The sequence below is a fragment of the Frigoribacterium sp. PhB116 genome (assembly GCF_004364285.1).
Taxonomy (GTDB): Bacteria; Actinomycetota; Actinomycetes; order Actinomycetales; family Microbacteriaceae; genus Frigoribacterium.
In genome coordinates this window covers 282,452-394,712 of sequence record NZ_SOBE01000002.1, presented here as the reverse complement: position 1 = coordinate 394,712, position 112,261 = coordinate 282,452, and the positions used below count along the sequence as shown (strand labels likewise).

Genomic DNA, 112,261 nt, shown 5'->3' with positions numbered 1-112,261 from the left:
CGAGGTCGCGGTCGCGTCGTAGGGGGCTGAACGGGCCCGAGGAGGTGGAGGGCCCGGTCGATGGTACGAGCGCGGACTGGGAAAAGTCCAAACAACCCGTGGCCGGATCGTGACTCCGTGGCCCCCGGAGAGGTGGGGATGAGTCACCTCCTGTGGCATGCTGGGCGGAGTGGTCACCGCTGACCCAGGGTGATCACCAATCCGTTCACGAAGGATCGTCCGGCACGTACCTGCCGGTGAAGGAGAAATGAATCATGGCGTCCGTGACGTTCAGCAAGGCAACCCGTCTCTACCCCGGCTCGACCCGACCCGCGGTCGACGCGATCGACCTCGAGGTCGCCGACGGCGAGTTCCTCGTCCTCGTGGGCCCCTCGGGCTGCGGCAAGTCCACCACCCTGCGCATGCTCGCCGGCCTCGAAGAGGTCAACAGCGGCGACATCTTCATCGGCGACCGCAACGTCACCGACGTGCCCCCGAAAGACCGGGACATCGCGATGGTGTTCCAGAACTACGCGCTGTACCCGCACATGACCGTCGCCGAGAACATGGGCTTCGCGCTCAAGATCGCCGGCGTCGGCAAGGAGGAGCGCGCCACCCGCGTCCTCGAGGCGGCCAAGCTGCTCGACCTCGAGCCCTACCTCTCGCGCAAGCCCAAGGCCCTCTCCGGTGGTCAGCGTCAGCGCGTCGCCATGGGACGCGCCATCGTGCGCCAGCCGCAGGTGTTCCTCATGGACGAGCCGCTGTCGAACCTCGACGCCAAGCTGCGCGTGCAGACCCGCACCCAGATCGCCTCGCTCCAGCGTCGTCTCGGCGTCACCACGGTCTACGTCACGCACGACCAGACCGAGGCCCTGACCATGGGCGACCGCATCGCGGTCCTCAAGGACGGCGTCCTCCAGCAGGTCGGCACCCCCCGCGACCTGTACGAGAAGCCGCAGAACGTCTTCGTCGCTGGCTTCATCGGCTCCCCCGCGATGAACCTGCTGCCCGCCGACGTCGTCGCCGGCGGCATCCAGTTCGGCACCGCGGTCACCGCCGTCGACCGCGACACCGTCGGCCAGGCCAACGGCACGAGCGTCACCATCGGCGTCCGCCCCGAGGACGTCGTCGTCAACACCGCCGGCGAGGGCCTCGCGGTCACCGTCGACGTCGTCGAGGAACTGGGTGCGGACGGCTACCTCTACGGCCACACCGAGGTGAGCGGCCAGCGCGTCGACATCGTCGTGCGCGTCGACGGTCGCAACCACCCCAAGCTGGGCGAGACCATCCACATCACGCCCCAGGCGCACCACGTGCACGTCTTCGACACCGAGTCCGGCGAGCGCCTCGGCGACAAGGCCGTCGTCAGCGCCTAGCGACACCCTGATCGGCCCGTCGAGACCGTCCGGAGCAGCGCTCCGCACGCCTCGGCGGGCCGTTCGGCTGTCCGCGGCCGCAGCTCCTGCGTGACTCGGCCCGCGCCTCCTGCGACACTGGCCCCACCCGTGCCCGCCGCCCGTCCGGACGGCGGGCCTCCTCGCCCGCACTCCCCCGGTCCCGCCACCCCCTGAAAGCGACCATGAGCGACTCCCTCAACATCACGTCCGCCACGGCCGACCCTGCCCTCCTCGACCTGCCCTGGGCCCTGCCCCTCGACGAGTGGCCCGACGACGCGATCGCGACCCTGCCGAAGGGCATCTCGCGGCACCTGGTCCGCTTCGCGCACCTCAGCGGCTACGTCATCGCGATCAAGGAGACCTCGGGCGAGATGGCCCGTGGGGAGTACGAGATGCTCCGCACCCTGCAGCGGATGGACATCCCCTGCGTCGACCCGCTCGCCGTCATCACGAACCGGCACGACGTCGACGGCAGTCTGCTGAATCCCGTGCTCGTCACCCGGCACCTCAAGTTCTCGCTGCCCTACCGGGCGCTCTACTCGCAGACGCTGCGGCCCGAGACGGCGACGCGTCTCGTCGACGCGCTCGCCCTGCTGCTCGTGCGCCTGCACGTGATCGGCTTCTACTGGGGCGACGTGTCGCTCTCGAACACGCTCTTCCGTCGTGACGCCGGGGCCTTCGCCGCGTACCTCGTCGACGCCGAGACCGGCAAGCTCTACCCGGGCGGCCTGTCGAACGGACAGCGCGAGAACGACCTCGAGGTCGCCCGTGTCAACATCGCCGGCGAGCTGCTCGACCTCGAGGCCGGCGGCCGCCTCGACGACAACCTGGACGCCGTCGACGTGAGCAACGGGATCGTCGCCAAGTACCGCAGCCTGTGGACGGAGCTCACCGGCAGCGAGACCTTCGACAGCTCGGAGCGCTGGCGCATCAACGACCGCGTCGAGCGGCTGAACGACCTCGGCTTCGACATCGAGGAGCTGGCGATCAAGACCACCGAAGGCGGCACACAAGTGCGGATCCAGCCCAAGGTCGTCGACGCCGGGCACCACTCGCGCCGTCTGCTGCGCCTCACGGGACTCGACGTCGAGGAGAACCAGGCCCGCCGCCTGCTGAACGACCTCGACGCCTACCGCCTGCGCACCGGCCAGATCGACGCCGACGAGGAGATGGTGGCGCACGAGTGGGCCGCCCGCGTCTTCGAGCCCGTCGTGCGGTCGATCCCGCGCGAGATGCGCGGACGGCTCGAGCCCGCCGAGGTGTTCCACCAGCTGCTCGAGCACCGCTGGTACCAGTCGCAGCAGGAGGGCCGCGACGTGCCGATCGCCGAGGCGCTGACCTCGTACATCAACGACGTGCTGCGCCACCGCCGCGACGAGCGGACCGTGATCGCGCCGGCGACCGAGTCGATCCGGTTGCCCGACGACGAGCTCGACGGGGACGACGACGAGGCCGAGGACGACGAGCTCGAGGACTGGCGCGCGAAGGTCTGACGCCGTCGGCCACCGGACAGCCGAACACCCCGCAGTGGACGGAACACACCGCATCGACGGGGTGCTTCGTCCACTGCGGGGTGTTCGCAGCAGGACGACGCCGAGGAGGCACTACTTGCGCTCGGCGCGCAGCTTCGAGATCTCGTAGAGCGTCACGCTCGCGGCCATGCCGGCGTTGAGCGACTCGACGGCCGTCGTGATCGGGATGGAGACCACCGCGTCGCAGGTCTCGGCGACGATGCGCGAGAGGCCCTTGCCCTCGCTGCCGACGACGACGACGAGCGGGCGGTCGGCGAGCTCGAGGCCGGGCAGCATCACGTCGCCGCCGCCGTCGAGGCCGAGCACGAAGACCCCTTGTTCTTTGAACGACTTGAGCGTCTGGGTGAGGTTCGCCGCCATCGCGACGGGGACGCGGGCTGCGGCACCGGCCGAGGTCTTCCAGGCGGAGGCGGTGAGGCCGACCGAGCGACGCTGCGGGATGATGACGCCCTGGCCGCCGAAGGCGCCCACGGAGCGGATGATCGCGCCGAGGTTGCGGGGGTCGGTGATGCCGTCGAGCGCCACGAAGAGCGGGGTCTGCTGGCGCTTGACCGAGGCCTCGAGCAGGTCGATCGGGTGCGCGTACTGGTACGGCGGCACCTTGAGGGCCACGCCCTGGTGCACGGAGTCGGGACCGGTCAGGCGGTCGAGCTCGGGGCGCATGACCTCGAGCACGGGCAGCCCGCGACGGGTCGCCAGCGTGAGGATCTCCTTGGTGCGGTCGTCCATCTCGATGCGCGCGGCGATGTAGAGAGTCGAGGCGGGGATGCGCGTGCGCAGCGCCTCGAGCACCGAGTTGCGACCGGTGACCATCTCGCTGTCGTCCGCCGTCTTCGGGCGACGACGGGGCGCCTCCTGCCCGCCCCGGCCGGCCACGGCCGACCCGGCGCGCGGGCCGTTGCCGGCGCGGCCGCGGGCGGCGTCGAGGCGCTCGCGCGCCGCCTTCGCCTTGCCTGCGGGGTGGTACGGGCGGTCCTCCGCGGCGGGCGTGGGCTTCTTGCCCTCGAGCGCCTGGCGCCCCTGGCCGCCGCTGCCGACCTGCTTGCCCTTGCTGCCCTTGCGGACGGCGCTGCTGCTCGGCCGCCCCTTGTTCGCTCCGCTGGTGTTCTTCACTGTTCGAGGCTCCAATGCGACCCGCTGGGGGTGTCTTCGATGGTGATGCCGGCGGACGCCAGCATCTCGCGTACGCGGTCGGCCTGCGCGAAGTCGCGCGCGGCCCTGGCTTGCTGACGCTGTGCGAGGAGGGTCTCGACGATGGTACCGAGCGCGCGGTGCGCGTCGCCCTCGTCGGCTCCGCGCCACTCGGGCGCGAGCGGGTCGACGCCGAGCACCGCGACCATGGCCTGCACGTGCTGCCACTCGCGGGCTGCTGCGTCGAGGTCTCCGTCGTCGAGCGCGGAGTTGCCGGTGCGCACGGCGTCGTGCAGCACCGCCAGCGCCTGCGGCACGTTGAGGTCGTCGTCCATCGCCTCGGCGAAGTCGTCGGGGACGACGCGCGCACCGACGCCGGCGAAGCGGGTGCCGGCGAGGCGGCGACCGGCACGGGAGAGGAAAGTCTCGATCCGGTCGAGGGCCGCCTCGGCCTCGAGCAGCGCGCCGTCGTGGTAGTCGATCGTCGACCGGTAGTGCGCCGAGCTGAGGAACCAGCGGACGACGACCGGACGGGCCGCGGCGAGGAACTCGCTCGCGAAGATCGAGTTGCCGAGCGACTTCGACATCTTCTGGCCCTCGACGGCGACCAGGCCGTTGTGCAGCCAGTACGACGCGAAGTCGTCGCCGGCGGCCGTCGACTGGGCGAGCTCGTTCTCGTGGTGCGGGAACCGCAGGTCGAGGCCGCCGCCGTGGATGTCGAAGGCGCTGCCGAGGTACCGGCGCGACATCGCCGAGCACTCGATGTGCCAGCCGGGACGCCCGTCGCCCCACGGCGACGACCACGCGGCGGACGCGGGCTCGTCGGCCTTCGCGCCCTTCCACAGGGCGAAGTCGCGCGGGTCTCGCTTGCCGCGGGGATCGGCGTCGGCGGCCGGCGCCATGTCGTCGAGGCCCTGGTTCGTCAGGGCGCCGTAGGTCGGCCAGCTGGCCGTGTCGAAGTACACGTCTCCCGAGTCGTCGGGCGCGACGTACGCGTGGCCCTTCTCGATCAGCGTCGTGACGAGCTGCTGCATCTCGGTGACGCTCGCGGTCGCGCGCGGCTCGTAGGTCGGGGCGAGCACGCCCAGCGCCTGGTACCCGGCCGTGAACTCGAGCTCGTAGCGGTAGGCGCGCGCCCACCATTCTTCGTCGGTGCCGCTCGACAGCGCGAGGATCTTGTCGTCCACGTCGGTGACGTTGCGCACCAGCGTCACGTCGAGCCCGCGGTAGGTGAACCACCGGCGCCACAGGTCGTAGACGAGGGCGCTCCGGAGGTGGCCGATGTGCGGCGACGACTGGACCGTCGGCCCGCAGACGTACAGCCCGACCTTGCCGGGGACGAGGGGGACGAAGTCGACGAGCGCCTGCTCGCGCGAGTCGTAGAGGCGGATGGTCACGCGGATCGGTCCGTTTCGGTGGTGTCGGTCTGGTCAGGCTGGTCGCTCTGGTCGAGCTGGTCTCGCTGGTCGCCGGTGCCCGCCGTCGAGGTGCCCCGAGGAGGCGCGGTCCGCTCCCGAGGCTCGACCACCGACACCAGCGCGGTCGCGATCGCGGTCACGCCCTCACCGCGACCGGTGAAGCCGAGCCCGTCGGTGGTGGTCGCGGAGACGCTGACGGGCGCGCCGACGACCTCGATGAGGCGCGCCTCCATCTCGAGGCGGCGGGCGCCGATCCGCGGACGGTTGCCGATGACCTGGACCGCGACGTTCACGACGTCGAAGCCCGCGTGCGTGAGGCGCTCGAGCGCCGCAGTGAGGAACACCTCGCCGCTCGCCCCGGCGAAGCGGGGGTCGGAGGTGCCGAAGACGGAGCCGATGTCGCCGAGGCCCGCGGCGGAGAGCAGGGCGTCGACCACGGCGTGCGCGACGGCGTCGCCGTCGCTGTGGCCGGCGAGGCCCGCCTCGCCGGGGAAGTGCAGGAGGCCGAGGTGCAGCGGCTCGTCCGCGTCGAAGGCGTGCACGTCGACGCCGAGGCCGGTGCGGAGCCTGTCCGCGGCCGCGCGGACGCCGTCGGCGACAGAGGATCCGCCGGCGACAGAGGATCCGCCGGCGCGCTCCGCGACCAGCGTCTCGGCGCGGCGCAGATCCCAGCTCGTGGTGATCTTGAACGCGGCGGGGTCGCCCGGGACGACGACGACCTCGTGGCCGGCCGCGGCGAAGAGCGCCGCGTCGTCGGTGAACTCGACGACGGGAGCCACGTCGTCGGCAGCCTCGGCCTCGAGGGCCGTCGCGGCGGCGGACGCGTACGCGGCATCGAGCTCGGCGCGGGGGAACCCCTGCGGGGTCTGGACGGCGACCAGCTCGGAACGGTCGACCGTGCCGACGACCCGGCCCGCGCCTCCTGCGGAGACCTTCTTGATCGTGTCGGTGACCGGCAGCCCAGGGACGACGCCGTGCCCCGTGGCCTCCACGGTCTCGGCGACGAGGTCGAACTGGGTCGTGGGCGTGAAGGGGCGTGCGCAGTCGTGCACGAGCACCGTGCGCACGCCGGTCGCGACGGCGGCGAGGCCGGCTGCGACCGATGTCTGACGACTGTCGCCACCGACGACGACCGACACGTGGTCGGCCGCGACACCGGCGACGCCGCGCACGAGGACGGTGGCCTCGTCGACGAGCGCGGCGGGCACGACGACGACGACGTGCGTCGGGACGGACGAGGCGAAGACGGCCTCGAGCGAGCGCTCGAGGATGCTGCGGCCTGCGACCTCGACGAAGGCCTTGGGACGACCCTGGGCGAGGCGGGTGCCGCTGCCCGCCGCTACGACGACGACCGCGCGGACGGTGCCGCCGAGGGGTGAGACCCCGGGGGCGCCGACCGCGCGGTCGTCGGTGGTGCTAGGAGGCAAGAACCTCGTCGAGGACGCTCGACGCCTTCTCTTCGTCCGTCTTCTCGGCGAGCGCGAGCTCGCTGATCAGGATCTGGCGCGCCTTGGCGAGCATGCGCTTCTCGCCGGCGGACAGCCCACGATCCTGGTCGCGGCGCCAGAGGTCGCGGACGACCTCGGACACCTTGATGACATCGCCGGACGCGAGCTTCTCGAGGTTCGCCTTGTAGCGGCGGGACCAGTTGGTGGGCTCTTCGGTGAAGGGGGCGCGGAGCACGTCGAAGACGCGGTCGAGCCCTTCTTTGCCGATCACGTCGCGGACGCCGACCAGGTCGACGTTGTCCGCGGGTACTTCGATGGTCAGATCACCCTGGGTGACGCGAAGCTTGAGGTACAGCTTCTCTTCGCCCTTGATGATCCGCTTCTTGACTTCAGATATGGTCGCGGCCCCGTGATGGGGGTAGACGACGGTCTCTCCGACCTCGAACTGCATGAATCAGGCTCCGTTCTGCGGCACCCAGGATACCATGCGCACCCCTCGGCCAGGCATGCCTGAGAAGCCGGGGTGCACGGCATCGCCTAGGCTAGACGAGAACCCTTGCCGTGAACTGGAACCTGGAGGTCACCCGTGCGAGTCGGACCTGTGCTCGAGACGAACTCGACGGTCGCCCGAGCGCGACGCTTCTCCCGCGGGGCCGCCGTCACCGCGACCGCCCTGGCCGTCGTGACCCTGGTCGCGGGCTGCAACTTCATCAGCCCCCAGCGCACCACCAAGATCTACGACGCGAGCGACGGCACGAGCATCACGGTCGGCGACGTCAAGGTCCGCAACGCGATCGCCCTGACCGACGACGGCGCCGAGGCCAGCCTCGTGATGACCGTCATCAACGAGAGCGACGACGCGGTCGAGGTGTCGTTCCAGTACGAGACCGAGTCCGGCGACGAGACGCAGACCGTCGACGTCGACGCCCGCTCGCAGGTCGACCGCGGCACGAGCACCGACGTCGACCAGTTCGTCATGACCGACCTCGACGTCACCCCCGGCCAGCTGCTGCCGGTGTTCGTCCAGTACGGCACCGAGACGGGGAAGATGCTCCAGGTGCCCGTCCTGACCGGCGCCCTGCCCGAGTACGCGACGCTGCTCCCCACCCCGACGCCGAGCGGCGAGGCGGTCGAGCCCGGCGAGTCCTCGACCCCGCTGCCCGAGAGCGACGTCCAGGAGGCGGAGCCCAGCCCGTCGGCCACCGCCGACCGCTAGCCCCGGCTGCACCACGAGAGAGGCCCGGCCCCGCAGACGCGGGAGCCGGGCCTCTCTCGTGTCGCCCCACGACGTGTCGTCGCGGCGACGGGGCACTAGGCCTCGATGCGGTACCCGAGCCCGCGCACCGTCACGAGCGCCTTCGGCTCGGACGGCACCGGCTCGATCTTCGAGCGGATGCGCTTGATGTGCACGTCGAGGGTCTTCGTGTCGCCGAAGTAGTCGGAGCCCCACACGCGGTCGATCAGCTGGCCGCGGGTCAGCACCCGGCCGGCGTTCCGCATCAGCAGCTCGAGCAGCTCGAACTCCTTGAGGGGCATGGCGACGTCCTCGCCGCGGACGGTGACGACGTGCCGCTCGACGTCCATCCTGATGTCGCCCGCCTCGAGCACGCCGTCGGCGAGGTCGTCGTCGTCGTCGACCCGGCGGCGCAGCACGGCGCGGATGCGGGCGAGCAGCTCACGCGTCGAGTACGGCTTCGTGACGTAGTCGTCGGCGCCCAGCTCGAGCCCGACGACGATGTCCACCTCGCTGTCCTTCGCGGTGAGCATGACGATGGGCACCTGCGACTTCGAGCGCAGCACCCGGCAGACCTCGGTCCCCGGGATGCCGGGGAGCATGAGGTCGAGCAGCACGAGGTCGGCACCGGTCTTGTCGAAGGCGGCCAGGGCCGAGGGGCCGTCGTCGGCCACGGTGACGCGGTAGCCCTCGCGCTCGAGGATGAACGCCAGGGGCTCGCTGAGCGACTCTTCGTCCTCGACGATCAGGATGTGGGTGGTCATCGGGTATCGGTGTCTCCTCGTGTGGTGACCGGGATGGGGACGCTGCGGGTCTCAGGACGGGTCTCGACCTGGGGCAGACGGACGGTGAAGGTCGACCCGCTGCCGACCTGGGACCAGACGCGCACGTCGCCGCCGTGGTTCTGCACCACGTGCTTGACGATGGCGAGGCCGAGGCCGGTGCCGCCCGTGCGGCGGGACCGTGCGGGGTCGACGCGGTAGAAGCGCTCGAAGACGCGCTCCAGTTCCTCTTCGGGGATGCCGAAGCCCTGGTCGGTGACGGCGACCTCGACCGAGCCGTCGCCGCCCGAGGCGAGGCCGATGCCCACCCGCGAGCCGTCCGGCGAGTACGCGATGGCGTTCGCGACCAGGTTGTCGACGGCCGTGACGAGCATGGCCTCGTCGCCGAGCACCTTCGCGCTCTTGCCCCCGCGCACGATGAGCTCGACGGACCGCGCCTCGGCGACGACGCGGTTGCGGTCGACGGCGGTGTCGACGACCGACCGCAGGTCGATGGTCTGCGACGACCCGAGGGCGTCGACGGCCTGCAGGCGCGACAGCTCGATGATGTCCTGCGTCAGGCGCCCGAGCCGGTCGGCCTCCTGCGTGAGGCGGCCCGCGAAGTGGCGCACCCGGTCGGGATCGGCCGAGGCGGCGTCGAGCGCCTCGGCGAGCAGGCCGACGGCACCGATGGGGGTCTTCAGCTCGTGGCTGATGTTGGCCACGAAGTCGCGGCGCATGTCGTCGAGGCGTCGGCCCTCGGTGTGGTCCTCGGCGAGCACGAGCACGTAGCGGCCGCCCAGGGCCGCCGCCCGGACGCCGAGCTGGATGGTGGCCTCGGAACCGGGGAGGCGCGCGAGGGTGAGCTGCGCCTCCTGCGGCTCGCCCTCGTGGCGCACCCGGCCGACCATCGCCTCCATCTCGGGGTGCACGAGGTGGTGCTGCGCCGAGACGAGCCCGAGCTGCGTCGCCGCCGCCGAGGCCTTGAGGACGTTGCCCGACGGGTCGACCACCATGCCGGCGGACTCGAGGGCGTCGAGCACCGCGTCGATGCCGTCGGGCAGGGTGCTGTCGACCAGGGCCGCGACGCGCGCGGCACGGTGCTGCGCCGCCACGACGACGAGCACGATCGCCGCACCCACGACGGCGCCGAAGAGCAGCGACGCCGGCACCAGCCAGGCGGAGTCCATGCGGTCGACTTTAGTGAACAGCCAGGGGCCGGATCGACCGCCCCCTGCCCATCCGCTGTACTTTGGTGACTGTTCAGTCGCTGGGCACCAGTCGTTAACCTCCACCCGAGAGAGTCGTCTGGAATGTGCGGGCGACGTCGTCTGCGGCACGGGCGCACACCCGCCCCGACACCACGAGAGGTCCCATCACCACATGCGCGAGGTATTCCAGCAGGAGCTGCAAGAGGTGCAGGAGCGCCTCGTCGAGATCGCAGGCCTCGTCGCGATCTCGATCGACAACGCCACCACCGCCTTCAACGAGTCGAACGTCACCCTGGCCGAGAAGGTCATCGCCGACGACGACCAGATCGACCAGCGCGCCATCGCGCTCGACGAGCTCGCGATCGACATCCTCGCCCGCCAGAACCCCGTCGCCCGCGACCTGCGCATCGTCGTGAGCGCGCTGCGCATCAGCTCGTCGCTCGAGCGCATGGGCGACATGTCCGAGCACATCGCCCAGCTGGCGCGCTACCGGTTCCCCGAGAAGGTCGTGCCGAAGTCGCTGCGCCCCACCTTCAAGGAGCTCGGCGAGCTCGACGTCGCGATCGCGCACAAGCTGACCGAGCTGCTCACGACCGAGGACGTCCGCCTCGCGGAGGAGATCCGCAACGACGACGACCGCATCGACGAGTTGCACCTCAGCGTCTTCGACAAGGTGCTCGGCGAGACGTGGAAGGGCGCCGCCGTCGACACCGTCGACTCGACCCTCGCGTCGCGCTACCACGAGCGCTTCGCCGACCACGCGGTGTCGATCGCCAAGAAGGTCCAGTACCTGGCCACCGGCGACTGGGTCGCCCCCGAGGCCTGATCGGCCCTCAGGCCTGATCGGCCCCGCGGCCGCCGTGCCGTGACGCGCAGGAGGCGCGGTGTCCGCTCGTCGGGCGCCGCGCCTCCTGCTGTCTCTCTCCTCATTCAGGAAGATGACTCCTGAGTCGCGCGGCTCAGGTGCCGAGAGTCCTGAGTCGTGCACGGTTCAGGAGGTGCCGGCCGGCACCTCCTGGATTGCACGAGAGGATGGTGGGCATGGCTTCCGTCGCGATCCTCGTCAACGGTCTCCCCGGCTCGGGCAAGACCACCCTCTCGGCCACGCTCGCCGGCGTGCTCGGCTGCCCTCTGCTCGCGACCGATCCGATCAAGGAGGCGCTGGCCGACCTGGCCGGGCCGATGATCGACCCGCTGGCGCTCGGCTCCATCGCGATGGACACGGTCTGGTCGATGGCGGCCGAGGTCGAGGCCGGCGTGGTCGTCGACTCGTTCTGGCACCGGCCGCGCGACCTCGAGCTCGCCCGGGCCGGGGTCTCGCGGGCAGGCTCGCCGCGCACGCTCGAGGTGTGGTGCGACGTCGACCCCGACGTGGCCCTGCAGCGCGTCGTCGACCGGCTCACCGCCGGCGGTCGCCACCCCGCGCACGGCACGGTCGAGTCGACCCGCTCGTCGTGGGCCGAGTGGGCCGAGGCGGCCGCGCCGCTGGGCGAGTGGCCCGTGCTGCGCGTCGACACGAGCACGCCCGTCGACGTCGACGACCTCGTGATGAGGATCAGCGAGCAGTTCGTCTAGACACGACGAGGCCCGCACCTGTAGGGGGGCAGGGCGGGCCTCGCAGGGGCTGCGGCTACTTCTTGCCCTGCGCGGCGACGGCCGCGGCTCCGGCGGCGGCGGCCTCGGGGTCGAGGTAGCGCGCAGGACCGGTGGGGCGGAAGTCGTCGTCGAGCTCGTAGACGAGCGGGATGCCCGTCGGGATGTTCAGCTCGGAGATCTCGTCGTCGCTGATGCCGTCGAGGTGCTTCACGAGCGCGCGCAGCGAGTTGCCGTGCGCGACCACGAGCGTGACGTCGCCGGCCGCGAGGCTCTGGGTGATGTCGCTCTCCCAGTAGGGGATCATCCGCTCGATGACGAGGGCGAGCGACTCGGTGCGCGGCGCGTCGATGCCGAGCTCGGCGTACCGCTTGTCGTGGGCCTGCGAGAACTCGCTGTCGTCGTCGAGCGGGGGCGGCGGCACGTCGAACGAGCGGCGCCAGGTCTGGAACTGCTCGGGGCCGTACTGCTCGAGGGTCTGGGCCTTGTCCTTGCCCTGGAGGGCGCCGTAGTGGCGCTCGTTGAGACGCCAGGAGCGCTTCACGTCGATCCAGAGGCGGTCGGCCTCCTCCAGCGCGATGTCGGCGGTCTGGATGGCGCGGGTCAGGCGCGACGTGTAGAGGACGTCGGGCAGCAGGTCGTGCTCGCGCAGCAGCTCGCCCGCGCGCTTCGCCTCGGCGCGCCCCTGCTCGGTGAGCCGCACGTCGACCCATCCCGTGAAGAGGTTCTTGGCGTTCCATTCGCTGTTGCCGTGTCGCAGGAGGATGAGCGTCGAAGTCATGCCTCCAGCGTATCGCTGCGCCCCGGTGCGAGACTTGGTGCATGCCCGTCGGATCCGTCACCCGCGGCACCACCGGCACCAACCGCCTCCGTCGGGTCGACCGGTGGATCGCCGCCCACCCGGCGCTGCGCCGCGCCGACGACCCGCTCGTCGTCGACCTGGGGTACGGGGCGAGCGCGACCACTCCCCTGGAGCTGCACCAGCGCCTCCTGCGGGCCCGTCCCGACGTCGAGGTCGTGGGCATCGAGATCGAGCCGGAGCGAGTGCGGCGGGCGCAGCCGTCGGCGCGGCCGGGCGTCAGCTTCCGGCTAGGCGGCTTCGAGGTGCCGCTCGACGGCGGCCGACGGCCCGCGGTCATCCGGGCGTTCAACGTGCTGCGCCAGTACGACGAGTCGCAGGTGGCCGCGTCGTGGGCGCTGATGACGTCGCGCCTGCAGCCGGGTGGCGTGCTCGTCGAGGGGACCTGCGACGAGATCGGCCGCGTCTCGAGCTGGGTCGACGTCGACGAGGAGGGGCCCCGCACGTTCACGATCTCGCTGCGGCTGGCCTCGCTCGAGCTGCCCTCGATCGTGGCCGAGCGGCTGCCGAAGGCGCTGATCCACCGCAACGTCCCTGGCGAGCGGGTGCACGACCTGCTCGTCGACCTCGACCGCGCGTGGGCCGTCGCGGCTCCGCTGTCGGTCTACGGGCCCGTGCAGCGCTGGGTCGCGACCGTCGAGGGGCTCCGGGCCGGCGGCTGGCCGGTGCTGCACGGCCGCACACGCTGGCGGCTCGGCGAGCTGACGCTGCCCTGGGACGCGGTGGCGCCGCGCACCTGAGGTCAGACGGACGCGAGCCGGCGCCGGGCCTCGGCGTGGTCGAGCCCGGTCGCCATCAGCAGGTCGATCACGAGCGGCCGCATCATCAGCACGACCATCGACTCGGTGACGGGTGACCCGGGGGCGACGACCGCGGGGTCGAGCCGGGCCGCCACCGCGCTGAGCGCGTCGCGGGCGACCGGCACCCGCTCGACGTCGTCCACGGACTCGCCCAGCACGGCCACGGCCCGGCCCGTGCTCTCGAGCACGTCGGCGAGGCCGAGGCGGTCCCGCCCGTCACCGACCGCGGTGTCGATGCGCCGGGCGATGACGCGGAGGTTGCGGACGGCCAGGTCGACGTCCTGGCGGAGCTCCTGCTGCTGCCGCAGGTACGGGAGGCGCGAGCGGAGGAACGGCGACAGCCGGGAGATCGAGACGGCCGACTCGAGCGTCGAGGCCCAGTCGTCGAGCAGGGGCTGGGTCGAGCGGAGGCGGCGCAGCGCCTCGTCGGCCCGGCGGACGTCGTCGGAGCGGAGGGCCTCGACCAGCGCGGCGAAGGCCGCGGCGAGCTCGGCGAAGAGCATCCGGGCGTCGAGGCGGACGAGGCGTATCGGGTCCCGCGGCACGATCGCGGTGACGGCCAGCGCCACAGCTCCCCCGACGGCGCCGTCGATGCTGCGGACGAACGGGCCGCCGTCGGGGTCGGGTAACAGCATGACGAGCATCGCCTGGGTCGCGGCCGCGGCGGCGAAGCCTGCGCTCGGTGACGCGAACCGCGCGACGGCGAGCACCACGAGCAGCACGACGGCCACCTGCCAGAGGCCCTTGCCGAGCGCGAGCAGCATCACCTCGCTCAGGGCGATGCCGATCAGGATCCCGACGGCGTTCTCGAGCACGACCTTCGGCCGGGCGTCCCGCGCGAGGCCCAGCGACGAGATGGTGATGGTGACGGCCAGGAGGGGCACGGCGTGGCCGAGGCCGTAGTGCGCGATCGAGTACGACGCGGTGACGGCCACGACGATCTGCACGATCGCGGGCAGCGCCGTGACCGTGCGCCGCGCCGAGGCCCGGACGTCGAGCCGCGCCACGACGGCTAGCGGCGGACGGCCCCCAGGCGCGGCAGCCGGGGCACCCCGGCTGAGGCGCCCGCGGAGGCCGGCACGATCGTCTGCGGGGAGGCGGCGACGACGATGTCGGAGGAGAGGACCGCGAGCGGCGCGGCCTCGTCGGTGGTGCGCTTGACCAGCGCGAGGGCGATCGGGCCGAGCTCGTGGTGCACGGCGGAGGAGGTGACGTGGCCGACCTCACGGGTCGTGTCGGCGGCGAGCACGACCGGGTCGCCGTGCGCGGGCAGCACGGAGTCGCTGCCGTCGAGGTGCAGCATCACGAGGCGCCGCGGCGGGTGCCCGATGTTGTGCACCTTGGCGACCGTCTCCTGGCCGCGGTAGCAGCCCTTGGCGAGGTGCACGGCGCTGCGCATCCAGTCGAGCTCGTGCGGGATGCTCCGCTCGTCGACCTCGGTCGTGAGGCGCGGGCGCCAGGCCTCGATGCGCAGGGCCTCGAGCGCGAGCGTGCCCGCGGCGGGCAGCGAGGAGGCGGCGAGCGCGTCGAGGTCGGAGCGCGCGACGAGCGTCTCGCGGGCCGTCCACTCGCGACCGGGGTGGGCCTCGGCGTCGGCGTACGAGTGGCCGCCGACGGCGACCTCGGACCACGGGTCGACCCAGACGACCGGGACGCCGGCGGGGGCGAGCACGGGGACCGGCAGCGCGACCTCGCCGAGCGAGCCGATCGTCGCGACGTCCGCGGTGCGGTCGGCCACCTCGACGCGGAGCATGAAGCGCATCCGGTCGAGCCAGGCGCGCAGGGGCTCCGCCTCGGGGAGGTCGACGAGCAGCCAGGTCGTCTCGCCGTCGTCGACGACCCGCGCCGCGTGCTCGAGGCGACCGTTGGCGTCGAGCAGGAGGGTCTCGGTCGAGTCGCCGGGGGCGAGGCCGGTGAGGCTCTGGCTCGTGAGCGAGTGCAGCCACGTGAGCCGGTCGGGGCCGGTGACCGTCAGGACTCCGCGGCTCGAGAGGTCGACGATCGCGGTGCCGGCGGCCAGGGCGCGCTGCTCGGCGACCGGGGTGCCGTAGTGCGCCGCGACGCCGGTGCCGTCGTCGACGAAGCCGTCGCGGCCGGAGAACGGCGAGACGACGGCGGGGACCTGGTCGGCGTCAGCCAACGCGGGCCAGCCGACCCGACGCGTGCGTGCGCAGTTCCTGGCCGAGGGCCGCGACGTCCCAGGCCCAGAGCAGGTCGTTCTCGACGAGGCCGTACATGCGGGTTGCCGCCGAGTACTCTTTCGCGTTGCTCGACCGGAGCACCGCGTCGGTCGACAGGTCGATGCGCGGGCCCTTCACGCGGCCGAGGTAGAGCTCGTTGACGCCGGTCGGGTGCACGAGCTGGACCTCGAGGCCGAACCCGTCGTCGGGTCGGCGGAGGATCTCGACGGTCTGCGCGGTCGAGTACGGCGCGACGCCCTGGCCGGGCAGCATGCCGGGGCCACGGTCGCCGACCTCGGCCGGCCGCTCGAGGCGCCAGAAGCCGGTCTCGCTCGCCAGCGGAGTGCGCTCGTCGTCGAGCTCCCACGAGAACGAGCTGTAGTTGAGCCACGGAGCGCCGTCGTGGCTGAAGCTGACGCGCTGTCCGAACTCGTGCGTGCGGCGCACGGCGGGCGGCTTGCCGTCGACGGGAGCGTCGGGGTCGCCGTCGCCGATCTTGTAGTCGACGACGCCGGTGCCCTCCCAGACGCCGATCAGCCACGACAGCGGGACGAGCTCGGCCGGCAGGTCGGTGGGGATGTCGATCACGGGTCTAGCGCTGTCCCTTGAACAGCTTGACCAGCACGACGACGGAGACGAACGCGATGGCGAGCGACGCGAGGCCGAGGAGCCCGATGTAGAAGATCTCGAGGGCGAGCAAGGAATCCATGCCCCGAGCCTACCCGGGGGGCGACGAGATGGACAGGCAGAGGAGGCGCGGTGCCCGCAGCGTCGAACGACCTGCGGTCAGCGCAGCAGCGCGACGATCCCCGTGGTGAGCGCCAGGAGCACGAGGCTGCCGCACAGCGCCAGCATCGTGCGCGAGACCAGCCCGTCCTTCTCGCTCGTCGCGAGCTGCAGGACGAACGTGAGGAGGATCGAGCCGCCCAGGGCGAGCGACAGCCACGTGTAGTGCTCGTCGCCGGTGGTGGTGGCCGCGATGACGACGCCGGCCACGAGGGCGAAGAGCCAGACGGGGACGATGGTCACCGGCTTGAGGCGCGCGAGGCGGCTCGCGGTGCTGTCGGGTGCTGTGCTCACTGGGGTCGTCCCTCGTTCGTGACCTGCCGCCCTGCTCTAGCATCGGGGTGGTCGGGGTGGTCCGGGCGGTCGTCGCCCTTGACCTAGGCTGTTCGACAGTACATTCACTGGAGGTCCGTGTGGCACAGCTGTTGGTCCTGACCTCTGCCGGCTCCTCCGACGTGCTCCCCGCGCTCGCCCTGCTGAGCCACCGTACGCGGCAGATCCCGGCCGAGCCCGCGCAGCTCGTCAACGCCCCGTCGAGCGACCTGATCTTCGTCGACGCCCGCGTCGACCTGGCCAGCGCCAAGTCGCTCTGCAAGATCCTCCGCACGACCGGCGTCACCGTGCCGCTCGTGCTGGTGCTGACCGAGGGCGGCCTCACGGCCGTGAACCACGAGTGGGGCGCCGACGACGTCGTCCTCGAGACCGCGGGCCCGGCCGAGGTCGACGCCCGGATCCGCCTCGTGGTCGGGCGCCTCGCGCAGTCGCAGACGGGCTCGAAGATCCACGCGTCCGGCGTGGTCATCGACGAGGCCAGCTACTCGGCCAAGGTCCACGGCCGGCCGCTCGACCTCACCTTCAAGGAGTTCGAGCTGCTCCGCTTCTTCGCCACGCACCCCTCCCGCGTCTTCACGCGCGAGCAGCTGCTGAGCGAGGTGTGGGGCTACGACTACTTCGGCGGCACGCGCACGGTCGACGTCCACGTACGTCGCCTCCGCGCGAAGCTCGGCGACCTCGAGTCGCTGATCGGCACGGTGCGCAACGTGGGCTACCGCTTCAACGTGTACGACGACGAGCCGGGCGCGGTCGTCCGATGACCTCCGAGCTCGATCCGGCCGAGCTCGACGCCGTGGGCCTCGAGGCGCTGGCGCGGGCGGCCCAGGTCGCCGACGGCAGCCCGCCGGTGAACGACCAGGCGCTCGTCGAGGTCCGCACGGGTGAGGCGGGGCTGCTCGGCGACGAGCACGCGGCCGCGGTGCTCCGACCCGGCGAGGTCGAGCTCGTGGTGCACCCCGACCACCGGCGACGCGGGCTCGGCTCGGCGCTCGCCCGCCGCGTCGTCGGCGAGACGACCGGCCCGCTCGCCTTCTGGGCTCACGGCGACCACCCCGGCGCCCGCGCCCTCGCCGCGCAGCTCGGGCTCGTCGAGACGCGGCGCCTGCTCCAGCAGCGCGCGCCGGTCGAGGGACGCACGCCGCGCCTCCGTGACGGCGACCGCATCGCCGCCTTCCGGCCCGGCGTCGACGATGAGGCCTGGCTCGACCTCAACGCCCGCGCGTTCGCCGACCACCCCGAGCAGGGCTCGCTGACCCAGGCCGACCTCGACGCCCGCAAGGCCGACGACTGGTTCGACGCCGGCGACCTGCTGCTGCTGTGGCGGGGCGACGAGCTGCTCGCCTCGTGTTGGCTCAAGCTCGAGGCCGACCAGCCGGGCGAGTTCTACGCCGTCGCCGTCAGCCCCGAGCACCAGGGCGAGCACCTGGGAGGCGCGGTGGTCGACGCCGGCCTCGCCCGCCTCCTCGACAGGGGCGTCGACACCGCTGCCCTCTACGTCGAGGGCGACAACGCCGCCGCGCTGCGGCTCTACGCGGCACGCGGGTTCGTCGACCATGCCGTCGACGTGCAGTACACGCTCTCGCGCTGACCCGTCGGATCGCGCACTCGGACGTACCCCGATGCGGGTGAACGGCGGGGTGAACTGCGCCACCTGCACAATTCTGTGCAACTTCGTGCGCACCGCGCAATAAACGCCGGTCACGCGCGCGATGCCCGTGGGTACGGGCCTCGACGACGCACCAGGTCGTTCGGTCGTCGAGATTAACACTGCGTGACCGACCCCCGATCGGGGGTCGTCGGCCCCTAGCTTCGATCTCGGCTCGCCGCGGCGGCGGGCCACCGATCACGCCCGGCCGACGCGGCCCGGGCGACCACACGGAAGACGACCCCGAGGAGCACCATGCCCAACTTGAACGTCACCTACGGCGACATGCGCGACGCGGCCACCCGCCTGACCAACGGCGAGGCCGACATCGAGTCGAAGCTCCGCGAGCTCAAGGCGCAGGTCGACAGCCTGATCAGCGGCGGCTACGTCACCGACCAGTCGTCGGTCGCCTTCGGCACCTCGTACCAGGAGTTCAACGACGGCGCCACGAAGACCATCCAGGGCCTCGAGGGCATGAGCTCGTACCTCAACAGCGCCGCCGAGGCGCTCGAGCAGACGGACTCCGAGCTGGCCAAGGCGCTCAAGTAGCGCGTCGCCGCGGTCCCGCCCCCGTCGCGGGGCGGGACCGCGGCGTTCCCCCTCGCCCCCACCTCCACCGCCCCACCTCCTTCGGCCTGCCCCACGAACGGACGCCCCATGCCTGACCTCATCGTCGACGGAGAAGCCCTCCGCACCTCGATCGACTCCCTCTCCCGCGTGCGCGACGAACTGGGGAACCAGATGTCGGGCCGGGACGAGAACCACGACATCTTCGGCCAGAAGGACCTGAACAAGGCGATGGGCGCCTTCAGCGGCGACTGGAAGATCCACCGCACCAAGATCAAGGACGACGTCTCGAAGCTGCACGACAAGCTCGTCGAGATGAGCGAGACCTGGGACGAGGCCGACGGCGAGATGGCGAAGAGCATCAGCACGGAGACCGTCTGATGGGCGCGCGTCCCGGCGAGTGGTCGCTGCTGCACGAGAACGGCGACCCGATGTCCGCCGACGTCGACCAGGTGAAGGTGCTCGCGGCCTTCTACGACGACATGGCCCGCACCATCCACGAGCAGGCCGACGTCCTCAAGCGCATCGGCGAGGGCGACGAGACGCACTTCAAGGGCCAGGGCGCCGACAAGGTGCGCGAGAAGAGCAAGGCCGTCGGCGCCTCGCTCGAGCAGATGTCCGGACGCTACGACGCCGTCCGTGACGCGCTGCGGTCGTACCTGCCCCAGCTCGAGCACGGCCTGGCCGAGTCGGCCTCGGCCCTGCAGGAGGCGGTGGCCGCCCGCGACTCGATGTCGCAGGCCACCGGGATGGCCGACCCCCGCGAGGACCGACCGAAGGACGCCCCGCCGCTCACCAGCGAGGAGGAGGGGGCCGGCCGCGCCAAGGACGCCGCGCTCGACTCGGCCCAGGGCGCCTCCGCCGCCGCGATCGCGCACCTCCGCCGTGCCCAGGCCGACCTCGACGCGGCCGGGCACGCCGCCTCCTCGACCATCAGGGGCGCCTGGAAGGACGGGCTGCACGACACGCTCGGCGACAAGATCCGCGCCTTCTTCAAGAAGTTCCTCGCGATCCTCATCAAGATCCTCACGTGGATCGGGATCGCCCTGGCCATCATCGCGATCATCATCCCGGGGCTCGGCTTCGTCAGCCTGATGGCGGCTGTGACCGCCGGCGTGGCGTTCGCCGCGACCATCGCGCAGGCGGCCATGGGCGACGCGTCGTGGGTCACGGTGCTGATGGCCGGCATCGGCATCCTGTCGCTCGGAGCAGGTGCGCTGATCACCAAGGCGACGAACGTCACCAAGGGCACGATGATCGCCGGGGGCGCCGCCCACACGGCGAAGATCACCAAGAACGCCCACGCGGCCATGGCGTTCACCGCCAACCAGGCGGTCAAGCGCAAGCAGATCTTCGACGACCTCCTGGCCGGCCGCGCCACGGTCGAGGCGACGGTGACGCGCCTCAAGGACCTCCCGGTGCGGATGAAGGAGATCCAGGCCTCGGCGGTCAAGCAGTTCAAGGCCGCCGACCTCGGGGAGGTCAAGCCGAACTGGTGGAACGTCGGCCGGACCGGGGACATCCTGAAGTTCGACAAGAAGGCGATCATGGACCAGTTCGGCGAGAAGGGCTGGTCGCTCGACAAGCTGATCGGGGTCGACGGGCTCAAGGGCCTGGCTGACATCGCGACCAAGGCCAAGGCCAGCGGCATCAGCCTCACCTCGATGCGCGTCCAGGAGCTCGTCTACTTCACGGGCGGCTCGAAGGTGTTCGGCTGGGGCAGCACCGCTTTCAGCCTCGGCGCGAACCCCACCGGCCTCGGTGAGGACCTCGCCCGCTGGACGGGCTGGGAGGACGCGAAGGCGAACTTCCCCGGCGGCACGCCCTCCGTCGCCGAGGCCGAGGCGGAGAAGCTGTGACCGGTGAGGCCCCGGCCCGCCCGACGGTCGTCGTCGACGTCGACCCGCCTGCCTGGCTGATCGTGCCGCCCGCCGACATGGCGTCCGGCCCTTGGCGGGAGGCGGCCGCGGCCCTCTTCGCGTTCTCGGACGAGGTGGACCGCACCGGCGGCGTCACGCCCCCCGTGCTCGACGTCGACGGTGCGCTCGACGGCCTGCTCGCGATGGCGGCCACGCTGGGCGAGACCTCCCGCCTCGCCGCCGGCTTCTCGGTGCCGGGCGCCTGGCCCCTGCCCGTGATCGTCGACGCGGGCCTGACCGGCGACGACGCCCCCGACCTGCTCGAGCTCGGCCGCGCCCGGGGCGGCTCCCCGCTCGAGGCGCCCCTGATCGACGAGCTGCCCGACGACGTCGGCCCCGGCGTCGTCGTGACCCGCTTCGACCTCGACCTCGAGGGCCGCGTCTGGGTCACCGTCACCGCCGCCGCGCGACGAGACGGCCTCGACGTGACCACCACGTGGCGCAGCACCGACCTCGGGCTCGTGCCGCTCCAGACGCCGGCCGTCGTCGAGCTGGCCGGACGAGTACGCCTCGTCGACCGGGCCGACGACCTGCAGGAGACGAGCCGATGACCACCGCGACCTCCCCCACGGCGGCGCCCGCCGCCTCCTTCGCCCTGGCCCTGCCCGTCGGCTGGGCCCGGCTGCCGGCACGTGCCGAGCAGACCGCCCAGCTCGCGCGCGAGGTCGACCGGATCGTGCGCGAGGCGCTGCCCGACGACCTGCCCCGCGACAGCGCGGAGCCGCTGCGACGCCAGCTGCGTCGCCGTCTGACGGACGCGGTCGAGGAGGCGGGGCGGGCCGGCGCGAACGCCGTCTACCTGCCCGCGTCGATCGACGGGTTCGCCCTGCCCGTCAGCCTCAGCGAGGCCGAGGTCGACGACGAGTCCGAGACCGAGCCGGTGCGCATCGTCGCCGACCTGCTGAGCGACGCCGGACAGCTCGACGGCCTCCGCGACGTCGACGGCGCCGCGGCCGCCCGGACGGTCGTCACGATCGCCTCCGACCAGGCCGAGGGCTCGTGGGAGCGCACCTGGTCGAGACGCGTCGTCTACATGATCTCGGTGCCGCACCGGCCGGGGAGGTGGGTCGTGCTGACCTGGTCGGCCGTCTACGGCGACGAGCCGAGCGAGCGCCTCGCCGACGCCCTCGTCGAGCTGTTCGACTCGATCATGACCACGTTCCGCTGGACCGACGTGCCGGGCGAGGACCCGACCGCGGTCGAGCTCGCCGTCGCGGCCGCCGAGGAGGCGCGGTGACGGTCGTCGGCGCGGTGACGCCCACGGCCCTCGCGGTCGACCTGCCCCCGATGCTCGAGCCGTTCGGCGACCTGGCCCTCACGGTCGCGGTGCTGCTCACGGTCGCGGTGCTCGCGTTCACGATCCCGGTCTGGGTCGCGTCGCGCCGGGTCGTCAAGGTCGAGGCCGTCGCCTGGGCCGACGACGTGCGCGGCGACCCCTCGGCGACCTGGGCCGCCGACCGCGCGCTGCGCGTGCTGCTCGCGTCGTGCGAGCGCGAGCACGTGGTGTTCCCCGGGCTCGCCCGCGTCGTGGTCGGCTCCGAGCGGATCGACGTCGACCTCGTCACGCCCACCGTCGCGCCGCCCGCCCCGTGGAGCACGAGCCGCGACGGCCGCCGCTGGTCGGCCCCCGTCGAGCTCGTGCAGCTCGAGGCGCTGCCGGCGCGGCGCCCCGAGGGCCTCGCGACGGTCGTCGCGCTCGGGTCGTCCGCCGAGGGCCGTGTGCTCGTCGGGCTGCACGCGCTGCACGGCGTCCTCGGGATCGACGGCGACCGGTCCGCCCGCCTGGCCGTCGCGCGCCGGATCGCCGACCAGCTCGCCACCTCGCCCTGGAGCCGGTCGACGGCGGTGCTGCGCGTCGGCGTCCGCGACGACGAGGTGGCGGCCGGTGCCCTGCTGTCGCTCGACGACGCCCTCGACGTCGTCGTGACGGGCGCCTCCTCGGGGGTGCTGTTCCTCTCGGAGGTGCCCTCGGCCTCGGCCTGGACCGCCCTCCGCTCCGCCCTCGAGCGACCCGAGAACGGCTGGGGGGTCGTGCTCCTCGCCCACCACGACCAGGTGCGCTGGCAGCTGACCGCGCGCCGCGACGGCACGCTGGTCGGCGACGCCGTCGGCGAGCTGCGCTGGGTCGACGTCGCGCTGAACGGCCACGACGCCGTGGCCGTGCCGGCCGGGCTGCCGCGGCCCGCCGCCGAGGGCGCTCCGTCGTCGCCGTCCGTGCCCTCCCTGCCGGTCGCCCCGGGGACGGCCCCGGCCGGCCGTCGGCGCGACGCGAGCAGAGGAGGCGCCGCCCGCCCGGGCGACGCCGTGGCGACCCGATGAGGGTCGTCCTCACCGTCTCCGACGACGTCGCCGGGACGCGCTCCGACCTCGTCGTCGACGCGCCCGGCGAGACGCCGCTCGCGCTCGTGCTCGACGCGATCGGCCGCGAGGTCGGCACCGTCTCGCGGATGCCCGAGGGGGTCGACGAGCAGGCGACCTTCGCGACGAGCGGCCTGCTCGACGGGGCGCTCCTGCACGTCGGCTCCGCGCCTCCCGGCCGTGCCGCCCCCGGCGTCGTCGACCTGCGCCTCGTCGGCGGCGTCGGGGCCGGCCGCTCCGCGCCGCTCGTCGTCGGCCGGACCCTCCTCGCCGTCGACCCGGACGGGCACCTGGTCACCGGCGTCGCCGACCTGCCCGCCGTCGCCGAGGTCGACGTCTCGTTCGACGCAGCCGTCCGCGTGCGTGCCGTGCTGCCCGAGGGCGTCGGCGGCGCGGCCGCCCCGGCCCTGCTCGAGGAGGAGCCGCTCGGGGACGAGTGGACGCCGTGGCCGCCCGAGGCCCGGCTGCGCCTCGGCGAGTCCGTGCTCGCCGCGCTGCCCGCGACCGTCCCGGACGTCGTGTTGCTGCGCGCGCCCGACTCGGGCTGGGTCGACTTCAACCGCCCGCCGCGCCTGCTGCCGCCGACGCCGCCGGTGAAGTACGTGATCCCCCGGGTGCCCGCCCCGCCTCAACGCTCGCCCCTGCCCTGGATCATGGCGGCCGTGCCGGCGGTCTTCGGGATCGTGATGGCCGTGGCGTTCCAGCACGCGTTCTACCTGATGTTCGCCTTCATGTCGCCGATCATGATGATCGGCACGACGGTCACGAACCGCCGCAACGGCAAGAAGAGCCACGGCAAGGCACTCGCCGAGCACCGCGAGCTCGTGGCGCGCATCGAGGGCTGGGTCGACGACTCGATCGACGCCGAGCGCGACCGTCGACGCACGCGAGCCGCCGACGCGGCCGAGCTGCGCACCGCGGCCCGCGTGCCCACGCACCGGCTCTGGGAACGCCGCCCGACCGACCCCGACCACCTGCACGTCCGCGTCGGCACGGCCGACCTGCCGAGCACGGTCGAGATCCAGGACGAGCGCTCGACCGACCAGCGGAGCACGGCCACCGGCACGACGCGGCAGGTGCCCGTCGTGCTGTCGCTGGCCCGCACCGGCGTGCTGGGCGTGGCCGGTGCCGGGAGCCGCCCGCGCCTCCTCGGCCGCTGGCTGGTGGGCCAGCTCGCCGTGGCGCAGAGCCCGCACGACGTGCGGCTCGTGGTGCTGACCTCGGTGGCGTCGCTGCCGGCGTGGGAGTGGACGACCTGGCTGCCGCACGCGCGCCCGGGCGACGGCGACGACGCCCTGGCGGCGATCGGCGCGGACGGCGAGACGATCGGCCGGCGCCTGGCCGAGCTCTCGCTCGTGCTGCAGGAGAGGCGGGCGGCGTCGACGGCGTCGCACTCCTCCCGCCCGGCCCGGTTCTCGCCCGAGTACGTCGTGGTGCTCGACGGCGCCCGACGCCTGCGCGCCATGCCCGGCGTGGTGGGGCTGCTGCGCGACGGTCCCGAGCACGGGATCCGCGTCGTCTGCCTCGACGCCGAGGAGTGGCAGCTGCCCGAGGAGTGCACGGCGACCGTCGTGCAGCACGCCGACACGCGGCTGACGGTGCGCGAGCAGGGCCGGGCCGACCTCGACGACGTGCTGGCCGACCTCGTCGTCGACGACTGGTACGACGACGTCGCGCGCGACCTGTCGCCGATCCGCGACCTCAGCTCGAGCGAGACCGCGGGCCTCGTGCCCGACTCGGCGGCGCTGCTGCCCGTCCTCGGCCTCGAGCACCCCACCGGCGAGCTGCTCGCCGAGCGCTGGCGGCGCGACGGCGGGGCCTCGACCTCGGCGGTCGTCGGGGTCTCGATCGACGGCCCGTTCTCGATCGACCTGGTCTCGGACGGCCCGCACGGCCTCGTCGCGGGCACCACCGGGTCGGGCAAGTCCGAGTTCCTCCAGACGCTCGTCGCGTCGCTGGCCGTCGAGAACCGGCCCGACGCCATGACGTTCGTGCTCGTCGACTACAAGGGAGGCGCGGCGTTCGCGGCCGTCGCCGACCTGCCGCACACGGTCGGCCTCGTCACCGACCTCGACAGCCACCTCGTCGAGCGGGCGCTGCGGTCGCTGCGGTCCGAGCTGACGCGGCGGGAGCACGTCCTGGCCGCCTCGGGCGCGAAGGACGTCGAGGACCACGACGAGCACCTGGCCCGAGGCGGGCTCGGCGAGCGCCTGCCGCGCCTCCTGATCGTCATCGACGAGTTCGCCGCCCTGGCGAAGGAGCTGCCCGACTTCGTCAGCGGGCTCGTCGGCATCGCCCAGCGCGGCCGGTCGCTCGGCGTGCACCTCATCCTCGCGACGCAGCGGCCGTCGGGCGTGATCAGTCCCGAGATCCGCGCGAACACGAACCTGCGGGTGGCCCTGCGCATGACCGACACGGGCGAGAGCTCGGACGTGATCGACGTGCCCGACGCGGCGCGCATCGCCAAGTCGCTGCCCGGCCGTGCCTACGCGCGCCTCGGGCACTCGTCGGTCGTGCCGTTCCAGTCGGCCCGCGTCGGCGGCCGGAGTGCCCTCGACAGCGACGGCACGACGGCTCCCCCGTTCGTCCGCCTCTTCGACTGGCGCGACGCCGCCCTCGCCCTGCCGACCCGGCCCGCCACCGGGGCGACCGCGGTCGAGACCGACCTGACCGTGCTCGTCGGGGCCCTGCGCCGGGCCACGGAGCTGTCGGGCCTCGGTCGTCAGCGCAGCCCGTGGCTGCCGCCCCTCGAGGCCGTCGTGCCGCTCGACCTGGTCCCGCCGGAGGCGCGGGCCGGCCAGGGCGCGCCCCTCGCCTTCCGCTGGGGCACCGAGGACCTGCCCGACCGGCAGGAGCAGCGCGCCGCCACGATCGACCTCGACCAGCTCGGGCACCTCTACGTCGTCGGCGCCCCCGGTTCCGGTCGCTCGCAGGCGCTGCGGAGCATCGCTGCGGCGGCCGCCTCCGCGGTGTCGAGCGACGACCTGCACCTCTACGGCCTCGACTGCGGCAACGGCGGCATCACGTCGCTGTCGGGGTTCCCGCACACGGGCGCGATCGCGCAGCGCACCCAGCTCGAGCGGTCGACCCGGCTGATCGACCGCCTCGTCGCCGAGATGGGGAGGCGGCACGAGGTGATCGGGACCGCCGGCGTCGCCAACATCGCCGAGCAGCGGGCCACGGCCGCACCCGGGGACCGGCTGCCCCACGTGCTCGTGCTGATCGACCGGTGGGAGAACTTCGTCGGCACCCTCGGCGAGCTCGACGGCGGGCGGCTGACCGACTCGGTGCAGGCCATGCTCCGCGACGGGGCCGGTGCGGGCCTGCACCTCGTCATCTCGGGCGACCGGTCGCTGTTGACCAGCCGGATGGCGGTGCTCACCGACGACAAGGTCGTGCTGCGGCTCACCGACCGGCTCGACTACAGCCTCGCCACGATCGACCACAAGACGCTGCCCGCCGAGATCGGCCCGGGCCGGGGCTTCCGCTCCGGCAGCGGCGTCGAGGTGCAGGTCGGCGTGCTCGGCGACGACGTCAGCGGCCAGGCCCAGGTGGCCGCCGTGCGCGCGCTGGCCGAGCGCCTGCAGGCGGTCGAGCCGCGGGGACTCCGCCGCACCTCCCCCCTGCGGGTGGACGACCTGCCGAGCCAGCTCGACCTCGACGCGGCGCTCGAGCTGGCCGGTGCCGACGCCAGCCGCCCCCTCTGGGCCCTCGTCGGCGTGGGCGGCGACGAGATGACGGCGCAGGGCATCGACCTCGAGGCGGACGCCCCGACCTTCGTCGTGGCCGGCCCGTCGCGGAGCGGCCGCAGCACGATGCTGCTCACCATCGCCGAGTCGCTGCTGCGGGCCGGCACCGAGATCGTCGTCGCAGCCCCGCGCCCCTCGCCCCTCCGCGGGCTGGCCGGGCACCCCGGCGTCCGGGGCGTGCTGACCGGCTCGGACCTCGTCGAGGACGACCTCGCGCCCCTGCTCGCGCCCGACGGCAGGCCGGTGGCGCTGATCGTCGACGACGGCGAGCTGCTGCTCGACGTCAGCGCGAAGCAGTGGCTCCGCGCGTTCGTGCAGTCGGCGGCCGACCACCGCCGGGCGCTCGTGCTCGGCGGCAACGCGAACGGCCTCTGCGCGGGCTTCTCCGGCTGGCAGGTCGAGGCGAAGAAGAACCGCCGCGGGGCGCTGCTCAGCCCGCAGGCGACCCTCGACGGCGACCTGGTCGGCGTCCGGGTGACACGGTCGATGGTGTCGTCGCGAGTCGTCCCCGGGCGGGCGCTGGTGCACCTCGGCAGCGGCGAGCCCCTCACCGTGCAGGTGCCCGTGGCGCCGACGAGGGCGGCGGTAGTGTTGGCCGGTCACGACTGACCAGGGGGACCAGATGAGCGACGACGCACTGCCGCAGGCCGCGGGCCAGACCGCACCGGGGGCGAGCGGAAGGCCGTCGCCGGGACCGCACGAGCCGTCGCCGTCCCCCTCGCCGTCGCCGTCGCCGTCGCCGAGCGGGCGTCGCGGCTGGAGCCGTCGTCGCACGCTGCTGGTCGGCGGGGCCGCCGTGCTCTTTGCGCTCGGCGTCGCCGCCGCCGTCGTGGTGGGCCGCACGGCCGCCACGCACCAGCCGCAGGCCGCCGTCATGGCCTACCTCGACGCGGTGCAGCAGGGCGACGTCGAGCAGGCGATGTCGCTCGACGGCACCGAGGTCGGCGACGGCGACGTGCTCCTCACGAACGACGCCTACGCGGGCGTCACCGACGGGGTCACGGGCTGGCGCGTGACCGGCTCGCGCGTCGACGGCGACACGGCCGCCGTCTACGCCGTCGTCCAGCAGGGCGGCGAGGCGGGCGCCGTGTACGACCAGCAGTTCACGCTCGAGAAGGACGGCACCGACCTCCTCATCTTCGACCGTTGGACGCTCACGCCCGTCGAGCTCGGCACCCTCACCGTCCAGGTCGGCGCGCCCGACGCCGCCGTCGTGACGGCGGCCGGCGTCGAGGTGCCCCACGCCGGAGCCGAGGGCGACACGGTCGAGCTGCGGGCGTTCCCCGGCAGCTACCCCGCCACGCTCGACGGGGCGGGCGCCTACGCGGCGGACGACGTCGTCGGGATCGCGACCGGCGCCTCCTCGCCCGGCAGCCCCGCCACGCTCGTCGCGACGCTGACCGACACGGGCCAGGCGTCGGCACGCGCCGCCGTCGACGCGTGGCTCGCCGCGTGCGTCGCCAGTCCCGACCTCAAGCCCGCCGGCTGCAGCTTCCAGATCCTCAACGAGCCGACCGGCTACACGCTGACCGACCAGAAGTGGACGCTCGAGACGACGCCCGTCTACGAGATCGGCGACTGGACGAGCCAGGGCTGGCAGGTCGAGGCCACGACGGAGGGGTCGGCCGTCTTCACCTCGACGGTCAGCGACGGCGCGGGCTCCACCGGCACCTTCAACTCGGTGGGCTCCGTGCGGGTCCCCGTCCAGGGGGTCATCCCGGACGTGACGGACGAGGGCGCGACCTTCACGTCGACGCTGCTGCAGTACTGACGGCAGGAGCCCCGCTGCGCCCTCGGGGCGTGGACCGGGGTACGCGTCGGGGTACGAGGACGCCTGTCGACGGCCTACTCGGAGGTGCACCCCGACCTGGCACGCCGCTCACAGCCTGAGGGAGTGGATTGTCGTCATCGGATCGTCCACGACCTGCAGGAGAACACCATGAACCCCGTCAAATTCATCTCGGACCTCGGCGTCAAGAGCGAGCACGCCTACTGGGGCGGATTCGCCTCCATCGTCATCGCGCTCGTCGCCTGGCTGGCGTCGCAGGGCAAGGACTCGAACGACAAGGCGCAGTCAGACCGCTGGGGCATCTTCATCGGCCACTGGGCGCCCACGTTCTTCGCCCTCGGCATCGCCCTGAAGCAGGAAGAGAAGTAGGCAGCTCTCCCCTCTCGTCCCCCCGGACGACGGCGCCGCGGCGACGTCATCCGGGGGGACGACTCGTTCGCGGCGAGGCTCCGCGACGCTGGTGACGCGTGCTGGTCGAGCAGCGGTTCGTGCCGATCTTCTGTTTCCTCTTCGGCCTGAGCGCCCAGCTCATCGTGCTGTCCGCCCTGCTCGGACTCGGCGTGCTGCACGCGCTCGTGCTCCCCGGGGACGTGCTGCGCGAGTACGCCGTCGCCGGCCTCGTCCTGCTCCCGGTCGTGCTGCTCGCCCCTCGCTGGCTGACCGAGGCGCTGGGCGCCGGGCTCACGATCGTCGCGTTCGCCGTCCTCGGCGGAGGCGTCGTGACGGTCCCCGGAGGCCGGGGCCGTTCAGGGGCGACGGGCGCCGGCGATCAGCACCGCGGCGAGGTCCCGCGCCGTCTCGACCGGCCTGGGGAAGGTCGCCATCCCGAGCGTGACGAGGGCGCCCTCGTGCAGCAGCATCAGCTGCCGCGCGAGGGCGCCGTCGTCGTCCCGCCCGAGCCCCGCCTCCGCGAGGAGGTCGGCGACCAGGGCGAGCATCCAGCGCTTCTGCCGGGTGAGCTCGGGCAGCACCGGCCCGCCGTCGTCCGGGCCGCCCACCTCCGCGCGCGCGTTGATCACGCCGCAGCCCTTGGGCGAGTTGTCGGCGGCCCAGGTGAGCGTCGCGTCGAAGACCGCGAGCACCCGCTCGGGGCCGGGCTCGGGCGTGCGGGCCAGCTCGGCGGCGAGGTGGGCGCGCCATCTCGCGTCGCGGTGCTGCAGGTACGAGACGACCAGCGCCTCCTTCGAGCCGAAGCGGTCGTAGAGGGTCTTCTTCGTGACGCCGGCCGCCTCGGCGATCGTGTCGACGCCGACGGCGTGGACGCCGCGGTCGTAGAAGAGGCCGGAGGCGGCGTCGAGGAGGCGGCGCGCACCGGGCGTGAGGGAGGGCAGCTCGGGCGCGGTGAGATCGACCATGTCCTCGACTATACCCACCTGTATAGTCAGCGGCATGACTAAACAGATCGGTGTACTCGCCGACCGCGCGAACGGTCGGTCGGGCCGCGTGCCGGGCGTCGTCACGGTGCTCGCCGCCGCCGCGTTCGTCCTCGCCTGGAGCTCGGGCTTCACGATCGCGGCCGTCGCGACCGTCGACGCGCCCGCGACGACGCTGCTGCTCTGGCGGTTCCTGCCGCTCGCGGTGCTGCTCGTCGCGGCCGCCGCCGCCCGCGGACGACTGCGCGGGGTCCCCGTCGTCGAGCTGCGGCGACAGGCCGTGATCGGGCTGCTCGCGCAGTTCGGCTACGTCGTCTTCGTCTACGCGGCGGTCGGCGCCGGGGTGGCGACCGGCAGCACGGCCCTGGTCGACGCGGTGCAGCCGCTCGTCGTCGCCACCCTCGTCGGCCCGCTGCTCGGGCTGCGGGTGCGCGGCGCGCAGTGGGCCGGGCTCGGCGTCGGTGCGGTCGGCGTCGCGCTCGTCGTCGGGTCGCAGCTCGGCGACTCGGACGCGCCGGCCTGGGCCTGGGCGTTCCCGGCGCTGGCCATGGCGAGCTTGATCGCCGGCACGCTCGTCGAGCGACGCGGTGCGGCAGAGCTGCCGGTGCTCACGACGCTGACGGTGCACGTGAGCGTGACGGCCGCGGCGCTCGTGGTGCTCGCGGCCGCGACCGGGACGCTCGTGCCGCCTCCGTCGTTCTCGTTCTGGGTCGCCACCGTGCTGTCGGCGCTGGTGCCGACGCTCGCCGCGTACGGGCTCTACTGGTGGCTGCTGCGCCGGCTGGGCGTGACCGCCCTGAACGCGCTGCTGTTCCTGGTCGCGCCGACCACCGCGGCGTCCGGCGCCCTGCTGCTCGGCGAGCCGCTCACGGCGTGGACCCTCGCGGGGTTCGTGCTCAGCGGCGCCGGCTCCGCCCTCGTGCTGGCGGGCGGGCGCAGGAGGCGCGCACCGGTCGGCGAGGCCCTCGCGACCGCCTGAGGCGCCTCCGTCGCGCCTCTTCCGTGCTTCGTACGCGCTGCCTTCGTGCCTCCTCCACAGCCGCCGGGCCGGGCCTCGTCACCAGCCGTTCACGTGGCGGGGACGTCGGCGGCCACCAGGGGTGGCACGATGGTGCGATGGACAGCGAACCACGCGTCGACGGCGCCGGCGTCACCCCCGATTTCCTCGACGACTTCGACGAGATCGTCAGCTTCGAGGACGGCACCCTCCCCGCCGAGCGGTACCTCGACCGAGAGCTCAGCTGGCTGGCGTTCAACCAGCGCGTGCTCGAGCTCGCCGAGGACCCGACGACGCCGTTGCTCGAGCGCGCGAACTTCCTCGCGATCTTCGCGAGCAACCTCGACGAGTTCTTCATGGTCCGCGTCGCCGGCCTGAAGCGGCGCATCGCCACCGGGCTCGCGGTGCCGACGAACGTCGGCCGCGGCCCGAACGAGGTGCTCGCCGACATCAACGCCAAGGCGCACGACCTGCAGGAGAGGCACGCCCGGGCGTTCCTCGACCTGGTCAAGCCCGACCTCGACGACGCGGGCATCCACATCGAGAAGTGGTCCGACCTCGAGGAGGCCGACCGCGTCCGGATGCGCGAGATCTTCACCGAGCAGATCTTCCCCGTGCTGATGCCGCTCGCCGTCGACCCTGCGCACCCGTTCCCCTACATCTCGGGCTTGTCGCTCAATCTCTCGGTGCGCGTCCGCAACCCGAAGACGATGCGCCAGGAGTTCGCGCGCCTCAAGGTGCCGCAGATGCTGCCGCGCTTCGTGCAGCTGCCCGACAACGACAGCGGGCGCGTGCGGTTCATCCCCCTGGAAGACCTGATCGCCAATCACCTGCAAGACCTGTTCCCGGGCATGGAGGTCGTCGAGCACCACGTGTTCCGCGTCACCCGCAACGAGGACGTCGAGGTCGACGAGGACGAGTCGGAGAACCTGATCCAGGCGCTCGAGCGCGAGCTGCTGCGTCGGCGCTTCGGCCCGCCCATCCGCCTCGAGATCACCGACGACATGGACCCGGTCACGCTCGAGCTGCTCGTCCGTGAGCTCGACGTCACCGACCAAGAGGTCTACCGGCTGCCGGCCCCCCTCGACCTCGCCGGCCTCTTCGAGATCACGAAGATGCCGCGCTCCGACCTGAAGTACCCGAAGCACCTGCCCCAGACGGCGCTGCAGCTGCAGCCGACCGAGCCGAACATGAAGCCCGACATGTTCGCCAGCATCGCCCGGCAGGACATCCTCGTGCACCACCCGTACGAGTCGTTCGCGACGAGCGTGCAGGCGTTCCTCGAGCAAGCGGCGGCCGACCCCAACGTCCTCGCCATCAAGCAGACGCTCTACCGCACGAGCGGCGACAGCCCCATCATCGAGGCTCTCATCGACGCCGCCGAGTCGGGCAAGCAGGTGCTCGCCCTCGTGGAGGTCAAGGCGCGCTTCGACGAGCAGAACAACATCACCTGGGCCCGGAAGCTCGAGAAGGCCGGCGTGCACGTCGTCTACGGCCTGGTCGGGCTCAAGACCCACTGCAAGCTCGCGCTCGTGATCCGCCAGGAGAAGGGCCGGCTGCGGCACTACACGCACATCGGCACGGGCAACTACAACCCGAAGACGAGCCGCATCTACGAGGACATGGGCCTCTTCACCGCCGACGACCAGGTCGGCAAAGACCTGACGCGCCTGTTCAACGAGCTGTCGGGCTACGCGATCGAGAAGAAGTTCAAGCGCCTCCTCGTCGCGCCGCGCTACCTGCGCCGCGGGCTGCTCAAGCAGATCCAGGGCGAGATCGAGGCCGCGCAGGCCGGTCGCCCCTCGGGCATCAAGATCAAGATCAACTCGATCGTCGACGAGCAGATCATCGACGCGCTCTACAAGGCCAGCCAGGCCGGCGTGCCCGTCGACGTCTGGGTGCGGGGCATCTGCACCATCAAGCCGGGCCAGCCGGGCCTCAGCGACACGATCCGCGTGCGGTCGGTGCTCGGCCGCTACCTGGAGCACTCGCGCCTGTTCTGGTTCGCGAACGACGGCGACCCCCAGGTCTTCATCGGCAGCGCCGACATGATGCACCGCAACCTCGACCGCCGCATCGAGGCGCTCGTGCGCCTCACGCAACAGGACCACCTCGACCAGGTCTCCGAGCTCTTCGACCGTGCGATGTCCGACGAGACGGCGTCGTGGTGGCTCGAGAGCGACGGCACCTGGACGCGCCACGCGCGTGACGCGTCGGACGCGCCGCTCGCCGACATGCAGAACGTGCTGATGAAGCAGATCACGCAGCGCCGCCGGGCCAGCCGGTGAGCACGGTCGCCCCCACGACGATCGTCGCCGCCGGCGCGGTCTGCTTCCGCCTCGTCGACGGCAAGGCGCGCGTGCTGCTCATCCACCGCGAGCACCACGGCGACGTCTCGCTGCCCAAGGGCAAGGTCGACCCCGGCGAGTCGACGCCGCAGACGGCCGTCCGCGAGATCCGGGAGGAGACGGGCTACCGCGTCGCCCTCGGGGCCCCGCTCGGCACCGCCGAGTACGTCATGCCCGGCGGTCGGGACAAGATCGTGCACTACTGGGCGGCCGAGGTCACCGACGAGGCGTTCGCCGAGGCCGGTCGCTTCACGCCCAACAGCGAGGTCGCCGCGATCGAGTGGGTCTCGATCGAGAAGGCGCGCGCCAAGCTGACCTACGAACGGGACGCGGAGGTGCTCGACCGGTTCGCCGACCGCGTCGCCTCGGGCGCCGCCCGCACCTTCGCCCTCGTGGCCCTGCGGCACGCGAAGACGACGTCCCCCGGCGACTGGAGCGGCTCGGACGCCACCCGACCCCTGCTGCCCCAGGGCCGCCGCCAGGCGAAGTCGATCGCACCCGGCATCGCCGCGTGGGCCCCGCAGCGGCTGATCAGCAGCACGGCCGCCCGCTGCCTCGCGACGCTCGAGCCGGTCTCGGCGCTGACGCGCGTCGGGGTCAAGCAGAGCGACTCGATCAGCCAGGACGCGTTCGACCGCCACGACGACGACGTGACCGGCGTCGTCGCGAAGCGCCTGAAGAAGCGGGTGCCGGCCGTGTTCTGCACGCACGCCCCGGTGCTGCCCGAGATCGTGCGCCAGATCGCCGCGGGGACGGTCGGGGGCCACCGGCTCGACCTGCGCCGCGCCTCCTCGCTGAGCCCCGGCGAGTACACCGTGTTGCACGTGTCGTGCTCCGATGCCGCGCTCGTCGCCGTCGAGACGCACGGCCCCGTGCTCTGAGGCCGACCGCCGACCGTTCGACCATCGCGCCCCGTGGCACTGCCCCGGGGCGCGAGCCGTGTCGGGCCGTGTCGGCGCGACGGGTGGGCTCGGCGGGTGATCCTGGCCCTGCGGCACCGTGCCTGCGGGCACGCCCGGCCGATGTTCCCCCCGCGTTAACCTCCCGTTCACCATCGCAGACGACCGTGGTTAACCGCCCGACGTAGCGTCTCGCAACGGGCCAGCACCGGCCCCCCAGCACCCCACAGCACTACATCCCGAAAAGGAACCTCTGTGAACTTCAAGCGCACCGGCAGCATCGTGGCGATCGCCGCGGTCGGCACCATGCTCCTCGCGTCCTGCGCCTCCAACGAGGGCGGCTCCGGCACCTCGGCCGAGGGCGCCTCCTCCGACCTCTCCGGCACGATCGCCGGCATCGGCGCCTCGTCGCAGCAGGCAGCCCAGGAGGCCTGGGTCGCCGGCTTCCAGACCGCCAACCCCGACGTGACCGTCAACTACGACCCGCAGGGCTCCGGCGGCGGCCGTGAGAGCTTCATCTCCGGCGCCGCGGCCTTCGCCGGCTCGGACCGCGCGTTCAAGACCGACGAGATCTCGTCGAGCACCTTCGCGGGCTGCACCCCCGACACCGGCATCGTCGAGCTGCCCGTCTACGTCTCGCCCATCGCGGTCGTCTTCAACCTCGACGGCGTCGACGAGCTCAACCTCTCCCCCGCCACCATCGCCGGCATCTTCAGCGGCGCGATCACCACCTGGGACGCGGCCGAGATCAAGGCCGACAACCCCGACGCCGACCTGCCCAGCACGCCCATCACGGCCGTGCACCGCTCGGACGACTCGGGCACCACCGAGAACTTCACCGAGTACCTGAACGCCAACAGCCCCGACGTCTGGTCGTCGGAGCCCGACGGCGTCTGGCCCCTCGAGGGCGGCGAGGGCGCCTCCGGCACCTCGGGCGTCATCGACGCGGTGACCAACGGCACCGGCACCATCGGCTACGCGGACGCCTCGCGCGCCGGCGACCTGGGCGTCGCGAAGATCAAGGTCGGCGAGGAGTTCGTCGAGTACTCGGCCGAGGCCGCCGCCGCCATCGTCGACGAGTCCCCTGAAGAGGAAGGCCGCAGCGAGGGCGACATCGCCATCGAGCTCGACCGCACCTCGACCGCCGACGGCGTCTACCCCCTCGTCCTCGTCAGCTACCTCATCGGCTGCGAGTCGTACGAGGACGCCGCCCAGGGCGAGCTCGTGAAGTCGTACTTCGAGTACGTCTCCAGCGACGAGGGCCAGCAGGTCGCGGCCGACGCCGCCGGCTCGGCTCCCATCTCGAGCACCCTCTCGGGCCAGGTCGCCGACGCGATCGCGCTCATCAAGTAGCACCCGCCACACCGGGCCCGGGACCGCACGCCGTGCGGTCCCGGGCCGTCGCCCTGACAGGGGCACCGCACCGCAGCACCATCCGCGACACCGGCAGCACCAGCACCGCCACCCGAGCACCGATCACCCACCCGGAGGACCTCGTCCGATGACCGCCCCCGCATCGTCCGCCACGAAGGTCACAGCACCTCGTGCGCCGCGTAGCCCCGCAGACCGGGTCTTCTCGGGCAGCACCGTCGTCGCCGGCGGCCTGATCCTCGCCATCCTCGCCGCCGTCGCGATCTTCCTGGTCGCACAGAGCATCCCCGCCGTGATCGCCGACCCGGCCGACATCTCGCTGTCGGGCTTCCCCGACTCGTTCTGGCAGTACGTCGGGCCGCTCGCCTTCGGCACGGTCTACGCCGCTGCGCTCGCGCTCGTCATGGCCCTCCCCGTCGCCATCGGCATCGCGCTCTTCATCTCGCACTACGCCCCGCGCCGCCTCGCCGCGGGGCTCGGCTACGTCATCGACCTGCTGGCCGCCGTGCCGTCGGTCGTCTTCGGCCTGTGGGGCAGCATCGTCCTCGCCCCCGCCGTGCAGCCCGTCTACGCGTGGATGGCCGACCACCTCGGCTGGTTCCCGCTGTTCGCCGGTCCCGTGTCGGGCACCGGCCGCACGCTGCTCACCGCCTCCATCGTGCTCGCCGTGATGATCCTCCCGATCATCACCGCGCTGAGCCGCGAGGTGTTCCTGCAGACGCCGACCCTGCACGAGGAGGCGGCCCTCGCGCTGGGCGCGACCCGCTGGGAGATGATCCAGGTGGCGGTCCTGCCCTTCGGCCGCCCCGGCATCATCTCGGCCTCGATGCTCGGCCTCGGCCGGGCCCTCGGCGAGACCATGGCCGTCGCGCTCGTCCTCTCGCCGGCGCTCGTGATCAACCCGGCGATCCTCACCTCGACGAACTCGTCGACCATCGCCGCGAACATCGCCCTGAGGTTCCCCGAGGCGCACGACATCGGCATCAACACCCTGATCGCGACCGGACTCGTCCTGTTCGTCATCACGCTGGTCGTCAACTCGATCGCCCGCATCGTCATCAACCGCCGCAAGGCCTTCTCCGGAGCGAACTGATGGCCACGACCACCCAGGACCGTCCCCGCACGGCCAGCCGCACCGTCAACACCCTCACCACGGGACGCCTGCCCAAGGCCTCGCCCCTGGTCATCCTCGCCGGCAGCTGGGCGATCATGCTCGTCGTCTTCGGCCTCCTGCAGGCCGGCGGCGTCACGGAGACGTTCAACTGGGTCGCTGCGATCGTGCTCGGCACGATCCTCTACGCCGCGCTCGTCTTCGTCATCTCGATGCAGGTCGAGGGCATCCGCCGCGCCAAGGACCGCGTCGTCACGACCCTGGTCAGCGCCGCGTTCATCCTCGCCCTGATCCCGCTCGTCTCCGTCCTCTTCACCGTGGTGACGAGCGGCGCCGCGCGCTTCGACGGCGACTTCTTCGCCATGTCGATGCGCAACGTGGTCGGCGCGGGCGGCGGCGGTCTCCACGCCCTCACCGGCACCCTGCTGATCACCGCCCTCGCCGCCGTGATCTCGGTGCCGATCGGCCTGCTCACGGCCATCTACCTCGTCGAGTACGGCCGTGGCCGCCTGGCCCGCGCGATCACGTTCTTCGTCGACGTCATGACGGGCATCCCGTCGATCGTCGCCGGCCTGTTCGCCTACGCCCTGTTCGTGATCTTCTTCGGCGAGGGCGTCCGCATGGGCGCCGCCGGCTCCGTGGCCCTGGCCGTGCTGATGATCCCCGTCGTCGTCCGCAGCACCGAGGAGATGCTCAAGCTCGTCCCGAACGAGCTGCGCGAGGCCGCCTACGCGCTCGGCGTGCCGAAGTGGCTGACGATCCTCAAGGTCGTGCTCCCCACCTCCATCGCGGGCATCACCACCGGCGTCATGCTCTCGATCGCCCGCGTCATCGGCGAGACGGCCCCGCTGCTGATCACCGCCGGCTTCACCGCGAGCATGAACTACGACCTGTTCGACGGCCGCATGCAGTCGCTGCCGGTCTTCGCCTACAGCTCGTACGTGAGCCAGGGCACCGACGCGGCCGCCTACATCGACCGGGCGTGGACCTCGGCCCTGACGCTGATCCTCATCGTCATGGCGCTGAACCTGCTGGCCCGCCTCATCGCGCGCCTCTTCGCCCCCAAGCTCGGCCGCTGACGGCCACGCGCCTCCCCCTCTCTTCCCCCTGCGTCCCCGTACGACGCCGCACCTCACCGAAGGAACCTGAATGTCCAAGCGCATCGAGGTCAAGGACCTCAACGTCTACTACAGCAAGTTCAAGGCCGTCGAGGACGTCAACATCACCATCGAGCCGCGCACGGTCACGGCCTTCATCGGCCCGTCCGGCTGCGGCAAGTCGACGTTCCTCCGCACGCTGAACCGCATGCACGAGGTCATCCCCGGGGCGTACGTCGACGGCGAGGTGCTGATCGACGGCAACGACCTGTACAGCCCCGGCGTCGACCCGGTGCTCGTGCGCCGTCAGGTCGGCATGGTGTTCCAGCGCCCGAACCCGTTCCCCACCATGAGCATCCGCGACAACGTGCTCGCCGGCGTGAAGCTCAACAACCGCCGCATGGGCAAGGGCGAGCAGGACGACCTGGTCGAGAGCTCGCTGCAGGGCGCCAACCTCTGGAACGAGGTCAAGGACCGCCTGGACAAGCCCGGCTCGGGCCTCTCGGGCGGCCAGCAGCAGCGCCTCTGCATCGCACGCGCCGTCGCCGTCTCCCCCGACGTGATCCTGATGGACGAGCCCTGCTCGGCCCTCGACCCGATCTCGACGCTCGCCATCGAGGACCTCATCGAGGAGCTCAAGCAGCAGTACACGATCGTCATCGTGACCCACAACATGCAGCAGGCCAGCCGCGTCAGCGACAAGACGGCCTTCTTCAACATCGCGGGCACCGGCAAGCCCGGCAAGCTCATCGAGTACGACGACACCGCCACGATGTTCTCGAAGCCCAGCGTCCAGGCGACCGAGGACTACGTCTCCGGCCGCTTCGGCTGAGCCCGGAGGCTGTGCACGGCCGACGGTCGTGTGCGGCCCACGGGTCGTCGTCGGCCCGGCACGACGCGAAGGAGGCGGCCCACCTGCTGGTGGGCCGCCTCCTTCGTCGTGTGGCCGGGTCGCGGCCCTCGGGGGGGGCCCGACCGGGTCGTGCAGCCGCTGCTAGGCGCTCTGCACGGCCATGATCGGGTCGCTCGTCGGCTGCTCGGAGCCGCCGGCGGGCTCGACCGTCAGGCCGATGGTGTCGCCGGGCGTCATCTCGCCCTTGAGCACCTTGGTGACCGTCGAGTCGGTGTCCGTGTCGAACGTGCCGGCAGGCACGGCGCCGTCGGCGCCGATGTACCAGAGCTCGTACGTCTGGTCGCCGGGCAGCGACGTGAGGCCGTCGAGGACGACCGCCGAGCGCTTGAGCTCGTTCGACCAGACCAGCGTCGCGGTGCCGCCGGTGCTGACGTCGGCAACGGTCCGCTGGAAGTCGCCAGCGGCGTAGATCTCGTCGATCGAGGAGGCGGTGGCCTCCTGCTGCTGGCTCGGGCCGGTGACCTCGGACAGCAGCGCGCCTCCTCCGAAGAAGAGCGCGGCGGCTGCCGCAGCGACGCCGAGCATCGCGACGGGCCGGGTGAACCAGCGGGCTCGGGCGGCGCCGGTGGGCTCGAGCACGCGGGCAGCGGTCTCGGACTCGCTCGGCTCCATCTCGGGGACGGCGTGGCGGCCGGGGCGGGCGATCTCGTGGTCGTCACCCGCGCCTCCTGCGACCTGGGTCGCGGCCGACGTCTGCGAGGCAGAGTCGGAGGTGGTCTGGGCGGGCAGCTGAGGCAGCCCGACGATGGCGTCCATGATGCTCGCGCGGAGGGCGGCCGAAGGCATCACGGGCGGTGCCGCATGGGCGAGCAGCAATGCGGTCTCTCTCAATTCGGTCACTTCCCTTCTGGTGCTCTCGGACTCCTCCAGCAGAGTCTCGAAGTCGTGTCGTTCGTCGTCGCTCAGGGCGTCGAGCGCGTAGGCGCCCGACATCGCCTCGAGCGAGTCGTGGGGCGGGTTGCCCCCGGTGGTGGAGTCGTCGCGGTAGGTCACGATGCCACTCCCATCTCGTCGCGCAGGCGGATCATGCCGTCGCGCAGTCTCGTCTTGACGGTGCCGATCGGCACCCCCAGCATCGCGGCCACTTCGCTGTGGCTGTAGCCGCCGTAGTACGCCAGCCTGACGGCCTGGCTCTGGAGCTCCGTGAGTCGTCCCAGTGCACGCTCGACGCGTTCGTGCTCGATCCGGATCTCGACCGACTCGGTGACCGAGTCGTAGCCGGGCTCCAGGTCGCGGACGCCGATCTTGAGGTCTCGGTCGCGGCCGGCCTGAGAGGCGCGGACGCGGTCGACGGCCCGGCGGTGGGCCATCGTCAACATCCAGCTCGAGGCGCTGCCCCGGGTGGTGTCGAAGCGAGCGGCGTTCTGCCAGATCTCGAGGAAGACCTCTTGGGTGACTTCCTCGGACTGCGAGTGGTCCTTCAGGAGGCGCTTGATCAGGCCCATCACACGGGGTGCGGTCTGGTCGTACAGCTCGGCGAAGGCCACTCGATCGGCCTGGGCGACCCTCAGGAGGAGCTCGTCAGGAGTCGACGCACGCGCCTCGTCCTGGGGAGTCTCGATGTCATGGGTCACGAGCTTCAGCATGTCAGGGTTCACCTCGATCCGCTCGTGTCGGGTTGACCGTCACAGGATCGTGACGGGTTCGTGCTGGTCGTTCGTGGTGCAGTTCTTGCTGGTCGGGCTTGTTCCTGCTCGTTCTTCCTGGTGTGAGTCGCTCCCCCCGCCCGGTGACCGTCTGGGATGGCGTTCAGGCCCGGGCCGAGCGGAGGGAACGACCGCGTCGTCCCGCCAGTCAGGGCGGCGGGAGGTCAGCGGAGGATCTCTCGATCCCTCACGCTCATGGTTCGGCACCGGGGGGCTGCTGGTTTGGGCGAGTTTGCCTCGGGTGCACGGAACGCCTGGCGGGGCCTCGGCGGGCCTCTGGCCGAGTGGTCACGAACGGTCGGTCATCACGTCGGGAGGAACCACGTCGGACCACTCGACCGAGGGCCCCGGATGGAGGACGGGGACGGACCCCGGGTCAGCTGAGCGGGATGGTCACGCTCGGCGAGAGGAAGAGGGTGTCGAGCCGCAGGAACGCCTCTCGGCGCGAGGCCGCTCGAAGCGGCTAAATTTGGAGCCCGGGGTTTCTACGGCCCGACAATGATCGAGTGTAACCGTCGTCGCCGGGCCTCGCTCGGGCGTTCGCCCGGTGCGAACACGGAGCGTCAGTCGAGGCTGCCGTCGCGCCAGAGCGCGGCGCAGGCAGTGAGGTCGACGCCGAGCTCCGAGAGGCGGAGCGCGCGTCGGGTGAGCGTCGAGGCGAGGTCGGAGCCGATCGAGTCCTGCTCGTCGGCGACGGTCGTGGCGCCTGCCGAGGCGAGCCGGCAGAACGCCGCACCGCGCTCGAGCGCGACCGCGAAGTCGCCGTCGAAGACCCCGCGGAGGATGAGGTCGGCCAGCGCGAGCACCTCGGCCGGCGTCGCGGGCGTCGGCGCCCCGGCGACGATCGGGTCGATGGTGGTCGACGTCTCGACGCCGCGGTCGAAGAGGTAGGTGACCTCCTCGGGCGCCTGGCGGATGACGGCGCGCACGAGGTAGATGCGCCACAGGGCCCCCGGCAGGGTGTGCGGTGCGGCGCGGGCCCACAGCTCGGCGACGACGTCGATGCCGTGCTCGTCGCTGAACGAGACGAGCCGGTCGAGGATCTCGGGCTGCGGGTCGTGCTTGACCCGGGCGACGAGGGCGGCCGCCGACTCGTGCGCGATCCGGTTCACGGTCGCCGGGTCGTCGCCTCCCTGGAACGCCTCGAAGGCGGCGCTGGGGAACTGGGTCGGGCGGTGGAAGTCTCTGGGCATCGCCTCGACGATACGCGCGTGCACCGACAGCGGCGTGTGGGTCGGGCGTCGCCGCCCGCCGTCGGCTGTCGTCGTCGCCCGTCGTCGTCGCTCGTCGTCGCTCACAGCCGCGAAGGAGGCGCGCTGCCGGCCCGCGAGGACGTCCGCGATCACGTATCCTCGACCACTGAGGGCCTCTAGCTCAGTTGGCAGAGCATCGGACTTTTAATCCGCGGGTCGTGGGTTCGAGCCCCACGGGGCCCACGAACGACGAAGGCGACACCCAGCTCCATCGGGTGTCGCCTTCGTCCTTCGTGGACGCGCCGAGCGCCGGCCGCCGGCGCCGGAGACGAGCGTGCCCCCGACCGGCGGAGCCAGCGGGGGCACGGTGCACCGGGAGCGGCTCCGGTCCCCGGATCAGGTGGGGAACGGCGCACGGACCTCCCGGCGACTTGTGTCCGGTAACCAGCCGAACGAATACACGCTAGCGCCCAGACGGGCAGAGCGGGGTGTGCGGCAGGGACCACCTGCGCATACTGGACAACAGGTCAGCGGGTCGGTTTCGCCGGGCGACACGTGTTGCACAGCTGGATCGGTGCCTCCCGTGACGTCGGTGAAGCGACAGCGACGCGATGACGACGAGACGACGCGGGACATCGCGGAGGTTCGTCGCGATCGCGTCGCCTACGCCTACGCCCGCGCGGACTCGCCCGAGGAGACCGGCACGACCCGCCGGATCCCCCACGCCGCCGTCCACGTCTCGCCCGGCTCGAGCCAGAGGAGCCCCTCGCCGGTCGCCAGCGCGTTCGGCGGCGCCGTCATCGGCTCGACCGCCACGGCCAGCCCCTCGGCCCCCGCGCGCGGGAAGTTCCGCGGCGTGAACACCTGCACGTACGGGAACGCCTCGTCTTGCCAGAGCTCGGTCACCGTGCCGTCGGGCGCCGTCAGCCGCGTGCGGCGCACGCCGTCGGAGCCGGGCTGCACGTCACGATAGGGAGTGTCGAGGTCGAGGTCGCCGAGCCGGGGCCCGCCACGGAGGTCGGCCGACGTGCCCGCCACGGGCGACGTGCCGGTCGGGATGCCGCGCTCGCTGACCTCGTACCGGGTCGCCGCCTCCAGGGCGATCGTCAGCGTCGCCGGGTCGTGCTCGCCGACGCGGAGGAAAGGGTGCGAGCCGACGGCGAACGGCGCACGGGCTGCGCCGACGTTCGACACGGTGTGCACCACCCGCATGCCGTCGGCGACGAGCTCGTGCCGCACCGTCGTCTCGAGCGTGAAGGGCCAGCCGTGCTGCGGGAACACCGTCGCCGCGAGCGTCACCGCGTGCGGCTCGACGTCGACCGCCCCGCACGCCGTGTACCGCAGCAGCCCGTGGCTCGCGTTGCCCTTGGCCGGCTCGGTGAGGTCGAGCTGCAGCTCACGTCCGTCGAGCGTCCAGCGCCCGCCGTCGACGCGGTTCGGCCACGGGAAGAGCGTGATCCCGCACGCCGACGGCGGCGTCTCGTGCTCCGCGAACGTCTCGGTCAGCGCCTCGCCGTCGACGGCCAGGGCGCGCAGCCCTGCGGCGACCTCGGTCACCGTCGCCGTGACGACGCGGCCGTCGGCCTCGAGCCGCAGCTCGTGCTGGTGCCCGGTGGGTGGGGTCGTCATGGTCGTCCCTTCGTCGTGAGCGTCGCGACCGTGGTGAGCGTCGTCGCAGGAGGTGCGGGTGCGGACTGCAGGACGCGCAGCCGTGCCGGTGGCCGGCACCGCGCCTCCGGCGTCAGCCTGCCAGGTCGTCGGCCGACCCGGCCGGGCCGGGACCGTCGTCGGGCAGCTCGGCCTCGACGACCTCGAGCCCGGCTCGCCGCAGGGCGTCGACCTGCCCGGCCTCGGCGTCGGCGGTGATGAGTGCCTCGAACCGGTCGAGCGGGCCGATGACGCCCAGGTGCGCCTCGCCGAGCTTGCCGCCGTCGGCGACGATGTACGAGCGCCGGGCGGTGGTGGTCATGAGGCGCTTCAGGTCGGTCTCGGGCAGGTTGACGTTGGTCGCGCCGTGCTCGGCGTGCACGCCGGTGCAGCCGATGAAGGCGAGGTCGGCGGTGATCGAGCTGAAGACGCTGGTCGCCAGGGGGTTCACGAGCGAGTGCTGCAGCGGCCGGAGGGTGCCGCCCGAGACGATCACCGTGAACCGGGGCACCGCCTGCTCGAGGGCCAGCGCGATGGTCAGCCCGTTGGTGACGACGACGACCCCCTCGAGGTCGTGACGGTCGAGCAGGGCAAGGGCGATCTGCGTCGTCGTGGTGCCGACGTCGATCACGACGCAGTCGCCCGAGCGCACGAGCGAGGCGGCACGGACGCCGATCGCCTTCTTGGCGTCGGTGCCGACCGCGCTCTCCTCCTCGAAGGGGCGCTCGACCGGCCGGTCGACGGAGAGGGCGCCGCCGTGGACGCGCGACAGCAGCCCCTCGGCGGCGAGGCTCTCGAGGTCGGTGCGGATCGTCACCTCGGAGAGCCGGAACTCACGCGCCAGCTCGGAGGTCGAGACGAACCCGCGACGGCCGACCAGGTCGGCGATGCGCCCGCGCCGACGCTCGCCGGGCAGCGGGGCGTCGTCGGGGTTGCGGGTCACCCCTCGATCTTCGTATGCTTTCACCTGCTTTCGCAAGTGCAAGTCGCGGGGGCGTCCGCAGGCCCCACCCCCGCCCCCAGAGGAGGCACCATGGCGTCGATCGCCATCCGCCCGACGACACTGGCCGACGGCCGTGAGCTCATCTACTTCGACGACGCCGACACCTCCCTCGGCGCCGAGCGTCGTGCCGACGCGCGCGTGCTCGACCCGCGCCCCGAGACCGCCTCGATGCGTCAGGACCCGCTCACGGGCGAGTGGGTCTCGATCGCGGCCTCGCGCCAGAACCGCGTGTTCCTGCCGCCGGCCGAGCTCGACCCCCTGGCCCCCGCCTCCTCGACGAACCCGTCCGAGATCCCCGACCTCTACGACGTCGCCGTCTTCGAGAACCGCTCCCCGTCGTTCGGCCCGACCCTCGACGGGCCCGACGCGCCCGCCGGTCTCGCCGACCTGGCCGAGGTCGGCCTCGGCCGCACGCGCCGCAGCGTCGGCCGCTGCGAGGTCGTCTGCTTCAGCCCCGAGACGCACGGCTCGTTCGCCGGCCTCAGCGACTCCCGAGCGCGCACGGTCGTCGAGGCGTGGGCGCACCGCACCGAGGCCCTCTCGGCCCTGCCCGGCGTCGAGCAGGTGTTCCCGTTCGAGAACCGCGGCCAGGCCATCGGCGTGACCCTGCACCACCCGCACGGCCAGATCTACGCCTACCCCTACGTGACGCCGCGCACCTCCGCGCTGCTGCGCAGCATCGACGCCTACGGCCCCGACCTCTTCGCCGACCTGCTCGAGAGCGAGCGCAGCGGCCCGCGCGTCGTCCTCGCCGGCGAGCACTTCACGGCCTTCGTGCCGTTCGCCGCGCGCTGGCCCATCGAGATCCACCTGCTCCCCCACCGCCACGTGCCCGACTTCGCGGGCCTGACGAGCGACGAACGCGACGAGCTCGCGGTCATGTACAAGCGCCTCCTCACGGGCCTCGACGCCCTCTACGGCGACGAGACGCCCTACATCGGCGCCTGGCACCAGGCTCCCGTCAACGTCGGGCGCGACACCGTCCGACTGATGCTGCAGATCACGTCCCCGCGACGTGCCGAGACCAAGCTGAAGTTCCTGGCGGGCTCCGAGGCCGCGATGGGAGCCTGGGTGGGCGACCTCGTGCCCGAGGTCCAGGCCGACCGACTGAGAGAGGCGATGACGCGCTGATGGACACCACCCCCGACACCGCAGGAGGCGCTGCCCGCGCCACCGAGACCGGCCACGCCCGCGACTTCGCCTCCGTCTTCGACACCGCCGTCGCCGGACGGTGGTCGGCGCCCGGCCGCGCCAACCTCATCGGCGAGCACACGGACTACAACGACGGCTTCGTGTTCCCGTTCGCGATCGACCGCCGCACGGTCGTGACCGTCGGCGTGCGTGACGACCGCCTCCTCCGTGTCGCCAGCACCTTCGACGAGAGCGTCCACGAGATCTCGCTCGACGAGCTCGACCCGGCCCGCCTGGACGGCTGGTCCGCCTACGTGTTCGGCATCGCCTGGGCGCTCTCCGTCGCGCCGACGCGCGCCGCGTCGCCGTCGTTCGCCGCCGCCGGCGGAGACCTCTCGACGATCGACCTGTCGACGGTGCCCGGGCTCGACCTGTTCGTCACCTCCGACGTGCCGATCGGCGCGGGCCTGTCGTCGTCCGCCGCGCTCGAGTGCTCGGTCGCCGTCGCGATGACCGAGCTCTGGGGCCTCGACGTGAACCGCGCCGCCCTCGCCGCCGTCGGCCAGCTGTCCGAGAACGAGGCCGTGGGCGCGCCCACCGGCATCATGGACCAGTCCGCGTCGCTGTTGGGCCAGGCCGACTCGGCCGTGTTCCTCGACTGCCGCAGCCTCGACGCCGACGTCGTCGACCTCGGCTTCGACGCGGCGGGCCTCGAGATCCTCGTCGTCGACACGCACGTCGAGCACGCCCACGCCACCGGCGGCTACGTCGACCGCCGCACCTCGTGTGAGCGCGGCGCCGAGGCGCTCGGCGTCAGCTCGCTGCGCGACCTCGACGTCGACGACCTGACCCGTGCCGCCGAGGTCCTCGACGACGAGACGTTCCGCCGAGTTCGCCACGTGGTCACCGAGAACCAGCGCGTGCTCGACACCGTGCGCACCCTGCGCACCGACGGCGCCGTCGCCATCGGCGCGCTGCTCGACGCCTCCCACGTCTCGATGCGCGACGACTTCGAGATCTCGGTGCCCGAGCTCGACCTCGCGGTCTCCACCGCCCAGGCGGCCGGGGCCGTCGGTGCGCGCATGACCGGCGGCGGCTTCGGCGGCTCGGCGATCGCGCTCGTCCGCTCAGCCGACCGCGACGCCGTCGCGTCGGCCGTGACCGCCGCCTTCGCGGAGGCCGGCTTCGCCGCGCCGACCGTCTTCACGGTGCACCCCGCCGAGGGCGCACGCCGCGACGGCTGACGCGACCCGCGCGCTCGACCCGACCCGCTCGTCCCCTCCCGGGGGCGGGCGGGTTCGTCGTGTGCGGGCCGGGTCCGTCGTGCACAGCCAGCACTGCCGACCACGGTCGAGTTCGACGACGACGGGCGTCCACGAGAGCCCGGCGACGACGAACTCGCCCGGACCGGCGAGCCCGACCGGACCGCCGGGCGCAAGCACAGGCGCAGGCGCCGGCTCGACTTACGCGAGGAGGGACGAAATGCGGCCGGGCCAGGCCGTACTTCGTCCCTTGTCAGGCACTTCCACGCGCTGCAGGCCGCGCCGCCGCCGGGCGCCCGGCGCCAGCGTGGGAGTTATGCGAAAAGGGACGATGTCCCCACGGGCCCCGCGCTACTCAGTCCCTTCTCGGGCACTTCCTGCCGCTGCGCCGCGCAATGCCGGGCGCCGGGGCCCGGCGGGCGTGGCCCCGGCCGATGCAGGCCCAGGCGGGCGCCGGGCGCCGGGTGCGCCAGGCGCGGCGGGCGCCGAGCTCGGCGGGCGCCGAGCTCGGCGGGCGCCAAGCTCGGCGGGCGCCAAGCTCGGCGGGCGCACCGGGCGCGCCAGGCGCGGCGGGCGCGGCGGGCGCGCCGGTCGCGCCGCGCGGCGGCGCGGCGCCTCAGGCGACGCGCTCGGCGGCCTCCACCACGTTGGCGAGCAGCATCGCGCGGGTCATGGGGCCGACTCCCCCGGGCACCGGCGACAAGGCGCCTGCCACGGCGGCCACGCCCGGGTCGACGTCGCCGCGCAGCTTGTACTTGCCGGTCTCCTCGTTGAGGACACGCGTGATGCCCACGTCGATCACGGTCGCTCCGGGCTGCACCCAGTCGGGCTTCACCAGGCCGGCCACCCCCGCGGCGGCCACGACGATGTCGGCCCGACGCACCTCCGCGGCGACGTCGGCCGTGCGCGAGTGCGTCAGCGTGGCCGTGGCCTCGAGCCGCGTCAGCAGCAGCCCGAGCGGACGCCCCACCGTCAGCCCCTGGCCGACGATCGTCACGTGCGCGCCGGCGATCGGCACGTCGTAGGCGCGCAGCATCGCGACGATGCCTCGCGGCGTGCAGGGCAGGGGAGTGTCGATCGAGCCCTTGCCCCCGGGCACGGCGAGCACGAGCTCGCCGAGGTTGACGGGGTGCAGGCCGTCGGCGTCCTTGGCGGGGTCCATCAGCTCGAGCATCGCCGTCGGGTCGATCCCCTCGGGCAGCGGCAGCTGGATGATGAAGGCGGTCACGGCCTCCTCCGCGTTCATCGTCTCGATCGCGGCGCGGATCTCGGCCTCGGACGCCGTGTCGGGCAGGTCGATGCGGATCGACTCGATCCCCACCTCGGCGCAGTCGCGGTGCTTCCCCGCCACGTACGACAGCGAGCCGGGGTTGGCCCCGACGAGGATCGTCCCGAGCCCCGGCGCCGTGCCGCGCGCCTTGAGGGCGTCGACCCGCTCGCGCAGGTCGGCCTTGACGGTCGCGGCGAGAGCCGTGCCGTCGATCTTCACGGCACTGCCCGGCCCGGCGATCAGCGGCCGCCCCTGGTCATCGACGTCGACCCCGACGGCACCGGACGGGGAAGGACCCCCGCCGACGACGGCACCAGCACCCGCACCCGCACCGGCGACCGCGGCCGCACCGGCAACAGCACCGGCAGGGGCAGCAGCAGCACCGGCACCGGCACCGGCAGGACCGGCAGCAGCCGCAGCCGCAGTCGCGCGGTCGGCCGCACCGGCCGGCTCAGGGGACGAGGAGGCGCCGGTCGCGTCGACCGGGCCCACGCCCGCGCTCACGCGTAGAGCGGGAACGCGTCGGTCAGCGCCTTCACCCGCGCGGCCAGCGCGGCGATGTCGGGCTCGGGCATCAGCGTCGCGGCGATGATGTCGGCGACCTCGGCGAACTCGGCGTCGTCGAAGCCGCGGGTCGCGAGTGCGGATGTGCCGATGCGGACGCCGGAGGTGACCATCGGCGGGCGAGGATCCCACGGGACCGAGTTGCGGTTCACGGTGATGCCGACCTCGTGCAGGAGGTTCTCCGCCTGCTTGCCGTCGACCTCGCTGGCGCGCAGGTCGACGAGCACGAGGTGCACGTCGGTGCCGCCGGTGAGCACGTCGACGCCGGCTGCCTTCGCGTCGGCCTGCATGAGGCGTGCGGCGAGCGCCTGGGCACCGCGGATGGTGCGCTCCTGGCGGTCCTTGAACTCGGGCTCGGCCGCGAGCTTGAACGCGGTCGCCTTGGCGGCGATGACGTGCATCAGCGGGCCGCCCTGCTGGCCGGGGAAGACCGCCGAGTTGAGCTTCTTGAAGAGCGGCTCGTGGTTCGACAGGATCACGCCGGACCGGGGACCGGCGAGGGTCTTGTGCACGGTCGACGAGACGACGTGGGCGTGCGGCACGGGCGAGGGGTGCAGGCCGGCGGCGACGAGCCCGGCGAAGTGCGCCATGTCGACCCAGAGGTACGCGCCGACCTCGTCGGCGATGGCGCGGAAGGCCTCGAAGTCGAGCTGGCGGGGGTAGGCCGACCAGCCGGCGATGATCACCTTGGGCTGGTGCTCGATCGCCTGGCGACGGACGACGTCCATGTCGATGAGGTACGTCTCGGGGTCGACCTCGTACGCGACGGCCTTGTACATCTTGCCGCTGAAGTTGAGCTTCATGCCGTGGGTCAGGTGGCCGCCGTGCGACAGCTCGAGGCCGAGGATCGTGTCGCCGATGTCGGCGAGCGCCGCCAGCACGGCGGCGTTGGCCTGGGCGCCCGAGTGGGGCTGCACGTTGGCGAAGTCGGCGCGGAACAGCGACTTGGCGCGCTCGATGGCGAGGTTCTCGGCGACGTCGACGAACTCGCAGCCGCCGTAGTAGCGGCGGCCCGGGTAGCCCTCGGCGTACTTGTTCGTCAGCACGGAGCCCTGCGACTCGAGCACGGCACGCGGCACGAAGTTCTCGGAGGCGATCATCTCGAGGTAGTCGCGCTGACGGCCCAGTTCTTGCTCGAGCACGGCAGCGATCTCGGGGTCGACCTCGCTGAGCGGGGCGTTGAAGGTCGAGGGCAGCTTCTGGCCGGCGGCGCTGGCGGTGGACTCTGACTGGATCGTCATGGCGGGTCTCTCTCTACACGGTCACGGGACGAGGGCGGCACGAGGTGCCGGTTCTTCAGGTGGTGAGGTGGCCCAGGCGTACGGCCACGTACCGTGTGTGCGTCGCTCCCCGATGGTGACCATCTGAACGCCAGTCGCGACCGGTCGATCATATCTCGGCGGGCTGCGCGGATGCGAGACTGGGGCGATGCTGGACCGCACCGCCACCTCCTCGTCCGACGTCCGGTTCCGCACCGGCATGACCGGCTGGCTCCGGTGGCCGCTGGTGGCCGTGATGCTCGCCCTCGCCGTGTTCTCGTGGGTCGCGCCGGGCGACGACGCCAGCACCTCCGAGCAGACCGTCGGCCCCCTGGTGCTCGTGCTGGTCGCGGTGATGCTCGCGTCGATGGGCGTCACCGTGAGGGCCGACCCCGAGCGCCTCCTCCTCGCGTTCACGCCCTTCTACCGGCGGTCGGTGGCGCGTCAGGAGATCGTCTCGGTCACGGCCGACACCTGGAGCCCGATCAGCTTCGGCGGCTGGGGCGTCTAGGGCTGGGCGCGGTCGAGCAAGGGGCTGCTGCTGAACGCCTCGCTCGGGCGTCGCGGCGACCAGGGGCTGCGCGTCGTCACGGCCGACGGACGCACCTACAACGTCGAAGTGCCCGACCCGGTCGACGCGGCCGTGAGGGTGCGCGAGCTGCTGGACGTGCCGGAGGCGTCGGTCGCCACCCGCTGACCGGCGGCGGCCGGCGCGACGACCGGCCTGCGAGAGGCGCCAGAGGAGGTGCCGACAGACCAGACGGTTCGTTCTGTCGGGCGAGCCGTGGCACGCTGGTGCGGTGACGCAGACCCTCGACGACACGCGCACCGGGACCGAGACCGGCGAGCGCCTCCTCGTCGCGCCCGACGTGCCCTGGGTCGTGCTCGTCTGGGACGACCCGGTGAACCTGATGTCGTACGTGAGCTGGGTGTTCCGCAGCTACTTCGGCTACGCGGCGGCCGAGTCGGAGCGCCTCATGATGCAGGTGCACACGACCGGCCGCGCCGTCGTGGCCACCGGCCCGCGCGAGGCGATGGAGCGGCACGTCGAGGCCCTGCACGACTTCGGCCTCTGGGCGACCGTCGCGAAGGCCGACGAGTGATCCCGTTCCGGCGTCGCGGCGACGACCTGCTGCTCGACCTGCCCGAGCACGAGGCGAGGCTGCTCGGCGACCTCGTCGCCCAGCTCGTCACCGTGCTCGAGGGCGGCGACCCCGGCGACCCGGCCGTGGCGCGCCTCCTGCCGTCCGCCTACCCCGACGACGAGGAGGCGGCGGCCGAGTTCCGCAGGTTCACCTCCGACGACCTCACCGCCCGCAAGCTCGCCAACGCGCGACGGGTGCTCGACGACGTCGCGGCGCCGACGGCCGAGCGGCTCGACGCCGCGGGGCAGCAGTCGTGGCTGCGGACGCTGACCGACCTGCGGCTCGTGCTCGGCAGCCGTCTCGGCGTGACGGCCGACGGGCCGGCGCCGAGCGACGACCCGCACGTGGTCGTCATGCACGACGTGTTCGACTGGCTCGGCTACCTGCAGGAGAGCCTGGTCCAGACGCTGGGCTGACCCCGCGTGCTGCGAGACCCGACCCGCTGCGGACCGTGGCCGGTCCTGCCGGGTGCTAGCGCCCCTCCTTCGGGAACACCACCCAGAGCACGAGGTACAGCAGCACCTGCGGGCCGGGCAGCAGCAGCGACAGCACGAACAGCAGCCGCACGAGGAACGGGCTGAGGCCGAAGCGGTTCGCGAGGGCGGCACAGACTCCGGCGATGACCTTGCCGCGGCGGGGACGAGTGAGGGTAGCCATGGGCCCACCCTGCCAGCCCGGGCTCGACCGCGCCTGGATCGCGGACGCCGCGACGGCGGGCGCCTGGGAGAATGGTCCGATGAGCGCATCACTCGTGGCGAAGGACCTGGCCGGCGGCCACGGGCACCGCACCCTCTTCGACCACCTCGACCTCACGGTCGCGCCCGGCGACGTCGTGGGCGTGGTGGGCGTGAACGGGGCCGGCAAGTCGACGCTGCTGCGCCTCCTCGCCGGCGTCGACGAGCCGCAGGGCGGCTCCGTCGTGCTGAGCCCGGGTGACGCGTTCGTCGGCTGGCTGCCCCAGGAGCACGAGCGCGTGCCCGGCGAGACCGTCGCCGGCTACATCGGCCGCCGCACCGGCTGCACCCAGGCCGCCGCCGAGATGGACGAGGCCGCCTCCGCCCTCGGCGACGTCGACGCGGCGCCCCGCGCAGACGGCCTCGACCCGGCCGACGTGTACTCGACGGCGCTCGAGCGCTGGCTCGCGAGCGGTGCGGCCGACCTGGACGACCGCCTCCCGCAGGTGCTCGCCGAGCTGGGCCTCGGCGACGGAGCAGGTGTGAGCTCGGGCAGTGCCGCCGAGGGCGCCGTGGGCCCCGACAGCCCGATGACCTCGCTCAGCGGAGGCCAGGCGGCCCGGGTCGGCCTCGCCGCCCTGCTGCTCAGCCGCTTCGACGTCGCGCTGCTCGACGAGCCGACGAACGACCTCGACCTCGACGGCCTCGAGCGGCTCGAGCGCTTCGTGCAGGGCCAGCGCGGCGGCGTCGTGCTCGTGAGCCACGACCGCGAGTTCCTCGCGCGCTGCGTCACCAAGGTGCTCGAGCTCGACCTCGCCCAGTCGTCGAACCGGGTGTTCGGCGGCGGCTACGACTCTTACCTCGAGGAGCGCGAGACCGCCCGACGTCACGCCCGCGAGGCCTACGACGAGTTCGCCGACAAGAAGGCCGACCTCGTCGGCCGTGCCCGCACGCAGCGCGAGTGGTCGAGCCAGGGCGTCCGCAACGCGATGAAGAAGGCCCCCGACAACGACAAGATCCGCCGCAAGGCGTCCGCGGAGTCGAGCGAGAAGCAGGGCCAGAAGGTGCGGCAGATGGAGAGCCGCATCGCGCGCATGGAGGAGGTCGACGAGCCCCGCAAGGAATGGCAGCTCGAGTTCACCATCGGCTCGGCACCGCGGTCGAGCGCCGTCGTCGCGACGCTCAGCGGCGCGGTGTTCCGACAGGGCGAGCCGGGCGACGAGTTCGTGCTCGGCCCCGTCTCGCTGCAGGTCGACGGCGGCGACCGCATCGGCATCACCGGGCCCAACGGGGCCGGCAAGTCGACGCTGCTGCGCGGGCTCCTGGGGCGTCAGGCCCCGAGCGAAGGAGGCGCCAGCCGCGGAGCCAGCATCGCCGTCGGCGAGATCGACCAGGCGCGTGCGCTCCTCGCCGGCGACGAGCCCCTGGCCGAGGCCTTCGAGGCGCTCGTGCCCGACTGGCCCCAGGCCGAGGTGCGAACCCTGCTCGCCAAGTTCGGGCTGAAGGCCGACCACGTCTCGCGCCCCGTCGACGAGCTGTCGCCCGGCGAGCGGACCCGCGCTGGTCTCGCCCTGCTGCAGGCCCGCGGCGTGAACGTGCTCGTGCTCGACGAGCCGACGAACCACCTCGACCTCGCCGCGATCGAGCAGCTCGAGCAGGCGCTCGAGTCGTACGAGGGCACGCTGCTGCTCGTGACGCACGACCGGCGGATGCTGCAGACCGTGCGGCTCGACCGGCAGTGGCGCGTCGAGGGCGGCCGGGTGACGGAGTCGTGACCGGCGCCTCCTCGATGTCCCGCTCGCCCTCGACGACCCGCTCGCCGCGCTCGTCGACACGACGCGCCGCCCTGCCCGTCGCGGGGCTGCTCACCGCCGCCCTGCTGCTGACCGGGTGCACCGGCGGCGGCGGCGCGGACGACGACGTGACGTCGGGCGCGACGGGCAGCGCCTCGGCCGCACCCGACGCGGGCACCGGCACGAACACCAGCTCCGACGACGCCTGGGCTGCCTGGGACGCCGCCCTCGTCGACGTCGACGGGTCGCCCGCCCGGTGGCTCGCGGTCGGCGACTCGATCACCGAGGGGCAGGGTGCCTCCTCGGTGGACGCCCGCTGGGTCGACCTGACCCGCGACGCCCTCCGCGCCGCGCACCCCGTCGACGGCGTCACGGGCGGCGTCGGCTACCGACCGGCGGTGTTCGCGACCTACGGTCCCGACTCCCCCTGGGGAGACTGGGCGACCGACCGGCAGGGCGGCGTCGACCTCGACGGCACCTCGCCTGCCCTGGGCTTCCGCAGCCTCGAGCTCGAGCCCGGAGCGCGGGTGAGCTGGCCGGTGACGGGCACCGACGTGGACCTCTGGTGGGCAGGAGGCGGCGGCTCGTTCACGTGGGACGTCGACGGCACCCGGCAGGGCCAGGTCGACACCGGCGCCTCCTCGGCGTCGTCGTCCGTGACCCCGGTCGAGGACCTCGGCTCCGGGCCGCACACCGTGACGGTGACCGTGGCGGCCGGCGACCGCTCGGACGAGCCCGTCGTGCTGCACGGCCTGGCAGCCTTCGACGGCGACCGGGAGCGCGGCGTGACCCTGTACGACTCGGCGCGGTCGGGCGCCACGACCGGCACCTTCACCGACGACCTCGCGGGCTGGCTCGAGGCGGTGGCCGCGGCCGAGCCCGACGTCGTCACCATCACGCTCGGGGCCAACGACCTGCGGGGCAGCAGCCCCGAGGAGTTCGCCGACGGCTACCGGGACGTCGTCGAGGGCCTGCAGGCGCTGGACGCGCCTCCTACCGTGGTCGTCGTCGACGAGTTCCCCGTCGCGGCCGGCCTGGCCGACACCGGGCAGGCGCCGATCGCCGACTACGCCGCCGCGCTCGACGAGGTCGTCGACGAGACCGGCGTCGTGTCGGTGTCGCTCGGCGACGCACTGGCCGGTGCGGGCAACACCGACCTGCGCAGCCTGTTGTCGTCGGACGGGCTGCACCCGAACGACGCCGGCCAGCGCGCGATCGCCGCGTTCATGACGGGCGTGCTCGGGCGCTGAAGCGCCTGGCCGCATGGTGCGGCTGCCGGCTGCGGCTGCCGCTGCCGCCGCCGCTGCCGCTGCCGCTGCCGCTGCCGCTGTTAGTTGATCAGCGAGAACGCCGCGTCGAGGGCCTGGTCGGCGTCGAGCGAGGTCTCGGTGGTCGCGGTCGCCGTGACGTTGAAGAGGCCGTGCGTCGTGATGACCGTGCCGCCGTTCACGAGGATGCCCGTGCTCTCGCCGGTCTGGGTGAACGCGCGGCCGTCGAGGTCGGCGGCGCGGCTGTCGTCGACGGCGGTGACGCCCTCGGTCGCGGCCACGGTGTCGGCCTGCTCGGCGATGGTGTCGGCGTCGAACTCCTGCACCTGGGCGACCGCGATGACCGCCTGCACGGCGCTCGCGTCGGCGGTGTCCTCGGTCGACGACGCCCACGAGCACTGGAAGCCCTCGTCGGTCGCCGTGCTCTCGTCACGCAGCTCGAGGCCCTCGACCGCGGAGCCCAGGGCCTCGCCCACGGCCTCGCACGAGCCGAAGGCGATCATCGTGCCGGGCTCGCCGTCACCCGCGGCCGCCGAGCTGCCGCCGCTCGACCCGCCGGTCGCCCCCTGGCTCGCCTCGTCATCGGAGTCGCCGCCGCTCGTGCAGCCGGTGAGGAGGAGCGCCAGCGCCAGCGCCCCGGAGGCGGCGGTCGCCACGGCCCTGCGCGAGCGGGTCGTCGAGATGGTCGGTGTCATGGGTGTCTCCCCCTGGGGACTCGCCGCCGGCTCCCTGCGCCGGCGGGCCGTGCCACCTTACCGAGGGGCTCCGACGGCGGTCCCGGTGACGGGGGCGCGCCTCCTCGGGGCAGGCCACGCCGCTCCGGTGGCGCTGGCCGCCCTGCCTGCCCTGCCTGCCCTGCCTGCGCTGACTGCCCTGCCTGGCCTGGCCGCTGGGCGCAAGCCGGCAGGTGCGTGCACCTGGCCGTGCGCCGTCGCGGCGACCAGCGGGTACCGTCGAGCGTCCACCGACGATACGGAGTCACCCATGGCCTCGCTGCTCCGCAGGCTCGCGCCCCTGCTCATCCCCATCATCATCCGCAAGTTCCAGAACCGGAAGGGCGGCGGGAACGGCCAGGCCGGTTCCGGCTCCGGTCGCCGCCGCTAGGCGCCCGCACCCCACCTCACCGCTCTGACACCGCCGAGTGAACGGAACACCGCCGAACCACGTGGTGTCCTGTTCACTCGGCGGTGTTCGTGTCAGCCCGCGGCGGTCTCGTGGACCAGGCGGCGCTAGCGGCGTGCGCGGGCGACCAGCACGCGGTCGGTGACGACCACGGCCACGAGCACCACGGCGGCGATGCCGACGTAGAGCAGCGGCAGGGTGTCGAGCCCCGACCCGTCGAGCACGAGGGCGCCGATCAGCGCGCCTCCGCCGATGCCGGTGTTGAACGCCGTCGTGTAGAACGCGCTGGCGATGTCGCGGTGCTTCTCGGGGCTGACCTGCAGCATCTTCGTCTGGAACAGCGGGGGCAGGGCGCCGAAGGTCACGCCCCAGATCACGAAGGCGACCAAGGAGGGGCCCGGCTGCCCCTCGAGCAGCACCAGCGCCAGCACGGACACCACCACGATGCCCACGCCGACGGGGATGCTGACGCGCGGCCGCTTGCCGAGGAACCAGCCGACCATCAGCAGGCCGACGCCGCCCGCGATGCCGAACGCGAAGAGCGCGACGCTGAGGCTCGACTCCGCGATGCCCGTCGAGCGCAGCAGGTACGGCGCGATGTAGGTGAAGAACGAGTAGTGGCCGACCATGAACACGGCCGTGATCAGGCAGCTGAAGACGATGCCCATCACCGACGGCGGCGGCAGGTGCCGTGACGCGGTCGGCGTCGAGCCGGTGAGCGTCGGGACGCTGCCCGTCGCGGTCGAGGCGGCCAGCGCCTCCTCCGAGTCGCCTGCGGGCCGTGCCGTGTGCGTCGACGGGACCGGCGGCAGCAGCCGCCACACGAGCACCGCGCCGAGCGCCATCGCTCCGGCGAGGATGCCGAACGCGGCACGCCAGCCCAGGGCCTGGCCGAGCGCCGTGCCGAGGGGCACGCCGAGCACGAAGGCCAGCGTGCCGCCGCTCATCGCGACGGCGAGCGCGCGCCCGACCTGCTCCCGCGGGACGAGGTGGGCCGCGTACGCGCCGCCGATCGCCCAGAACATGCCGTGCGCGAGCCCGCCGAGCACGCGGGACGCGACGACGAGCTCGTAGGTCGGCGCGATCGCCGTGAGCGCCGCGCTGATCGCGAGCACGGTGATGAGGCCGACGACGATGAGGTGGCGGGGCAGCTTGCGGGTCAGGTGCGTGAGCCCGGTGCTGGTGAGCACCACGGTGAACGCGAAGACGCTGACGAGCAGGCCGATGCTCGACTCGCTGACGCCGAGCTCGCCGCTCATCTCGGGCAGCAGACCGGTGGGCAGCATCTCGCCGGAGATGCTGAGGAACGTGGCGACGGCGAGCGCGAGCAACCCGGCGAGGGGGAACTTCGCGGGGGTGACAGGGCGACCCGTCGAGGAGGCGCGGGTCGAGGGAGAAGGAGAAGTGGAGGTCGTCGAGGGACGACCCTGGGCAGCAGGTGTCATGGAAGGGTCTCGGTCAGTCGGCGGGCGCCGTTCCCTCGACCCGAGGTGCCGTGGCTCCGGCAGCGGTGCTGCGGTGCTGCGATGCTGCAGTTCAGCGGTGCTGCGGGGCCGGCTCGGCGGGGAGGATGGTGATCCCGACTGCGCGCTGTCGTGCACGCCCGGGGCCGCACGTGACGCGCGACCATGGAGGATCTTACCGGCTGCCCTCCGGAGGCGCCAGGGCCCCTCTCCCGCCCGGCCCGTCGGTGGGCAGACGGTCGAAACGGACGCCCGCCGCCCTCGACCCCCGCGCCAGCAGCACGAGCATCAGGAACGACAGCATCGGCACGAGCACGGCGACGAGCGCCCACCAGCCCGAGATGTCCGCGTCGTGCAGTCGTCTGATCGCGAGGGCGACCATCGGCGCGAGGGTGAGCAGCGACCAGACCGTCCAGATGAGGACGGAGGCGCCGCCCGCCGCGTCGCCGGAGGTGTCGGTCCAGGAGAAGAGCGGCTGCGTGCCGAGCGGGCCGGCGCCGAACGGGCCGGTGGGCAGCCGCAGGTCGCGGGTGCGGCCCTGCAGGAACGGCATCAGCAGGAGCAGCACCGCCCCGACGGCGGTCTGGAGCAGCCACGTCCACCAGAACTCCGAGCGGCTGGCCCGCCCCGTGGTGGTGAGGCGGGTGACGGCCCGGGCCCAGGCGATCCAGGGCCGCGAGACGGAGACGGGGCCGTCGACGGTCAGCGAGTCGGGCAGTCGGATGCGCGCGCCTCCTCGGTGCGGACGGCCGTGGCCGTCGTGGTCGTGCGGCGGCCCGGTCGGCGCCGTCGCCCCTCGACGCTAGCGAGAGCAGACCGCTCTGTCGAGGGCAGGTCGGCCGACGGGGCGCGACGCGGAAACGACGAGGAAGCGACGCGAGCGCGACGAACCTCCGCGGAGGATCGCGCCGGTTCGTCGTCATCACGTCGGTTCGTCAGCCACGCGTCAGCCGCGAGGCGCAGCATGGACGGGTGAGCACGCCCGAGGAGAAGACCTGCCGCTCGTGCGGCCGCCGCATCGAGTGGCGCAAGAAATGGGCCGCGAACTGGGACGAGGTCGCGTACTGCAGCGACGCGTGCCGCCGCCGCAAGGTGTCCTCGCTCGACCGCCAGCTCGAGGAGCGGATCCGCGAGCTCCTCGCGGCACGTGCCGCGACCTCGACGATCTGCCCGTCCGACGTGGCCCGATCGATCGCCCCCGACGACGAGGCTGCCTGGCGCGACCTCATGGAGCCCGTCCGACGAGCCGCCCGACGTCTCGTCGCAGCCGGCGAGGTCGACATCACGCAGGGCGGCTCGGTGGTCGACCCGTCGACCGCGAAGGGCCCGATCCGCATCCGACGACGGCGCGCAGGAGGCGGCCGGTGACCGCCGAGGACCGCGACCGCCGGTTCCCCCGGCGCGTCTACGGCACGGGGCAGGAGCCCGACGTGCGGTTCAGCCTCGCCAACGAGCGCACGTTCCTCGCCTGGGTGCGGACCTCGCTCGCGCTCGTGGCGGGCGGCGTCGCCCTCGAGGCGCTGGGGCTCGGCCTGCAGCCCGGGCTGAGGCTCGCGGCGTCGCTCGTGCTGATCGTCGCCGGGATCGCGGCTCCCGTGCAGGCCTGGGTCGGCTGGGCCCGCACCGAGCGCGCCCTTCGGGCCGACCGGCCGCTGCCGTCCGCGCCCTTGGCGCTGCCGCTCGGCGTCGCCGTCGCGGTCGCCGGGGTGCTCGTGCTGCTCGGGGTCGTGCTGGCGTGAGCGACGGCCCGTGGGACCCGGGCCTGCAGCCCGAGCGCACCGCGCTCGCCTGGCGCCGCACCGGCCTGGCGCTGACCGTCGGGTCGCTGATCGGCCTCCGCGTGCTGCCGCCCCTGCTCGGACCTGCCGCGTACGTGCTGGCCGGGCTCGGGGTCGTCGCGTCGCTCGCCGTGCTCGCCGCGGCGCACCGGCGGTACCGGCGGGTGCACCGCCTCCTGCTCGCCGCCCGTGACGCTGGCCACACCCGCGCCGGCGCCGGCTCGGCGAGCTCGCCCTCCCGGGTGCCCACCACCGGGGGCGCGCTGCCCGCGGCGACCGCGGCGCTCGCCCTCGCGGCCGGCCTCGGCGCCCTCGTCGTGGCGCTCGGGGTCCGCTGACCGGACGCGACGGCGGTCGAGTTGCCCCGGACGGCTGTTCCACGTCAGCCCGAGCGACCGTTCAGGGCAACTCGGGTCGACTCGGCGACCCGATCATGGGCGCCGACGGAGCCCGAGCACCCGCGAGAGCCGTCAGCGGCGCACGTCGTGCAGGTGGTGCACCGGATCGTGCACGAAGTAGAGGCCGAGCGTCTCCACCGTGAAGGCGGCACCGTCGCTGCGCAGTCCGGTGCGGTGCACCTGGTCGGCGGGCACCTCCTCGAAGCGGCGGGCGACGACCTCGGCCGCGGCGAGGAGCTGCTCGGCGACGACGGCAGAGTCCTGCCCGGCGTAGTCGTCGGCGAGCGCCGTGGCGTCCTGGTCCCAGTTCTCGAAGGCGGGGGCGTCCTCGTCGAGCATGCGCCGGAGGCGGCCGTCGAAGACGCTGAAGACGTCGCGCACGTGCGCGCCGTACTCGAGCGGCGACCAGGTCGCGTCGTCAGGTCGCTCGCGGGCGTCGGCTCGGCCGAGCTCGGCAGGCCACGCGGCGGCGTTCGACCGCACCAGGCCGGGCACGTCGCCCAGCTCGACCTCGGCGGCGTCGTAGCCGCACTCGGGGCAGGGCTCGTCGAGCACCCAGGTCCAGTTCTTCGTGTCGGGGACGATCGGCATGACCCGACCGTAGCCAGTCGCCGAGGAGGCGCGCGAGGGAGATCCTGCCGACCTGCGTCGAGCGACCGCCACGAGGAGCCGGGAGGGGGACGGCGCGCGTCGGGACGTCGAACGGGCCCGGCTCGACCGTGTCGGCAGCCTGTCCTAGGATCGCCGCAGGGGGGAACATGACGGACGATCACACACCAGGGCCGCACGACGACGACGTCGAGCGTGATGGCACAGCACGCGGGCACGAGGCGCACGGCGACGACGCGGCGGCGGCGGAGCAGGCCCCTGTCGACGCGCGCGACGGCACCGCTGGGCGCCCTGGCACTGACGAGCACGGCGGAGGAGACGAGCGACCCGGCGCCGACGACACGTCGACGCGCGCGACGACGCAGCCGACCGAGGTGCAGCCCTCCGCGCCCACGGCCCACACGCCCGACGACGAGCCGGCCCCCGCGACGGGCGCGGGCCCGCGACTCGTGCCGTGGACGCACCGCCCCACGACGTCGGAGGCCACGGCCGGGTCGGCCGCCGCCTCCTCGAGGCGCTCCGGTGCCGCCGGGGCTGCGGGCGCGACCGGTGCCGCCGCAGCGAGCGCCGACACCGACGCCGACTCCGAGGACGACGAGCCCGGGCGACGGCGAATGCGCCCTGCGGCGATCCTCGCCGTGGTCGGCGGAGCTGCCGTGGTCGCCGTGGTGCTCGGCACGGTCCTCGCGTTCTCGGGCGGCGGCCCGCTCGCGTCCGGCGCCCCCGCCGCGACGTCGGAGCCGGCCTCCCCGATCACGACCAGCGCACGCCCGTCGACCAGCCCGACGCCGAGCGCGACGCCGACGGCGTCCGCCTCGCCGTCCCCGCGAGCCGCGACCCCTCCCCCCGCGGAGGCCGCCGAGGAGGCGCCCTACGTCACTCCCGTCGCGGCGGGCACGGTGGTGGCCGAGGCCGACGTGCGGTCGCCCAAGGGCAGCATCGCGTTCCACTACCGGGTCGTCGCCGTGGGCGACGGCACCTTCTCGACCGAGTGGTCGGGCTACACCTCGACCTTGCCGGTCACGGTCCAGCTCTCCTACTTCGAGATCGCGCCCGCGGTCTTCGACGGCCTGACCTCCCCCGGCGACGGCGTGGCCGTGCTCGGCGGACCCACCTCGGCACCGACGTCGGGCTCCGCACCCCTGCCGATCGGACAGCCGTCGTACCTCGGCACCCTCGTCGTGTCCACCGCCGAGGCAGCACCCGACGTGCCCGTCGAGATCAGCCGGGGCAAGGTCCTCGCGGTCGCCCCGGTCAGGTGGTCGGTGCCCGCGAAGACGACCAACATCGTCCCGGTCGACGGCGGCGTCGCGAACTTCGCCAACGGCGTCGTGACGGCGACCACCGCCGCGGGGGCGCCCAAGCGCTACCAGGTCTCCACCGGCGACACCGCCGACGCCGTCGCGGCCCGCTTCGGCATCACGGTCTCGGCCCTCATCTACCTGAACCAGGGCCTCGAGGTGATCGACGACGAGCAGCGCCTGTTCGACGGCACGGAGCTCCTGCTCGACCCGGACAGCCTCTGACGGGTCGGCGAGCACTGGCAGCCGGCTGCCAGTTGCCGGCAGCCGCCGAGTGGTCAGTTCCTGTCGCCCCGGGGCGATCGAAGGACCGGAACCGACCACTCGAACTCGATCTCGGGCCGGTCAGGTCAGGAGGGCGTCGGCAGGGCCCCGAGCACGATCGCGGCCGCGCGGGCGACGAGGGCGTCGTCGTAGCGGGCGTCGGGGTCGTTCCGCGTCGTGAACACGGTGACCACGACCGGTGCCCGGCCGGGAGGGGTGACGACGGCGACGTCGTTGCGGATGCCGCCCGCGCCTCCTGACTTGTCGGCCACGACCCAGCCGTCCGGGGCTCCGGCACGGATCAGGGTGTCGCCGGTCGCGTTGCCGCTCATCCAGTCGAGCAGCAGCGCGCGGTCGGGGTCGTCGAGCCAGCGGCCGTCGAGCAGCGCCCCGAGGTCGGCCGTGAAGGCCGCGGGAGTGCTCGTGTCGTCGGTGCTGCCGGGCTCGATCGTGTTGAGCTCGGGCTCCCGGTTCACGACCTCGGTGGTCGTGTCGCCGATGTCCTCGAGCCCCTGGTCGAGCCCGGCCGGCCCTCCGACGCGATCGAGCACGATGTTGAGGGCCGTGTTGTCGCTCTTCCGCACGGCCGCCTCGGCGAGCTGCGCGCGGGTCAGCCCGTCGGCGACGTGCTCGCTCGTCACCGGCGAGTAGCCGGCGGCCTCGACGTCGGCCGCGGTCCAGGTGACGACCTCGTCGCGCTGCTCGGCGGGCACGTCGTGCAGCAGCTGAGCCGCCGCGAGCGCCTTGATCGACGAGGCGTAGCCGAAGCGCTCGTCGGCGCGGTGCGAGGCCGTCGTCCCGGTCTCCGTGTCGACGACGCTGACGCCGACGCGGGCGTCGAACTCGGCCTCGAGCGCGGCGAGGTCGTCGGCCACGTCGGCGGAGACGTCGACCGCCGGCGTCGCGGACGGGGTGGCGGCAGCGCCCGACGACGGGCTGGCGGTCCCGGCGGCACCCGACGGGGACGTGCTGCAGCCGCTGACGACCACGGCGACGAGCGCGGCCGTCGCGAGCGCCGCCGTGGTGCCGGTGGTGCGAGTGGCGCGGCGAGCGACGGCGCTGGTGCTGGTGCTGGTGTGCGACCTGGTCCTCATGGAGCTCCTCCTGGCGTCCCCTCGCCGGGGCCGCGGTCACGACCGGGCGGGGACGTCCCCGACAGCATGGCCGCCGTCGCGGCCTCGCCGGGGGCGGACGACACGAGGAGGCGCGGAGTCCATCCCCGAGGATGACCCGGCCTCCGGCCTCAGACGGGCTGCAGCGCCTCGTGCTCCCCCTCGGGCAGCTCGACGCCGACACGGTCGCCGGGGGCGACCCGTCCGCCGACGAGCACCACGGCCATGACTCCCGCCTTGCGCACCACCTGGCCCTCGTCGTCGCGGGTCACCAGCTCGCGCATCAGGCCGGCCTCGAGCCCGTCGATCTGGACGCACGGGTTGCGCAGCCCGGTGACCTCGACGACCGCGTCGGGCCCGAGCCGCAGCACGGCCCCGCGGGGCAGCCCGAGCAGGTCGACCCCGCGCGTCGTGACGTTCTCGCCCAGCTCGCCCGGGTCGACCTCGAAGCCGGAGCCCTCGACCTCGTCGAACAGCTCGGCGTGGACGAGGTGCACCTGGCGCAGGTTCGGCTGCGAGGGGTCGCGGGCGACCCGTGAGCGGTGCTGCACGGTGGTGCCGGCGTGGGCGTCGCCCTCGACGCCGAGCCCGGCGATCAGGACGATGTCGTCGACCACCTCCTTCGAGAAGCGGTGCTCGGGGTCGCGGCTGACGGATACGACGGAGGCGGCGGTCATGTCCCCATCATCCGCCGCGACGGGCGCCGGGTCGAGGGGGCGCCTCCTCGTGGTCGATCGAGTCCGAACGCCGATGTCGGTGGCGGGTCGTAGCGTCGCGGCGTGCCCGAACCGATCGAGAGCTGGTGGGCCCGCCGTCAGCGGTCCCGTGCCGCCGAGGTGCCCTACGCGCCCGGCGCCTACCGCGACGCGTGGGCCCGCTACCCCGTGCTCGTGCGGCAGTACCGGCCCGAGCACAACCGGGGGCTGTTGCTGAGCCAGGTGCCTCCCGCGGCCGACGTCTGGCTGACCTGGCTCTGCGACGTGGGCCACCAGTTCGTCGCGACGCCCGACGAGCAACGCCACCGGCCTGGGCGTGAGCGACGGCGGTCGTCGTGGTGCCCGACCTGCGCCGACCTCGCGTCGCCGCGGCGACTGCCGGCCGTGCCGATGGACCCGGCGCCGAAGCGCCCGCGCGACGCCGACGGGTCGACGGCACCGGCCGCCGCGGCCACGGATCTGCCGCCGGGTCGGGGGCCGGGTCCGGGGCCCGTCGTCGACGGCCGCGAGCGGGCCGCCCTGCTCCGGCGCATCGGGGCGCCCCGGCCGGGCCTGCCGTCGCCGACGCCACGGTCGGCGCTGACGCCACGGTCGGCCCCCGCAGCCCGCGTCCCGAGGAGGCGCGACCAGCTCTGCGACCGCACCCCCGACCTGCCCGTCGGCGAGGCGTTCTCGAGCGCGTGCGCACCGCCTCCCGCGTCCGCGGTCGAGGAGCAGCTGCGGGCCGACCTCGCCGCCGCGATCACCTTCACGGCGGGGGTCAACGCGGTCCGCCTCGCGCGGCCGTTCTTCGAGCACCTCGAGGCGTGGCCCGACGTGCTGCTGCCCGAGCTGCGCGTCGCGGTCGAGTACGACTCCACGGGACGACACGGGCTCGAGCACGTCGGCCACCGCGAGGAGGCGGACCGCCGCAAGGACCGCGCGCTCCGCTCCGCAGGGTGGGAGGTCGTCCGCGTCCGGACCGGCGGCCTCGAGGCGCTCGGCCCCCACGACCTCGTCGTCTCCGGGTTGACGCGGAGCACCGTGCCGCAGTTGCTCGACGTGTTCCGCGAGGTGCGCGGCGACCTCTACGTCGACGCCTGGCTTCGCTGACCCGCGCACGCCTACCCGAGCGGGTCGACCCGAGCGCACCGACCCGATCGAGGTGACGCGTCGGGGGCGTCGCCGGCCGCGGCACCCCTGCGACGCGTCACCTCGATGACCCGGCGATCACGAGCGCAGGGCGAGGGCCTCGCTGCGCCAGCGCGCATAGGTGCTCCACGGGTCGTCCGAGCCGGCCCGGAGCCCCGCCGCGTGCGCGAGCAGCTCGGGCGCGGCCGTGAACCACTCGGTGCGGGCGAGGCGGTGCTCGGCGAACTGCACGTGCCGGCGGTGCTCGACGAGCCGGTCGCCGCGCTCGAAGGCGAGCAGGTCGTCGTGCCAGATGCGGGCGAGCCGGCGGCGAGGGTCGGACGAGGTGCCGATCTTGACCCGGTCGTCGAAGCGCAGGTAGTAGACGACGTCGACCCGGGGAGGCGCGAGCTCGCCGTCCGGCGAGTCGCCGTGCCGCCACTCGCAGACCGCGCAGAGCCAGCCCGACGGCCAGTGCACGCCGAGCCGGGACCCGCACGCGACGCACGGCGAGGGCAGCAGGTCGGTGAGGCCGTGCTCGCGCTCCGACCAGTCGGCGGCGGCGTCGAGGTGCCAGGCACAGAGCGGGGCCGGGCCGCCGGGCTCGACCGGACGTCCGCAGCCGTCGACGCAGCAGACGGAGGAGGCGCTGCCTGCGCTCGAGGACCCGGTCACGTCGTCACCGTAGGTCCCGCCCCCGACATCGTGGCTCGCCGTCGACGCACCACCGCGCGTCCGCAGCGGGTCAGTCGCGGGTGTGCGCCTCTCCCCCGCCGGGACGCACCTTCGCGGTGTCGGCGACGTCGATGCGGGTGACGCCGTCGGGTCGCTCCTCGGTGGTGATGCGCGGGGCGCCGTCCGACTCGTCCGACTTCGGTGCGCGCGTCAGCTGGTCGTGCCGCTTCTCGTCGGCGGTCATGCCGGTCGGGTCGTCGTGGTCGCCGGTCGTGCCGTCGTGCTCGGTCGCGTCGCTGCTCATGCGGTCGAGGCTACGCGGGCGCCGTCCCCGCGGCCCCCGCCGCACCCCGTCGGCAGGCGCCTCGTCCGCTCGCCCGCCGTTCACCCGTCCGGGCCGGCTCCCACCCGGCGGCCGCCGTGCCCCCCGAACGCGGGGCGGCCACACTGGGAGCGTGACCGACGACGACCACCGCCCCGTGCCCCCGCCGCCCGCCGCACCCGCCGCCACCGCTGCCGCCACCGGCGGGGCGACGTCGACGCAGCACCGACCCGCCGGCCGTCGCGAGCTCGTGGGCGCCCTCGCGTTCGCCGCAGCGGTCGTCGTCATCACGGCGGCGCAGATCGGGGGCACGGTCCTCCTCGTCCTGCTCGGGGACGGCGGCGGCGTGACCGCTCTCCTGCTCGGGGCCCTCGGCCTGGCCCTGCTGACGATCGCCCCGATCGTGCTCGGCGCCGTCCTCGCGGCGCGGGACGCGCCCACCACCCACCGGGAGCAGCAGCGCGCCCGCCGCCTGCTCGGGTGGATGCTCGGCATCCAGGCGGGAGGAGCGGCCCTGGTGCTGCTGTCCGCCTGGCTGGGCGACCCGCCCGCCTGGCTCCCCGCCTCCTTCGTCGCCCTCGGCGCCGCGCTCACGGTGGTCGCGCTCGTCGCGGGCCCGGCGGTCGGCGAACACGTCCGGCAGGGCGCGGAGCCGGTCGAGTGGCGCGAGGTCCCCCACGGAGAGGTGCGCCGGGGGGTGCACGGTGACGCTCGCGTTCGTCCTCACCGTCGTCCCGGCCGCCGTCGGCCTCTCGTTCGTCCCGCTCGACGACGACGACTCAGGCGCCGACCTCCTCTTCGTCGCCGCCGGGCTGGGGTTCCTCGCCGCCTCGATCGCCTGCACCGTCGTCTCGTTCCGGCTGATGAAGCAGGCGGGGGCGGTGATCGGCCGCGACCACGACCGGGCCAGGAGGATCGGCAAGGCCGTCCTGTCCCGCCGCCCGCTCGAGCTGGGCCCCGACGACGAGCGGGTCGCCGCCCGGTGGGCCTCCGTGAGCGCCGTGTCGCTCCCGGTGCAGTACGCCCAGAGCGCGACGCTCTTCGCCGGCCTGATCTGCAACCAGCTGCCGCAGGCACTCGGCGACGACGACTCGACCTTCCCCCGCGTCCTGGTGGTCGCGATGGTCGTGATGCTGCTCGGCTTCACGCCTTTCTTCCTGACGCGGACCACGCGTGCACGTCGCTACGCCGCCGCACGGACGCACCTGCTGCCGCCGAGCGCGGCCGAGACGGCGAGACCAGCGGGATCTGCGGGCCCGGCTCCCGTTCACGGCGGCGAACGCTCGTGACCGAGCCGTTCCCCAGCCGGCGGGACCTCCGCCGCCGCGGCTGGGACGAGTGGCGGGCCGGGGCCGCGCAGCTCCTCACGCCGCGTCGCCGGCTCGTGCTCGCCGTGGCGGCCGTCGTCGTCGGCTCCGCGGCCGCCCTGGGCATCGATCGTCTCCTCTCGGGCGTCGACGCCTTCGACGGGCCGGGCGCGGTCCGAGCGGTCGCCGCACTCGCCTTCGCCTCGATCTCCGTCGCCTTCGTCGTCCTGGTGGCCGTCGGAGTCTGGCTGCGGCGCGATCGTCGGTCGCTGGCGCCGGTGTCGTGGCGTGACGATCGGCTTGTCGTGGACTACTCGAGCGAGGGTGCACCGGAGCTGTCGGCGACCCTGGCGCCGCGCCTCCTCGCCTCGGCCCGCAAGCAGCGACTCGGCCTCGTGGGCGCGCTCACGATCAGCCTCGGCGCTGCCGCCGCGTTCACGGTCGGCCTCGTCGGCGTGGTGGTGATCGCGATCGTGGAGGGGTTCCCCGGGTTCGGCTTCGCCGGCGCCCTGCTCTCGGTCCTCAGCCTGCCGTTCACCACGGCCGCCAGCCTCGAGGGGCTGGGCCGCGCCGCCATCGCGCTCGACCTCGCCGAGGCGCACCCGGCGGCGAAGGAGGCGGCGGCGGCGGTCAGCCCAGCAGACCCGTGACGGTGCGACGCAGCTCAGGCAGATCGCGGGTCACGGTGTGCTCGACGATGGCGTGCGACGCGTCGAAGTACCGATGTGCGAGGAAGTCGCGCATGCCGGCCACCTCGCCCCAGGGGATGCCCGGCGCTGTGGCCCGGACGTCGTCCGACAGGCCCTTGACGGCCTCTCCGATCTCGATCAGCCGTGCGCGGACGGCGTCGAACACGAGGCCATCGTCGAGGCTGCCCCGCGTCGTGTGCGCGTCGATCGCGTCGAGGGCGGCGAGCACGTCACGGAGGCGCGTCTCGTCGGACCTGCTCACAACGACACCAGGTCGCCTGAGACGCGCGCGGCGACCTCGCTCTTGAGGGACCCCCGCGGAACGAGGTCGACGGGGACTCCGAAGATCGACTCCAGCTCCGTCCGGGCCGAGCCGAGCCCGAACAGGCCGAGACCGTCGGGCAGGTCGACCAGCACGTCCAGGTCGCTGTCGTCGCGATCGTCGCCCCGGCTGACGCTCCCGAAGACCTGCGGCGAACCGAACCCGTGGGTGCGCAGCCACGCCCGGGCCGGCGCACGACCAGGCTGCACGCGACGGCCCACCGGCCCGGAGAACGCCGCTGCCGACCGCCCGCCGGCCTGTCGCGCCACCAGCCCGAGAGCCAAGTCGAAGCCCGCGGCCTCGACGAGACGGGCCAGGACGGTCGTCGACGGGTCTTTCACGCCGCCCTCGTAGGCGCTGACCGCGCTCTGCGGCAGACCCGCCCTCGCCCCGAGCTCGGCCTGGGTGAGGCCAGCGCGGCCCCGTGCGTCCCTGATGGTGTCCGCCGCCGTCATGATCACGGGTCGACTGTATCTACGATCGTATATGCCCGTCAACGAGTGACGGCACGAATGTAACCGGCTTTGAATTGCGCACAACTCAGTTGCACGCAACGTGCTAGTGTCGACGACATGACCGCGGCCGCCCCGACCACGCCCCTGCTCGACGAGCAGATCTGCTTCGCGCTGTACGCCGCGTCGCGGGCGCTGACGACCCGGTACCGCGAACTGCTCGAGCCGCTCGGCATCACCTACCCGCAGTACCTCGTGATGCTGGTGCTGTGGGAGCAGGGGCCGACCGGCGTCTCGGGCCTCGGCGAGCGCCTCCACCTCGACTCGGGCACGCTCTCCCCCCTGCTGCGTCGTCTCGAGGGCCAGGGCCTCGTCACCCGCACCCGGGTGCCCGACGACGAGCGCAGCGTCCGCGTCGAGCTCACCGCCGACGGCGAGGCGCTCCGGGCCTCCGCGGCGGGCATCCCGGCGAGCATCTGCGCCGCGACCGGCCTCGACCCCGCGGCGATCGCGGCCCTCACGGCCCAGGTCGGCGAGCTGGGCGACAGCGTCCGCGCCGCCTCCTAGGCCTGCCGCCGCGTCTCCCTGCGACCCGCGACCCCCACGACTCCACCGACTCCCCCATCCCCACACGAAAGAAGGACACGATGCCCACTCGCACCTCCCGCACCGCATGGAACGGCAGCCTCGAGACCGGCGAGGGCCAGGTCGAGCTCTCCAGCTCGAAGCTCGGCACGTACGACGTCTCGTTCCCGAAGCGCGCCGCCGACGACGCCAACGGCTCGACCAGCCCCGAGGAGCTCCTCGCGGCCGCACACTCCGCCTGCTACGCCATGCAGTTCAGCGCCGTCCTCGGCCAGGCCGGCGGCACCGTCGAGGCGCTCGACGTCAAGGCCGACGTCTCGCTCGGCCCGGACTCGGCCGGCGGCTTCAAGCTCACCGGCATCGCCCTCACCGTCCGCGGCGAGGTCTCCGGCATCGACGAGGCCCAGTTCCAGGCCGCCGCGAAGGACGCCAAGGAGACCTGCCCCGTGAGCAAGGCGCTGACCGGCGTCGAGATCACGCTCGACGCGACGTTCGAGAGCTAGGCAGCGCCGCAGCACCGCAACACTGACGAGCCCCGCTCCTCACCGTCCGCGCACGACGCGGCGAGGGGCGGGGCTCTCTCGTGCAGCTGATCCGTCACGAGACGGATCAGCCCCCGCGGACACCCTCGTCCCGGGCAGCGCCGCGGCCGCAGCACGAGGCCGCAGCACGCGGCCGCAGCCCCGCGGCCGCAGCCCCGATCTGGGGCCAGGCCGGGGCCAGTCACGAGGAGGCGGCACTCCGAACCCGAGACGACGCAGCAGCGCTCGGGCACGGACGACCGGGCGATCCCCTCCACGGAAGGCCCCGACGATGCACGACGAGACGCGCCCCACGGCGACCCCCACCTGCCCCGACTGCCACGGCCCGGCGCGGCTCGTCGACAACCCGTACTACGGCTCCGGGCTGAGCGTGCACCCGTGGGTGCTCACCTGCACGGCCTGCTCGTCGTCGACGTTCGTGCCCCGAGAGGAGCCGCGGGCGGCCGCCGCGCCGTGCCCGATCCGGGGCCGCAGTGCGTGGGCCCGCCTCGTCGGCCGGCGCGGTCGCCGCTGACACGGACCCCTGCTCGACGCCACAGCTCAGCGTGCGCAGCTCAGCTCAGCCGCCCGACGACGCTCCCGTCGAGCCCCTCGAGCAGCGCCGCCACGTCGTCCCACACCTCGACCGCGCCGGCCTCGGTCAGCGACGCCGCCGACGTACCGCCTGAGCGGACGCCGACGCAGGTGACCCCGGCACGACCGGCCGCCTCCATGTCCCAGACCGCGTCACCGACCATCACCGCCTGCGCGGCGTCGACCCCGGCCTTGTCGAGCGCGCCCTGCACGATGCCGGGGTCTGGCTTGGCGGTCTCCGCGTCCTCCGAGGAGGTGACCGCCCAGAGCGCCCCCTCGACGTCGAGCAGGTCGCGGAGCACGGCGAGCTCCTCCTCGGGGGCGCTGGTCGCGAGCACGACCCGGTGGCCCCGTCGCGTGAGCTCGTCGAGCAGCTCGGTCGCCCGCGGGAAGACGTGCAGGTCGGTGTCGCCGTGGGGCAGGTAATGCGCGGAGTGGCGCTCCTTCGCCTCGTCGCCCCGCGCCTCCGCGACCTCGTCGCCCAGCAGGCCCGAGAGCAGCAGCGTCGAGTCCTCGCCGATCGCCTCGTGGATCCGCCAGCTGTCGACCGGGTGCCCGATGTCGGCGAACGCCTTCGACCACGCGTCGACGTGCGCGTAGTTGGAGTCGACGAGCGTCCCGTCGATGTCGAAGAGGACAGCGGTCGTGGGGGCGTCGGAGGCGTCGGTCCTGGAGTCCGAGGAGGCGGGGGTCGAGTCGGTCATCCCTCCAGCCTGTCCCTGCAGTGGCTGCACCGTCCGCCCCTCGCGACGACTGGGCGCCTCCTCCGAGCCTCCTGGGAGCGGGAACACCCGGCCACCCGACAGGCGTTGGCTGGTGGCATGACTACGTACGGAATCATCGGAGCAGGCAACATCGGCAGCCAGGTCGCCCGGGCCCTCATCACCCAGGGCCACGACGTCGTGATCAGCAACTCGCGCGGACCCGAGACCCTCGCCGACCTCCTCGCCGACCTGGGCGAGAAGGCGCGCGCCGCCACGTCGCAGGAGGCGGCCGAGGCAGGCGAGGTCGTGGTCGTCACGGTCCCGCTGAAGAACTACGAGGAGGTGCCGGTCGAGCCGCTCGCGGGCAAGGTCGTCATCGACACGAACAACTACTACTTCGAGCGCGACGGCCACATCGCCGCCCTCGACAACGGCCTCGACACGGTGTCGGGCATGCTGCAGCGCCACCTGCCCGAGAGCAAGGTCGCCAAGGGCTTCAACCACATCATGGCGAAGGACATCACCACCGACGGCAAGCCCGCCGGCACCGAGGGCCGTCGTGCCCTCGCCACCTCGAGCGACTTCGAGGAGGCCGCCGAGCTCGTGCAGCGCCTCTACGACGAGGTCGGCTTCGACACCGTCAACGTCGGCCCGCTGAGCGAGAGCTGGCGCGTCGAGCGCGACCAGCCCGCCTACGTGGTGTCGCAGACTCGCTCCGAGCTCGTCGAGAACCTCGCGAAGGCGACCCGCGCGACGGCGACGAACGAGCCGGCGCCGCACGCCGACGAGGCGTAGCCGCAGCTCTCCTGCAGGAGGCGCCCCGCACCTCCTGCAGGCGCACCGCCTCCTGCATGTGTGACAGGACGCCACGAACCGCGTTCCGCACCATGAACTGCGATATAGCGCGGTTCACGGTGCGGAACGCGGTTCTTCGTGCATCCCGCGGTGCGAGGGTCGGGGACGCGCGCTCCCCCTACCGCGTCACGACGACGAACCCGCCGCCGCGCACCAGCGCGACCGACTGACCCGAGACCGTCCGCTGCGACACGAGCGCCCCGCGCGAGTCGTAGCTCGCGACCGTCGACCGCACGCCGCGTGCGCCGACCGTGGTCGGCAGCGGCAGCTTCGACGTCGACGAGACCAGCTCGGTCGCCCGTCCGCCGGCCCCGGCCAGCGCGAGCCGCTGCACGAGCGGCCGGACGATCAGAGCGTCCACCGTCACCGGCTGGGACCCGCGGGCCGTCACCGTCACGGAGGTGGCCCCCGGCCCGACGGGGAGCGGCAGCGTCTGCGGCAGCAGCGCCCCGGAGGCGGCGGTCACGCCCTGCGCGCCCACGCGGGTCGTCAGGGTGCCGAGCGGCACCCGTCCCGCCTTCCAGGTCGAGGTCGACACGACTCCCTCGGCGCCGAGCAGCACCGGCTCGACGTGACGCAGCCCCGACCCGGCGGGCACGGCGATCGTGGCGCTCTGTCCCGGCTGCAGCGTGAGCGCGGCGCCGCCGCTGTACTGCGACTCGCCCGTCCAGGCCGAGTCGGGGGTGACGACGGTGCCGGTCGTGGACGACGCGCCCTCGGCCTCGATCGTCGTCAGCCCGTCACGCGACGCGACCGTGGTCGACGCCTGGGCCAGCTCCGACACGTCCGGGGCACCGTCCAGCGCGATCATCGACAGCAGGCCGTGGATCGTGCTCTCGGCACCGCTGTTGCCGTTGACGGAGCCGTCGGCCTGGACGCCGTCGTTCGTCACGCCGGTCGCCCGGTCGTAGACCGGCTTCCCCGAGCGGTTCGTGCCGAAGTACCAGCTCGCCGCGACAGCGGCCACCTGGCGGAAGCCCGCCCCGCCCGAGGCGTCGGCCACGGCGAGCGCCGACTGCAGGCGCGAGTCGGCGCCGTAGGCGATCTGCGTCTGGTCGACGGGCGTCGGGTACCAGGCGTTGTCCGGCCCGCTGGCCGTGAGCAGGGTCGTCGTGAAGGAGGCGGTGTCGACGACCGCGGGAGCCAGCAGGTCGCTGCGCCCCAGCACGGTCGAGGCGCGCGCCAGGGCCGCGGGCATCTGCGACGCCCACGAGTGCCACATCGAGCGCGAGTTCGTCCACGGCAGCACCGCGCCGTACGGCCAGGTCTGCGGGTCGCCCGACGCCATGCGCGCCACGCCCTCCGCGAGCTGCGTCGTCGCAGTCCGCACCGTCGCGTCGTCAGGGGCGGCGGCCACGTACGAGCTGAGGCCGAGAACGGCCTCGGCCGTGGCGTCCGCGCCGTCGACGATCAGCCAGGCGGGCACCTGCACGCCGTCGGCCACGTCGTACTGCCCGTAGCGCGACAGCGTGTCGCGCTGCAGCGCCGTCACGCCGAGCTGGAGGCGCTGCTGCAGGAACGCGGCGAACTCCGGGTCCTCGTCGCGGAACGCCGCGTAGCCCTCGCCGAACGCCCAGATGCTGCGGGCGAGCCAGTAGCTGTTGCCGCTGTCGGAGGGGTCGGGCAGCTCGACGGGGACGGGGCTGCGGTTGAAGGTGCCGTCAGGCTGCATCCACAGCACGACGTTGCCGGCGGCCGGACCCGTCGTGGTCTGGAAGTACGCGGTCGCGCGCAGCAGCTCGTACGCCTTGTCGCGGCTCGCCTCCGCCCCGGTCTGCTGCCAGTCGCGCAGGTACACGACCGCGGCGCGCGACACGTCGTCGGAGTTGTACGCGCCCTGCCCCCAATACCCGGTCGCGGGGTCGAGCGGGCCGCCGCCCACCCGGGCGAAGGTGCCGCCGTCGCGGGCGTCCGCGTAGGTCCACGGCAGGGTCAGCGTCGGCTCGGCGTCGAGGCGGTACGAGGTGTGCCCCTCCTCCGCGGCGGGCGTCGTCCGGTCGAGCAGGAAGTCGAGGTGCGCGAGGTTCGTCAGCGGCGCCGGCGCGGCGGCAGCCGTCGGCGCCGCGGCGCTCGGCGCGGCAGCGCTCGGCACGGCAGCGCTCGGCGCAGCCGGCGCAGGCGCAGCCGGTGCCGCAGGAGGCGCGGCGGACGCCGGCAGCGCCCCCGTCACCCCCAGCGCGATCGCGGTCGTGGCGGCCAGGGCGAGCCCGGCCCATCGTGAGGTGCGTGCGGTCATCGTCGACCGCCTCCTTCTGTCTCGTCGTGCATGGTCGTCGAGTCGCCCCGGGATGTCGGGTGGACTCGTTCTGGGTGACGTTCTGGGGCAACTCGCCAGCAGGTGAGCGGGGACGCGTCAGGCCCGGTCGAGCCGGGCGACGCCGATCTTCGAGTCGGCCATGCCGTAGAAGACGAACGGCACCCCGTCCACCTCCTCGATCGCGGTGGGGAACACGACGTTCGGCACGATGCCGTCGCGCTCGTCGGCGGTCTCGGCCTCGAGCAGGGGCACGGCCGAGCGGGTCACGACGCGGGAGGGGTCGTCCGCGTCGAGGATCATGCCGCCCGCCGCGTAGTTGACGTTCTGCTGCTGGGCGAACACGTCGTCGATGACGCCCGTGACGCCGTGGTGCAGCAACAGCCAGCCCTCGGGCACGCGGCGCGGGGGCGGGCCGCCGCCGATCTTGAGCTCCTCGAAGGGGAACTCGGGGCCGGCCACGGGTCGGTGCTGCCCCCAGCGGGCCAGGGCGCGCTCGTCGGCCGCGACCGCGTCGACGGGCACGTAGCTGATCCAGATCGAGTGCCGCCCGTCGGTGACGCCGGCGGGCAGCGGGCTGCCCTCCCCCGGCACGGTGGCGCCGATGTGCCACATCGGCCGGTGCAGCACGGCGAAGCTGCGGACGCCGTCGGGCGCGGTGACGGGCGACGGGAAGAACGTCGTGTCCTTGTTGTGGAACAGCCCGAGGTCGGTGTCGAGGTCGTCGACGTAGTCGAAGGTCACGGGGCCGAGGCGACGCCACTCGCGCAGGTCGTCGCTGACGGCGACGGCCGTGCGGGGCCCGAGCGGCCCGTACGCGACGTAGGTCATCACGTGCAGGCCGAGCTCGTCGACCCGGGTGACGCGCGGGTCCTCGACGCCCGAGTGCGTCGCGCCGCGCTCCCAGCCGCGGTCGGGGGCGAGCACGACGCCCTCGCGCTCGACGCCGACGGGCACGCCGTCGTCGACGACCACGCGGGCGAGGCCGACGCGCGAGACGTTGCCGGCGGCGACGAGCCGCGGCAGCAGGTACAGCTCGCCGTCGGGCCCGCGGCCCGAGCCGGGGTTGAGGACGCCCTCGGCCTCGAGCGGCTCGTCGGGGTCGGGCGCCATCACGACGCCGAGGCGCGTCAGGCGGTAGGGGAACGGAGGAGGTGCGGTGTCGGTCACGGGGATCTCCTGTCAGCCCTTCACGCTCGAGCCGACGTCGGTCGAGATGAAGTAGCGCTGGAACACGATGAACAGCAGCACGACCGGGGCGGCGAGCACGACGGCTCCGGCCAGGGTCGCGCCGAAGGGGTTGGCGGCGGTGGCGGCGACGTTCGAGATGTAGTTCGCCAGCGAGACGGCGAGCGGCTGCATCGACGCCTCCTTGGTGATGAGGAACGGCCAGAGGAACTCGTTCCACGGCCCGATGAACGTCAGCAGCAGGGCCGTGACGAGCGCGGGGCGGACGAGCGGCAGGGCGATGTTCCACAGCAGCCGGAACTCGCCGGTGCCGTCGATGCGCGCCGCCTCGAACAACTCGCGGGGCAGCTGCAGGAAGTACTGCCGGAAGATGATCACCGCCGTCGAGTTGATGGCGAACGGCAGGATCATGCCGAGGTAGTTGTCGCTCAGCCCGTAGTTGCGCGCGATGAGCACGTACAGCGGGATGACCAGCAGCTGGAACGGCACCACCTGCACGAGCAGCGCGAGGGCGAAGGTCACGCCGCGTCCTCGCCACTGCAGCACGGCGAGCGCGTAGCCGACGAGCACCCCGAACACGACGGTGCAGATCAGCACGCCCGCGGTGAAGATGCCCGAGTTGACGAGCCCCGTGAGCAGCCCGATGCGGCTGTCGATCGCGGCGTAGTTCTCGAGGGTGAGGTTCGACGGGTGCGGGAACGCGCCCGCGACGGTCGGGTCGGGCCGCGCCTGCAGCGAGCCGATCACCATGTAGTAGAACGGGAAGAGGAACGCGAGCGCCCCGAGCGCGAGCACGACGCCTCGCAGCGTGGTCTGGGTCCTGGACATCTCAGTCCTCCTTGCCGCCGGCGAACCGGTTCTGCAGCAGCGCGATGATCAGCACGAGCACGACGAGCACGACGCCGATCGCGGCCGCCTGGTCGGGGTTCCCCTGCTCGATGCCCTTCTGGTACATCAGCAGGACGGGGGACGTGGAGGCGCCGTTCGGCCCGCCGCCGCCGGTGAGGAGGTACGGCTCGGTGAACAGGTTCGCCCCGGTCACCGTCGACACGAGCAGCACCAGCACGGTCGCGGGGCGCACCCCGGGCACGGTCACGGTGAAGAACGACCGGATCGGGCCGGCGCCGTCGCTCGACGCCGCCTCGTAGAGCTCCTTCGGCACGTTCTGCAGCGCCGCGAGGTACAGCAGGATGTAGAACCCGAGCTGCTTCCACGTGACGAACAGCGCGATCGAGGGCATCGCCCAGGCCGAGTTGATCAGCCACGACGGCGACGGAGCCAGCGGCCCCAGCACCTGGTTGACCAGGCCGCTCCCGTTGAAGAGGAACAGCCAGACGGCCACGACGGCGACGCTCGCCGCGAGGTACGGCACGTAGAACGCGACGCGGAGGAAGCCCTTGAAGTGCGACACCTTGTCGAGCGCCGACGCCAGCACCATGCTCAGCACGACCGTGAGCGGCACGTTGATGACCAGGAAGATCCCGACGTTGCCGAACGACCGCAGGACGGCCGGGTCCGTGAACGCCGTGACGAAGTTCGCCAGCCCGACGAACGGCCGGTCGACGACCGCGCCGGGCGCGGTGAAGAAGTAGTCGTGGAACGCGATGTACACCGCGTAGATCAGCGGGTACGCGAAGACCGCGAGCACGAAGACCAGGTACGGCGCGCTGAGGAGCAGGCCGAGCGGGTTCTTGCCCAGCAGCGAGCCTCGCCCGCGGGCCTTCCGACCCGAGGAGGCGGGGGGCGCCTCCTCGGGTCGACTGCCGGTGACCGGGGCGGTCGCCCCGGCACGGAGGGAGGACACGGGTCTCAGCCCTGGGCCGCGAGCTCGTCGACCTTGTCGGCCGCGTCCTTGAGCGACGATCCGACGTCGCCCTCGCCGAAGATCACGCTCTTCGACCACGCGTCGCGGAACGCCTGCAGCTCGGCCACGGTGTTCGGGCCGGCCGGCACCTCGATCGTGCGGGCCGCCTGGTCGCCGAACAGTGCGTACGACGGGTTGGCGTCGAAGTAGTCGGAGTAGGTCGAGGCCAGGTCGGTGCGGATCGGCATCTGGCCCGTGGTCTCGAGCAGGGCGCGGTCGGAGTCCTCACTGGTCGAGTACTTCAGGAACTCCCACGCGGTGCCCTGGTTCTCGCACGCCGTGTACATGCCGACGTTCTTGGCGTCGCTGAACGTGTAGGTCTCGTCGGCGTCGGTGCCGTCCTTGGTGGGCACCGGCACGGCGCCCCAGTTCACGTCCTCGTAGACGTTGACCGCCCACGGGCCGACGATCGACATCGCGGCCTCGCCGTCGGCGAAGCTGTCGCCCGTGTACTGCTCCTGGCCGGCCAGGCCCTGGTCGTACAGGTCGCGCCAGAAGCCGGCGACGTCCTCGCCCGCGCCGTCGGCGAAGGTGGCCTTGCCGTCCTCGATCAGGCCGGTGCCGCCGGTCTCGGCCGCGTAGAGCGGCATGAAGTCGAACTGCGACTGGAAGAACTCGCTGGTCGGGGCCGGGTGGATCGCGTAGTCGGAGACGCCCGCGTCGACGAGCGTCTTGCTCGTGGCGAGGAAGTCGTCGTAGGTCGACAGCTCGGGGTTCTCCGCGTCGAGGCCGGCCTGGGTGAAGAGGTCCTTGTTGTAGAAGATCATCACCGGGTTCGACTTCCAGGGCATCTGGTAGTAGTTGCCGTCGGCGTCCTGGTACTGCTCGGCGAGGTCGCCGCTGCGGTCCTCGATGTACCCCGCGCCGTCGTCGAAGCTCGACAGGTCGACGAGGCCGCCCTGCTTCTGGAACTGGCCGACCGCGCTCGGGGCCGTGTTGTAGACGAGGCAGGGGGCGTTGCCGGCCGTGATGGCGGCGCCGATGACCTCTTCGCTCGACTTGCCGGCCGGGATCTCCTGGCCCTTGACCTGCTCGTCGGGGTGGTCGGCGTTCCAGGACGCGACCGTGGCCTTGCCCCACTCGACCTCGGACTCGTTGTTCGAGTACCAGATGGTGATGGGGCCCTTCGCGGTCAGGGCGTCGCCGCCTCCTCCTCCCCCGCCGCCCGAGCAGGCGGTCAGGCCGAGGCCGGCGAGCAGGACGGTGGCTCCGATGAGTGCGGTGCGTCGTTGCACGGTGTTCTCCTTGGGTTCGGGTGGTGCGCTGCGGTGCAGGGGTCGTGCGGGTGCGGGTGTCGTGCGGGTGCGGGTGCGGGTGCGGGTCAGGAGGGGCGGTCGACGGGGTCGTCGACGCCGCCGCCGTCCGCCTCGCGGTAGACGTAGAGGTCGCGGCGACCAGGAGGCGCGTCCCAGCCCTGAGCGAAGGTCCAGCGGCCGTCGACCCGGCCGAGGCCGCCCCAGCAGAGCGAGCCGCCGGGCGTCAGCGCGAGCTGGTCGAACGGCCGCTCGACGTCGTAGAGCGCCTGGCTCGCGGCGAAGCGGCCCTCGGCGTCGTCGTGGAACACGTCGAGCACGAGCCGCCCGTCGCCGGTGACGATCGCGGCGGCGACCTCGTGCAGATGCCCGCCGACGCTCGACAGGTCGAGGTACGGGGTCGGCTCGAAGCGCCAGGTGCGCATGTCGTGCGAGTGCCCCACGTGCAGCACCCCGTCGAAGCCCTCGCTGACGAACATCAGGTACTCGCCCCCGACGCGGACGGCGTCGCCGTGCTCGTCGCGCGGGATCACCGCGCCCTTCGCCCACAGCCGCGTCTGCTCGGGGTCGGCGATCGGCCCGAGGCGCTCCCAGGTGACGAGGTCGTCGCTGACGGCCAGCATCATGTCGCAGCCGACCGCCTCGACGGGGTAGCCGGTGCTCGGGAAGGCGACCCGCGCCTCCTCGGTGATCGGCCAGATGCCGTTGTAGAAGAGCCAGAAGCGGCCCTCGGCCCGGTAGATCTTGGGGTCCTCGGTGCCCAGCAGCTCGAGGTCGCGGGTCGGGCGGACGACCGGGTTCGCCGGGTCGTCGACCCAGGCGGCGGTGCCGGAGCCGGTGTCGGTGTCGGTGTCGGTGTCGGCGTCGGTGCCCGTGCCGGAGCCGGTCAGGTCGCGGGTGGCGTGGCCGATGCGGCTGCCGAGGCTCTCCTTGACGGGCGACGCGCGGTAGAAGAGGTGCAGGACGCCGTCGTGCTCGATCATCGTCGGGTTGTAGAGCGACGAGCTGGTCCAGCCGATGCCGTCGGGGTCGTCCCACTGGTGGTCGAGCGTGAAGGTGAGGGAGGGGTCGAGGGCGAAGGGGCCGACGGCCCAGTCGGGACGGTCGGCGCCGTAGGCCGCCTCGCCCGAGAAGGTGAGCTGGGCGAGCGCGCTGGTCAGCGCGTTCCGGTGCGCGAGCGCGTCGTCGAGCACCTGCCGGAGGCGGTCGCGCGTCAGCGGGACGAGGTGCGCCGCGAGGGCGGTCGCCCCGGTCGCGTCGCGGTCGGCGCTGCCCGTGCTGCCCGTGGGCACGGAGGCGGCTCGGGCGAGGTCGCGGGCGGCGGTGGTCGTCGCGGGGTCCATGGGCACCAACTTCGTCGTCGGGTGGTTGTCTCGATCTACCGAAACGTTTCGGTAGAGGTGAAGCTAGCACGCCCGCCTCCGAAGCGGAACCCCGCCTCCCTTCCCCGCGCATGGTTCGCCATCAACCGCGTTCCGAACCATGAACCGCGTTCTTTCGCGGTTCATGGTTCGGAACGCGGTTCGAGGAGCAGGCAGACTCGCCGCGGCGTCAGCGCGGAGCGGGACCGGTGGAGGCGCGGACCAGCAGGCGCGCCGGCTCGATGCCGGCGCGCGCCACCGCGGGCGCACTCAGGTCGGCGTCGGCGTCGGGGCCCTCGACGGCGGCGAGCAGGAGCCGGGCGGCCTCCGCGCCGAGCAGCCGCGGCGCCGTCGTCAGCGTGGTCAACGCAGGCCGCACGTACGTGCCCAGCTCGATGCCGTCGAAGCCGGCCACGCTGACGTCCTCGGGAACGCGCACGCCGCGGGCGTCCGCCTCCGCCATGAAGCCGATCGCGGCGAGGTCGTTGGCGCAGAACACGGCAGTGGGACGGTCGCCGCGGCCGGCAGCGCCGTCGCCGGCACCTCCGTCGCGAGCAGCGCCGCCGAGCAGCTCGGCCGCGGCCCGACGTCCCCCCTCGTACGTGAAGTCCGCCTCGACGAGCACGCCGGGGTCGCATCCCGCCGCGACGAGCGCCTCGCGCCACGCCTCGACCCGGTGCACCGCGTGGACGAACCGAGACGGCCCGGCGACGTGGGCGAACCGTCGGTGCCCGAGCGACACGAGGTGGGCGACGAGCTCGTGGACCCCCGCCGAGACGTCCTGGTGCACCGCGGGCAGCGGGAACCCCGGGGCCGGGTTCACGCCGACCGCCGACAAGCCGAGCTGCTGCACGAGGGCGACGCGCGGGTCATCGACGACGAGCTCGTTGAGGAACACCCCGTCGACCCGACGGCCGGCCGCCAGGCGCCGGTAGCGGTCCAGGGTCTCGTCGGCGGCCGAGCCCATCTGCAGGATCAGCGCGTAGCCGCGCGGGTCGAGCACCGACTCGAGACCGCCGATGAAACTGCCGAAGAACGGGTCCGACTCGAGCACGAACGGGTCGCGGTGCACGACCAGCCCGACGGTGAAGGCGCGCTTCGCGCTGAGCGAGCGGCCCCGGACGCTGGGCACGAAGCCGAGGTCGGAGGCGGCCTGCTTGATCCGCGCGCGCGTCTGCTCCGAGACGCCGGGCCGGTCGTTGAGCGCACTGGAGACCGAGCTGATGGCGACGCCGGCACGGGCGGCGACCTCGACGATGGTGACCCTGTCCGTCACGTCGCGCCTCCTCGTCGGTCGGCCTGTCGGCTGGTCCTCGGCGGCGGCCGGGGACCCGTCGATGCTACGGCAGCCCCCGCGAGCACCCCGTGCCCGGCCGCCGAGACGACGCAGGAGCAGTCGTGCGCCCCGGCGCACGCCTAGGTGCACGCGCCGACGGATGGCCGTCCAGCGCACGTCCACGCCCGGATCGGCGGAGTCACAGCCCACTGATAGCCGACTGACCGGAGACTCCGACCATGGACCTCCCCTGGCGCCGCCGCAGCGCGACGACCGACCCGACCACCTCGACGACCGGGGCCGACCTCGGCGAGCCCGGAGCGCCTCCTCGTGTCCCCGTCGCGGGCGAGGCCGAGGAGGTGCGGGCCGGCTCCCCCGGCCGCGCCCTCGCACCCGGCGCGGTCCCGCCGGGCATGCTCGTGGCCGGCGCCTGGGGCTGGCGCCTGCTGGTCGTCGCGGCGTGCCTCGCGGTGCTGGGCTGGCTGGTGTCCCGCCTCGAGGAGATCGTGGTGCCGCTGCTGATCGCGATCCTGATCTGCGCGCTGCTGCAGCCCGTCGTGCGCCTCCTCACGCGGCGGCGGGTGCCGCACTGGCTCGCGATCGTGGTGGCGCTGCTCGCGCTCGTCGTCGTGGTCGGCGGCCTGCTCGTGCTCGTCGTGACCCAGGTGCGTGCGGGTGCGGGCGACCTGAGCGACAAGGGCATGGCGGCGTACGACAGCCTGCGGCAGTTCCTGCGGACGTCGCCGCTGAAGCTCACCGACGGCGAGTTCGACCAGTACGTCGGCCAGGCGGGGCAGGCACTGCAGGACGCGAGCCAGCAGATCCTCAGCGGCGTCGCGGCGATCGGCTCGGCGGCCGGGCACCTCGTCGCGGGCGGGCTGCTGACGCTCTTCGCGACGATCTTCCTGCTGATCGACGGTCGGGGCGTCTGGCACTGGGTCGTCCGGCTGTTCCCGCGGGCGGCACGGCCGGCCGTCGACGGTGCGGGCCAGGCCGGCTGGCAGACGCTCACCTCGTTCGTGAAGGTGCAGGTCGTGGTCGCCGCGGCGAACGGCATCGGGATCGGCCTGTTCGCGTTCTTCCTCGGGCTGCCGCTGGCGGTGCCGATCGCGATCCTCGTGTTCCTCGCGTCGTTCATCCCCGTGCTCGGAGCGATCGTGACGGGTGCGCTCGCCGTCGTGCTCGCGCTCGTCGTCGCCGGGCCGGTCCAGGCGCTCGTCATGCTCGGCGGGGTGCTGCTCGTGCACCTGCTCGAGGCGCACGTGCTGCAGCCCCTCGTCATGGGAGGCGCGGTGAAGGTGCACCCCCTCGCCGTGGTCTTCGCGGTGGCGGCGGGCTCGCTCGTGGCCGGCATCCCCGGAGCGCTCTTCGCCGTGCCCACCGCCGCGACCGTCAACGTCATGGTCAAGTACGTCGCGTCGGGCCGCTGGAAGGCCCGCCGCGAGGGCCCGGTCGCCGTCGACGGCGCGCCGCCCGCCGGCGCCTGAGGCGACGCGTCAGTTGGCCTGCGCGCTTCCGGGCATCACTTCGTCTGGTTCGGCCTCCGTCGCCACCAGCCGCCCCAGCCCCAGCCCCCAAGCCCAAGCCCCGTAATTTGAGCGTGATCCGGCGGGGCGAGGCCCTCCGGCCCAGCAACCACGGGCCGACAGGACCCGACCACTCTCGCTTCGGCCTGATGCCCCGGCCCGCACCGCGCAGCAGCACGGCTCAGGAGAGGCCCGGGATCGCCGTGACCTGCTCGTCCGTCGACGGCAGCTCGTCGTCGGCCCCCGGGTACGAGGGCTGGGTGCCCGCGGTCGTGACCGAGTAGGCGCCGACGCGCACCGCCTTCTGCGCGGCCTCGAGCAGCGAGGAGCCGCCCGCGAGCGCGGCGCTCAGCGCGCCGACGAACGCGTCGCCGGCTCCGGACGAGTCGACGGCCCGCACCCGCGGGGACGGCACCGACCACGAGCCGGAGGCGTCCGAGACCAGGGCGCCGGCCGCACCGCGCGTGAGCACGACGGAGGCGACGCCCAGGCCGCGCAACTCGGCGACGACGGCCGCGTCGTCATCCGACGAGACATCAGACGCGTCCGGGGACGACGGGTCCGAAGGGGCAGCAGCCGAGGAGGCGCCGGTCGCGTCACGCGACGCGTCCCGTCCCGCGAGGCGCTCGGCAGCCTCCGGCGCGACGAGCTCGAGCAGCAGCCGCCCCTCGTGCTCGTTGAGCACGAGCGGGTCCCCGAGCCGGACGACCTCGGCCGAGACCGCGACGACGGGCGCGAGGTTGAGCACCAGGCGTCCCGTCGCGAGCCGTGCCGCGCGCTCGATCCCCGAGACGGGGATCTCGCCCTGCAGCACGACCACGGCGGCACGGGAGACGACCTCGGCGTGCCGGTCGACCGCCTCCTCGTCGACCGACGCATTGGCGCCGGGCACGACGACGATCGTGTTCTCGGAGTCGGAGCCGACGCTCACCACGGCGAGCCCGGTGGGGCCCTCCGCCGTGGCGACCCGCTCGACGTCGACGCCGCTCTCGACGAGCAGCGGCAGCGCCGCTGAGGCGTGCACGTCGTCGCCGACCGCGCCGATCATCGTCGTGGCCGCGCCCCGACGGGCCGCGGCGACGGCCTGGTTCGCACCCTTGCCGCCGGGCAGCAACGTCATCGACGTGCCGATCAGCGTCTCGCCGGGGAGGGGGAGGCGGTCGACCGTCACGACCTGGTCGACGTTGATCGACCCGACGACGACCACGCCGGCACGGGCCGGGTCGGAGCCGCCGACCCCGGCGCCGGCACCGACCACGTCGGCACCGACCACCTCGGCGCCGACCTCGTCAGCGCAGATCGCGTCAGCAGAGCGGGGCATGGGTCCAGGTCCCTCCGTCGTGAGCTCGAGTGGCGGCCTGGAGGCGGTCCCGCGGCGGGCAGACCGATCTCCCGAGACCGCTCCCCCGACGTTAGACCCGACCCCGACAGTGTCGCATTGAGTTCCGAGCATCACGTCGCGTCGTGACGGGACGTGATGCCCGAAACCCGATGCGGCAGGGTGACCCCCGCCCCGGAGCCGAGGCACCGCCTGCCGGCCAGCGCGCCCCCGGGCCTAGAGTCGGCACATGATCGTCGCCCTCGTCGCCGCCTCCCTCGCGGCCCTGCTGCACGTGTACATCTTCGTGATGGAGTCCGTGCTCTGGACGACCCCGCGCGTCCGCGCCACCTTCGGCATCACGAGCGACGCCCAGGCCGAGCACACGAAGCCGCTCGCGCTGAACCAGGGCTTCTACAACCTGTTCCTCGCGATCGTGACGGCGGTCGGCGTGGCCCTGGTGATCGCCGGAGGCGTCGGTCCCGCCTCCGAGGCCTCCCCTGCCGGTCTCGCCCTCCTCCTCGCCGGCACGGGCTCGATGCTCGCCGCCGCGCTCGTGCTCGTCGTCACCGACCGCAGCAAGGCGCGCGCCGCCGCGACCCAGGGGCTGTTCCCGCTGGTCACGCTGTCGGCGCTGCTCGTCTCCGCGGTCGCGTAGCAGAGCCGACCCGCGCACTACCCTGGGCTGGTGACCGACCCGACCACCGCCTCCTCGGCTGCCGCCCCCGCCGCGCCGACGACCCACTGGACCCTCACGCTCGTCTGCGACGACGCCCCCGGCATCGTCCACGCGATCAGCGGAGCGGTGGTGGAGGCGGGCGGCAACATCACCGAGTCCGCCCAGTTCTCGAGCCACGACACCGGCACCTTCTTCATGCGGCTGCAGGTCGAGGCGCCCGGCGAGCGCGCGGCGTTCGAGTCGCGGCTCGCCCCCGTCGTCGAGCGCTACGGCATGCAGCACGAACTCGACGTCGTCGGTCGGCCGACCCGCACGCTCGTGCTCGCGAGCAAGGCGGCGCACTGCCTCAACGACCTGCTGTTCCGCCAGCGTGCCGGCCAGCTGCCCGTCGAGATCCCCCTCGTGCTGGCCAACCACCCCGATCTCGGCGAGCTCGCGGAGTTCTACGGCACCCGCTTCGAGCACCACGCCGTCTCGGACGCCGAGAGCAAGGCCGCGTTCGAGGCCCGCGTGCTGCAGGTCATCGACCGCTACGACATCGAGCTGGTCGTGCTCGCCCGGTACATGCAGATCCTCAGCCCCGAGCTCTGTGCGGCGCTCGAGGGGCGCGCGATCAACATCCACCACTCGTTCCTGCCCGGCTTCAAGGGCGCGAACCCCTACCGGCAGGCGCACGCGCGCGGCGTGAAGCTGATCGGTGCGACGGCGCACTTCGTGACGAGCGACCTCGACGAGGGGCCGATCATCGAGCAGAACGTCGTGCGGGTCGACCACACCCGCAGCGCCCCCGAGCTGATGGCGATCGGCCAGGACGAGGAGAGCCGCACGCTCACCCAGGCCGTCCGCTGGTTCGCCGAGAACCGGGTGCTGCTCGACGGCGCCCGCACCATCGTCTTCCGCTGACCTGCCGCACCGCGCACCGGGCGCACGGTCGTACGCTGGCACCGTGACCCCGACCGACGCCGCGACAGCCGACCACCGTCCGCCCGCGGCTCGCCGCCCCGCCCCCTTCGACCTGCTCCGCTTCGCCGTCGAGCTCTTCGCCCTGTTCTCCCTGGCCCTGTGGGGCTACCTGGCCTGGGCCTGGCCGTGGCCGGCCCTCGCGTTCATGCTCGGGGCGCCCGGCTTCGCCGTCGTCGTCTGGGCCCTGTTCCGCTCGCCGCGGGCCGTGGTGCCGACCGACCGGGTCGGCCGCAGCCTCGTCGAGATCGCGGTGATGGGCGCGGCCGCGATCGCCTGGGCCCAGCTCGGGCACCCGGTCGTCGCGGTCGCCTTCGCCCTGGTCGCCGCCGTCACCGGCGTCGTCGCCGCCCGCCGGGAGGACCGCGCATGAGCACCACCCTCTTCACGAACGCCCGGGCGGTCGACGCCACGGGCGAGACCGAGGGCTTCTGGATGCTCGTCGACGGCGACCTCATCGTCGCGACCGGGAGCACGGCCGAGCAGGCCTTCCCGCTCGAGGCCCCTGGTCGGCACCGCGACGGCCGGGACGGACTAGGAGGCGCGCTGCCGGTCGCCGACGTCGTGGTCGATCTCGACGGCGCCCGCCTCACCCCGGGCCTCGTCGACCTGCACACCCACGGAGGAGGCGGCGCCAGCCACGACGGAGGCGCCGACGAGATCGAGCGCGGCCTGGCCCTGCACCGCGCGCACGGGACGACCCGCTCGCTGGTGAGCCTGGTCGCGAACCCGCTCGACCGCCTCCGGGGCTCGCTCGAGACCATCGCCGAGCTCCGGCGTCGCGACCCGCTCGTCCTCGGCGCGCACCTCGAGGGGCCGTTCCTCGCACCGCACCGCAAGGGCGCGCACGCCGAGCAGCACCTCGCCGCGCCCTCGCCCGAGAACGTCGACGCCCTGCTCGGGGCCGTGCCCGGCGTGGTGCGGCAGGTCACGCTCGCTCCCGAGCTGCCGGGCGGGCTCGACGCCGTCGAGCGCATCGTCGCCGCCGGGGCCGTCGCCGCCGTCGGGCACACCGACGCCGACCACGACCTCGCGGTCGCCGCGTTCGACCGCGGCGCGACCATGATGACCCACGCGTTCAACGCGATCGCGGGCATCGGCCACCGCGAGCCCGGCCCCGTCGTCGCGGCCGTCAGCGACGACCGCGTCACGATCGAGCTGATCCTCGACGGCGTCCACGTTCACCCGGAGGTCGTCCGCATGGTGTTCGCCTCCGCCCCCGGCCGTGTCGCCCTGATCACGGACGCGATGTCCGCCGCGGGCTCGGCCGACGGCGACTACCTGCTCGGCGAGCTCGCCGTGACGGTGAGCGACGGCGTCGCGGTGCTCGCCGGCACCGACACCATCGCCGGCTCGACCCTGACGCAGGACGCCGCCCTGCGCCTCGCCCTGACGGGCGCCGAGCAATCGCCGACGTGCGCCGTGGAGGCCCTGACGACGGTGCCGGCGAAGGCGCTCGGCGAGGACGACCGGATCGGCCTGCTCGCTCCGGGCTACGTCGCCGACGCCGTCGTGTGGACGGACGACTGGCACGTGTCCCGCGTGTGGGCCGGGGGCCGCGAGCTGACGGACGGTCGCTGACGTAGTGCGTCCGTGCAATTCAGGAGACGAGGCGTCTGAGTTCCTGAACTGTGCACGGTCCAGGACCGCGCCTCCTGCGTAGTGCGAACTCAGGACTCGAGTTCCTGAATGAGGAGAGACCTGGACGCGGGGATGGGCGGCGCGGGGCTGCGCCTAGAGCGTGCGGCCGGCGTTGGCGTCGAGCCAGGCACGCGGGTCGACCTGGGTCGAGCCGCCGATCAGCACCTCGAAGTGCAGGTGCTCGCCCGTGGCCACGCCGCTGCGCCCGACGAGCCCGACGAGCTCGCCCACGGCGACCTGCTGCCCCACGACGAGCGGGCTCGACCCGACGATCATGTGCGCGTACAGGGTGCTGACCTTCTGGCCGTCGATCACGTGGTCGATGACCGCGTACTGGCCGAACTGCGCGTGAAGGCCCGACGTGCGGACCGTGCCCGCGGCGACGGCGCCGATGGGAGTGCCGCCTCCCGGTGTCATGTCGAGGCCCATGTGCATGCTCGAGCAGGCGGCGCAGGGCGCGGCACGGGGCCCGAAGCCCGAGCTGAGCACGACGGTGCCGGGGAACGGCCACCGGATGTCGCCCGTACCCGAGTTGACGATCGTGCCGCCGCCGGCCGCGACCCCGCCGGTGCGGGTCGACTTCGCGTTCGAGGTGCCCTTCTCGGGCGTCGGCGCGACGACCGGGGGCGGGGGCGGCGGAGGCGGGGCGTCCTTGACGACGAACGCGTCGCGCTCCGAGACGGTGAGCACCACGAGCGAGGCGGCGAGCGTCTGGCCGGGGACGGGGGCCGCGGCCGAGGTCTGCACGACCGACCCGCCGAGGTCGCTCGCGGTCGCCGGCGTGACGTTGGACGAGAAGAACAGCCCGCTCGCGAGGAACGCGACGGCAGGCACCGCGGCGGCGCGCAGCCGACGGGCAGCCTTCGACATGGTCGCGCGGGCGACGGGCGGTGACGACGGCGTCCGGGACGACGAGGAGGCGCGGGCCGGCGAGGTCGAGGCAGGCACCCGGCGAGGGCGCACGGCCACGACGGCACGGCGGGAGGCCGAGACCGCGGCCGGCGCAGCGGTCGGAGCAGCGGCGGATGCGGCTGCCGGAGACGGGACGGCCGCAGGGGCAGCAGGTGTGACGGTGGCCGGAGCCGACGAGGCGGCGTCGGACGGAGCCACGTCGGCCGACGAGCCGGCGAGCGCGGCGCGCTCCCGTGCCAGTGCCTCTCGCCGGGTCAGCGGAGCGGCGGGCTCGACCGTGGCGCGGTCCGGAGCGCTCACGGGGCCGTCACGAAGGGGCCGGGGCTGTCGATCACGGTCCTCCTCGCTCCACGGGTCCCGTCGAGTGTAGGCCAGGGGCGCCCGTCGCACCAGGGCCGCGCCCCGGTCGTGGGCCAGCGCCGGCCGTGCGGGGGTGCGTAGTCTGGGGGCGCACAGATAGGTCATGACCGGACGGGACCACCGCCTCCGGCCCGACGACGACAGCCGAGGGGGCACGCCATGGCACGGGCGACGGGGCAGCGGATCACCGACGGGGCCGTGCCGAAGCACGAACAGCTCCGCACGATCCTGCAGCGCCTGGCGGCCGACGAGCTGCCCGCCGGCGCCGCGGTGCCGAGCGAGCGCCAGCTGATGGTCGACCACGGGGTCAGCCGCATCACGGTGCGGCAGGCCGTCGGGCAGCTCGTCGCCGAGGGGTGGCTGACGCGGGTCCGCGGCAAGGGCACCTTCGTGGCGCACCGCGCGGTGCAGTCGACCCTGCGGCTCAACTCGTTCACGAGCGAGATGACGTCGCTCGGCCACCGCCCGAGCACCGTCGTGCTCGTGCGCGACGAGTGCCTCCCCGCGGCCGAGACCGCGGCGGCCCTGGGGCTCGGCCCCGGCGAGCCGGCCCTGCACGTCAAGCGCCTGCGCCTCGCCGACGGCGAGCCGGTCAGCATCGACGACGCCTGGTACCCGTCCGCCCGGCTGCCGGGGCTGCTCGACCGCGACCTCAGCCTCTCGCTCTACCGCCTGCTGGCGGACGAGTACGACCAGCCGGTGACCCGGGCGACCCAGACGGTCGCCGCCCGCGAGGCGCCCGTCGAGATCGCGACCCTGCTGGGGACGCCCGACGGCGCGCCCGTGCTGCACTTCGAGCGGGTGTCGTTCTCGGGCGACGACCCGATCGAGCGGTCCGAGAGCTGGTACCGGTCCGACCGGTACCGCCTCACGATGCAGGTGACGTCGGCCGACGGGCCCCAGGAGGCCTGAGCCCTCAGGCGCGACCTGGTCAGGACACCCGAGCCCTCAGGCCTCCGGTCAGCGCCGCCTCAGAACTCGAACAGCGGCGACCGCGCCTCGAGGTCGCTGCCGACCGCCCCCTGGGGCACGCTGTCGGGTGCGCTGTCGAGCACGATCACCGGGCAGACCGCCGACCAGCCCGCGGCCGCGACGACCGCCGGGTCGAAGCGGACGACGACGTCGCCCGCCGTGACGGTCGCGCCCTCGGCGACGGCGAGCTCGAAGCCCTCGCCGCCGAGCTTCACCGTGTCGATGCCCACGTGCACGAGCAGGCCGGTGCCCGACTCGTGCACGACCGCGAAGGCGTGCGGGTGCAGCTTGACGATCTCGCCGTCGATCGGCGAGACGACGTCGACGAGGCGACCGCCCGCAGGAGGCGCGCTCGGCTCGATCGCGACGCCCGCTCCCACGAGCTGGCCGGCGAACACCGCGTCGGGCACGTCCGCGAGCGAGACGACCCGGCCCGTGACGGGGCTGAGTGCGACGGTCACGGCAGCAGGTCGTTGATGTCCTCGGCGAGCGAGTCGGCGATCGTGCCGACGATCACCTGGACGCTGCCGCCGGCGTGGACGACCGCGGTGGCGCCCGCGGCCTTGAGCGCGGCGTCGTCGACGAGCGAGACGTCCTTCACGTCGGTGCGGAGGCGCGTGATGCAGCCCTCGATCTCCTCGATGTTCTCGGCGCCGCCGAGTCCGTCGATCATGGCCTGTGCTTTCGACATGAGCTGTTCTCCTTCGTCGTGGGGCTCGAGCCCGCGGCGGGTCCGGACGGGCTGCGTCCGAGCGGTGCGTCCGAGGACCGAGCGCGCCTCCTAGTTGACACCACCGGCGGGTCTGAGGAAACTACCACTCACTGGTCATGACCGGACAGGACCGGCCGACCCGCACCTCCTGCGCCAGGGCCCTCGCCCGCCCCGACGATCCGTCGGGTCGTGGCCCCTGCCGCACGACTCTGCGCCCCGACGAGAGGACCCCTGATGACCACGACCGACACGACGGCCACCAAGCCGAAGAAGGGCTCGGCCGCCTTCGCGGTGCTGCAGCGCCTCGGCCGCAGCCTCATGCTGCCGATCGCCGTGCTGCCCGCGGCCGGCCTGCTGCTGCGCCTCGGCCAGCCCGACCTGCTCGGCGCGATCCCCGGCTTCGAGACCGGCGGCTCGGTCATCAGCGCCGCCGGCAACGCGGTCTTCACCTGGCTGCCGCTGATCTTCGCGGTCGGCATCGCCATCGGCTGGGCCAAGAAGTCGGACGGCTCGACGGCCCTCGCCGCGGTCGTCGGCTACATGGTCATCGACGGGGTCTTCACGGCCATGTCGCCGCTGGTGCTCGCCGGGGAGGAGACCCCGGCGGGCGGCCCCGCGGTGATCAACTACGGGGTGCTCGGAGGCATCGTGATGGGGCTCCTGTCGGCGATGCTCTGGCAGCGGTTCTACCGGACGAAGCTGCCCGACTTCCTCGGGTTCTTCTCCGGTCGGCGCCTCGTGCCGATCCTCACGGCCGTCACCGGACTCGTGGTCGGCGTCGTCATGTCGTTCATCTACCCGCTGTTCAACTCTGCCCTCACCTGGATCGGCACCGCGGTCGCGGCGAACGACGTGGTCGGCGGCGGCGTCTACGGCGTGGTCAACCGACTGCTCATCCCCACGGGTCTGCACCACATCCTCAACAACGTCGTGTGGTTCCTCGTCGGCGACTTCACCGGTGCCGACGGCACGGTGTACCGCGGTGACCTGACCCGCTTCTTCCAGGGCGACCCGACCGCGGGCGTCTTCATGACCGGCTTCTTCCCCATCTTCATGTTCGCCCTGCCCGCCGCGGCCCTCGCGATCTGGCGCCACGCCCGCCCCGAGAAGAAGAAGCTCATCGGCGGCATCATGCTGTCGACGGCGCTGACCGCGTTCCTGACCGGCATCACCGAACCGCTCGAGTTCTCCTTCATGTTCGTCGCCTGGCCGCTGTACATCGTCCACGCGGTCCTCACGGGCACGTCGATGGCGCTGGTGAACGCGCTCGACATCCATACCGGGTTCTCGTTCTCGGCGGGCCTGATCGATTACGTGCTCAACTTCAACATCTCGCAGAACTCGATCTGGCTGATCCCCATCGGCCTCGGCTACGCGGTGATCTACTACGTCGTCTTCAGCTTCGTGATCAAGAAGTGGAACCTCAAGACGCCGGGTCGCGAGGACGACGACGTCTCGGCCGAGTCCGCCGACGCGGCGACGAAGGCCTGACGCGTGGAGATCGTCATCGTCCGCGACGCCGCCGAGGCAGGCCGCGTCGCCGCCCTGAAGATCGCGTCGGTCGTCGAGCGGAAGCCCGAGGCCGTGCTCGGCCTCGCGACCGGCTCGTCCCCCACCGGCATCTACGCGTCGCTGGCGGCCCGGGTGCAGGCGGGCGAGCTCGACTTCTCACGCGCCTCCAGCTTCGCCCTCGACGAGTACGTCGGCATCCCGCTCGAGCACCCCGAGAGCTACGCGTCGGTCATCCGCCGCGACGTCGTCGAGCCTCTCGGCATGGACCAGGCTCGCGTGCGGGTGCCCGACGGCCGCGCCGACGACATCGAGGCCGCAGCAGTCGAGTACGACGAGGCCATCGCCGCGGCGGGCGGGATCGACATCCAGATCCTCGGCATCGGGGCGAACGGGCACATCGGCTTCAACGAGCCGACGTCGTCGTTCGCGTCGCGTACCCGGATCAAGACGCTCGCGCCGCAGACCCGTGCCGACAACGCGCGCTTCTTCGACGACCCGTCGCAGGTGCCCACGCACTGCATGACCCAGGGCCTCGGCACGATCCTCGACGCCCACGAGGTCGTGCTGGTGGCGGTCGGCTCGTCGAAGGCCTCGGCCGTCGCGGGCATGGTCGAGGGGCCGCTCTCGGCGATGTGCCCGGGCAGCGCGCTGCAGCTGCACCAGCACGCGACGATCGTCGTCGACGAGGAGGCGGCGGCGCTGCTCACCCTCGCCGACTACTACCGCTACACGTACGCGAACAAGCCGGCCTGGCAGCGCTTCGAGCACTGATCCCGGGGCGCAGGAGGCGCGGCGTCAGCCCCGCAGGTCGGGGAAGTCGGCGTCGCGCCACTCCGCGGCGAGGCGCTCGCCCGACCGGGCCGCCGCCTCCTCGCGCTCCCGCAGCTCGACCCGACGGATCTTGCCCGAGATGGTCTTCGGCAGCTCGTCGACGAACTCGAGGCGGCGCACGCGCTCGTACGCCGGCAGGCCGGTGCGGGCGTGCGCGAGCACGGCGCGGGCGGTGTCGGCCGTCGGCTCCCAGCCGGCGGCGAGCGTGACGTACGCCTTGACGATCGCGAGGCGCACGTCGTCGGGAGCCGGCACGACGGCCGACTCCGCGACGGCGGGGTGCTCGATCAGCACGCTCTCGACCTCGAACGGCGACACCTTGTAGTCGGACGACTTGAAGACGTCGTCGGTGCGGCCGACGAACGTGATCATGCCGTCGGCGTCTCGGGTGGCGACGTCGCCGGTGTGGAACAGGCCGTCGCGCTGCGCCGCGGCCGTGCGCGCCTCGTCGCCGAGGTAGCCCGCCATCAGGTTGACCGGACGTACCCGCAGGTCGAGGCAGACCTCGCCCGCGTCGCCGACCACGCCAGTCGCCGGGTCGACGAGCACGACCTCGACACCCGGCAGCGGGTGGCCCATCGAGCCGGCCCTGACGACCGACCCGGGCGGGTTGGCGACGATCGCGGTGGTCTCGGTCTGGCCGTAGCCGTCGCGGATGTCGAGGCCCCAGGCCTGCTGCACGCGCGAGATGACCTCGGGGTTGAGCGGCTCCCCCGCCGACAGCGCCTCGCGCAGCGCGACGGGGCGCTCGCCGAGCGACGACTGGATCAGCATGCGCCAGACGGTCGGCGGCGCACAGAACGAGGTCACCTCGGCCCGGTCGAGCTGCTCACGCAGGGCGGCGGCCGAGAAGCGCGCCTGCTCGTGGACGAACACGGTCGCCTCGGCGGTCCACGGCGCGAAGAACAGGCTCCATGCGTGCTTGCCCCAGCCGGGCGACGAGATCGTGAGGTGCACGTCGCCGGGCCGGACGCCGATCCAGTACGTGGTCGTGAGGTGCCCGACCGGGTACGAGGCGTGCGTGTGGACGACCATCTTCGGCTTGCTCGTGGTGCCCGACGTGAAGTAGACGAGGCACGGGTCGCTCGTCGCCGTGTCGACGTCGGGCGCCGTCTCGGAGGCGCGGCGCGAGTCGTCGAACGACGCCCACCCCGGGCGCTCCCCGCCGACCACGATCCGCCCGACGCCCTCGGCGATGTGGTCGAACTTCGGGGCGTCGGCGAGCGCCGCCACGACGTGCCGGACGAGCCCCCGCTCGACGCGGTCAGCGAGGTCGTGCGGGGCGAGGACGACGGAGGTGGGCAGGATGACCGCACCGATCTTCATGATCGCGAGCATCGCCTCCCACAGCTCGACGCGGTTGCCGAGCATCACCATGACGTGGTCGCCCTTCGCGACCCCGCGCTCGACGAGCCACGAGGCGACCTGGTCCGAGCGGCGGCGCATCTCGTCGAAGGTGACCCGGTGGTCGACGCCGTCCTGGTCGACGATCCAGAGCGCGACGCGGTCGTTGCCCCGCGCGATCACGTCGAACCAGTCGCGGGCCCAGTTGAACGAGTCGCCGACGTCCGGCCAGCGGAACGCCGCGCGGGCCGCCTCGTGGTCGCCGGCGTGCGCCGACAGCGAGTCTCGGGCGGCGCGGAACGCGGTGGTGGACGGCTTCTCGGCGGCGGAGTCTTCGACGGGGACCATGTGCCCATGATGCTCGCCCGCCCATGCCGAGCGCGGCATGCGGCGCAGGACTCCGGCGTCGGCCAGCCGGGCCGCACGGCCTCTCGTTCTCTCGAGGGCGGGTGATCGGCGCCGAGGGCGGGTCGCTGGCTACCCGCCCTCGGTGACGGCGACCCGCCCTCGACGTCCTCGACGTCCTCGACGTCCTCGCACGGAGGATCCCAGGCGGGCGCCTCTGGGAGGATCGGGGGATGAGCGACCGCACCCGCACCTCCTCGTCCGCCGCTGCCACCGCCGCCGCTGCCGTCGCAGGCAACGCTGCCACCTCCGGCCCGAGGCGCGTCGCGCTCGAGATCGCGGTGACGTCGCTCGCCGGCGCCCGCACCGCGCTGGCCGAGGGAGCCGACCGGGTCGAGCTCTGCACCGCGCTCGAGATCGGGGGCGTCACGCCGTCCCAGGGACTCACGGAGGCGGTGGTCACGACGGGCGTGCCGGTGCACGCCCTCGTCCGGGCGCGCGGCGGCGACTTCGTCTACGACGACACGGACCTCGCCGTGATGGAGCGCGAGGTCCGCACCCTCGTCGCAGCCGGCGTCGCCGGGGTCGTCGTGGGCGCGCTGCGGGCCGACGGCTCCCTCGACGTCGACGCCGTCGCACGGCTCGTCTCGGCTGCGCGCGACGCGGCGGGCGCCCGTCCTGCCGGGCTCGGCGGCCCACGCCTCGACGTCACCGTGCACCGCGCCGTCGACCGGGCGGCCTCGCCGGTCGACGCGGTCGCCGCCCTGGCCGCGCTCGGCGTCGACCGGGTCCTCACTTCGGGAGGCGCCTCCCGGGCCCGCGACGGGCTCGCCTCGGGCGTTCTGCCCGACATGGTCGCGGCGGCGGGCGGCGTCGAGGTCATGGCGGGCGGCGGCGTGCGGCTCGACGACGTCACGGCGCTGGTGGAGGCGGGCGTCGCCGCGGTGCACCTGTCGGCGTCGACGACCGCCGCCACGACCGCGGCAGCCGGGACGCCCGGGGCCGGGGACGAGAACGGCCGATCGCTCGTCTCGCTGGGCTCGGCGGGCGCGACCGACTCGTACGCCGTGACCGACGCCTCCGTCGTCCGGGCCGCGCGCGCGGCGGTCGACGCCGCGGTCGCCGTGGCACGCGACGTCGCACCGCGGACGCCCACGCCGCGCGCCCCCTGACGCACCCGGGCGACCCTGCCCGCCGAGGCTGGCCCGCCCCGACCGTGAGCGTGCACAGTGGAGCCATGACGCAGAAGTCCCTCCTCGTGGTCGGCGGCACCGGCCAGATCAGCGCCGCGTGCGTGCGCGAGGCGCTGCGCGTCGGCTGGTCCGTCTCGGTGCTCAACCGCGGCAGCACCGCCAGCCGCCCCCTCCCCGACGAGGTCGAGTCGATCGTCGCCGACGTCCGCGACGAGGAGGCGCTGGTCACGGCCCTGGCAGGCCGCAGCTTCGACTCCGTGGCCGACTTCCTGACCTTCACGCCCGACGAGCTGCGCACGATGCTGCGCGCCGTGGTGCCGCACGCCGACCAGTACGTGTTCATCGGCTCCGCCTCCACGTACCAGAAGCCGCCCGCCGCGCTGCCGATCTCGGAGTCGACCCCTCTGTTCAACCCGTGGTCGCCTTACGCCCGCGACAAGATCGCCTGCGAGCGGCTGCTGCGCGACGAGCACCTCGCAGGCCGGGTCCGCGCGACCGTCGTGCGCCCCTCGCACACCTACGACCGCACCCACGTGCCGCTGCTCGGCGGCTGGACCGTCGTCGAGCGGATGCGTCGCGGAGCCCCCGTCGTGCTGCACGGCGACGGCACCTCGATGTGGGCGATGACCCACGCGGACGACTTCGCGCGGGCGTTCGTCCCGCTGCTCGGCGCCCCCGAGGCGTCGGGCGAGGCGTTCAACATCATGTCGTCCGAGCTGCTCACCTGGAACCAGATCGCGCGCTGCCTCTCGGACGCGGCCGGCGGGTCGCTGCACGTCGTCCACCGCACGACCCACGACCTGGTCGCGGAGGCGCCCGAGTGGGACGCCGACCTGCGCGGCGACCGCAGCCACCCCGCCCTGTTCGACTCGTCGAAGGTCCGCGAGGTCGCCGTCGGCTGGGAGCCGCGCGTGCCCTTCGCCGAGGGTGCCCGCCAGATCGTCACCTGGCACGACGCCGACGCGTCGCGACGCGTGGTCGACCCCGAGGTCGACGCCCTCTACGACCGGCTCGCTGCAGGCTGACGGGCCGACCGGCCCCCTCTGCCGTTCGGACGGCGGGCGGGTCCGTCGTGGGCGGGCCGTCGTCACCGCCCGTTGCCGACGAACTCGACCGGTCTCGCGGGCCCTGCCTCGGCAGTGCTCAGAAGCGCGTCAGCCAGGTGCCCTCGACCACCGGGGGCTGCTCGCGGACGGCCGTGCCGCCGCGCACGAGCGAGAGCTCGCGCCACTGCGACAGCGTCGTGCAGGGGTGCGAGACGCCGAGGCGCACCAGGTCGCCCACAGCCAGCCCCGAGGAGGCGCCCAGCCGGAGGAAGGCGTGCTGGTCGTTCAGGGCGGTCACCACGGCACCCTCGAGCGCTCCGTCGAGGCGCGTCGCCGACGTGTCGTCCGTGCTGCCTCCTGCGGTCGGCCGCCAGGCGTCGAGGGGCAGGGGCAGGCCCTCGTCGTCGGCCGTGTCGCGTCTCCCGACGTTGAGCAGGGCGAGCCCGGGCTCGGGGCGGGAGATGACGCTCGCCCAGAGCTCGATCGCGGGCAGGAACGACTCGCGGCCCGTGGCGCCGTCGATCGGCGGGGTCGTGTCGCGGGCGAACGGCGTGAGCCGGCGGTAGAGGTCGTGGTCGTGCGCGACGTACGAGCCCGAGCGGAGCACGACGCGCGTCCGGGGCCCTCGTTCGCCGTCCGGGTCGTGCCGCTCGGCGAGCACGGCGACGACGCGCTCGAAGTAGACGCTGCCGCCCGCGCTCACGACGACGTCGCCGCCGCCCGCCAGCCAGGGCTCGAACGCCGCGAGGTCGATCGCGTCGAGCAGCTCGAGCACCGTGCGCAGGTAGTCGTCGATCATCTCGATGCCCGCGGGGTCGACGTCGTGCGTCAGGGCACCCTCGTAGCCGGTGACGCCGGCGAGGACGAGGTGCGGCGCCGCGACGACGGCGTCGACCACGGCGAGCGCCTCGGCGACGGTGCGGGCCCCGGTCCGGCCGACGGGCGAGCCGATCTCGACGAGGACGGCGAGGGGCGACACGGCCGCGTCAGGGTCCGCAGCACGGGAGGCGTCGGCGGGGCCCGAGGTCCGCGCGGCCGCCCGCGCGAGCGCCTCGTCGGCGAGCCGGACGGCCGCGACCGAGTCGACCCACATCAGCACGCGCGTGGACCCGGGGTCGGCCGCGAGGGCGACGAGCGCCTCCTCGGAGAAGGTCGTCCCGGCCAGCACGACGTTCGGCACGTCGGACTCGCGGGCCACCGCCGCCTGGAACGCCGTCGCGACGGTGATGCCCCACGCGCCCGCGTCGAGCTGCCGCCGCCAGATGTCGGGCGACATGGTGGTCTTGCCGTGCGGCGCCAGGTCGACGCCGGCCGCGCGGCACCACGCGGCCATCGTGTCGACGTTGTGCTCGAGGGCGTCGAGGTCGACGGTGAGGACGGGCGTGGGGAGGCGGAGCAGCGGCACCGGCCGGCGCTCGCTCGCGAAGGTGGCCTTGGACGTCTGCACGGGGTGTCCTCTCGTCGTGGAGCGGGGCGGTCTCCCGATAGCTTTGCAGGGGTGACGGCGCGACCGTGCGCCGTCCACAGCCACCGCCTCCTCGACGGGGAGGCCACAGCCCCACGACACCACCACCGACACAGAAGAGAGGCCCCCTGTGAGCGACAAGACCCAGGTGATCACCACCGGAGCCCCCACCCCCATGCCGATCTTCTCGCAGGGCGTGCTGAAGAACGGGTTCCTCGCCGTCTCCGGCCAGGGCCCGCAGGACCCGGCGACGGGCGAGTACCTGTTCCGCGGAGACCTGACGGCCCAGACCCTGCGCACGCTCGACAACGTGAAGGCGATCGTGGAGGCGGCGGGCGGCACCGTCGACGACGTCATGTCCCTGCGCGTGTTCCTCACGCAGCGCAGCGACTTCGCCGAGATGAACGCGGCCTACGAGACCTGGGTGCGGGCGAACGTCACCAGCGGCGTCTTCCCCACCCGCACGACGATCTTCGTCGAGCTGCCGAACGAGGCGATGCTCGTCGAGATCGACGCACTCGCCGTCCTCGGCTGAGCCGCCCGCAGCGGCGGCGGCGGCAGCAGCAGCGACAGCGACAGCGACAGCGACAGGCGTCAACGCCGATCCAGCCGCCTACGCGCCCGTGAGCACCGCCGTGCGGCGGAGCCAGGTGTCGTCACCGAGCTGCGCAAGCATGAAGCGGGCCACGTCGGCGCGCGTCACCTGGGTCGACGCCCCGTCGGCCAGGTGCTCGGACGCCACGACGTCTCCCGTCGCGGGGTCGTCCACGAGGCGCGTGGGGTAGACGAGGGTCCAGTCCAGGCCGCTGGCGCGCACCTGCGCGTCGGCCGCCTCCTTCGCCTCGTAGACCTTGCCGAGCACCGTGTGGAAGAAGATCTTCTGCAGGGCGCTGGCGTCGCCCTCCGAGTCGCCGACCCCGAACGCCGAGCAGACGACGAGCCGGCGGACCCCCGACGCCTGCATCGCGGGCAGCAGCGCCTCGCCCACCTCGACCTCGACGGGGTGCCGCACGCGGCGGGAGCCGACCGCGTTCAGGACGGCGTCCTGTCCCACGACCGCCTCGGCCACGTCGTCGGCAGACGTGGCGTCGCCGACGACGACGCGCACCCCGTCGACGTCGGCGTCGTCCAGCGCCGCGTCGTCGCGCACCAGCACCGTGACCTCGTGACCGGCGGCGAGCGCCTGGCGCAGCAGGTGCGACCCGACTCCCCCGGTGGCTCCCAGCAACAGCAGCTTCATGGCGTCTCCTCGTCGTCCGGCGCGCGCCGAGTCGGGTGTCGGCGAGCTGTGGTCGAGCGAACACCCCCGGGCAGTGTCGTGGCCGTGAACGTCAGGCGAGCCCTGCGAGCCCTGCGAGCTCGCCGGCGACGAGCTCGCCTGCGACCCACACGCCGCGCACCCCCGACGGCGGGCACCGCGGCTCCGCGTACGTCGCCCGGTCGGCGTACGCGACCGGGTCGATGAGCTGCAGGTCGGCAGCCGCCCCGGGCACGACCCCCACGGGCGTCGAGGAGGTGCCGGTCCGGAAGCGGCGGTGCGCGGCGACGCTCATCCGGTGCACCGCCTCCTCGCGGGTCAGCACCGCCAAGGGCCCGGTGCCGCCGTACACGTCGAGCAGCCGGGCGAAGGTGCCGTACAGCCGAGGGTGCACGGTGCCCGACTCGCGCGGAAGCCCGTCCGAGCCGACGAGCGTGTGCGGCCAGGCGAGGGCGGTGCGCATCCCCTCGAGGTCGGTGTGGAACACGATCACGGTCAGCGCGCCCCGCTCGGCGAGGACGAGGTCGGCGAGCACCTCGCGCGGGTCACCGCCGAGCTCGGCGGCGATGTCGGCGACGCTGCGCCCCTCGAGCCCGGCGTTCTCCGGCCGCGCGAAGCCGGCGAGCAGGATGCGCGCAGGTCCGATCGCCGCCCACTGGTTCTCGAGCGCCGTGCCCGGCCAGGGCTGCTCGAGGCCGGCGAGCACCGCGGCCCGGGCGGTCGGGTCGCCGAGTGCCTCGAGCAGGCTGTCGACCCCGCAGTCGGCCGTCGAGGGCGGGAACAGCGACGCCACCGTCGTGCTCCCGGCGTCGTAGGGATAGACGTCGGCGCTGATGTCGAGCCCCTCGGCGCGCAGGTCGTCCAGGTGCTCGACGACCGCGCCCATCCCGCCGACGTTCCGCGGCCCGGTCACCTTGAGGTGGCTGACGTGCACGCGAGCGCCCGACTCCCGGCCGAGCGACGCGAGCTCGTCGACGGAGGCGCGCAGCCCGTCGGCCTCGTTGCGGACGTGGGCGACGAGCAGGCCGTCCCTGGCCGCGACCTCGCGGGCGATCGCGAGCAGCTCGGGCCGGTCGGCGGCGTCGCCGGGCGCGTACATCAGGCCCAGGGAGACGCCGAGCGCACCGGCGTCGAGTGCGTCGCCGACCTTCCCCGCGATGCGTGAGGTCTCGCTTGCGTCGGCAGGCCGCCGCGCCATGCCGAGCACGGAGGCGCGCACCGGGGCGTGCGGCACGAGCGCCCTCGCGTGGATGCCCAGCGGTTCGCGGGCGAGCGTGTCCACGTAGTCTCCGAAGGTCGCCCAGCGCCGGTCGGGGAACGGGCCGAGCACCGGCAGGGAGTACTGCTCGAGCGACCGGTCGGGCGGGTCGCTCGGCCGGGACGGCGGCGGCGCGGACGGCGCGACGCCCTGGCCGCAGTTGCCGACGATCGTCGTCGTCACGCCCTGCGCCGTCTTCGGCCCGATGCCGCCGGGGCGGAACAGCGCCGCGTCGTCGTGCGCGTGCACGTCGACGAACCCGGGCAGCACCTCGAGCCCGTGGGCGTCGACCACCTCGACGCCTGCGACGGAGCCGGAGCCCGAGCCCGAGCCGGAAGCGAGCGCCGAGGAGGCGCGACCCGCCTCGACGACGGACGCGGCGGCCCCGGGTCCCACGGCCGCGACCACCCCGTCGCGCACGACGACGTCGGCGACCTGCGCCGCGCCTCCTCGACCGTCGTGGACCGTCGCCCCGACCAGCACCAACGTCGACACGGAGCTCTCCTCACTCAGGAACGGGCGGTCGCGCGTTCCTGATCAGTGCACGACTCAGGACCCGCGCTCCCTCCCTCGCGCGGATCAGGACCGAAGTTCCTGAATGCGGAGAGGGAGGGCGCGGACGGCTCAGGCGATGTTGGCGGTGACCGAGGCGATGTAAGCGGCGCGGTCCTCCCGCGAGGCCGGCCGGCCGGGCACGCCGGGACGCGTCTGCCACGGCAGCGGACCCGACGCCCGGTGGTACTCGACCCCCGCCGCCTCGAGGCGCAGGAGGTGGTGGTCGAGCCGCGCGGAGAAGCCCGCGAAGTCCCGCGGCGCGTCCGACCAGAGCACGTCCGCCACCGCGCAGAGGCGAGGGAACACGAGGAAGTCCACGGTGCGGGGCGAGTCCATGTGCTCGGTCCAGACGTTCGCCTGGCCGCCCAGCACGTGCCGCGCCTCCTCGGCGGTCAGCTCGGCCGGGACGGGCTCGAACGCGTAGACGTCCTCGAGGCCGAGCACGATCGAGACGGGGATCGGCTCGTCGGGCGAGTCGGACTGGCGGTAGTCGAGGTACACCTGGTCGTCGGGGCAGGCGACGACGTCGTAGCCCAGCCGGGCGGCGGTCACCGCTCCGGTCATGCCTCGCCAGGAGGCGACGGTCGCGCCGGGCGACATGGGTCGGGCGCCGTCCGGACCGTGCCCCTCGCGGCTGTGTCCTTCGAGGATCTCGTCCCAGCCGAAGGTGCGGCGGCCCGCGGCGGCCACGTGCTCGTCGAGCTGGCCGATGAACCAGGCCTGCAGCTGTTCCTCGTCGGCGAGGCCGCGCTCGCGCATCAGCTCCTGGGTGCGGGGGTCCGCCTCCCACTGGGCCTTCGGGCACTCGTCGCCGCCGACGCCGATCCAGGTGCCGGGGAACAGGCTCATCACCTCGGTGAGGACGTCCTTGTAGAAGTCGACGGTCGACTGCTCGGTGTTGAGGACGTCCTCGAAGATGCCCCACTCGGTGCCGACCGCGATCTGCCGCGGCTCGGGCACGGGAAGCCCGCCGACCTCGACCGCGCCGACCCCGAGGTGCGGGTAGGCGGTGATGGCGGCCATCGAGTGGCCCGGCACGTCGACCTCGGGCACCACGGTGACGTGCCGCGCGGCGGCGTACGCGACGACCTCGCGGATGTCGGCCTGCGTGTAGAAGCCGCCGTGCGGACGGCCGTCCTGCACGGCGTCGGGGCCGGCGCCCACCTGCGACGACGCACGCCAGGCTCCCACCGTCGTCAGCCGGGGGTACTTCACGATCTCGATGCGCCAGCCCTGGTCCTCGGTCAGGTGCCAGTGCAGCGTGTTGAGGCGGTGCATCGCCATGAGGTCGACCAGGCGCATGACGTCGTGCGTCGGCATGAAGTGCCGCGCCACGTCGAGGTGCATGCCGCGCCAGCCGAACCGGGGCGAGTCGGCCACGTCGACGGCGGGCACCGACCACTCGACGCCCTCGACGAGCGAGCGACGGAACACCTCGGGCGGCAGCAGCTGCCGCAGCACCTGCGCGCCGTAGAAGACGCCGGCGGCCGAGCCGCCCGTGATGCGGACGCCGGCCGGGCGCACCTCGACCCGGTAGTCCTCGTCGTCGAGCGCGGGGTCGAGGTCGAGCGAGATGCCGGCGCCGTCGCCGTCCCCCTCGCGCAGGGGCAGCCCGGTCGCGGGCCGCAGCACGGACTGCAGCCAGGCGACCGTGCCGGCGAGCTCGTCGGGCGCCGAGACGCGGGTGGCGGAGTCGAGCAGGTACGCGCCGGAGGCGGTGGCCAGCTGGTCGACACGGGGCAGCAGCAGGGGGTCGGTCACGGTTCTAGCCCTTCACGGCACCGGCGGACATGCCCGACACCAGGTTGCGTTGGATGATGACGAAGAAGACGACGACCGGCAGCGAGAACAGCACGCTGGCCGCCATCTGCCCGCCGGAGTCGGTACCGGTGTTCTGCGAGACGAACGACGCGAGCCAGACCGGCAGCGTGTACATCGACTGGTCCTTCATGAAGGTGTAGGCGATGATGTAGTCGTTCCAGGCCGCGATGAACGCGAAGATGCTCGTCGCGATGACGCCCGGCGCGACCAGCGGGAACAGGATGCGGGTCAGCACCTGCCAGGTGTTCGCCCCGTCGAGCTGGGCCGCCTCCTCGATCTCCATCGGGATGGCCACGAAGAACCCGCGCATCACCCAGATCGAGAACGGCAGCACCGTCGCGATGTACGCCAGCACGAGGCCCGCGTAGGTGCCGAGCAGTCCGAGGCTGTTGAAGATCAGGAACAACGGGATGAGCAGGGCCGTCGTCGGCAGCATCTGCACCGCGAGGATGACGATCATGATCGTGCGTCGCCCGCGGAAGCGGAACCGCGAGAGCGCCGCGGCGGCGAAGAACCCCAGGATGATCGCGAGCAGCACCGTCGCGACGACGACCACGGCGCTGTTGCGCAGGTTCACGAGGAACCCGCTCTGCGTGATCGCGACGACGAAGTTGTCGAGCGTCGGGTTCTGCGGCAGGAACAGCGGTGTCGTCGTCATCGACTCCGACCGCGGCTTGAAGGCGGTGTTGACCATCCAGTAGACGGGGAAGATCCACACGGCGCTGAAGAGCACCGCGAGCGAGTTGCTGAACCAGCGGGGCTTCTTGCGACGACGTGACCGGCGGACGGGCGTCGCGCCTCCTGCGGTGCCGTCGGAGGAGCCCGGGGCAGGGCTCGCGGAGGCGGAGACGGCCGAGTCGGCAGCGGCTGCGGTCTCGGAGGGGCCGTCGGTCGCCGAGGCGCCGACTCCGGTGGGGACTGTCGTGGTCACAGGTCTTCTCCCGAGCGGATCAGGTTGCGGATGTAGAACGCGGTCAGGCCGAGCAGCAGCAGGGTGGTGACGACCGAGATCGCGGCGCCCTGTCCGATCTCGAAGCCGACGAACGCCGTCTTGTACATGAAGACGCCCAGGGTCGACGTCGCGTCGTCGGGGCCGCCCTGCGAGACGAGCCAGATCTGGTTGAAGACGTTGTAGTCCCAGATGATCGAGAGGATCGTCACGAGCAGCAGGGTCGGCTTGAGGAACTGCAGGGTGACGTCGCGGTACACGCGCCACTCGCCGGCACCGTCGAGACGGGCCGCCTCCTTGTACTCGGGCGACACCTGCGTCTCGGCGGCGTAGAGGGTCAGCGCGATGAAGGGCACCGCCTGCCAGACGATCAGCATCCAGATCGAGGTGTACGACAGCAGGGGGTCGTTCGACCACTGCGTGTCGGTCATGTCGCCGAAGACCCGCAGCTGCGTGAGCATCCAGTTGACGACGCCGTAGCCCGGCTGGAACAGCCAGTTCCAGACCAGCGAGGAGGCGACGTTCGGCATCGCCCACGCGAAGATCAGCACGACCGTGACGACGTAGCGCATGCTCGTGTGGATCCGCGTCAGCAGGTGCGAGACGCCCATGCCGATGACGACGCTGCCGGCGACCATGGCCGCGGTGAACAGGACCGTGCGGAGCAGCGACCACCAGAAGTCGCTGTCGGTGAAGAGCGTGACGTACTGCTGCAGGCCGACCGACTCGTAGGCGCCGGTGAACAGGCTGCGCTGGTCGTAGTTCGTGAACGAGGTGAAGACCAGGAACACGATCGGCGCGACCATCACGACGAGCAGGACGATGCCCGCCGGGCTCAGCAGCCACAACGGCGCGAGCTGGCGCTTCTTCCTCGGCCGCGGGGCCGGGCCCTCGGGGGCGTGCTGGCGGGGTGGGAGGGGCGGCGCTGTGGTGACGGCCATGGCTGCTTCCTGGATCGGGACTCAGAGATCGGGTCGAGCGGAGATCGGGTCGAGCGGAGGAGCTGGTCGAGTGGGGTGGTGCCGGCCGGGCGGCGCACGTCCTGCTCGTGCGTCGCCCGGCCCTGCGGCGTGGAGCCGCTTCCTGGGGGGACTACTTGTTCAGCGCGTCGTCCGTCGAGCTGTCGAACGCCTCGGCGGCAGCCTCGGGCGACTTGGTGCCCGATGCGATGCTCGAGAAGAGCTCGTTGATGCTGCGGTCGCCCTCGAGAGCGGCCCAGTTGCCGCTGGCCGGGGTGGCCTTCGAGTTCAGCGCCGCCGTGAAGAAGCCCTCGTCGATGTCGCTGAGGGTGCTCTGCGCGGCCTCGATGCCGTCGGTGCTGTTGGGGATCCAGCCGTCGTTGCCGTAGACCCAGTCGTTCTGGATCTCGGGGCTCGCGGCGATCTTCACCCACTGCAGCGCCAGCTCGCTGTTCGCGCTCTTCGCGGCGATGCCCCAGTCGGAGCCGCCGAGCATGACGGGCTGCGAGTCGCCCGACTTGCCGGGGAACGGGAACGTGCCGAAGTCGTCGTCGGTCAGGGCCGGGTTGAACTCCTTGATGAGGTCGATCTTGCCGTTGGTGCCGAGCACGGCGCCCGTCTTGCCGTCGGCGAAGACCTGGTTCTGGTCGGGCACGTCGGTGTCGAGCGTCTGCGAGGCGCCGGTCGAGTACGAGTTCTGGAACTCCTGCCAGTCCTCGAGGCCCTGCTGTGCCTCCGGCGAGCTGAAGCCGGCCTCCCACGAGCCGTCGTCGCCCTGCGTGGCGATCTCTCCGCCGGCGTCCCAGACGAACTGCATGCCCGCGTACCAGTACTCGCCAGGCGTGTAGAAGGGCGAGTAGTCGCTGGCCGGGTTCGCGGTCTTCAGCGCGTCGAGGTCGGCGGTGAGCTCGTCGTAGGTCGTGGGCTCGTCGGTGATGCCGGCGGCCTCCCACTGGGCCTTGTTGTAGATGACCGCGCGGGCTCCGGCGAAGCCGGGGACGCCGTACAGCGAGCCGTCGACCGTGGCTGGCTCCTCGAGGCCCGTGAGCCACTCCTGGCCCTGGGCGATGTCGTCCGCGTAGTCGCTCAGGTCGAGCAGGGCGCCGTTCTCGGCGTAGCTCGCGACCTGGGTGTTGCCGAGGTCGAGCACGTCGGGCGGCGTCGACGTCGCGAGCGCGGTGCTGATCTTGGTGGTGATGCCGTCCCACTGCTGGGTCTGGACGTCCACCTCCGCACCGGTCTGCTCGGTGAACTCGTCGTTGATCGCCTTGATGGTCTCGTCGGTGTAGTCGCCCGTCATGACCCAGACGGTCAGCGTCTCGCCGTCGCCCTTCGTGGTGGGCACCGTCTGCGGGCCGTCGCTGCTGCCGCCTCCTGCCGTGCCCGCACTGGAGCAGGCGGTCAGGGCGAGTGCGGCCGTGAGGCCGAGGGCCGCGACCGCTGTGTGACGTGTCATTCGCATTGTGTCTCCTCGTGGACGGGGCGGCGGTGCCGCGGGGTGCTGCTGGGAGTGATGGTGGTCGTACAGGTGCGTGCGGTGTTGGTGCGGGTGGTGCGGTCTGTGGTGGATCGGGCGGCGGCAGCGCCTGGGGAGGGGCCGCCGGGGCAGGACCAGCGCGCCGTTCGGCCACGCGCCGTCACGAGACGCCCAGCTCGGCCGAGAGCACGAGGGAGGCGGCGCCGAGCACGGCCAGGTCGCGGTCGTCGCCCGCGTAGCGGAGGACGAGCCCCTGGCCGACGGCCGCGAGCGTGCGGGCCCTGACGGTCTCGACCGCCGCGCGCAGCAGCACGCCGTCGAGCAGCTCACGGGGCCCGGAGAGCACGACCTCGTCGAGCCCGAGGGCGCTCACGACGGGGGCGAGCACGAAGCCGAGGTCGCGCCCCGCGGCGTGCAGCACGGCGCCGCGCGAGCCGGGGTCGACGGCGAGGAGGCGGGCCGACAGCCCCGGTGCCGCGAGCGAGACCTCGAGGCAGCCGCGTCGGCCGCAGGCGCACACGTCGCCGGCCTCGTCGACCGTGACGTGCCCGATCTCGCCGGCCGAGAAGCGGTCGCCCTCGACGAGCGCTCCCCCGACGATGAGGCCCACGCCCACGCCGTGCTCGATGGTGATCACCATCAGGCTGCGGGACGGATCGCGCTCCGGGTCGCCGAAGGTGTGCACCCCGAGGGCTGCCAGGTTCGCGTCGTTGCCGACGTGCACCGGCACGCCCGTGCGTGCGCTCAGCCGGGCCGCGAGCGGCAGGTCCCACCAGCCCAGGTGCACCGCCGTGCGCACGACGCCCTGGTGGTCGACGATGCCGGGCGTTCCCACCCCGACGCCGAGGAGGCGCGTGGTCGTCAGCGAGGACAGCTCGTCGACGAGGCGCTCGGCCAGCGCCACGGCCGCCTCGCCCGTCGCCCCGTCGATGTCGACGCTGGCCCGGCCGACGACCTCGCCGCGGACGTCGACGACGGCGCCGGAGAACCGCTCCGCCGACGAGAGGTCGAGCGCGAGGATGTGGAACGAGTCGGGCCGGATGCCGACGAGCGTCGCCGGCTTGCCGACCCGGGAGTCGCCGCGCAGGCCGAGCTCCGCCACGACCCCCTCGTCGACCAGCTCCTGCACGATGCCCGAGACGGTCGGCCGGGTGAGCCCGCTCTCGCGGGCGAGGTCGGCGCGGCTCATCGAGCCCTGGTGCCAGAGGGTCTGCAGCACGAGCGAGCGGTTGCGGGCCCGGGTGTGCTGCGGCAGCGACTTGGCGGTCACCCGCAGGGTCGAGGAGGCGCGCTCCGCGACCGCAGGAGCGGCACCGGCACCGAGGGCGGCGACGCCGGCGGCACGGGGGGCGGCTGCTCGGGGCACGGTCGCCTCCTCTCGTCTCGGGCGTCGCCGACCGGGGCCTCGAGAGGCGTGCGCCGTCTCGTGGTGCGAGACGGGCCCGGCAGCGTTGCCGTTTAGTAAAAATGCCTTACAAACACGTTGTCAAGGCTGGTGCGGTGAGTTTACGAGCAGGAAACACGGCTGGTCAATACCCGAAACGAGCCCGAGATCTCAAGGGTCTCGTGCTTGCTGCCGTCCGGTTAGTAAGCTTTACTAACACCCATGAGCAGGCCCGTCCCCGCCTTCCCCGGCGTCGTCGTGACGCCCGTCCTGGTCGCGAGCGGGGCTCCTCGCCGCGACCGCGCCGCGGCGTCGGAGCCGTGCCCGTGAGGCTGGGCCTCGACATCGGCGGGACGAAGATCGACGCCGTGGCCGTCGCCGACGACGGCGCCCGGTCGCCCCGGCCCGTGCACCGCGTCCGGCTCCCCTCGGGCTTCGGCACCGACGAGGTGCTCGACAACGCGGTCGAGGCCGCGCGGCGCCTCTCGGCGCTCACCGGCGTGCCGCTCGGCCGTCTGGCGTCGGTCGGCGTCGGCGTGCCCGGCGTCGTCGACGCCACCACCGGCAGGGTCGGCCACGCCGTCAACCTCGGCCTCGTCGACACGGCGCTCGGCGACGAGCTGGCCCGCCGCCTCGGCGTGCCCGTCCGGGTCGAGAACGACGTCAACGCCGCGGCGCTCGGCGCGTGGCACGCGATGTCCCTGCAGGGCTCGATCGCCTACCTGAACCTCGGCACCGGCCTCGCCGCCGGGCTGGTCCTCGACGGTCAGGTCCGCCGCGGCGCGCACGGGGCCGCGGGCGAGATCGGCCACGTCCCCGTCGACCCGGCCGGCGCCTGGTGCGCGTGCGGACAGCGCGGCTGCCTCGAGACCGTCGCCTCGGGGTCGGCGGCGGCCCGGCTCTGGCCGACCACCGCCCTGCACCCGGCACGCGCCCTCCTCGACGCGGCAGCCGACGGCGATCACCTGGCCGTGCAGGCCCGACGCACCCTGGTCGACGGGGTCGCGCAGGCCGTCCGGCTGCTAGCTCTGACGGTCGACGTGCAGACGATCGTCGTCGGCGGCGGGATGAGCGCGCTCGGCGACGAGCTGATGGGGCCGGTGCGCGAGGCGCTCGCCCACCAGGCCGCCGCCTCCTCGTTCATCGCGTCGCTCGACCTCGCCTCGCGGCTCGTGCTGCTGCCCGCGGGCCTGCCCGCCGCCGCCGTCGGGGCGGCCATGGCAGGTGCGCAGGCCGATCTCGTCCCCGTCGCCACCCTCAGCTGACGCTTCCTCTTTCTTCCTCCCTCTCCCTTTCCTCCTCTGCTCCGCCGTGAACCGGCAGGAAGTGCTGCCCGGGCCTTCCCGAGAAGCACTTCCCGCCGGTTCACCGGGCCGACCGACGGCCAGCCAGCCGACCGGCCGACCCGGCCGGCCGGCCGGGCGGGCCTCAGCCCCGGCGCGCGAAGCGCAGGGTGACGATCTCGAACGGGCGCAGTGTCAGCTCGACGGGCTCCCCCGCGGCCCAGCGCGCGGCGCCGGGGACGTTGGCTCCGTCCACCCCGAGCTCGCGCTCGTGCAGGTCCGTCCTCCAGGCTGCGCCGAGCCCGGCCGACGTGTCGACCTCGATGGTCGACGCGGCCCTCGACCCCCTCGCCTCGTAGAGGCGGACGACGAGGTCGCCCGTGCGGTCCTCGGCGAGCTTGACCGCCTCCACCACGACCGCCGGCGACGACGACGACACGAGCGGGGCGACCGGGACGCCGCTCCCGGCGACCGTGCGCAGCGGCAAGTTCAGCCGGTAGCCGGCCGACAGCGCGTCGACCACGTCGGGCGCGACGCGCACGGTCGACCGCAGCACGTGGCGGCCCTGGTCGGCGTGCGGGTCGGGGAACACCGGCGCCCTCAGCAGCGACTGCCGCACGAGCGTGGTGGTGCCGCCGTCGTCCCGGGTCGAGCGCGTGACGTCGTGCCCGTACGTCGAGTCGTTCGCGACGGCCACCCCGAAGCCCGGCTCGGCCACGTGCACCCACCGATGGGCGACCGTCTCGAACCGCGCGAAGTCCCACGAGGTGTTGGAGTGCGTGGGGCGCTGCACGTGCCCGAACTGGACCTCGGACGCCGCGCGGTCGGCGTGCACGTCGAGCGGGAAGGCCAGCTTCAGCAGCTTCTGCCTCTCGTGCCAGTCGACCTCGGTCACCAGCTGCAGCTCCGCCTCGCCCTCCTCGAGGGCCCAGCGCTGCACGATCGTCGACGTGCCGGTCGTCCGCGTCACCACGAGCGACACCCCGTCGACCTCGACCGACACAGCGTCGACGAGGTCGGTGCGGGCGTTGGCGTAGACGGCGTCGATGTCCCACGCGTCCCACTGGTTCGGAGTGTCCCGGAAGATCTGCAGCAGTCCGAGCCTCGCGCCGGGAGCGACGAGATCACGCCCGGACGTCGAGTCGACGAGCGACGAGACGAGGCCGTCGGAGTCGAAGACCGCCCTGACGAGCCCGTTCGAGAGCACCCAGCCGTCGCCGTCGGCGTCGAGCACCACGCCGGTCGCCGTCGAGCCGGCCGCTGCGCCGCCGCTGCTGCCGACGACCGCTGCGGACGACGCGGCCACCCCGCGGTGCGGGACCGGGCCGGCGTTGAAGGCGACGGCCACGTCGCCTTGCCCGGCCAGCACCTCCTGCGCCCTGGCCGTCAACGCACCGAGCTGCTCGGCGACCCGGGCGTAGTTCCGCTCGGCGTCCTGGTGCACCCAGGCGATGGACGAGCCGGGGAGGATGTCGTGGAACTGCAGCAGCAGGACGGTCTGCCAGAGCTCGTCCAGCTCGTCGTGCGGGTAGTCGAGCAGACCCCGGACGGCCGCGGTGGCGCACCACAGCTCGGCCTCGCGCAGCAGGTGCTCGCTGCGGCGGTTGCCCTGCTTCGTGCGCGCCTGCGAGGTGTACGTGCCCCGGTGGAACTCGAGGTACATCTCGCCCGACCAGACCGCCGGGTCGGGCATCTCGTCACGGGCCTGCGCGAAGAAGGAGGCGGGGGTGCCGACGGTCACGCGCGGCGAGCCCTCGAGATCGGCGGCCCGCCTCGCGGCGGCCATCATCTCGCGGGTCGGCCCGCCACCGCCGTCGCCCCAGCCGAACGGCACGATCGAGACGTTGGAGACGCCCTTCTCGCTGTACTCGCGCTCGGCGTGTGCCAGCTCGACCGCCGAGAGGTCGGAGTTGTAGGTGTCGACCGGCGGGAAGTGCGTGAAGACCCGACTCCCGTCGATGCCCTCCCACAGGAACGTGTGGTGCGGCATCCGGTTGGTCTCGTTCCACGACTCCTTCTGCGTGAAGAACGAGTGGGCGCCGGCCGCGCGGGCGATCTGCGGCATGGCGCCCGTGTAGCCGAACGAGTCGGGCAGCCAGACCTCGTCGCACTCGATCCCGAACTCGCGCCGGAAGAAGGCGTGGCCGGCCACGAACTGACGGGCCAACGCCTCGCCTCCCGGCATGTTCGTGTCGGACTCGACCCACATCCCGCCGACCGGCACGAACCGGCCCTCGGCGATCTTCTCCTTCATGCGGGCGAAGAGGTCGGGGTAGCGCTCCTTCACCCACGCGTACTGCTGGGCGCTCGAGGCGGCGAAGACGAAGTCCGGGTCCTCGTCCATCAGGGCGACGACGTTCGAGAAGGTGCGCGCCACCTTGCGCTGCGTCTCGCGGACGGGCCAGAGCCAGGCCGAGTCGATGTGCGCGTGGCCGGTCGCGACGACGCGGTGGGCGCTGGCGGCGGCCGGCGATGCGAGCACACCCGCGAGCGCCTCACGCCCGAGGACCGCGGACCCGGCGACGTCGTCGTGGTCGACGACCTCGCACGCCCGCTCGAGCGCGCGCAGGATCTCGTGTCGCCGTGGGGTGCCGGGGTCGAGGGTCCGCATCAGGCCGAGCAGCGTCCAGATGTCGCGGTCGAGCTCCCACACCACGGTGTCCCTCTCGGCGAGGTCGAGGGTCCGGAGCGTGTAGATGGGTGCCGTCCCCGCGGTCGCCTTGTCGCCCATGGGCGTCTCGAGGTAGAAGAAGTTGCCGCCGACGTCGGGGTTCGACGCCGCCTCCACGAAGAACTCGATCGGCGCCCCCGGCGAGGCCGAGCCGCCCACCAGCGCCAACGGCACGTATCCGTTGTACGGCTCGATGGCCTTCACGAGCGTCCCGTCGCGACGCCAGACGAGTCCCTCGGCCTGGAATCCGGGCTGACGTGTGCTGAAGCCCAGGTCGACGACGGCCTCGAGCGCCGTGGCCGGGTCTGCACCCCAGCCCTCGGGCACCACGCCCGTCACCCGGAACCAGGTGGTGCCCCACGGCCGGCTCCACGGCGTGCCGGGGACGAAGGGCACGAACTGCTGACGGACGGCCTCGGCGAAGGGCACGGGCTCGTCCGGCACCTCCCACGCCTCGACGGTGAGCGGCGCGGCGCGGCGGTAGATGTTCGGCGTGATCCGGTCGAGGACGAAGCGGTCGATGCGGGCCTCGACGAGGGCGGTGTTGTCGTGCATGGGGAGAGTCTCCTTGTCAGCGCGCACGAGCGCGCGGAGGTTCGGTGATCCGGTGGGACGAGGGCAGGTCAGGCGCGGTCGTGGAGGAGCGACATCACCCCTTGACCCCGCCGGCGAGGGCGTTCGACCCGCCGAGGGTGCGCGACACCAGCACGTAGAGGGCGATGACCGGCACCGAGTACACGATCGAGAACGCCGCGAGCTGGCCGTAGGCGACCGAGCCGTACTGTCCGAAGAAGTTGAAGATGCTGACGGCGGCGGGCTGCTTGTCGGGGCTCAGCAGCAGGATGAAGGGAACGAAGAAGTTCCCCCACGCCTGGATGAACACGAAGATGAACACGACCGCGATGCCGGGCCGCATGAGCGGCACGACGACGCGCGTCAGCGTCGAGAACATCGACGCGCCGTCCGTCCAGGCTGCCTCCTCGAGCGAGACGGGCACCGAGTCCATGAAGTTCTTCGACATCCAGATCGCCATGGGCAGGCTGGAGGCCGCGAGGAAGAACACGGTGCCGCCGATCGAGTCG

The 112,261-nt window shown here is 73.1% G+C and carries 107 protein-coding genes, 1 tRNA gene, 1 pseudogene and 1 riboswitch (1 of these 110 only partly in view); of the genes and pseudogenes, 55 read left to right on the top strand and 54 right to left on the bottom strand.

Features of this window, described 5'->3' with window-relative positions; genetic code table 11:
• The first annotated feature begins 254 nt into the window (after window positions 1-254).
• On the top strand, window positions 255-1,355 hold the full coding sequence (gene ugpC / locus EDF20_RS08305; RefSeq protein WP_123547868.1) for a sn-glycerol-3-phosphate ABC transporter ATP-binding protein UgpC: 1,101 nt from the start codon (window positions 255-257) through the stop codon (window positions 1,353-1,355).
• A gap of 203 nt (window positions 1,356-1,558) precedes the next feature.
• Window positions 1,559-2,869 carry a DUF4032 domain-containing protein gene (locus tag EDF20_RS08300; protein ID WP_133738344.1) on the top strand — a complete coding sequence of 437 codons (1,311 nt, stop codon included), beginning with the start codon at window positions 1,559-1,561 and terminating at the stop codon, window positions 2,867-2,869.
• Between the two features lie 111 nt (window positions 2,870-2,980).
• Here EDF20_RS08300 and rlmB read toward each other — a convergent pair whose 3' ends face one another.
• The 4 genes and pseudogenes from rlmB to EDF20_RS08280 form a co-directional block, all read right to left on the bottom strand.
• Window positions 2,981-4,021: a 23S rRNA (guanosine(2251)-2'-O)-methyltransferase RlmB gene (rlmB, locus tag EDF20_RS08295; protein ID WP_123547866.1), complete on the bottom strand. Its 1,041-nt coding sequence runs from the start codon at window positions 4,019-4,021 to the stop codon at window positions 2,981-2,983.
• A complete protein-coding gene (gene cysS, locus EDF20_RS08290; protein WP_133738343.1) occupies window positions 4,018-5,436 on the bottom strand; it encodes a cysteine--tRNA ligase in 1,419 nt (472 codons plus the stop codon). The genes rlmB and cysS overlap by 4 nt, the downstream gene beginning before the upstream one ends.
• 125 nt (window positions 5,437-5,561) lie before the next feature.
• Window positions 5,562-6,884, bottom strand: a pseudogene (ispD, locus tag EDF20_RS08285) (2-C-methyl-D-erythritol 4-phosphate cytidylyltransferase); the annotation flags it as partial.
• A complete protein-coding gene (locus tag EDF20_RS08280) occupies window positions 6,874-7,356 on the bottom strand; it encodes a CarD family transcriptional regulator (protein ID WP_043597211.1) in 483 nt (160 codons plus the stop codon). The gene EDF20_RS08280 and the pseudogene ispD, both read right to left, overlap by 11 nt.
• Window positions 7,357-7,491: 135 nt before the next feature.
• Here EDF20_RS08280 and EDF20_RS08275 point away from each other — a divergent pair, with 135 nt between their 5' ends.
• Window positions 7,492-8,121, top strand: a complete 630-nt coding sequence (locus EDF20_RS08275; protein ID WP_133738341.1) for a hypothetical protein — start codon at window positions 7,492-7,494, stop codon at window positions 8,119-8,121.
• 95 nt (window positions 8,122-8,216) lie between these two features.
• Here EDF20_RS08275 and EDF20_RS08270 read toward each other — a convergent pair whose 3' ends face one another.
• Window positions 8,217-8,903, bottom strand: coding sequence for a response regulator transcription factor (locus tag EDF20_RS08270; protein WP_123547862.1), 687 nt, complete (start codon window positions 8,901-8,903; stop codon window positions 8,217-8,219).
• Window positions 8,900-10,090, bottom strand: coding sequence for an ATP-binding protein (locus EDF20_RS08265; RefSeq protein WP_123547861.1), 1,191 nt, complete (start codon window positions 10,088-10,090; stop codon window positions 8,900-8,902). Before EDF20_RS08265 ends, EDF20_RS08270 begins: the two co-directional genes overlap by 4 nt.
• A 193-nt stretch (window positions 10,091-10,283) precedes the next feature.
• On the opposite strand from EDF20_RS08265, the gene phoU reads away from it, so the two are divergent.
• Window positions 10,284-10,937: a phosphate signaling complex protein PhoU gene (gene phoU, locus EDF20_RS08260; RefSeq protein ID WP_123547860.1), complete on the top strand. Its 654-nt coding sequence runs from the start codon at window positions 10,284-10,286 to the stop codon at window positions 10,935-10,937.
• 215 nt (window positions 10,938-11,152) lie between these two features.
• Window positions 11,153-11,686, top strand: a complete 534-nt coding sequence (locus EDF20_RS08255) for an AAA family ATPase (protein WP_166644782.1) — start codon at window positions 11,153-11,155, stop codon at window positions 11,684-11,686.
• A 55-nt stretch (window positions 11,687-11,741) separates the two neighbouring features.
• Here EDF20_RS08255 and EDF20_RS08250 read toward each other — a convergent pair whose 3' ends face one another.
• Entirely contained in the window at window positions 11,742-12,485 is a 744-nt protein-coding gene (locus EDF20_RS08250; protein WP_123547858.1) for a phosphoglyceromutase, read from the bottom strand.
• A 41-nt stretch (window positions 12,486-12,526) separates the two neighbouring features.
• Between EDF20_RS08250 and EDF20_RS08245 the strand changes: the two genes are divergently transcribed.
• On the top strand, window positions 12,527-13,303 hold the full coding sequence (locus EDF20_RS08245; RefSeq protein ID WP_123547857.1) for a class I SAM-dependent methyltransferase: 777 nt from the start codon (window positions 12,527-12,529) through the stop codon (window positions 13,301-13,303).
• Between the two features lie 2 nt (window positions 13,304-13,305).
• Here EDF20_RS08245 and EDF20_RS08240 read toward each other — a convergent pair whose 3' ends face one another.
• The 4 genes from EDF20_RS08240 to EDF20_RS08225 form a co-directional block, all read right to left on the bottom strand.
• Window positions 13,306-14,370, bottom strand: coding sequence for an FUSC family protein (locus EDF20_RS08240; protein ID WP_123547856.1), 1,065 nt, complete (start codon window positions 14,368-14,370; stop codon window positions 13,306-13,308).
• A gap of 5 nt (window positions 14,371-14,375) precedes the next feature.
• A complete protein-coding gene (locus tag EDF20_RS08235; RefSeq protein ID WP_133738339.1) occupies window positions 14,376-15,503 on the bottom strand; it encodes a glycine cleavage T C-terminal barrel domain-containing protein in 1,128 nt (375 codons plus the stop codon).
• The gene (locus EDF20_RS08230) at window positions 15,496-16,131 is read right to left on the bottom strand and encodes an FABP family protein (protein ID WP_123547854.1); all 636 of its coding nucleotides are present in this window, start codon (window positions 16,129-16,131) and stop codon (window positions 15,496-15,498) included. The genes EDF20_RS08235 and EDF20_RS08230 overlap by 8 nt, the downstream gene beginning before the upstream one ends.
• A 198-nt stretch (window positions 16,132-16,329) precedes the next feature.
• Window positions 16,330-16,623 (bottom strand): hypothetical protein, encoded by a 294-nt coding sequence (locus EDF20_RS08225; RefSeq protein WP_133738338.1) that lies wholly within the window; start codon window positions 16,621-16,623, stop codon window positions 16,330-16,332.
• A 119-nt stretch (window positions 16,624-16,742) separates the two neighbouring features.
• Here EDF20_RS08225 and EDF20_RS08220 point away from each other — a divergent pair, with 119 nt between their 5' ends.
• The 11 genes from EDF20_RS08220 to EDF20_RS08165 all read left to right on the top strand — a co-directional run bounded on the left by EDF20_RS08220 (window position 16,743) and on the right by EDF20_RS08165 (window position 29,058).
• Window positions 16,743-17,423 carry a response regulator transcription factor gene (locus tag EDF20_RS08220; RefSeq protein ID WP_123547852.1) on the top strand — a complete coding sequence of 227 codons (681 nt, stop codon included), beginning with the start codon at window positions 16,743-16,745 and terminating at the stop codon, window positions 17,421-17,423.
• Window positions 17,420-18,250, top strand: a complete 831-nt coding sequence (gene mshD, locus EDF20_RS08215) for a mycothiol synthase (protein ID WP_133738337.1) — start codon at window positions 17,420-17,422, stop codon at window positions 18,248-18,250. Before EDF20_RS08220 ends, mshD begins: the two co-directional genes overlap by 4 nt.
• Window positions 18,251-18,562: 312 nt before the next feature.
• Complete coding sequence (locus EDF20_RS08210; protein ID WP_133738336.1) at window positions 18,563-18,856, top strand: WXG100 family type VII secretion target; 294 nt, start codon at window positions 18,563-18,565, stop codon at window positions 18,854-18,856.
• Between the two features lie 108 nt (window positions 18,857-18,964).
• The gene (locus EDF20_RS08205) at window positions 18,965-19,255 is read left to right on the top strand and encodes a hypothetical protein (RefSeq protein WP_133738335.1); all 291 of its coding nucleotides are present in this window, start codon (window positions 18,965-18,967) and stop codon (window positions 19,253-19,255) included.
• Entirely contained in the window at window positions 19,255-20,733 is a 1,479-nt protein-coding gene (locus EDF20_RS08200; RefSeq protein ID WP_133738334.1) for a hypothetical protein, read from the top strand. Before EDF20_RS08205 ends, EDF20_RS08200 begins: the two co-directional genes overlap by 1 nt.
• Window positions 20,730-21,344 (top strand): hypothetical protein, encoded by a 615-nt coding sequence (locus EDF20_RS08195; protein WP_123547847.1) that lies wholly within the window; start codon window positions 20,730-20,732, stop codon window positions 21,342-21,344. Before EDF20_RS08200 ends, EDF20_RS08195 begins: the two co-directional genes overlap by 4 nt.
• The gene (locus tag EDF20_RS08190) at window positions 21,341-22,030 is read left to right on the top strand and encodes a hypothetical protein (protein ID WP_133738333.1); all 690 of its coding nucleotides are present in this window, start codon (window positions 21,341-21,343) and stop codon (window positions 22,028-22,030) included. Before EDF20_RS08195 ends, EDF20_RS08190 begins: the two co-directional genes overlap by 4 nt.
• Complete coding sequence (locus EDF20_RS08185; RefSeq protein WP_133738332.1) at window positions 22,027-23,112, top strand: hypothetical protein; 1,086 nt, start codon at window positions 22,027-22,029, stop codon at window positions 23,110-23,112. The genes EDF20_RS08190 and EDF20_RS08185 overlap by 4 nt, the downstream gene beginning before the upstream one ends.
• Window positions 23,109-27,509 (top strand): FtsK/SpoIIIE domain-containing protein, encoded by a 4,401-nt coding sequence (locus EDF20_RS15690; protein ID WP_158614665.1) that lies wholly within the window; start codon window positions 23,109-23,111, stop codon window positions 27,507-27,509. The genes EDF20_RS08185 and EDF20_RS15690 overlap by 4 nt, the downstream gene beginning before the upstream one ends.
• 13 nt (window positions 27,510-27,522) lie before the next feature.
• Window positions 27,523-28,671, top strand: coding sequence for a hypothetical protein (locus tag EDF20_RS08170; RefSeq protein ID WP_133738331.1), 1,149 nt, complete (start codon window positions 27,523-27,525; stop codon window positions 28,669-28,671).
• 168 nt (window positions 28,672-28,839) lie between these two features.
• Entirely contained in the window at window positions 28,840-29,058 is a 219-nt protein-coding gene (locus tag EDF20_RS08165; protein ID WP_123547843.1) for a hypothetical protein, read from the top strand.
• 377 nt (window positions 29,059-29,435) lie between these two features.
• Here the strand turns inward: EDF20_RS08165 and EDF20_RS08160 are convergent, their stop codons facing one another.
• The gene (locus EDF20_RS08160) at window positions 29,436-30,044 is read right to left on the bottom strand and encodes a TetR/AcrR family transcriptional regulator (RefSeq protein WP_133738330.1); all 609 of its coding nucleotides are present in this window, start codon (window positions 30,042-30,044) and stop codon (window positions 29,436-29,438) included.
• 34 nt (window positions 30,045-30,078) lie between these two features.
• Between EDF20_RS08160 and EDF20_RS08155 the strand changes: the two genes are divergently transcribed.
• From EDF20_RS08155 to pstB, 7 genes are all read left to right on the top strand, one after another.
• Entirely contained in the window at window positions 30,079-31,041 is a 963-nt protein-coding gene (locus tag EDF20_RS08155) for a DMT family transporter (protein ID WP_133738329.1), read from the top strand.
• A gap of 137 nt (window positions 31,042-31,178) precedes the next feature.
• Window positions 31,179-33,347: an RNA degradosome polyphosphate kinase gene (locus EDF20_RS08150; RefSeq protein ID WP_123547840.1), complete on the top strand. Its 2,169-nt coding sequence runs from the start codon at window positions 31,179-31,181 to the stop codon at window positions 33,345-33,347.
• Complete coding sequence (locus EDF20_RS08145) at window positions 33,344-34,288, top strand: NUDIX hydrolase (protein ID WP_123547839.1); 945 nt, start codon at window positions 33,344-33,346, stop codon at window positions 34,286-34,288. Before EDF20_RS08150 ends, EDF20_RS08145 begins: the two co-directional genes overlap by 4 nt.
• 324 nt (window positions 34,289-34,612) lie before the next feature.
• On the top strand, window positions 34,613-35,659 hold the full coding sequence (locus tag EDF20_RS08140) for a phosphate ABC transporter substrate-binding protein PstS (protein WP_133738714.1): 1,047 nt from the start codon (window positions 34,613-34,615) through the stop codon (window positions 35,657-35,659).
• Between the two features lie 148 nt (window positions 35,660-35,807).
• Entirely contained in the window at window positions 35,808-36,770 is a 963-nt protein-coding gene (gene pstC, locus EDF20_RS08135; protein ID WP_133738328.1) for a phosphate ABC transporter permease subunit PstC, read from the top strand.
• Window positions 36,770-37,867, top strand: coding sequence for a phosphate ABC transporter permease PstA (pstA, locus tag EDF20_RS08130; protein WP_123547837.1), 1,098 nt, complete (start codon window positions 36,770-36,772; stop codon window positions 37,865-37,867). Before pstC ends, pstA begins: the two co-directional genes overlap by 1 nt.
• A gap of 70 nt (window positions 37,868-37,937) precedes the next feature.
• Window positions 37,938-38,717 carry a phosphate ABC transporter ATP-binding protein PstB gene (pstB, locus tag EDF20_RS08125; protein ID WP_123547836.1) on the top strand — a complete coding sequence of 260 codons (780 nt, stop codon included), beginning with the start codon at window positions 37,938-37,940 and terminating at the stop codon, window positions 38,715-38,717.
• Between the two features lie 162 nt (window positions 38,718-38,879).
• Here pstB and EDF20_RS08120 read toward each other — a convergent pair whose 3' ends face one another.
• The 3 genes from EDF20_RS08120 to EDF20_RS08110 all read right to left on the bottom strand — a co-directional run bounded on the left by EDF20_RS08120 (window position 38,880) and on the right by EDF20_RS08110 (window position 41,637).
• Window positions 38,880-39,791 carry an anti-sigma factor gene (locus EDF20_RS08120; RefSeq protein ID WP_133738327.1) on the bottom strand — a complete coding sequence of 304 codons (912 nt, stop codon included), beginning with the start codon at window positions 39,789-39,791 and terminating at the stop codon, window positions 38,880-38,882.
• A complete protein-coding gene (gene sigK, locus EDF20_RS08115) occupies window positions 39,788-40,384 on the bottom strand; it encodes an ECF RNA polymerase sigma factor SigK (protein ID WP_123547834.1) in 597 nt (198 codons plus the stop codon). The genes EDF20_RS08120 and sigK overlap by 4 nt, the downstream gene beginning before the upstream one ends.
• Before the next feature lie 623 nt (window positions 40,385-41,007).
• Window positions 41,008-41,637, bottom strand: coding sequence for a DNA-directed RNA polymerase subunit beta (locus tag EDF20_RS08110; RefSeq protein ID WP_133738326.1), 630 nt, complete (start codon window positions 41,635-41,637; stop codon window positions 41,008-41,010).
• 170 nt (window positions 41,638-41,807) lie between these two features.
• On the opposite strand from EDF20_RS08110, the gene EDF20_RS08105 reads away from it, so the two are divergent.
• Window positions 41,808-41,880 (top strand) — tRNA-Lys (locus EDF20_RS08105).
• A gap of 426 nt (window positions 41,881-42,306) precedes the next feature.
• Here the strand turns inward: EDF20_RS08105 and EDF20_RS08100 are convergent.
• Window positions 42,307-43,266 (bottom strand): aldose 1-epimerase family protein, encoded by a 960-nt coding sequence (locus tag EDF20_RS08100; protein ID WP_123548299.1) that lies wholly within the window; start codon window positions 43,264-43,266, stop codon window positions 42,307-42,309.
• 112 nt (window positions 43,267-43,378) lie between these two features.
• Window positions 43,379-44,227, bottom strand: coding sequence for a DeoR/GlpR family DNA-binding transcription regulator (locus tag EDF20_RS08095; protein WP_208292609.1), 849 nt, complete (start codon window positions 44,225-44,227; stop codon window positions 43,379-43,381).
• Window positions 44,228-44,317: 90 nt separating this feature from the next.
• Here EDF20_RS08095 and galT point away from each other — a divergent pair, with 90 nt between their 5' ends.
• Window positions 44,318-45,418: a galactose-1-phosphate uridylyltransferase gene (gene galT, locus EDF20_RS08090; RefSeq protein ID WP_133738325.1), complete on the top strand. Its 1,101-nt coding sequence runs from the start codon at window positions 44,318-44,320 to the stop codon at window positions 45,416-45,418.
• Window positions 45,418-46,662 carry a galactokinase gene (gene galK / locus EDF20_RS08085; protein WP_133738324.1) on the top strand — a complete coding sequence of 415 codons (1,245 nt, stop codon included), beginning with the start codon at window positions 45,418-45,420 and terminating at the stop codon, window positions 46,660-46,662. The genes galT and galK overlap by 1 nt, the downstream gene beginning before the upstream one ends.
• Window positions 46,663-47,296: 634 nt before the next feature.
• Here galK and EDF20_RS08080 read toward each other — a convergent pair.
• Window positions 47,297-48,190 carry a bifunctional methylenetetrahydrofolate dehydrogenase/methenyltetrahydrofolate cyclohydrolase gene (locus EDF20_RS08080; protein ID WP_133738712.1) on the bottom strand — a complete coding sequence of 298 codons (894 nt, stop codon included), beginning with the start codon at window positions 48,188-48,190 and terminating at the stop codon, window positions 47,297-47,299.
• A gap of 260 nt (window positions 48,191-48,450) precedes the next feature.
• Window positions 48,451-49,755 (bottom strand): serine hydroxymethyltransferase, encoded by a 1,305-nt coding sequence (gene glyA / locus EDF20_RS08070; protein WP_133738323.1) that lies wholly within the window; start codon window positions 49,753-49,755, stop codon window positions 48,451-48,453.
• A 63-nt stretch (window positions 49,756-49,818) separates the two neighbouring features.
• A riboswitch (ZMP/ZTP riboswitch) is annotated at window positions 49,819-49,903 on the bottom strand.
• A 39-nt stretch (window positions 49,904-49,942) separates the two neighbouring features.
• Between glyA and EDF20_RS08065 the strand changes: the two genes are divergently transcribed.
• The 3 genes from EDF20_RS08065 (at window position 49,943) to EDF20_RS08055 (ending at window position 51,334) form a co-directional block, all read left to right on the top strand.
• Window positions 49,943-50,284: a hypothetical protein gene (locus EDF20_RS08065; protein ID WP_133738322.1), complete on the top strand. Its 342-nt coding sequence runs from the start codon at window positions 49,943-49,945 to the stop codon at window positions 50,282-50,284.
• 289 nt (window positions 50,285-50,573) lie between these two features.
• A complete protein-coding gene (clpS, locus tag EDF20_RS08060) occupies window positions 50,574-50,876 on the top strand; it encodes an ATP-dependent Clp protease adapter ClpS (RefSeq protein ID WP_123547824.1) in 303 nt (100 codons plus the stop codon).
• Window positions 50,873-51,334 (top strand): DUF2017 domain-containing protein, encoded by a 462-nt coding sequence (locus tag EDF20_RS08055; RefSeq protein WP_133738321.1) that lies wholly within the window; start codon window positions 50,873-50,875, stop codon window positions 51,332-51,334. Before clpS ends, EDF20_RS08055 begins: the two co-directional genes overlap by 4 nt.
• Window positions 51,335-51,389: 55 nt before the next feature.
• Here the strand turns inward: EDF20_RS08055 and EDF20_RS08050 are convergent, their stop codons facing one another.
• Window positions 51,390-51,575 carry a PspC domain-containing protein gene (locus EDF20_RS08050; protein ID WP_123547822.1) on the bottom strand — a complete coding sequence of 62 codons (186 nt, stop codon included), beginning with the start codon at window positions 51,573-51,575 and terminating at the stop codon, window positions 51,390-51,392.
• A gap of 79 nt (window positions 51,576-51,654) precedes the next feature.
• Here EDF20_RS08050 and EDF20_RS08045 point away from each other — a divergent pair, with 79 nt between their 5' ends.
• Window positions 51,655-53,367, top strand: a complete 1,713-nt coding sequence (locus EDF20_RS08045; protein WP_133738320.1) for an ABC-F family ATP-binding cassette domain-containing protein — start codon at window positions 51,655-51,657, stop codon at window positions 53,365-53,367.
• Window positions 53,364-54,635, top strand: coding sequence for an SGNH/GDSL hydrolase family protein (locus EDF20_RS08040; RefSeq protein ID WP_133738319.1), 1,272 nt, complete (start codon window positions 53,364-53,366; stop codon window positions 54,633-54,635). Before EDF20_RS08045 ends, EDF20_RS08040 begins: the two co-directional genes overlap by 4 nt.
• Before the next feature lie 80 nt (window positions 54,636-54,715).
• Here EDF20_RS08040 and EDF20_RS08035 read toward each other — a convergent pair whose 3' ends face one another.
• From EDF20_RS08035 to EDF20_RS08025, 3 genes are all read right to left on the bottom strand, one after another.
• Window positions 54,716-55,348, bottom strand: coding sequence for a hypothetical protein (locus tag EDF20_RS08035; RefSeq protein WP_123547819.1), 633 nt, complete (start codon window positions 55,346-55,348; stop codon window positions 54,716-54,718).
• Between the two features lie 534 nt (window positions 55,349-55,882).
• Window positions 55,883-57,220: an MFS transporter gene (locus EDF20_RS08030; protein ID WP_133738318.1), complete on the bottom strand. Its 1,338-nt coding sequence runs from the start codon at window positions 57,218-57,220 to the stop codon at window positions 55,883-55,885.
• Window positions 57,221-57,413: 193 nt separating this feature from the next.
• Window positions 57,414-57,905 (bottom strand): DUF805 domain-containing protein, encoded by a 492-nt coding sequence (locus EDF20_RS08025; RefSeq protein WP_279586175.1) that lies wholly within the window; start codon window positions 57,903-57,905, stop codon window positions 57,414-57,416.
• A 305-nt stretch (window positions 57,906-58,210) separates the two neighbouring features.
• Between EDF20_RS08025 and EDF20_RS08020 the strand changes: the two genes are divergently transcribed.
• The 3 genes from EDF20_RS08020 to EDF20_RS08010 are packed head-to-tail and all read left to right on the top strand — an operon-like array spanning window position 58,211 to window position 59,354.
• Window positions 58,211-58,606: a DUF2256 and DUF3253 domain-containing protein gene (locus EDF20_RS08020; RefSeq protein WP_123547816.1), complete on the top strand. Its 396-nt coding sequence runs from the start codon at window positions 58,211-58,213 to the stop codon at window positions 58,604-58,606.
• Entirely contained in the window at window positions 58,603-58,977 is a 375-nt protein-coding gene (locus EDF20_RS08015; protein WP_123547815.1) for a DUF202 domain-containing protein, read from the top strand. The genes EDF20_RS08020 and EDF20_RS08015 overlap by 4 nt, the downstream gene beginning before the upstream one ends.
• Window positions 58,974-59,354, top strand: a complete 381-nt coding sequence (locus tag EDF20_RS08010; RefSeq protein WP_123547814.1) for a DUF202 domain-containing protein — start codon at window positions 58,974-58,976, stop codon at window positions 59,352-59,354. Before EDF20_RS08015 ends, EDF20_RS08010 begins: the two co-directional genes overlap by 4 nt.
• A gap of 132 nt (window positions 59,355-59,486) precedes the next feature.
• Here the strand turns inward: EDF20_RS08010 and EDF20_RS08005 are convergent, their stop codons facing one another.
• Window positions 59,487-60,005, bottom strand: coding sequence for a DinB family protein (locus EDF20_RS08005; protein WP_133738316.1), 519 nt, complete (start codon window positions 60,003-60,005; stop codon window positions 59,487-59,489).
• Between the two features lie 167 nt (window positions 60,006-60,172).
• On the opposite strand from EDF20_RS08005, the gene EDF20_RS08000 reads away from it, so the two are divergent.
• On the top strand, window positions 60,173-61,549 hold the full coding sequence (locus tag EDF20_RS08000; RefSeq protein ID WP_133738315.1) for a LysM domain-containing protein: 1,377 nt from the start codon (window positions 60,173-60,175) through the stop codon (window positions 61,547-61,549).
• A 125-nt stretch (window positions 61,550-61,674) separates the two neighbouring features.
• Here the strand turns inward: EDF20_RS08000 and bla are convergent, their stop codons facing one another.
• Window positions 61,675-62,682 carry a class A beta-lactamase gene (bla, locus tag EDF20_RS07995; protein ID WP_133738314.1) on the bottom strand — a complete coding sequence of 336 codons (1,008 nt, stop codon included), beginning with the start codon at window positions 62,680-62,682 and terminating at the stop codon, window positions 61,675-61,677.
• 149 nt (window positions 62,683-62,831) lie between these two features.
• Window positions 62,832-63,377 (bottom strand): MOSC domain-containing protein, encoded by a 546-nt coding sequence (locus tag EDF20_RS07990; protein WP_133738313.1) that lies wholly within the window; start codon window positions 63,375-63,377, stop codon window positions 62,832-62,834.
• Between the two features lie 102 nt (window positions 63,378-63,479).
• Here EDF20_RS07990 and EDF20_RS07985 point away from each other — a divergent pair, with 102 nt between their 5' ends.
• Window positions 63,480-64,508, top strand: a complete 1,029-nt coding sequence (locus tag EDF20_RS07985; RefSeq protein ID WP_133738312.1) for a hypothetical protein — start codon at window positions 63,480-63,482, stop codon at window positions 64,506-64,508.
• A 117-nt stretch (window positions 64,509-64,625) separates the two neighbouring features.
• On the opposite strand, the gene EDF20_RS07980 is transcribed toward EDF20_RS07985, so the two are convergent.
• The 3 genes from EDF20_RS07980 to EDF20_RS07970 form a co-directional block, all read right to left on the bottom strand.
• Complete coding sequence (locus EDF20_RS07980; protein ID WP_133738311.1) at window positions 64,626-65,201, bottom strand: GIY-YIG nuclease family protein; 576 nt, start codon at window positions 65,199-65,201, stop codon at window positions 64,626-64,628.
• A gap of 70 nt (window positions 65,202-65,271) precedes the next feature.
• Window positions 65,272-65,505, bottom strand: coding sequence for a hypothetical protein (locus EDF20_RS07975; RefSeq protein WP_133738310.1), 234 nt, complete (start codon window positions 65,503-65,505; stop codon window positions 65,272-65,274).
• 10 nt (window positions 65,506-65,515) lie between these two features.
• Window positions 65,516-66,226, bottom strand: coding sequence for a hypothetical protein (locus EDF20_RS07970; RefSeq protein WP_133738309.1), 711 nt, complete (start codon window positions 66,224-66,226; stop codon window positions 65,516-65,518).
• Between the two features lies 1 nt (window position 66,227).
• On the opposite strand from EDF20_RS07970, the gene EDF20_RS07965 reads away from it, so the two are divergent.
• Window positions 66,228-66,812, top strand: coding sequence for a hypothetical protein (locus tag EDF20_RS07965; protein WP_133738308.1), 585 nt, complete (start codon window positions 66,228-66,230; stop codon window positions 66,810-66,812).
• Window positions 66,809-67,480, top strand: coding sequence for a hypothetical protein (locus EDF20_RS15685; protein WP_166644781.1), 672 nt, complete (start codon window positions 66,809-66,811; stop codon window positions 67,478-67,480). Before EDF20_RS07965 ends, EDF20_RS15685 begins: the two co-directional genes overlap by 4 nt.
• Here the strand turns inward: EDF20_RS15685 and EDF20_RS07950 are convergent.
• Together EDF20_RS07950 and EDF20_RS07945 are read right to left on the bottom strand one after the other, a co-directional pair.
• On the bottom strand, window positions 67,461-67,781 hold the full coding sequence (locus tag EDF20_RS07950) for a HepT-like ribonuclease domain-containing protein (protein ID WP_123547804.1): 321 nt from the start codon (window positions 67,779-67,781) through the stop codon (window positions 67,461-67,463). The two genes, EDF20_RS15685 and EDF20_RS07950, sit on opposite strands and share 20 nt — an antisense overlap.
• The gene (locus tag EDF20_RS07945; protein WP_233569159.1) at window positions 67,778-68,296 is read right to left on the bottom strand and encodes a helix-turn-helix domain-containing protein; all 519 of its coding nucleotides are present in this window, start codon (window positions 68,294-68,296) and stop codon (window positions 67,778-67,780) included. The genes EDF20_RS07950 and EDF20_RS07945 overlap by 4 nt, the downstream gene beginning before the upstream one ends.
• Before the next feature lie 117 nt (window positions 68,297-68,413).
• On the opposite strand from EDF20_RS07945, the gene EDF20_RS07940 reads away from it, so the two are divergent.
• The 3 genes from EDF20_RS07940 (at window position 68,414) to EDF20_RS07930 (ending at window position 69,934) form a co-directional block, all read left to right on the top strand.
• A complete protein-coding gene (locus EDF20_RS07940; protein ID WP_133738305.1) occupies window positions 68,414-68,860 on the top strand; it encodes a MarR family transcriptional regulator in 447 nt (148 codons plus the stop codon).
• 80 nt (window positions 68,861-68,940) lie between these two features.
• Window positions 68,941-69,381, top strand: coding sequence for an OsmC family peroxiredoxin (locus EDF20_RS07935; protein ID WP_133738304.1), 441 nt, complete (start codon window positions 68,941-68,943; stop codon window positions 69,379-69,381).
• Window positions 69,382-69,691: 310 nt separating this feature from the next.
• Window positions 69,692-69,934, top strand: a complete 243-nt coding sequence (locus tag EDF20_RS07930) for a hypothetical protein (RefSeq protein WP_133738303.1) — start codon at window positions 69,692-69,694, stop codon at window positions 69,932-69,934.
• 40 nt (window positions 69,935-69,974) lie between these two features.
• Here the strand turns inward: EDF20_RS07930 and EDF20_RS07925 are convergent, their stop codons facing one another.
• Window positions 69,975-70,697, bottom strand: a complete 723-nt coding sequence (locus EDF20_RS07925) for an HAD family hydrolase (protein WP_133738302.1) — start codon at window positions 70,695-70,697, stop codon at window positions 69,975-69,977.
• A 117-nt stretch (window positions 70,698-70,814) separates the two neighbouring features.
• Here EDF20_RS07925 and EDF20_RS07920 point away from each other — a divergent pair, with 117 nt between their 5' ends.
• Window positions 70,815-71,492, top strand: a complete 678-nt coding sequence (locus EDF20_RS07920) for an NADPH-dependent F420 reductase (RefSeq protein ID WP_133738301.1) — start codon at window positions 70,815-70,817, stop codon at window positions 71,490-71,492.
• Between the two features lie 178 nt (window positions 71,493-71,670).
• Here the strand turns inward: EDF20_RS07920 and EDF20_RS07915 are convergent, their stop codons facing one another.
• The 7 genes from EDF20_RS07915 to EDF20_RS07885 form a co-directional block, all read right to left on the bottom strand.
• The gene (locus EDF20_RS07915; RefSeq protein ID WP_133738300.1) at window positions 71,671-73,788 is read right to left on the bottom strand and encodes a hypothetical protein; all 2,118 of its coding nucleotides are present in this window, start codon (window positions 73,786-73,788) and stop codon (window positions 71,671-71,673) included.
• Window positions 73,789-73,905: 117 nt separating this feature from the next.
• The gene (locus EDF20_RS07910) at window positions 73,906-74,919 is read right to left on the bottom strand and encodes a glycosidase (RefSeq protein WP_133738711.1); all 1,014 of its coding nucleotides are present in this window, start codon (window positions 74,917-74,919) and stop codon (window positions 73,906-73,908) included.
• A gap of 69 nt (window positions 74,920-74,988) precedes the next feature.
• Complete coding sequence (locus tag EDF20_RS07905; RefSeq protein WP_123547795.1) at window positions 74,989-75,822, bottom strand: carbohydrate ABC transporter permease; 834 nt, start codon at window positions 75,820-75,822, stop codon at window positions 74,989-74,991.
• Between the two features lies 1 nt (window position 75,823).
• A complete protein-coding gene (locus EDF20_RS07900; RefSeq protein WP_243833455.1) occupies window positions 75,824-76,696 on the bottom strand; it encodes a sugar ABC transporter permease in 873 nt (290 codons plus the stop codon).
• Window positions 76,697-76,803: 107 nt separating this feature from the next.
• On the bottom strand, window positions 76,804-78,093 hold the full coding sequence (locus EDF20_RS07895) for a sugar ABC transporter substrate-binding protein (protein ID WP_133738298.1): 1,290 nt from the start codon (window positions 78,091-78,093) through the stop codon (window positions 76,804-76,806).
• 86 nt (window positions 78,094-78,179) lie between these two features.
• A complete protein-coding gene (locus tag EDF20_RS07890; protein ID WP_243833419.1) occupies window positions 78,180-79,454 on the bottom strand; it encodes a hypothetical protein in 1,275 nt (424 codons plus the stop codon).
• 208 nt (window positions 79,455-79,662) lie between these two features.
• Window positions 79,663-80,748, bottom strand: coding sequence for a LacI family DNA-binding transcriptional regulator (locus EDF20_RS07885; protein WP_133738297.1), 1,086 nt, complete (start codon window positions 80,746-80,748; stop codon window positions 79,663-79,665).
• A gap of 239 nt (window positions 80,749-80,987) precedes the next feature.
• Here EDF20_RS07885 and EDF20_RS07880 point away from each other — a divergent pair, with 239 nt between their 5' ends.
• On the top strand, window positions 80,988-82,235 hold the full coding sequence (locus EDF20_RS07880) for an AI-2E family transporter (RefSeq protein ID WP_233569098.1): 1,248 nt from the start codon (window positions 80,988-80,990) through the stop codon (window positions 82,233-82,235).
• Between the two features lie 220 nt (window positions 82,236-82,455).
• Here EDF20_RS07880 and EDF20_RS07875 read toward each other — a convergent pair whose 3' ends face one another.
• The gene (locus EDF20_RS07875) at window positions 82,456-83,595 is read right to left on the bottom strand and encodes a ribokinase (RefSeq protein ID WP_133738296.1); all 1,140 of its coding nucleotides are present in this window, start codon (window positions 83,593-83,595) and stop codon (window positions 82,456-82,458) included.
• A 247-nt stretch (window positions 83,596-83,842) separates the two neighbouring features.
• Here EDF20_RS07875 and EDF20_RS07870 point away from each other — a divergent pair, with 247 nt between their 5' ends.
• Genes EDF20_RS07870 through nagA form a run of 4 tightly spaced genes read left to right on the top strand, consistent with a single transcriptional unit; the run spans window position 83,843 to window position 86,812 of the window.
• On the top strand, window positions 83,843-84,250 hold the full coding sequence (locus EDF20_RS07870; protein WP_133738295.1) for a DUF1304 domain-containing protein: 408 nt from the start codon (window positions 83,843-83,845) through the stop codon (window positions 84,248-84,250).
• A gap of 30 nt (window positions 84,251-84,280) precedes the next feature.
• Window positions 84,281-85,174, top strand: a complete 894-nt coding sequence (gene purU, locus EDF20_RS07865; RefSeq protein WP_133738294.1) for a formyltetrahydrofolate deformylase — start codon at window positions 84,281-84,283, stop codon at window positions 85,172-85,174.
• 43 nt (window positions 85,175-85,217) lie between these two features.
• Entirely contained in the window at window positions 85,218-85,604 is a 387-nt protein-coding gene (locus EDF20_RS07860) for a YrdB family protein (RefSeq protein ID WP_123547788.1), read from the top strand.
• Window positions 85,601-86,812, top strand: coding sequence for an N-acetylglucosamine-6-phosphate deacetylase (gene nagA / locus EDF20_RS07855; protein WP_133738293.1), 1,212 nt, complete (start codon window positions 85,601-85,603; stop codon window positions 86,810-86,812). The genes EDF20_RS07860 and nagA overlap by 4 nt, the downstream gene beginning before the upstream one ends.
• Before the next feature lie 153 nt (window positions 86,813-86,965).
• On the opposite strand, the gene EDF20_RS07850 is transcribed toward nagA, so the two are convergent.
• Window positions 86,966-88,084 (bottom strand): M23 family metallopeptidase, encoded by a 1,119-nt coding sequence (locus EDF20_RS07850; protein ID WP_166644780.1) that lies wholly within the window; start codon window positions 88,082-88,084, stop codon window positions 86,966-86,968.
• Window positions 88,085-88,303: 219 nt separating this feature from the next.
• Between EDF20_RS07850 and EDF20_RS07845 the strand changes: the two genes are divergently transcribed.
• Window positions 88,304-89,056 (top strand): GntR family transcriptional regulator, encoded by a 753-nt coding sequence (locus EDF20_RS07845; RefSeq protein WP_133738291.1) that lies wholly within the window; start codon window positions 88,304-88,306, stop codon window positions 89,054-89,056.
• Between the two features lie 59 nt (window positions 89,057-89,115).
• Here EDF20_RS07845 and EDF20_RS07840 read toward each other — a convergent pair whose 3' ends face one another.
• Together EDF20_RS07840 and EDF20_RS07835 are read right to left on the bottom strand one after the other, a co-directional pair.
• Window positions 89,116-89,577: a PTS glucose transporter subunit IIA gene (locus tag EDF20_RS07840; RefSeq protein ID WP_133738290.1), complete on the bottom strand. Its 462-nt coding sequence runs from the start codon at window positions 89,575-89,577 to the stop codon at window positions 89,116-89,118.
• Window positions 89,574-89,807, bottom strand: coding sequence for a glucose PTS transporter subunit EIIB (locus EDF20_RS07835; RefSeq protein WP_123547783.1), 234 nt, complete (start codon window positions 89,805-89,807; stop codon window positions 89,574-89,576). Before EDF20_RS07835 ends, EDF20_RS07840 begins: the two co-directional genes overlap by 4 nt.
• A gap of 255 nt (window positions 89,808-90,062) precedes the next feature.
• Here EDF20_RS07835 and EDF20_RS07830 point away from each other — a divergent pair, with 255 nt between their 5' ends.
• Both EDF20_RS07830 and nagB read left to right on the top strand, forming a co-directional pair.
• Window positions 90,063-91,319, top strand: a complete 1,257-nt coding sequence (locus EDF20_RS07830) for a PTS transporter subunit EIIC (protein ID WP_133738289.1) — start codon at window positions 90,063-90,065, stop codon at window positions 91,317-91,319.
• Window positions 91,320-91,322: 3 nt separating this feature from the next.
• Window positions 91,323-92,111 (top strand): glucosamine-6-phosphate deaminase, encoded by a 789-nt coding sequence (gene nagB / locus EDF20_RS07825; RefSeq protein WP_133738288.1) that lies wholly within the window; start codon window positions 91,323-91,325, stop codon window positions 92,109-92,111.
• Window positions 92,112-92,135: 24 nt separating this feature from the next.
• Here nagB and EDF20_RS07820 read toward each other — a convergent pair whose 3' ends face one another.
• Window positions 92,136-93,863 carry an AMP-binding protein gene (locus EDF20_RS07820; RefSeq protein WP_133738287.1) on the bottom strand — a complete coding sequence of 576 codons (1,728 nt, stop codon included), beginning with the start codon at window positions 93,861-93,863 and terminating at the stop codon, window positions 92,136-92,138.
• A 230-nt stretch (window positions 93,864-94,093) separates the two neighbouring features.
• Between EDF20_RS07820 and EDF20_RS07815 the strand changes: the two genes are divergently transcribed.
• Both EDF20_RS07815 and EDF20_RS07810 read left to right on the top strand, forming a co-directional pair.
• On the top strand, window positions 94,094-95,032 hold the full coding sequence (locus EDF20_RS07815) for a copper homeostasis protein CutC (protein WP_133738286.1): 939 nt from the start codon (window positions 94,094-94,096) through the stop codon (window positions 95,030-95,032).
• A 65-nt stretch (window positions 95,033-95,097) separates the two neighbouring features.
• Window positions 95,098-96,078 (top strand): NAD-dependent epimerase/dehydratase family protein, encoded by a 981-nt coding sequence (locus tag EDF20_RS07810; protein ID WP_133738285.1) that lies wholly within the window; start codon window positions 95,098-95,100, stop codon window positions 96,076-96,078.
• Between the two features lie 118 nt (window positions 96,079-96,196).
• Here EDF20_RS07810 and EDF20_RS07805 read toward each other — a convergent pair whose 3' ends face one another.
• A complete protein-coding gene (locus EDF20_RS07805) occupies window positions 96,197-97,546 on the bottom strand; it encodes an alanine racemase (RefSeq protein ID WP_166644779.1) in 1,350 nt (449 codons plus the stop codon).
• A 148-nt stretch (window positions 97,547-97,694) separates the two neighbouring features.
• On the opposite strand from EDF20_RS07805, the gene EDF20_RS07800 reads away from it, so the two are divergent.
• Window positions 97,695-98,099: a RidA family protein gene (locus EDF20_RS07800; RefSeq protein ID WP_123547776.1), complete on the top strand. Its 405-nt coding sequence runs from the start codon at window positions 97,695-97,697 to the stop codon at window positions 98,097-98,099.
• Window positions 98,100-98,177: 78 nt separating this feature from the next.
• On the opposite strand, the gene EDF20_RS07795 is transcribed toward EDF20_RS07800, so the two are convergent.
• The 7 genes from EDF20_RS07795 to EDF20_RS07765 form a co-directional block, all read right to left on the bottom strand.
• Window positions 98,178-98,804, bottom strand: a complete 627-nt coding sequence (locus EDF20_RS07795) for an NAD(P)-binding oxidoreductase (RefSeq protein ID WP_133738283.1) — start codon at window positions 98,802-98,804, stop codon at window positions 98,178-98,180.
• A 91-nt stretch (window positions 98,805-98,895) separates the two neighbouring features.
• The gene (locus tag EDF20_RS07790; protein ID WP_166644778.1) at window positions 98,896-100,575 is read right to left on the bottom strand and encodes an amidohydrolase family protein; all 1,680 of its coding nucleotides are present in this window, start codon (window positions 100,573-100,575) and stop codon (window positions 98,896-98,898) included.
• Window positions 100,576-100,704: 129 nt separating this feature from the next.
• Window positions 100,705-102,396 (bottom strand): beta-N-acetylhexosaminidase, encoded by a 1,692-nt coding sequence (locus tag EDF20_RS07785; RefSeq protein ID WP_133738281.1) that lies wholly within the window; start codon window positions 102,394-102,396, stop codon window positions 100,705-100,707.
• Between the two features lie 4 nt (window positions 102,397-102,400).
• Entirely contained in the window at window positions 102,401-103,387 is a 987-nt protein-coding gene (locus EDF20_RS07780) for a carbohydrate ABC transporter permease (protein WP_208292608.1), read from the bottom strand.
• Window positions 103,384-104,346: a sugar ABC transporter permease gene (locus EDF20_RS07775; RefSeq protein ID WP_123547772.1), complete on the bottom strand. Its 963-nt coding sequence runs from the start codon at window positions 104,344-104,346 to the stop codon at window positions 103,384-103,386. Before EDF20_RS07775 ends, EDF20_RS07780 begins: the two co-directional genes overlap by 4 nt.
• 151 nt (window positions 104,347-104,497) lie before the next feature.
• On the bottom strand, window positions 104,498-105,820 hold the full coding sequence (locus tag EDF20_RS07770) for an extracellular solute-binding protein (RefSeq protein ID WP_208292607.1): 1,323 nt from the start codon (window positions 105,818-105,820) through the stop codon (window positions 104,498-104,500).
• A gap of 181 nt (window positions 105,821-106,001) precedes the next feature.
• Window positions 106,002-107,207 carry an ROK family transcriptional regulator gene (locus EDF20_RS07765; RefSeq protein WP_133738279.1) on the bottom strand — a complete coding sequence of 402 codons (1,206 nt, stop codon included), beginning with the start codon at window positions 107,205-107,207 and terminating at the stop codon, window positions 106,002-106,004.
• A gap of 344 nt (window positions 107,208-107,551) precedes the next feature.
• Between EDF20_RS07765 and EDF20_RS07760 the strand changes: the two genes are divergently transcribed.
• Window positions 107,552-108,490 carry an ROK family protein gene (locus EDF20_RS07760; protein ID WP_208292606.1) on the top strand — a complete coding sequence of 313 codons (939 nt, stop codon included), beginning with the start codon at window positions 107,552-107,554 and terminating at the stop codon, window positions 108,488-108,490.
• Between the two features lie 163 nt (window positions 108,491-108,653).
• Here the strand turns inward: EDF20_RS07760 and EDF20_RS07755 are convergent, their stop codons facing one another.
• Both EDF20_RS07755 and EDF20_RS07750 read right to left on the bottom strand, forming a co-directional pair.
• Window positions 108,654-111,734 carry a glycoside hydrolase family 38 C-terminal domain-containing protein gene (locus tag EDF20_RS07755; RefSeq protein WP_133738277.1) on the bottom strand — a complete coding sequence of 1,027 codons (3,081 nt, stop codon included), beginning with the start codon at window positions 111,732-111,734 and terminating at the stop codon, window positions 108,654-108,656.
• A 94-nt stretch (window positions 111,735-111,828) separates the two neighbouring features.
• A protein-coding gene (locus EDF20_RS07750) for a carbohydrate ABC transporter permease (protein ID WP_199732419.1) crosses the window boundary here: on the bottom strand, window positions 111,829-112,261 show its 3' portion. The gene runs 398 nt beyond the window's last position; only the last 433 of its 831 coding nucleotides appear in the window; its start codon lies off the right edge, out of view; its stop codon occupies window positions 111,829-111,831.

What these genes read in the sequence shown, in the direction of transcription:
- mshD (WP_133738337.1), top strand. Translation starts at nt 17,420, where the DNA reads ATGACCTCCGAGCTCGATCCGGCCGAGCTCGACGCCGTGGGCCTCGAG.
- EDF20_RS08045 (WP_133738320.1), top strand. Translation starts at nt 51,655, where the DNA reads ATGAGCGCATCACTCGTGGCGAAGGACCTGGCCGGCGGCCACGGGCAC.
- bla (WP_133738314.1), bottom strand. Translation starts at nt 62,682, where the DNA reads ATGAGGACCAGGTCGCACACCAGCACCAGCACCAGCGCCGTCGCTCGC.
- EDF20_RS08255 (WP_166644782.1), top strand. Translation starts at nt 11,153, where the DNA reads ATGGCTTCCGTCGCGATCCTCGTCAACGGTCTCCCCGGCTCGGGCAAG.
- EDF20_RS08165 (WP_123547843.1), top strand. Translation starts at nt 28,840, where the DNA reads ATGAACCCCGTCAAATTCATCTCGGACCTCGGCGTCAAGAGCGAGCAC.
- glyA (WP_133738323.1), bottom strand. Translation starts at nt 49,755, where the DNA reads ATGACGATCCAGTCAGAGTCCACCGCCAGCGCCGCCGGCCAGAAGCTG.
- EDF20_RS08065 (WP_133738322.1), top strand. Translation starts at nt 49,943, where the DNA reads ATGCTGGACCGCACCGCCACCTCCTCGTCCGACGTCCGGTTCCGCACC.
- EDF20_RS07890 (WP_243833419.1), bottom strand. Translation starts at nt 79,454, where the DNA reads ATGGACCCCGCGACGACCACCGCCGCCCGCGACCTCGCCCGAGCCGCC.
- EDF20_RS07940 (WP_133738305.1), top strand. Translation starts at nt 68,414, where the DNA reads ATGACCGCGGCCGCCCCGACCACGCCCCTGCTCGACGAGCAGATCTGC.
- nagA (WP_133738293.1), top strand. Translation starts at nt 85,601, where the DNA reads ATGAGCACCACCCTCTTCACGAACGCCCGGGCGGTCGACGCCACGGGC.
- EDF20_RS08265 (WP_123547861.1), bottom strand. Translation starts at nt 10,090, where the DNA reads ATGGACTCCGCCTGGCTGGTGCCGGCGTCGCTGCTCTTCGGCGCCGTC.
- EDF20_RS08200 (WP_133738334.1), top strand. Translation starts at nt 19,255, where the DNA reads ATGGGCGCGCGTCCCGGCGAGTGGTCGCTGCTGCACGAGAACGGCGAC.
- EDF20_RS08150 (WP_123547840.1), top strand. Translation starts at nt 31,179, where the DNA reads ATGGACAGCGAACCACGCGTCGACGGCGCCGGCGTCACCCCCGATTTC.
- pstB (WP_123547836.1), top strand. Translation starts at nt 37,938, where the DNA reads ATGTCCAAGCGCATCGAGGTCAAGGACCTCAACGTCTACTACAGCAAG.
- EDF20_RS08250 (WP_123547858.1), bottom strand. Translation starts at nt 12,485, where the DNA reads ATGACTTCGACGCTCATCCTCCTGCGACACGGCAACAGCGAATGGAAC.
- pstA (WP_123547837.1), top strand. Translation starts at nt 36,770, where the DNA reads ATGGCCACGACCACCCAGGACCGTCCCCGCACGGCCAGCCGCACCGTC.
- galT (WP_133738325.1), top strand. Translation starts at nt 44,318, where the DNA reads ATGGCGTCGATCGCCATCCGCCCGACGACACTGGCCGACGGCCGTGAG.
- EDF20_RS15690 (WP_158614665.1), top strand. Translation starts at nt 23,109, where the DNA reads ATGAGGGTCGTCCTCACCGTCTCCGACGACGTCGCCGGGACGCGCTCC.
- EDF20_RS07815 (WP_133738286.1), top strand. Translation starts at nt 94,094, where the DNA reads ATGAGCGACCGCACCCGCACCTCCTCGTCCGCCGCTGCCACCGCCGCC.
- EDF20_RS08160 (WP_133738330.1), bottom strand. Translation starts at nt 30,044, where the DNA reads ATGGTCGATCTCACCGCGCCCGAGCTGCCCTCCCTCACGCCCGGTGCG.
- EDF20_RS08300 (WP_133738344.1), top strand. Translation starts at nt 1,559, where the DNA reads ATGAGCGACTCCCTCAACATCACGTCCGCCACGGCCGACCCTGCCCTC.
- EDF20_RS08245 (WP_123547857.1), top strand. Translation starts at nt 12,527, where the DNA reads ATGCCCGTCGGATCCGTCACCCGCGGCACCACCGGCACCAACCGCCTC.
- EDF20_RS07755 (WP_133738277.1), bottom strand. Translation starts at nt 111,734, where the DNA reads ATGCACGACAACACCGCCCTCGTCGAGGCCCGCATCGACCGCTTCGTC.
- EDF20_RS08100 (WP_123548299.1), bottom strand. Translation starts at nt 43,266, where the DNA reads ATGACGACCCCACCCACCGGGCACCAGCACGAGCTGCGGCTCGAGGCC.
- EDF20_RS07835 (WP_123547783.1), bottom strand. Translation starts at nt 89,807, where the DNA reads ATGTCGAAAGCACAGGCCATGATCGACGGACTCGGCGGCGCCGAGAAC.
- EDF20_RS07770 (WP_208292607.1), bottom strand. Translation starts at nt 105,820, where the DNA reads ATGACACGTCACACAGCGGTCGCGGCCCTCGGCCTCACGGCCGCACTC.
- sigK (WP_123547834.1), bottom strand. Translation starts at nt 40,384, where the DNA reads ATGCTGAAGCTCGTGACCCATGACATCGAGACTCCCCAGGACGAGGCG.
- EDF20_RS07795 (WP_133738283.1), bottom strand. Translation starts at nt 98,804, where the DNA reads ATGAAGCTGCTGTTGCTGGGAGCCACCGGGGGAGTCGGGTCGCACCTG.
- pstC (WP_133738328.1), top strand. Translation starts at nt 35,808, where the DNA reads ATGACCGCCCCCGCATCGTCCGCCACGAAGGTCACAGCACCTCGTGCG.
- EDF20_RS07990 (WP_133738313.1), bottom strand. Translation starts at nt 63,377, where the DNA reads ATGACCGCCGCCTCCGTCGTATCCGTCAGCCGCGACCCCGAGCACCGC.
- EDF20_RS07930 (WP_133738303.1), top strand. Translation starts at nt 69,692, where the DNA reads ATGCACGACGAGACGCGCCCCACGGCGACCCCCACCTGCCCCGACTGC.
- EDF20_RS08050 (WP_123547822.1), bottom strand. Translation starts at nt 51,575, where the DNA reads ATGGCTACCCTCACTCGTCCCCGCCGCGGCAAGGTCATCGCCGGAGTC.
- EDF20_RS07830 (WP_133738289.1), top strand. Translation starts at nt 90,063, where the DNA reads ATGACCACGACCGACACGACGGCCACCAAGCCGAAGAAGGGCTCGGCC.
- EDF20_RS07810 (WP_133738285.1), top strand. Translation starts at nt 95,098, where the DNA reads ATGACGCAGAAGTCCCTCCTCGTGGTCGGCGGCACCGGCCAGATCAGC.
- phoU (WP_123547860.1), top strand. Translation starts at nt 10,284, where the DNA reads ATGCGCGAGGTATTCCAGCAGGAGCTGCAAGAGGTGCAGGAGCGCCTC.
- EDF20_RS08005 (WP_133738316.1), bottom strand. Translation starts at nt 60,005, where the DNA reads ATGCCGATCGTCCCCGACACGAAGAACTGGACCTGGGTGCTCGACGAG.
- EDF20_RS07925 (WP_133738302.1), bottom strand. Translation starts at nt 70,697, where the DNA reads ATGACCGACTCGACCCCCGCCTCCTCGGACTCCAGGACCGACGCCTCC.
- galK (WP_133738324.1), top strand. Translation starts at nt 45,418, where the DNA reads ATGGACACCACCCCCGACACCGCAGGAGGCGCTGCCCGCGCCACCGAG.
- EDF20_RS07870 (WP_133738295.1), top strand. Translation starts at nt 83,843, where the DNA reads ATGATCGTCGCCCTCGTCGCCGCCTCCCTCGCGGCCCTGCTGCACGTG.
- EDF20_RS08210 (WP_133738336.1), top strand. Translation starts at nt 18,563, where the DNA reads ATGCCCAACTTGAACGTCACCTACGGCGACATGCGCGACGCGGCCACC.
- EDF20_RS07975 (WP_133738310.1), bottom strand. Translation starts at nt 65,505, where the DNA reads ATGAGCAGCGACGCGACCGAGCACGACGGCACGACCGGCGACCACGAC.
- EDF20_RS08205 (WP_133738335.1), top strand. Translation starts at nt 18,965, where the DNA reads ATGCCTGACCTCATCGTCGACGGAGAAGCCCTCCGCACCTCGATCGAC.
- EDF20_RS07905 (WP_123547795.1), bottom strand. Translation starts at nt 75,822, where the DNA reads ATGTCCAGGACCCAGACCACGCTGCGAGGCGTCGTGCTCGCGCTCGGG.
- EDF20_RS07920 (WP_133738301.1), top strand. Translation starts at nt 70,815, where the DNA reads ATGACTACGTACGGAATCATCGGAGCAGGCAACATCGGCAGCCAGGTC.
- EDF20_RS08155 (WP_133738329.1), top strand. Translation starts at nt 30,079, where the DNA reads ATGACTAAACAGATCGGTGTACTCGCCGACCGCGCGAACGGTCGGTCG.
- EDF20_RS07935 (WP_133738304.1), top strand. Translation starts at nt 68,941, where the DNA reads ATGCCCACTCGCACCTCCCGCACCGCATGGAACGGCAGCCTCGAGACC.
- EDF20_RS07910 (WP_133738711.1), bottom strand. Translation starts at nt 74,919, where the DNA reads ATGGCGCCCGACCCCGACGAGCCGCTCGAGGCCGAGGGCGTCCTCAAC.
- EDF20_RS08280 (WP_043597211.1), bottom strand. Translation starts at nt 7,356, where the DNA reads ATGCAGTTCGAGGTCGGAGAGACCGTCGTCTACCCCCATCACGGGGCC.
- EDF20_RS08140 (WP_133738714.1), top strand. Translation starts at nt 34,613, where the DNA reads ATGCTCCTCGCGTCCTGCGCCTCCAACGAGGGCGGCTCCGGCACCTCG.
- EDF20_RS08035 (WP_123547819.1), bottom strand. Translation starts at nt 55,348, where the DNA reads ATGACACCGACCATCTCGACGACCCGCTCGCGCAGGGCCGTGGCGACC.
- EDF20_RS08190 (WP_133738333.1), top strand. Translation starts at nt 21,341, where the DNA reads ATGACCACCGCGACCTCCCCCACGGCGGCGCCCGCCGCCTCCTTCGCC.
- EDF20_RS08030 (WP_133738318.1), bottom strand. Translation starts at nt 57,220, where the DNA reads ATGACACCTGCTGCCCAGGGTCGTCCCTCGACGACCTCCACTTCTCCT.
- EDF20_RS08000 (WP_133738315.1), top strand. Translation starts at nt 60,173, where the DNA reads ATGACGGACGATCACACACCAGGGCCGCACGACGACGACGTCGAGCGT.
- EDF20_RS07845 (WP_133738291.1), top strand. Translation starts at nt 88,304, where the DNA reads ATGGCACGGGCGACGGGGCAGCGGATCACCGACGGGGCCGTGCCGAAG.
- EDF20_RS07915 (WP_133738300.1), bottom strand. Translation starts at nt 73,788, where the DNA reads ATGACCGCACGCACCTCACGATGGGCCGGGCTCGCCCTGGCCGCCACG.
- ugpC (WP_123547868.1), top strand. Translation starts at nt 255, where the DNA reads ATGGCGTCCGTGACGTTCAGCAAGGCAACCCGTCTCTACCCCGGCTCG.
- EDF20_RS07875 (WP_133738296.1), bottom strand. Translation starts at nt 83,595, where the DNA reads ATGCCCCGCTCTGCTGACGCGATCTGCGCTGACGAGGTCGGCGCCGAG.
- EDF20_RS07880 (WP_233569098.1), top strand. Translation starts at nt 80,988, where the DNA reads ATGGACCTCCCCTGGCGCCGCCGCAGCGCGACGACCGACCCGACCACC.
- EDF20_RS08170 (WP_133738331.1), top strand. Translation starts at nt 27,523, where the DNA reads ATGAGCGACGACGCACTGCCGCAGGCCGCGGGCCAGACCGCACCGGGG.
- EDF20_RS07945 (WP_233569159.1), bottom strand. Translation starts at nt 68,296, where the DNA reads ATGACGGCGGCGGACACCATCAGGGACGCACGGGGCCGCGCTGGCCTC.
- EDF20_RS08270 (WP_123547862.1), bottom strand. Translation starts at nt 8,903, where the DNA reads ATGACCACCCACATCCTGATCGTCGAGGACGAAGAGTCGCTCAGCGAG.
- EDF20_RS07775 (WP_123547772.1), bottom strand. Translation starts at nt 104,346, where the DNA reads ATGGCCGTCACCACAGCGCCGCCCCTCCCACCCCGCCAGCACGCCCCC.
- EDF20_RS07820 (WP_133738287.1), bottom strand. Translation starts at nt 93,863, where the DNA reads ATGGTCCCCGTCGAAGACTCCGCCGCCGAGAAGCCGTCCACCACCGCG.
- EDF20_RS08110 (WP_133738326.1), bottom strand. Translation starts at nt 41,637, where the DNA reads ATGCCCAGAGACTTCCACCGCCCGACCCAGTTCCCCAGCGCCGCCTTC.